We start from the raw sequence: 109,750 nt of genomic DNA, 5'->3' as shown, positions 1-109,750 counted from the left end.
CTGACTAGGCGGGTTGTCCACTCTGGCTACCTACCTTCCGTAGCGAGCGGCGACGTCCGTCGCGATACCGCTAATGCTTCCGCAAGGTGGAGGACCAAGGTGAAGATCCAGCGGCACGGCGCCGTGCTCGGCCTCGTTGCGGCCAGCGCGCTTCTGCTCGGTGCGTGTGGCAGTGACAACAACGCAGGCGGCACGGGTGGCAACACCACGTCGAACGCTGCCTCTGTTCCTGTCGAGTGTGGTGGCAAGACCAAGCTCAATGCCGAGGGCTCCTCCGCGCAGAAGAACGCGGTCGACGCGTTCGTGCAGGCCTACCAGGCCGCCTGCCCCGGTGTGGACCTCGCGTACAACCCCTCGGGCTCCGGCGCGGGCGTGAAGAACTTCAACGCCGGCCAGGTCGACTTCGGTGGTTCGGACTCCGCGCTGAAGGAGGGGGCCGAGACCGAGGCTGCCGCCAAGCGCTGCCAGACCAACCCGGCGTGGAACCTCCCGCTGGTCTTCGGCCCCGTCGCCGTCGGCTACAAGGTCTCCGGTGTGGACAGCCTCGTGCTGGACGCCAAGACCACCGCCGCGATCTTCTCCGGCACGGTCAAGAAGTGGAACGACCCGGCCATCAAGGCCCTGAACGGTTCCGCGACCCTGCCGGACAAGGACATCGCGGTCATCTACCGCTCGGACGAGTCGGGCACGACCGACAACTTCCAGAAGTACCTGAAGGTCGCCGGTGGCTGGACCAAGGGTGACGGCAAGCAGTTCAAGGGTGGTGTCGGCGAGGGCAAGGAGAAGTCCGCCGGTGTCGCTCAGGCCGTCGGCTCCATCGACGGTGCCATCACCTACGTCGAGTGGTCCTTCGCGCAGGACAACAAGCTCTCGATCGCCAAGATCGACTCTGGTGCCGGCGCCGTCGAGCTGACCGCCGAGTCGGCCGGCAAGGCCATCGACGGTGCGAAGATCAAGGGCGAGGGCAACAACCTGGTCCTCGACCTCGACTCGATCTACGGTTCCAAGGCCGCCGGTTCGTACCCGCTGCTGCTCGCGACCTACGAGATCGTGTGCTCGAAGGGCTACGACGCCGACACCGCGAAGGCCGTCAAGGCCTTCCTCACGGTGGCCGCCACCACGGGGCAGGCCCAGCTCGCCGACGCCGGCTACGTGCCGCTGCCCAAGGCGTTCCAGGACAAGCTGCTGACCGCCGTGAAGGCGATCGCCTGAGGTTGATGCGAGACTTCGACAAACGCTGACGCGATGAATGATCCCGTCGTGGCCAAGCGCCCCGCCGGCTCCGGTGCTACCGGAGCCGAGCGGGGCGTTGCGGCTGCTCCCACCGCCTCGGAGGCTCCGATTCCCCCGACACCGGAAGCTCCAGTAACGACCAAGGCACCTCACGTCCGGCCTGGTGACCGCATCTTCCGCGGCCTGGCGACGGGGTCCGGTGTCTTCATCGTCGTCCTCATCGGCGCGATCGGCCTGTTCCTCATCCTGCAGGCCATCCCGTCGCTCGGGCTGGACAACGTCAACTTCCTGACCAGCCGCGAGTGGAACACGACCGACCCGACGAACCTGCGGTTCGGCATCCTCGACCTGACCCTCGTCACGGTCGTGGTCGCACTGGTCGCTCTGCTGATCGCCATGCCGATCGCGTTGGGCATCGCGCTGTTCCTCACTCAGTACGCGCCGCGCAACCTCGCCCGGCCGTTCGCCTACGTCATCGACCTGCTCGCGGCCGTGCCGTCGATCGTCTTCGGCCTCTGGGGCCTGTTCGTGCTCGGCCCCGTGCTGTTCCCGTTCTCCGAGTGGCTGATCGCGAACCTCGGCTGGATCCCGATCTTCGCCAAGGGCAACGTCAACGTGCAGCTCGGCGGCACCATCTTCACCGCGGGCATCGTCGTCGCGGTGATGATCCTGCCGATCATCACGGCCGTCAGCCGCGAGGTCTTCGAGCGCACGCCCACGATGCACATCGAGGGCGCCATCGCGCTCGGCGCGACCAAGTGGGAGGTCGTCCGCACGACGGTCCTGCCGTTCGGCAAGGCCGGTTACGTCAGCGCCTCGATGCTCGGCCTCGGGCGAGCACTCGGTGAGACCATCGCCGTCGCGATCATCCTGAGCACCGCCACCAGTTCGTTCGGCTGGTCGCTGTTCGACGGTGGTTCGACGTTCGCCTCGAAGATCGCGCTGGCCGCGCCCGAGTTCAACGACGCGCGCTCGGCCGGTGCCTACATCGCCGCCGGTCTGGTGCTGTTCGTGCTGACCTTCGTCGTGAACGCCATCGCGCGCTCGATCGTCGCCGGCCACAAGGAGTACGAGTGAGCACGAATCTCGCGGATCCTCAGCGGCTCGCGACGCCCCCGACGTTCCAGTCGGTCAGCGTCAACCGCCGGATCAAGAACGGTCTCGCCACCGCACTCGTGTGGGGCGCGTTCCTGATCGCGACCATCCCGCTGGTGTGGGTGCTCTACACGGTCCTGCAGCGCGGTTTCCCGGTCATCCTCGACGGTGACTGGTGGCAGAAGTCGATGTCGGGCCTGCTGGCCCGCCAGCAGGGCGGCGGCGCGTACCACGCGATCTACGGCACCCTGGTCCAGGGCCTGATCTGCGCGGTCATCTCGGTGCCGATCGGCGTCATGATCGCGATCTACCTCGTCGAGTACGGCGGCCGTTCGAAGCTCTCGAAGGCCACGACGTTCATGGTCGACATCCTCACCGGTGTCCCGTCGATCGTCGCCGCGCTGTTCGTCTACACGGTGTGGATCACGACCTTCGGCCTCGGCCGGAGCGCGTTCGCGGTGTCGCTCGCCCTGGTGCTGCTGATGGTGCCGGTCATCGTGCGCACGACCGAGGAGATGCTCAAGATCGTCCCGGACGAGCTGCGCGAGGCGTCCTACGCGCTGGGCATCCCGAAGTGGAAGACGATCGTCAAGATCGTCATCCCGACCGCGCTGTCCGGCATCCTGACCGGCATCATGCTGGCCCTCGCCCGCGTCATGGGTGAGACCGCACCGGTGCTGGTGCTCGCGGCGTACGCCCCGTTCATCAACTACAACCTGTTCGAGGGCCCCATGGCCTCGCTGCCGTTGATGATGGTGAACGAGCGCAACAACCCGACGGCGGCGGGCTTCGACCGCATCTGGGGCGCGGCGATCACGCTCGTCGTGCTCATCACCCTGTTCAACCTCCTGGCGACCGTGATCTCGCGGGCGCTGGCGCCGAAGACGAAGTGAGCGGGCGGACATGGCCAAGCGACTCGACATCAAGGACCTGAACCTCTTCTACGGCAAGTTCCACGCCGTCGAGAACGTCTCGCTCGCGGTGCCGCCGAAGAACGTGACCGCGTTCATCGGCCCCTCCGGTTGCGGCAAGTCGACCGTGCTGCGGTCGCTCAACCGCATGCACGAGGTCGCGCCCGGCGCCCGTTGCGAGGGCAAGGTGCTGCTCGACGGCGAGGACATCTACGCGTCCACTGTGGACCCGGTCGAGGTGCGCCGCACCATCGGCATGGTGTTCCAGCGGCCCAACCCGTTCCCCACGATGTCCATCCGCGACAACGTGGTGGCGGGCCTGAAGCTCGCGGGCGCGAAGAACAAGAAGGAGCTCGACGAGGTCGCCGAGCGCTCGCTGCGCGGCGCCAACCTCTGGAACGAGGTGAAGGACCGCCTCGACAAGCCGGGTGGCGGCCTCTCCGGTGGTCAGCAGCAGCGTCTGTGCATCGCGCGTGCCATCGCGGTGCAGCCGGACGTCCTGCTGATGGACGAGCCCTGCTCGGCTCTGGACCCGATCTCCACGCTGGCGATCGAGGACCTGATCACGGAGCTGAAGAAGGAGTACACGATCGTCATCGTGACTCACAACATGCAGCAGGCCGCGCGGGTCTCGGACCAGACCGCGTTCTTCAACCTGCTGGGTGTCGGTCAGCCGGGACAGCTGATCGAGGTGGACGACACGGAGAAGATCTTCTCCAACCCCGGCCAGAAGGCGACCGAGGACTACATCTCCGGCCGGTTCGGCTAAATTCTTGCGGGTGAGCCCGCAAAGCAAGCCCCGCAAGAAGAAGCAAGGCAAGGCACCCGGCCGCCGGCCCGAGAACAACTCCCCGTACGGGGCGCTGCTCGAGTCGGCGGCCGTGCTGCGTTCGGAGTCCTGGTTGCTCGCGGATGCCTGGGCGAGCGAGCTGTACGCCACGCTCTGGCTCGCCGGATCCGGCCACTCGCCGTTGATCGAGGCGCTCGCCGCGATGAACGACCCGGCGGCGCTCACCGCGTTGCGCGCGCTGTCCGGTGTCGGTGCCGCAGACGTCAGGGCCGAAGCCTTCGCGGCGGCGGAAACCGTTGCGGCGCGCGGTGTTGCCGAGCCGTCCTGGTATTCCCCCGGTGCCGAGTTCGAGTTCCGCGAGGCTTTCCTCGTCACGAACCTGCTGGGGGACGTGGAGGTCGTCGCGATCACTCAGGATCGCGCGGAATCGCTGGAGACCGTGCTGTTCATGCGGCAGCCGGTGCTCGGGGCCACCGCCATCGAGCTGTTCGCCACGCCGGACGAGGGCACGATCGCGTTGCTGGAGGACATGATCGCCTCCACGCCGGACGCGTTCCGCAACGAGATCACGCCGTTGAGCGCCACCGACGTCTACGACCGCGTGTGGCCGGACGTCGAGCAGTTCTGGGCGGACGGGCCCGACGAGGAAGCAGAAGAGGGCCTGATCGGCTCCGAGGACGTGCGGCACCCCGTTCAGCTGATCGCGCTCGCCGACGCACGCGTGAGTGCCTTGGTGCCCAAGGAGTACGAGATCCCCACCGTCAGTCCGGAAAGGACGGACGAGGTGGTGGAGGCGTTCCTGGTGTCAGAGCACGGGATCGCCGATGTCGAGGTGGCACGGGCGTTCGCGCGGATCTTCGCCGGTGCGGCGGTCGAGCAGAACCGGGATCCCGTTGTGTACGGGCCGGCGTCGCTCACGGCCGTGCTGATCCTGAACGTGGCCGCGAAGGTGCACGTGTCGGACGCGGATCTGGCGCTGCTGCCCGAGATCGTGCGCGCGTGGGCGTACTTCACCGTCGACGCGAGGGATCTGCCGCGCGAGGAAGCGCGGGCGGCCTGGGACGAAGAACTGCCCACCGTGCTCGCCGAGTTCTCCGAGGCCTACGCCGATCCGGAGCTCGCGGCAGAACGCGATGGGCAGTTTCGGTAGTTGAGACTTAGAGGTCCTCGTCGCCACCGTAGCCGGGCATCCGGCCGGTGACGACGAAGACGGTGCGCTTGGCGACCGACACGGCGTGGTCGCCGTAGCGCTCGTAGAAGCGTCCGAGCAGGGTCACGTCGACCGCCGCGGCGACGCCGTGCGCCCACTCCTTGTCCATGATCACCGAGAACAGGTGACGGTGGATGTCGTCCATCGCGTCGTCGTCCTCTTCGAGGGCGCGAGCGCGGGTGACGTCCTTCTCGCGGATGATCACGGCGGCGTCGCGTGCGAGCTTGGTCGCGATGGTGCCCATCTCTGCGAAGTACGGCTGCACGTCCTCGGGGACGGCCGGCGCCGGGTGCCTGCGCCGCGCGGCCTTCGCCACGTGCAGAGCCAGGTCGCCCATCCGCTCGACGCTCTCGGCGGCGTGGATCACCGCGAGCACGGTGCGCAGATCGGTCGCGACCGGTGCCTGCAACGCGAGCAGTGCGTACGCCTGCTCCTCGATGCTGGAGCGGACGTCGTCGACCTTCTGGTCGCCGCTGATGACCTGCTCCGCGAGACCGAGGTCGGCCTGCAGCAAAGCGGAGGTCGCGTTCTCCATCGCGTCAGCGACCATGCCGGTCATGTCGGCAAGTCGGCCGGCGAGCTCTTCTAGCTGGTCGTGGTAGGCCTCGCGCATGGCGCTCAGCCTACGTCCCGACCATCGCGGCAGCGACATGCCAGGATGAACCCGAGGTGAACCCCAGGCGAATCACTTCGCGCAGGGGTCCTGTGCCGCGTTCACAATGGACAGATCAGTGCCGGGTTGTCCCTGGTTGTTGCCCTGCGCGGTGCCGCCTGCCTTCGGTGACACGACCTTCTCGTCGAAGTTCGCGCCGAGCGTCAGCACGACCGCCCCGCCCATGTCCGGCGACTCCACCAGTTCCGCGCTGGGCACCGCGGCCTTGAGGGTCGCGGCCTTGTTCTCGTTGCCCTTCGAGTACCTGATGACCGTCTTCGGCGCGTTCTCCGGCGCGTTGTCCCGCCGGGCGACCTTGAACCCCTGCTGCTCCAGCGCGTTCGACGTCCTGGCGACCAGGCCGCCGTTCGTCGGATCGCCGTTGAGCACCTGGATGGTGACGTCCTTGGGGTCGATCACCGTGCCGGGCTGCGCCGGGGTGTTCGCCTGCTCGCCGGGCTTGGGCTCGACGGGCTTCTCTTGCGGCAGCGGCGTTCCGTCGATGATCGTCTGGAACAGCGCCTTGACGTCGTCGTCCTTGAGGCGCTCGATGTTGTCGTCCGGGATGTCCTTCAGCTTGTTGTCGTCGGTCCAGTGCGGCATCGTCACGAACGAGACGCGGCCGGCGTCGAGGCTCTGCAAGGAGTTCGCGAGTTCCAGCAGCGACGCGACGTCGATGTTGTCGCCGACCGTGGACTTCGTGAGCGCGCTGATGAAGTTGTTGAGCTTGGTCGGGCTCAGCAACACCTCGTTCGACAGCGCCTGGCGCAGCATCGCCGACAGGAATCCCTGCTGCCGCTTGATCCGGTCGAAGTCCGTGCCGCTGTCGCCCTTGGCCTGGACCTTGCGAGCACGCACGTACTGCAGCGCCTGGTCGCCCTTGAGCGTGTACTTGCCCGGCTTTTCGAGGATGACACCCAGTTCGTCGTCCACGATCGCCGTGGGCGAGCAGATCTGCACACCACCGATCGCCGTCGACATCTCGCGGAATCCGACGAAGTCGATGCTGACGAAGTGGTTGATCTTCAGACCGGTCAGCTGGGTCATCAGGTTGGCAACGCACTCGGGCCCACCGTCGTTGTAGACGGAGTTCGCCATGACCTCTTTCTCTGGCTTGAGAGGTCCGGCGTACTGGCCGTTGTCCGGGTTCCAGCTGCGGCACTCGGGCCGGTCGACCCGCACGTCACGCGGCAGCGACACGACGACCATGCGCTTACGGTCAGCCGGGATGTGCGCCAGCATGATCACGTCCGACCGCGCACCACCCTCCTGGGCCTGCGTGCCGACGTTGTCTCCGGCCTTCGCACCCGCCCTGGTGTCCGAGCCGACGAGCAGGAAGTTCTCGTCACCGAGCTGCTTCTCCGCCTGCTGCACGGCCTGCGAGTTGCCGCCGAGCGCGTCGATCTTCGGGATCTTCGAGTCGGCCCACTGGACCGCCGTCCAGCCGATGCCGGTCGACGCGAACACCACGGCCGCGGCGGCGATCGCCCCGATCTTGGCGCCGCGCATCAACTTGCGCTGCTGGGGCGTGCGTCCGGTGACCTTCTGCTCGGTGCCCTCTTCGCTGAGGACGACCGGGTCGGCGAACTGGGTCGCCTCCTCGTTCTCGTCCTCGTCGTCCTTGACCCACGGCATGAGCTTGGCGCGGCGTTCCTTGCGCTGACGCTCCTGCTCGAGCAGTTCGTCGTGCACCGCCGAGAACCGCGCGAGCGTGTGGTCGACCTCGCGACGCTTCTTCACGTCGTCGCCGATGGCCTCCATCTCGGTGGTGAGGCACATCGGGTCCATGTCTTCGCGCTTCTCGACCTTGGCCACCCCCGCCGCTGAGGCGATCTGGGTGGCCTCGGGCCCTGGCGCGTCGGCCTTGGGCTCCTCGGCCGGTGCGTCCGGCGTGGCGCCGAGCCTGTTGGCGATGGCCGCGCCACCACCCGCGCCACCACCCGCGGCACCGGCGGGCGGACGCGGCATCGGGCGGGGTCCGCTGGACTCCGCGCGCGACGGCATCGGCTGCCTGCCGGTCATGTCCCCGTTCGGGGGCATGGGCCGGCGGTCCGGCCCCTCGCCGGGGGCGGGAGGCCGCGGAACGCTGGTGGGCGACGGCGCTTCACCCGCGAGCAGGCGGCGGGGTGCACCGGGCTCCGGCGTCCCTCCGGGGGCGGGGGGGCGCGGGATGCCGTTGTGCGTCACGTCGCCGGGTGGGCGAGGCATGCCGTTGCCGGGTGTGTCTGGTGCCGGCGGCCTGGGCATGCCGTTCGCCTTGGCGTCACCGGGTGCCGGTGGCCTGGGCATGCCGTTGGACGTCATGTCACCAGGCGCGGGCGGGCGTGGCATGCCGGCGTCGGGTGCCGGCGGGCGCGGGATGCCGTTGGACGACGGTGCGTCGCCGGGGGCGAGCCTGCGCGGTGGTGCGCCGTTCGCGTCGGGTGCCGGGCGGCGGATGGTGCCGCTGGGCAGACCATTCGCCTCGGGCACACCGGGCGCTTGACGCCGCGGGATGCCGTTCGACGAGGGCGCGTCGCCAGGCGGCATCCGACGTGGGTCGCCGGGTGCTGGCGGCCTGGGCATGCCGTTGGACGTCACGTCCCCTGGCGGACGTGCCACGCCGTTGTCGGGCGCGGGTGGCCGCGGGATGCCGTTGGACGACGGCGGCTCAGCGGGCCTGCGCGTCGGAGCGTCGGCCACCGGCGGCCGTTGCATGCCGTTGGCGTCAGGTGCGGGAGGGCGCGGGATGCCGTTGGACGACGGGACGTCGCCCTGCGCGGGCCTGCGCGGAGTGCCGTTGGGGCCCATCTCGCCGGGTGCGGGACGTCGCCGGGTGCCGGTCGCGTCCGCCTCGGGACGCCGGACAGCGCTGTTCGGATCCCCGGGTGCCGGGTGGCGCTGCATCCCGGTCGCGTCCGGTCGCGGTCGCGGGCCGGTCTGCTCGCCGGGCACCTGGTAGGACCCGGTCTGCGCCGGGTTCTGGGCCGGTCCCTGGGCAGGCCTGGGCCGGGAGCCGGTCTGCTCGGCGGGCGCGTCGGGTCGACGCCGCCTGCCGGTCTGGTCACCGGTGAAGTTCTGCGGTGGTGCCTGGTCGGCCATCGGCGGCCGCGGGCGCGTACCCGTCTGCTCACCAGGCCGGTGGGCGACGGGCGGCTGCTGCCGCGGTTGCTGAGGCTGAGCCTGCGGTGGTTGCTGCGGGGCCGGCGGGTCGGGAAGTGCACGCCTGCCGGTCGCGGGCGGGTCCGGCAGGGCACGCCTGCCTGTAGTGGAAGCGTCGGGCGAGCCTGGCGGGACGGGTCGGGGGATGTTCGTCCTGCTGTGCTGCTCGATGAGGTCCGAGACGCTCAGGCCCCCAGAGCCTTCCATCGAGCGACGTCTACGGCCGGTCGGCTGGTCCTGCTGCTGGGGATCCTGATCACCACGGGAAGAGGGGCCGCCACGTCGGGGGTCGTCGGGCACCCAATCTCCCTTCTGGGTCAGAAGCTGAAAAAGCGGTTCGTCATTACGAAGTGACGACGACCGGGACACAAGGGTTGCATCACCGGCGTGTCAGTTGCGCCCGCGATACTACGGATGTAGCCGACTTCTGACGACCACTCCGGGTGATACGGATTCGATCTGTACGCGATTACGCGCAGTCCGCTTGCCCTGAACGGGTGAGCCAGCTCACTCAGTAGTAACCGAGAACACGTGTCTCAGTGATGGCACGGCGACCAGACGCCGCGCCTGCGAGGCGGACCCGCCCATCCGCACGGTACGCCACCGCGTTGCGTCCCGACTGCTTGGCCGTGTACAGGAGGCTGTCGGCCCGGAGCAGCTGCTGCTCGGCGCTGACCGCCGGACGTTCCGGCGCCTCGTCCGCGGGAGGCTCGTACGCGAGGCCCGCGCTGACCGTCACGCGCAGCCCCGGCGCGATCTCCGTCCAGGCGTGACGCTCGACACGTTCGCGGGCGTCCTCGGCGATTTCCACGGCCGTCGTGGCGTCCACCCGCGGCAGGACGAGGACGAACTCCTCGCCGCCGTAGCGGGCGCAGAAGGCCCCTTCCGGCAGGCCCTGTTGCAGCAGTTCCACCACGCGTTGCAGCACGCGGTCGCCGAGCAGGTGACCGAAGGTGTCGTTGACCTGCTTGAACCAGTCGAGGTCGATCAACGCGATGGCGAGCCCGTGCCGGCGCGTGCCGTGCTCGGTCAGCATGTCCATCAGGCGCTGGTCGAGGTATCTGCGGTTGTAGGAGTCGGTGAGGCTGTCGCGCAGGCTCTGCTCGCGTGCCTCGGCGTGCTCCCGGCGCAGCCTGTCGACCTCGCGGCGCAGCTGCTCGGGAACGTGCGGCTCCTCGACCTGGTCGGCGTGGACGAGGTCGAGAGCGGAACGCAGGTGCTGGTACGCCTGGCGCCACTGGCCGCGGGAGGCGAACAACGTCGCGATGGACTCGTGCAGGCTGATCGGCCCGGAACCCTGCTCGTCGACGCTGGCGTCGGCCTGCGGGGTCTCTGCGGTTTCTGGTCGCAGCGCGGTCATCGCGGTCACCTCCTTACTTGCCAGGTGTCGTCCCCTGAGAGGCGGCGCTTGAGCAAGAAGGACGCGTAGAGACGGGATTTCCCCCGTCCGGTTGACCGTCAGCTGCTCCGATCAAGTGAGCTTGGAAGATCAACAACCCGTTCAGCCACCGAGGCAGGGCGCGAACCCGTACACCTCGTCGTCCAGGAGCACGACGTGCAGCGATCCGATCTGGCTGCCGATCGCCTGGTCCTGTTGGCGCAGCGTGATCGTGACCGCGACGACGTAGACGTCACCACGCGGGTGGGCCTTGTCGCCAGGGGGCGTCCAGTCGGCGTCCGTGCGCAGCGTTGACCAGGTCGGTTCCACCTTGATGGTGGCTCCGCGCAGATCACACGTCTTCTGCCGGTAGTCCGGGTGCTGGGTGTCCTTGAGCATCTTCTGCTGCTGCGACGCGCCCTCGTCGCCCGCCTTGTTCAAGCTTTCGTAGAACGTCTTGAACTTCGCGCGGTCGCCGTCGCTGAGCTGAACGGGTCGTGCCGTGCCCGCGATCGGACCAGCGCACCCGGCGAGCAGCGCGAGCGAGGCGAGGAGGACCGCGACGCGTTCAGCCACCGGAGTGCATCACGTCCGCGCCGGACGGCACCGTGGCGTCCTCGGGGTCGTCCAGCCACCCCTCCGGCAGCACGACCTTCGCCGAGGATCCCTGCCTGCCGCGCGGCCCCTCGGCGTTCTCCGGGAAGGGGACGCTCTGGTCGAGCGTGCCGATGAGGTCGTCCAGCTCCTGCAGGCTCGACACCATCGCGAACGCCCGGCGGGTGTCGCCGCCGACCGGGAAGCCGTGCCAGTACCAGGCCATGTGCTTGCGCAGGTCGCGCAAGCCCTTGTGCTCGCCGTCGTGGGCCGCGAGGAGCTCCGCGTGCGTGCGCAGGACCTCGGCGACCTCGCCCAGCGTCGGGCCCTCGGGGATCGGCTCCCCGCGGAAGGCCGCCTGCAGGTCGCGGAACAGCCACGGCCGGCCGAGGCAGCCACGCCCGACGACCACGCCGTCGCAGCCCGTCCGCGCGACCATGTCGAGAGCGTCCTGCGCGCTGAAGATGTCGCCGTTGCCCAGGACCGGAATGCTCGTCACGGCTTCCTTGAGCCTGGCGATCGCCGTCCAGTCGGCCTTGCCGGAGTAGCGCTGCGACGCCGTGCGCGCGTGCAGTGCCACGGCCTGCGCGCCCTCGTCCGCCGCGATGCGTCCCGCGTCGAGGTACGTCAGGTGGTCGTCGTCGATGCCGATGCGGAACTTCACGGTGACCGGCATGTCCCCGGCGTTGCGCACCGCGGCCCGCACGATCTGCCGGAACAGCTCCCGCTTGTACGGCAGCGCCGCCCCACCGCCCTTGCGCGTCACCTTGGGCACCGGGCAGCCGAAGTTCATGTCCATGTGGTCGGCGAGGTTCTCGTCCACGATCATCTTCGTGGCCTCGCCGACGTTGCGCGGGTCGACGCCGTAGAGCTGCATCGACCGGGGGCTCTCCCCCTCGTCGAACGTGATCATGTGCATGGTCATCGGGTCGCGTTCGACCAGCGCCCGCGCCGTGATCATCTCGCACACGTACAGCCCGGCCCCGTACCGACGGCACAGCTGCCGGAACGCCACGTTGGTGATGCCGGCCATGGGGGCCAGCACAACGGGCGGGTCGACGGCGAACGGGCCGATCTTGAGGGTGGAGGGCACGGACACGCCCTTCAGGTTACGGCACTGACCAGCCGCGATCTTCACCGAGCGTCATCGGCGGCGAGAGATCCGCCACTCCGGTTCCAGCTCCAGGACGTGACCGGACATCGAGGCGATGTCGGTGTCCGCCCACAGTCCCAACACGTGCGCGCGGCCGGTCCTGCTGTCCCAGCCACCGACTTGCCCGACCAGCCCGGGCTGGTCGCCGATGACAGACCATCTCTGCTGGGCCGCGGCGAAACGATCGCGCATGCGTTCAGGCACATCGCAGGTGATCCATTTGGCGAGCAACCGCCACCTCCCCGTCGTGGAGAGCGGTCGTCCCCATGCCTCAGAGCCTGTCACCTGCGCTGTTCCGCTCGGCCGGACTTCACGCAGCGCGAACACACCCGGTGCCCCGATCGGGTGTCAGGGCCTTCTGCCAACATGCCCTTGGAGGTGCCTAAGCGTGGGGGCGGTTCAACTGATCAGGTCCGGGTTCGAGCGGTTCTTCGTCGACGGGCCAGTCGGCAAGCCGACCGGCGGCGGTGAACAGCAGGTCGTGGCCGTGCAGCAGGTGGGTGAGCTGGCCCTGCCGACCGGCAGACTCGTGGCGGCGGATCCGTTCGTGGTGTGGCCGGAGGACGCCGAGGCGTTCACCGACACGGTCGCGCCGGGCACGTACCCGGTGTCGGTCTCGCTGGTCTCGTGGGTCGACGGCGACGGCTACCCGGACCTCCGCCAGGGCTACCGCGTCGCCGCGGCCAGGGTGACGATCCAGGACGAGCCCGCGTACTCGTGGACACCGGCCGTGCTGCCCGGCGAGCTCGTGCCGATGCAGGAGGAGTTCGGCTACGACGTGAAGTCGAGCACCGGCGCGTTCTTCGACCTCGCCGCCGCCCCGGCGCTGGACCGCCTGGCCAGCGACGACGAGGTGGGCAACTGCGACCTCATCGACGCGCTGGGCAAGGTGGGCGGCGGCCGCGGTCCCGCCAACGTGACGGACTTCCAGTCCGGTCTGAACGTCGTGGCGTTCTCGACCGGGTGGGGCGACGGCGTCTACCCGACCTGGGTCGGCCGCAACACCGCGGGCGACCCGGTCGCGTTCGTCACTGATTTTTTTGTCATCAACCGCTTCTAGAACTCCACGTTCACGCACGCGAGCCGTGGCCCAGCCGTGCCCGCCTCGCCCGGTTTGGTGTGCGTGTGTTCGTTGTGCAGCACCACGGACTGCGCGTGCCGTTCGGTGAACTGCCAGTCCACAGTGGACGAGGTGTAGGCGAACCCGTTGGCGTTCGTGTGCACGTCGAGCCAGATCTCGTTGCGGGGATTGGCATACGCCGGGTCGACCGACGGCTGCACCGGGTCCACCACGTTCTGGAAGTGCGGCCCCGAGTCCGCCGGCGCCGCACCGCACTTCTTCACGTGCACGTGCGCTCCGTAGGCCCTGTGCGGCAGCAATCCGTTGAGCTTCAACAGAACTTTCGTGCCACCGCCGATCGTCGGCACGCTGACGACGACGACCTTCGCGCCGTTCGGCACCTTGGCGTCGTACGTGACGGCCTTGGCCGTGGCGCTGAAACTCTCGAACTTGCCGGACGTGTGGGCCACCTTCGCGGGTTCGGCGTGCGCGGTTCCGGTGAACACGAGCGCGGAGGCGACCGCGACTGCAAACGTCTTCATGGGTCTCTTGCTTAGTGGTAGCCGGCCCGTCCCGCCATTTGTGAGACCGCTCGGCGTTTCAAACGGCCTCCGCCGGGTATGTCGACTTCGTGAGTGAAGCCGAGGAATCCAGCCAACGCAGGCTCGCGCGCAACATCAACGAGCTGCTCCAGGAGCTCCGTGTTGCCCAGGCCGGCGTGCAGATCCTGTTCGGCTTCCTGCTCTCCATCGCCTTCACCGAGAAATACGCCTCGACCAGCGGATATGTCCGCGGCATCCACTTGACCACGGTGCTGTGTGCCGCCGTCGCCGTAGCGTTCCTGACCGCCCCCGCGGCCTGGCATCGCGTGTTGTTCCGCCAGGGCCGCCGCGAGGACGTGATCCGGTCGGGCAACACCTTCGCCCTCGTCGGCCTCGGCTTCCTGGCCCTGGCGATGACCGGCACCGTCCTGCTGCTGGCCGAAGTGATCCTCGGCGGCTGGCCCGCGGTGATCGTCGGCGTGGTGGCGTTCCTCGTCTTCGGGGGCCTCTGGTTCGCCTGGCCCTCCGCCTCAGCCCATGGTGCTGAGGACCGCGAGAGCCCCTAGTCCCACCGCCACCGGAATCGCCGTCAGCACGTTCCGCCCCGTGGGTGTCGGCTGCTCTCGCAGCGTCCGAATCCCCAACGGCACCAACGCGATGCACAGCCCGACGGTCCCGATGATCGACACCACCTCGGTGCCCTTCAACACCCCGAGCGGCAGCAATCCCATGGCCCCCAGCGCGACCGCCCTGACCGGCCCGAGCACGCCGCTCCGCCAGGCCCCGAACGCCAGCACGAACCACCCGAACATGATCGTGAACGACAAGAAGCTGAACAGGTGCAGGTCCCCGTATCCCTGCGCCACCAACTCAGTGGCCTCGGCGACCCCGAGGTGTTTCGTGGCGCTGAACGCGGCGTGATCCACCCCCGCGTGGAACGTCCGCTCGAACAACCCGACCGTCACCAGGACACCCGCCCAAGCCGCCCACCTGGGCCTTTCCCGGCCGATCAGCTGCACGACCCAGGCCACCCCGGCCCACATCACGACGTTCCCGGCCAGGAACGCCGTGTACGCCGCCGTCATCAGCCCCGGATGCTCCGCCACCGCCCGCAACTGGTCCGGGAAGAAGAAGTCGAACGGTGACCGCGACAACGTGCCACCCAGCAGCAACAACGGCCCCAGCACCAGCGCCGCCCCACCAACCCACCCGTTCGGAAACCTCATGCCACAAGACGCTGCCACCGCCGCCGTACCCCGGGATCGGCCCGCGGTCCGAACCTTCGTCTCAGACCAGGGTCCGAGACCCTAGGTGGTTTCCCTGCTTTGTCCCTGATTCTCAGAACCGTTTCCCCGCAACGGGTCTCGTTGTCCCTAGCGTCAGCGCATGAGAGCTGCCGTGCACACGAGGTTCGGCCCACCCGAAGTGGTCCAGGTGGTCGAGAGACCGACCCCCGTCGTCCGCCCCGGTGACGTCCTGATCAAGGTCCACGCCACCACCGTCACCTCTGCCGAAACCGCGATGCGCCGCGGCAAACCGTTGTGGGGCAGAGCAATCCTCGGCCTGCGGGGTCCGCGCGAGAAGCTCCGCACGCTCGGCCTGGAAGTGGCCGGCGTCGTGGCACAGGTGGGTGCCGACGTGACGAGCTTCCAGGTCGGTGACGAGGTCTTCGGCTTCACCGGCTTCGCAGTGGGAGCCCACGCCGACTACGTCCGCCTCCCCGCCACCGGCTCACTGGCGCCAAAACCGTCGAATCTGACCTTCGCGCAAGCCGCGGCCGCCGTCGACGGTGCCACCACCGCCCTCTTCTTCCTGCGCGACAAGGCCCAGGTCCGCCCAGGTCAGCGAGTGCTGGTGAACGGTGCGTCCGGCAGCATCGGCACCTACGCCGTCCAGCTGGCCAAACACCTGGGCGCCTCCGTGACCGCCGTCTGCGGCCCGTCCAACGTCGACCTGGTGAAGTCCCTGGGCGCCGACGAGGTCATCGACTACACCGCGCGTGACTTCACCGCCGACCTCGACACCTACGACGTCGTCTTCGACACGGTGACCAAGTCCTCGTTCGCCGCGGCCCGCCGCTCGCTGCGCCCAGGCGGCAAGTACCTCCCCACCACAGGCCTCCCGAACAACTTTCGTGCCCTCTGGACGGCCCTGCGCGGCGGCAAGCGCGTCGTCGTGGGCATGTCCGTGAACAAGCGCGCGACCCTGCCCGCCATCAGCTCACTGATCGAAGCGGGCGAGCTGCGGGTAGTGGTCGACCGGACGTTTCCGCTGGCAGAGATAGCCGAGGCACACCGCTACGTCGAGTCTGGCCACAAGCGCGGCAACGTCGTGGTCACCGTTTTCGACGCCGATGTCGATTAGCGCCTTCGCGGTTCGACGTGGTTGTAGACGGACGAGGACCTGATCCGCCGATGGCGAATATCGGGTGAGATGGAGGCAGCGATGCGGAACACTCGGGTGAACCGATGAGTTCCGTCGGATCTGCCGGTCTCCACCGGTGTCACGACGACGACGTCGACACCGGCGGCCTTGGCCGCAACGCGACTGCCAGCAACCTAGTGAGGGCCTGACATGCCTGCTGCGATCCAAGACCGACCGACCGCGCAAGCGAGTCGAACACCGCTGGTGGTGCGCCTGCTGGTGCTGGCCACGTTCGTGGTGATCCTCAACGAGACCCTCATGATCAACGCGATCCCGCGCCTGATGGAGTCGCTGCACGTCACCGAGCAAGCAGCGCAGTGGGTCTCCACCGCGTTCATGCTCACCATGGCCGCCGTGATCCCGATCACCGGCTGGTTCCTGCAGCGGGTGACCACCCGCCAGGGCTACGCGATCGCAATGGGCGTCTTCCTGGCAGGCACCGCCCTGTCGGCTGCCGCACCAACCTTCACGGTGCTGCTGCTCGGCCGTGTAGTCCAAGCCGCAGGCACGGCCGTGATGATGCCGCTGCTGATGACCACGCTCATGACCGTCGTGCCAGAACAGGACCGCGGCCGCGTGATGGGCAACGTGACCCTGGCGATCTCAGTGGCCCCAGCCCTTGGCCCAGCCGTGTCCGGCCTGATCCTGCAACTCGGCTCCTGGCGGCTGCTGTTCGTGGCCGTCCTGCCGATCGCCGGCGCCGTGACCTACTTCGGCCTGCGCCAGCTGGAGAACATCGGCGAGCCCAAGGTGAGCTCCATCGACTGGTTCAGCGCCGCCATGGCAACCCTCGGCTTCGGCGGCCTGGTGTACGGCCTCAGCCTGTTCGGTGAGGTCCACGTCCAGCTCGGCCCGAGCATCGGCATCGCCCTCGCCGGCGTAGCCGTCATCGCGATCTTCGTGTTCCGCCAGCTCAAGCTGCAACGCACCGGCGCACCCCTGATGGACCTGCGAGCCCTCAAGCACCGCACCTTCGCGCTGGCGTTGGTCTTCCTGTGCATCGCGTTCCTGGCGATGATGGGCTCGATGATGTTGCTGCCGCTCTACCTGCAGAAGCTGCGCGGCCTCACCCCACTGCAAACCGGCCTGCTCCTCATGCCGGGCGGCCTGGCCATGGGCCTGCTCGGCCCAACCGTGGGAAAGCTCTACGACCGCTTCGGCAGCCGCCCACTGGTGCTGCCCGGCTCGATCGGCATGGTGCTCTCCCTCGCCGGCTTCACCCAAGTCTCGACCACCATGCCGTACTGGCAGGTGCTGGCCCTGTACGGCCTGCTGATGGTGAGCCTGGCCGCGACCTTCACCCCCATGTTCACCCTGGGCATGGGCGCCCTTCCGCCGGACATGTACCCACACGGCAGCTCAATCCTCGGCACCCTGCAACAGGTGGCAGCAGCCCTGGGCACCGCCCTGGTGGTAACCGTGATGTCCGCCCGCACAGGCCAACTGATGGCCGACGGCACCCCCGCCGCCGCGGCACAGCTGAGCGGCATGAAGCTCGCCTTCGTCGTCGCAGCCGCCCTAGCCGTGGCCACCGTCGTAGTAGCCGCCCTGCTCCCCAACCGAACCACCACTCCAGTCCACGCCTGAACCCCGCAGCGAGCCTTCCGTTCGAGCCCTACCGGCTCGAACGGAAGGCTCTTTGTCCACCACGCTCTGGCACGATCACGCTCATGAAGCGCGTGGTGATCCTCGGCCGCGGCGGTGCGGGCAAATCAACCCTCGCCACCACCCTGGGCACCGCGACCGGTCTCCCCGTCATCGAACTGGACAAGCACTTCTGGGGCCCAGCCCTGGAACCAACACCCCCAGCCCGCTGGGCGGTCGTTCAAAACGAACTGGCCCGCGCCGACCACTGGATCATGGACGGCGACCTGGGCCCCTACGACGTCCTGAAAGTCCGCCTCCGCAGGGCGGACACCGTCCTCTTGCTCGACTACTCCTTCCCGCGCTGCGCCTGGCAAGCACTGCGCCGCTCGCGGGAACGAGCCGACTTCTGGCTCGGGGTGTGGTCATGGTGCCGCCGCCACCGCCCACTCCTCATCGCCGCGATCACGACCCACGCCAAAGACGCGCAGCTGGTCGTGCTCCGGAACCCACGCGCGACGGCCCGCTTCGTCGCCCAGGTCCGGGACGACCACCGCGACGCACGGTCGTGACGATCTACAGGTGAACGACGAAACCCCAGGTCTCAGAATCTGAGTGTCCAGACGGCTCCTCCGACGGAAGGATCTGTGGCGTGATGCTTCACGCCAACGAGATCCCGGTCAACGAGGCAGTCGTCCAGTCACTTGTACAGAGTCAACGCCCTGACTGGGCTTCGCTGCCGCTGTCTCCGGCAGGTGCCGGCACGGACAACGTCATGTATCGGCTGGGAGACGACCTCCTCGTCCGCCTTCCGCGAACAACGGCCAAGGCTCGGTCCCTGAGCAAGGAGCGGACGTGGCTCCCCCGGCTGGGACCACTTCTGACACATCAGGTCCCGGAACCCGTCTACGCCGGCACGCCAGCCCCCGAGTTCCCGCTGCCCTGGTCGATCTACCGCTGGATCGACGCGACCGAAGTCGACGCGAACTCCGTCCAGGACTGGGCCACTTTCGGAACCGAGCTGGCGACGTTCGTCCACGAGTTGCACAACATCGACCTCATGGGCGCCTCTCGCGCTGATGAACTGAGCTGGTACCGCGGAGGCAGCCTGAAGGACTGCGAAGAGGACATCAGCACCTATTTTGACGACTGTCGGACCATCACGGACAACGGCCTCGATGTCCACGCGTTAGAACAACTCTGGCGCGCCGCCCTCAGGCTGCCCGAGCCCCCCAGCCCTCACGTGTGGCTCCACGGGGACCTCAGACCCGCCAACCTCTTGGCCGCGAAGGGCCGGCTGCACGCCGTCATCGACTTCGGGTGTCTGTCCGTCGGCTCCCCTGCTGCCGAGCACGCCCCGGTCTGGGACCTACCGGAGCCAGCGCGACAGGCCTACTGGAATGCCATGAACCTTGACGACCTGACCTGGGCCCACGCTCGGGCATGGGCCATCGCCGTGGGCATCGCCGGACTCTCCTACTACCGGAGTACCTGGCCTGCCTTCGCGACCGAGTGCCGGACTCGCCTCGGAACGATCCTCAAAGACGCCGCAACACGCTGACCCCGACCTCTCGGAACCACTCAGCCTCGACCCGCGGGACGCGCAGAACGCCCATGTGGCCGATGTCTTCCCCGACGAGCAGACCATCGCCGACGCCGCAGTACTTGATCAGGTCACCGAGCACATCTCAGAGGTGCTCGACGCCGGGAACCACAACCAGCGGAAAGCCCTGATTGAGGCACTGGTGGTTGAGGTCAAGGTCCTGAGCCTGAACAGGCTGGTCCCGGTCTTGCGGGTGCCTCAGTGGACCCTGATGGCGCAGGCACCAACCTGCCGGTGCCTGCCCCCAGGGTTCGCGCAGAGAGCGAGGTGGTGGGCCGCCAGGGACTCGAACCCTGAACCCGAAGAGTAAGAGCCTTCGCTTGGTGTTGTTCGCTGATCTTGCCCGACAGTGCTCACTACCTGCGTAGATGCGGTCTTGATCTGAGCACTGTGGACAGTCGCTTCTCGACGTTTATCGACGTTTTACGAGACTAAAGCGCATCATGATCTTGATCCTTCGGGCCTGCTCCAGTCCTCTCCGGCATCCCTGCCCGATCGGCTGTTTAAGCCTGCCGCCCGGTACTCGTCCACAAGGCGGAAGAACAGGACGAGCGGGTCTTCGGTGCCGGCGTTCTCGACGATGGCCTGAGCCCACCCGCATGACATCCCCCAGTCGAACCGAGCGTGGAGCCACTCGCTGAACGGACCGCCGGGGTTCAGGTGGAACGACTCGTTGATGCCATGAACTTCGAGCGCGACGCCGTAGCCCAAGAGGATGATTTCCAGTTCGCGGAGCTGGCGTCCGTGGATCCACATGCTTGGCCTCAGCCGAACCTGATCGAGGATGCTCCAGACGTCCGCACACTCGGCCAGCGACACGAGTCCAGAGCCGTCGCTTGCGGTCATGGGCCGGATTCTACGGAGCGCAGGCACCGTTGATCGGTGGCAAGGCGGCGCAGCCGTCGCGGCAGTCGAGCGCCAGGACCACAAGTCTGCGGTGACCCTGATGGCGCTCGTAGGGAGCTGCTGGCCGGCATAGCGCTGTGGATGACGTCGTCGGTTGGGGTACGGCCGGAGGACGGCGCGCAGCGCCGCCCGGCCGACCGGCGCAGCGAAGCGGATGCCGGGAGTGCCGGGATGGAAGGTGTTCGCCGTACGCGGAGCCTGCCGCCAGCGGCGGCCTTGATCCTGTAGAGCGCAATTCGGCAGACGAAACCGAAGTATCAATCGCATTAACGGCGTAACGGTTCGACGCGTGACGACGATCACGCTCGGTGTAGCCTGTCGCTTCCGGTCAGCCAACTAAGGAGCGCGAGTGGTGGCAAGTGTCGAAGGGAGGGTCATTGACGAAGATCAGGCGCAAGATGAAGATGGCCCTTCGCTCCGGATCGTGGAAGTCGACGAGCTATTCGGTCGCCATACCTATCGCATCAGAATGGGTGGTGAAGACGCGTCGTCTAGTGATCGGTTGACGCTGCTTTATGGCGACAACGGTTGCGGTAAGACCACCGTTCTGCAGATGGTATGGCATCTGCTGAGCCCTGCCAGGCAATCGAATCATCGCACTGCGATCGCTCGTGTTCCATTCCGCCGATTCGCTGTTCAGCTGAGCGATGGTGCGAAGATTGAGGCGACCAAGTCCGATGGGCTCGTGGGGAACTACTCGATCGTTGTAACTAACGATGGTCGTCAAGTATGTAAGGTCAACTATGAGGTTGATGAGAATATTTCGATCCGGGCTTCATACGAGCATTCCGCCGCGTTTGACAGCGCTCTCGACTCTCTGCTTCGTGCGGCAGAGGTCGCCTATGGGCGAGATAAATCGGGGCGTAGGAAGAAAAAAGTAGAAGCTGTCGAAGAGAAACCTAGGCCTAATGACGATAGGGCCTACCTCGATTACGTTCGATCGCTTGGCATTTCTCCCTTCTTTCTGGCAGATGACCGAAATATCTATAGTGATGATCTCGTTTCAGAATCCGATCGAGTCGTGCGGCCGAGCATTGATCGGGGTGTCCCAACCCCTGAGAAGATGCGAGAAGCGGTTGCCCGGGAGCTTTCGACCTGCATTGGTCGAGTAAATGAATGGCTTCGGCAACTTACCCTGGGTGGACAGAATCAGGGATCAGTTGGGGCGAACAGCATCTATCTAGAGGTTGTCGAGAACCTTGCCTTGGAAGCGACTAACCCGATTGAAGAAGAATCCATGGGGGTTGAGGAGCGCTTTCGGCAAGTAGCGGAGCGCACGAAAGATTTTGAACGACTCGGCCTCGTTCCCAAGTTGGATTCCGAGCGGTTCGCTGCACTCTTGCCTGGACTGAAGGGTGAGAGGCGGCAGATTGCTGAAGGCGTTCTAATCCCCTATTTGAGCAGTCTTCAAGCGCGACTGGATGCTTTGCAGGGGGCTCAAACCTTGATCCGGACCTTCTTGGATCAAGTAAACAGTTTTCTAGACGGAAAATACGTCATTTTTCATCCTCGTCTTGGTCTTCGCATTGTTGACGAAGATGCCGTGCGAGTTGACCCCGTAATGCTTTCATCGGGCGAGCGACAGCTGATGCTTCTGCTTTGCAATACGCTCTTGGCTCGCAGGAACTCGCGCTTGTTCATTATCGATGAGCCCGAGCTTAGTCTCAATGTTAAGTGGCAGCGGCATATTTTGGAGGCGCTGCTCGCCTGCACCGAGGGAAGCGATGTCCAGTTCATAGTTGCCACTCATTCCGTCGAGATTATCACTGGGCATATGGAGAATCTGGCGCATCTAGGAGCTGTGGACGTTGGATAAACGAAGCGACGGCAGCCGCCGGACCATCGAGGAAATGGCCGCACTCTACGTCGTCGAACCGGGGATTCATGACATAGTTGTCGAGGGTCGTTCGGATGCGGCTGCTATTCGATGGTATATGCGGCAACACGGCATCAAGTGTAAAGTCTACGCTGTGGATGATCGTGTCGAAGTTCCTTCTTCGGCTGTTCGCAGCTTTGATCTAGATGTAAATGCGCGAGGGCGAGTTATTGCGTTGGCTCGAAATATTGCCGAGAGAGCGCCGTCAGCTTCATTAACATGCGTTATCGACGCTGACTTCGACTACTTAGGGAATGAGACGCCAGATTATTCATGTTCAACGTTGCTGGTGACCGACTTTGCGGCATTGGAAGGTTATGCGCTCGATGTTGATACCTTAGAAAAATTCTTGCGGCTGGTTCTCTCCTTGTCGGATTCAGTATCGGCAAGTGTGCTTTTGTCCACCATCTTACCGCCGTTGTCTGAAATCTTTCTTGTGCGTGCTTCGATCAAGTCAGTCGTGCCGGATCGACCGCTGGTCGAAAAGTTTGAGCGCTGCTTGAAGAAGGGGGAGGGCATCGTTTCCGTCGATGTCTCAGAGCTTATTAGAAGATCGGTTGGTGGAAAAGAAGAAGTGACGGCAGTTGAGGTCAAGTATGCCGAGCTCCGCAGCCAATTGCCGAGCGATCTAAGGAAAGCGGCTCGGGGGCACGACATAATTAGGCTTATTTCGTTTGTTGTGGGTGAATCTCGTGATTGCGATCTGCTTGAGCGCGCGCTCATGGGATGTCTTGAGCGTGCAGTGCTTGATCCCTATCCGCTTTTCACGACTCTCCGCGAGAGGGCTGCAAGCTAAGTGTCATTAGCTTTTTTCTGTCGGCTATATGGTGAATGTTGCTATGCAGTCCGAACATTTGAAACTTCGACGGCGCGACAGGAGCCGGGTTGAGCGCCTAGGCTAGTCGTGTGGATCTCGTGGCATACGCAACGTCTCTGGCAGATGCGGCGCTATCGGCAGCGCTTCCGCGTCGTTGGTCGCATGTGCAGGGGGTCGCGGCTCGCGCCAGCGAGGCTGCTCCGCTTTTCAGTCAAGACGATCAGCCTGTATTGGTCGCTGCTGCGGTGCTACACGATATTGGGTATGCATCGCATCTCGCAGTTACAGGGTTTCACCCCTTGGATGGGGCGCGATACCTCCGTGGGTGCGGTCTCTCGCAACGAGTTGTGGCATTGGTGGCTCATCACTCGTGTGCTTACCTGGAGGCTGAGCTTCGTGGCCTGTCGGCCGAACTAGGTGAGTGGGTAGACGAACAGTCGGACCTACGTGACGCATTGTGGTGGGCTGACATGACCACGACTCCAGATGGTTTAGTCACGAATGTGCACGATCGAATCGAAGAGATTCAGAAGCGCTACGGACCCGAGAGCATCGTTTCGTTTTTTATCAAGCAAGCCAAGCCGGACTTGATAATGGCGGCAGCGCGGACTGAGGATCGGCTTCGTGAAGCGGGAATCGACTACATCGCGAAGTAAGGCGTCGATCGCTCCTCGAACCCGTGCTTGATCCGAAGCTGGATGGACGGGTGGATGTTGAGAGCGTCGAGGTCTCCGCGGCTGACCCAGTGAACTTCGCTGGACTCGTTGCTGGTCCGCAGTTCCCCGCCGATCGGTCGTGCCCGGAAGCAGATGGAGAACTGCTGCCGTACCTCGCCGTCTGTGTAGGCGATGACGTGTGCGGGGTCAGAGTAGACGCCGATGATGTCGACGGGCTCGACGTCGATCCCTGTCTCTTCCTTGACCTCCCGGATGACGGTGTGGCCGATGGTCTCGCCGACGTCCTGCGCTCCGCCGGGGATCGAGTACAGGTCGTTGTCGGTCCGCCGGATCATCAACAGCCGGCCGCGCTCGTCCTGCACGAACGCCGTCACCGCCACGATGATGTTGGTCGCCTTTGGGGCGTTCGGGTCGTTGTAATGATCAGTGCGAGCCATGCCTACCTGCCTACCACTTTGGCGGCTTCGCGCCATCCCAGACGCCCTGGAAGCTCTCGGCGTACGTCTCGAACAGGTCGCCGCCGGACAACCGTCGCAGGTGCAGGACTGGCGCGTGAGCTGCCATGAAGCCGTGCACGTGCGTGTTCACGAGCATCTCGTCATCGAAGCGGTAGATCGAGTTGTAGAGCGTCGTCCCATGCACACGGATCTCCACGCCAGGTACCTCGGCCAACGGCTTGTAGACCGCGAGGGCGTTCCGGATCTTCGCGCCAAGCGTGGTCTTGCCGATGCCCTCTTCTTCGCTGCGGCGCGCGACCTCCCGGCTTGCAGGGTCTCCGAGCAGCAACCGGATCCGGACGCCGCTCTCCGCCTTCTGGCGCAGCGTCTTGATCAAGGCTGGGTTGTCCACCAGGAACATGCCGGCGTAAACGAGGATCGAGATGCTGATCTTGGACTGTTCGATCAGATGTCCCCAGATGTCGTGCGATACCGCATGGCGGTGTGCGTAGACCTGGACGACTTCGGACTCGTTGATCTCCTTCTTCTTCTCTGGCGCGACGGCGTCCGGCCAGAGGTAGGTCTCTGTCTCGCGGACCATCGCGGCGATGGCGTGCCGGTGGCGTGGGTATGGCGTCCGGTCCTGAGTGATCCACCGTTCGACGGTCTTCGGGTCTACGCCGGTTGCCTTGGCCACTTCATCGAAGCCCAAAGTGTTGCGCAGCAACGCATCCCGTAGGCGTTGGTTCGGCATGATCCATCCTCCGTACAACTAGGGACGACTTCAATGTAGTCGAGACGTCTGTAGTTGTCCTGTTGTGTGGTGTTGACGTCCTCCCGATTCGTCGAAAGTCGTAGGTGTCGAGATGTCGGGGAGCGGACCCGACCGGCACAAACGTCAGGAGAACGACGATGGCGATCACAGGTGGGAGCAGGTTCCCGGCGGGTCACGACTTCGTGTTCCCGAGGGGCGCGCTCGTGATGGGCGTCGAGCCCGTGCTCAAGTTCCAGTCGGCTGAGGAGCGCGCCAAGGGCCTCCCCGTCGAACAGGAGAAGGACAAGGAGACCGGTCAGCTCGTGTGGTCCGTCCTGGTGATCGACCAGGCTGCGGAGCGCAAGGCGGACGCTGCGGTCACGGTCAAGATTTCGGCACCTCACCAGCCGGTGCCGCCGGAGGCGATTCCGGGTACGGACATCCGCCCAGCGATGTTCGAGGGCCTGACGGTGACGCCGTGGATCGATGACAAGGGCTGCCGTGGTGGCCACGTCGGTGAGCGTCACCGCTGCCGGGCGAAGCTGGGCTACAGCCTGCGGGCCACCGGCATGAAGGCCATCGTCGCGGCCAAGCCCGCACCTAAGGCGGCGTGATCCGTGCCTGACTTGATGCGCCTGCACCTGACGGCGAACCTGCCGATCCGGGTGGAACCGCTCGTCTTCGCTGGACGGGTCGAGTTCCGGCTGGGCAACGCGTTCCCGGCCGTCCTGGTGGTCGACGCGGAAGCGCTGCCCCGCCTTGCTGAGGCGATCGCGGAGGGTCAGACGGCTCTCGATGCGGCGCGGGGTGGTCAGTGATGGGGTTCAACGCCACCTGTACGCCTGGGCAAGACGCGGGCGCGGCCATGGTCCGGGTGACGCCTGAGGTTCCGGCGCTGGCCATCTACCTCGACCCGGTCAACATCGCGATCCAGCTCCCGCCCTTCCCCGGCGGCTCGGACGTGCTGATGCGGTTCTGCCGGGAGTTGTCGCGAGAGGCGGCCAAGCTGGCTGATCACCTCGGCAACAAGGAGGGGCGTCACGCGCTCGCTGAGGAGGCTCCCGATGCCCGCAGTTGAGGCAATGCACTGGGGCCTTGCTGAGCAGGCCCGGACGCTGAGCGAGGCGCACGACGTGTTGAGCAAGCTCCTGCCCAATCCGAAGTCCAAGCCTGAGGTGCTGAAGGACTACTACCTCCGCTCCGCCGCGATCTACGCGCGGGTCGCCGAGAGCGATCGCAGCCACCACCACGAGGCGATGTATTGGGCGAACCGTGAGCGCGAGAAGGGGGAGGCGATCACGGTCACGAAGACGGCGAAGAAGTAGCAGAAGTCCTTATTGGACAGAGCGCGTGACTCTGCTGGGTCACGTGGCGATGCCGCACGTCTTGTTGCGGCGCAAAGAGAACGTGAGACGCAGGAGCGGAACCCGGCTACCAACCTCGCCGCTCCTGCGTTGTCCACCCAACTCGGGAGTGAACAAGATGAGCGTAGAGCCTGGGCGCATTCCTGCGCCAGACAGGGCCACGAAACAGCTGCTGTGGGATCGCATGATCTCTGGCAAGCAGACCGTCTCCAGCTACGTCGTGATGCTCGATGGCGGCAGCTTGGAGACGATGGAACTCACGGCCGCACAGGCTGAGGGTCTGGAGTGCCTGACCTGCAAGGCGCAGTTCGCCACGGACGCGGGCGACTCCCAACCGGTCGGCCGCATTCCGAGCGTCGGCAGCGTCTTCCAGTGCATCGAGTGCGTTGGCGGTGTGCGATGAAGGGCAACCGCTGGGTCGATCCCGCACCGTTCGAGGGTGCACGTCCGCAGGTGCCTTGGTGGGTATGGCTGCCCGGATGGGTCAAGGTCGTCTTCGCGCCGTTCGCGCTGATCTGGTTCGCTGGCCGACTGGCTGTGAAGCTCGTCGTGTTGGCAGTCCGGTACCCGGTTGCTGTCACGTTCGGCCTGGGCGGCTACGTCGGCTATCGGCAGTTCGGGCTGTCGCCGCTCGTCCTGGCCCTGCTGTCGCTCATATGTGCCTTGACGGTCTGGTACGGCCTCGATCGCGCCTCGTTCCTGCGGCACGGCTGGCACCGCGTCCTGACCGAGTGGCGGCGACTCACGGTCTACGTGCCGCAGTGGCGGACCGTGGTGCGCCTGGCTGAGCTGACGAAGGAAGTCCGGGGAAAGGAGTACCTCCCGAAGCTGCGCCGTGTTCGGGCTGAGGGCTGGCGGGACAAGGTGCGGGTGCGGATGATCCCGGCGCAGTCTCCAGAACAGTGGGAAGCGCGTCGGGACAACCTGGCGCACTCGTTCAACGCCCGCTCCTGCCGCGTTCGGGTGCTCAAGCCTCGCGTGCTTGAGCTCGACTTCATCCACGCTGACCCGCTGTCGCGTCCCGTGGCCGTGCCGCAGCTCGCCGACGTGGGAGAGGTTGACCTCAAGCGCGTAGTCGTCGGCCGAACCGAGACCGGCAAGCCCTGGCGGCTGAAGCTGCTCGGCTCGCAGGTCCTCGTGGTTGGGGTGCCTGGCGCAGGCAAGGGGTCGGTGCTCTGGTCGATCGTGTGGCAGCTGGCCCCAGCCATCAAAGCCGGCATGGTCCGGCTCGTCGGTATTGATCCCAAGGGCGGTATGGAACTGGGTCAGTGTCCGGACGCGTTCGAGAAGGTCATCTACGACAACGGTCCTGAAGCTGTTGCCCTGCTTGAAGAAATCGCCGCAGAGGTCAAGGAACGTGCGTCCCGATACCGGGGTGTTCGGCGGCTCTGGGCGCGAAACACGGGTGAGCCGTTCACGGTCCTGATCGTGGATGAACTGGCGGACCTGATCGCCTACCAGCCTGATCGGAACCTCCGGGAACGTGCGACCCGCGCTGTTCAGACGATCACCTCGCAAGGGCGTGCGCCTGGCTATGCCGTTGTCGGCCTGGTCCAGGACCCGCGCAAGGAAGTGGTCGGATTCCGGCACCTGTTCACGACTCGTGTGGCTCTGCGCCTCGATGAGCCGGTGCAGGTGGACATGGTCCTGGGCGATGGCGTTCGGCAACGTGGCGCGGCTGCTCACGAAATCAGCGAGAACACCCCTGGTGTCGCCTGGTTGAAGGAGGACGGGCAGCGCGAACCGGAACGCGCCAGGGCCTTCCACGTCACGGACGCCGACTTGGTCGAGCTGGCCGTCTTCCTCGCCCCGGCCACCGTGCATGCGTTCCCCGAGAGGTCTGAAGGGAGCGCGGCGGCATGACCGAGTACCTGAATCGCTCGGAGCGAATGAAGAAGCCGGCCGCGCTCGACGTGGTTCGTGCCGTCGCTGAAGAGCACGGCGTGTGCATCCGGCCGTTGGCCAAGGAACGGATCGACCTCGACACCGGACGCGTGGACATCGTGCCCGTGCCATGCGGTTCGACGGTCGCGAGTGTGTGCCCGACCTGCGCTGAGAAGAACCGGCGTCTGAGGATGGCGCAGTGTCGTGAGGGATGGCACCTCAGTGAGGAGCCCGACTTCACGCCAGACGCTCCAAGCGACGATCAGCGGGAACTGACCGCCTATCGGGCTGACCTCGTGAAGGCCTTCCGCCTGGCCCTCGATGAGGGTGACGAGGTCGGAGCTGAAGAGGTTCGAGAAGAGGTCGCGGAGGTCGACACCGAACTTCGGCAACTCGGAGTCCGCGGTTCACTCCCCTCGCTGGAAGTGCCGCTCAAGGCTGCTCGGAAACGGTCGACCAAGCGGCGGCAGGATGCGCCCAACCTGCCTCGGCGGCCGGTCAGCAAGCGCACGGTCGGCAAGGTCTTCGGAGGCAAGTACCAGCCCTCGACGTTCCTCACGCTGACGCTCGACACGTACGGCAAGGTCCGCAGCGACGGCACGCCGGTTGACCCGGCGACCTACAACTACCGGCGGGCGGCTCGGGACGCGGTGCACTTCGCGGCGCTGCTGGACCGGTTCGTACAGAACCTCCGGCGTTGTGTGGGCTGGGAGGCGCAGTACTTCTCGGCTGTTGAGCCTCAGAGGCGGTTGGCTCCGCACTGGCACGCGGCGGTTCGGGGCAGCATCTCGCGGGCTGAGCTGCGGGCGGTCGCTGAAGCCACCTACCACCAGGTCTGGTGGCCTGCGCATGACGAGATCAAGTACAGCGGCGACAACCTGCCGATCTGGGATGTCCGGGCCAAGGGATTCGTTGATCCACAGACCCGAAGGGCCTTGCCCACCTGGGAAGAAGCCCTCGACCAGGTCGAGCGACCGGCACACGTCGCCCGGTTCGGGGCGCAGGTGCACTCCAAGGGCATCCTCGGCGGCACTGAAGAAGCCGGCCGTCACATCGGCTACCTGACGAAGTACCTCACCAAGAGCATCAACGAGTGCTTCGAGGCACAGACGGCCCGCCAGGAAGACCACGCCGAACGCCTCTGCGCTGAGCTGGCCGTGACTCCTTGCTCGCCGCAGTGCGGGCTGTGGCTGCTGTACGGCGTTCAGCCTCGTGGGGCTCGGCTGTCGACAGTGCCGGGCAAGTGCAAGGGAAAGGCGCACAAACGGACCACGCTCGGCGTTGCTGGGCGTCGGGTGCTCGTGTCGCGGAAGTGGTCCGGGAAGTCGCTCGCCGACCACAAGCACGACCGCAAAGCATTCGTTCGGCAACTGCTCGCAGACGTCGGGATCAAGCCGGAAGACCAGGCACAGCGCGTCGTCTGGAACGACGTCCAGCCCGGTGACCCGAACGTGCCGCCAAGGGCTCACATGCTCCTTAGCGCCGTCGCAGAACGCCGCAGATGGAAAGCCGAATACACGGCTGCGTTGCTCGCATCAGCCGGACCGCCGGGGAGTTCGGCAACACCTGAAGCTGCTTGATCCAAGGGGGAACATCATGGATGCACATCAGTTTGAGCCACTGTGGACAGTCAGCGACGTTGCGGCCTACCTGAACGTCCCGGTCCACACGCTCTACGGCTGGAGGACCAAGAACTACGGCCCGCCCGCACGGCGCTTGGGGAAGCACCTGCGGTACCTGCCGTCCGAGGTGCGGAGCTGGTTCGAGCACCTGCTTGAGGAGGCGGCCTGATGGCTCGTCCGCCGCTCGACATCGGTACGTACGGGAAGATTCGTTGCAATCAAACGGAAGCAGGCTGGACGGCTGTCGCGAACTACCGCGATTTCGACGGCAAGACGCGGCCGGTGCTTCGGAGGGGGAAGACCAAGCCTGAGGCTGAGCGGAGGCTCAAGAAGGCGCTCACCGAGCGTAAAGGCCCGTCGGGAGACTCGTTGACGCCAGACAGTCGGTTCAAGGATGCGCTTGAGGCGTGGCAGGTGAAGTTCCAGAAGCTCGTGGACATGGGCAAGCGGTCGCCGAGCAGCCTTGACACGTACCGGAGCATCCTCGGCCGGCATGTGCTTCCGGGCCTCGGTGAGCTGCGGATTCGTGAGATGACCGTGGCGCGGATCGATGCGTTCCTGGGCACGGTCTGGCGGTCGGTTGGTGTCGACAGTGCGAAGACGGCGCGCTCGGTGATCTCGGGTGCCCTGCGGATCGCCGTACGAGACAGGGCGCTCGACACGAACCCCGTCCGGGACACGGACCCGCTGGAGAGCGGGCGTAAGAAGAGTCCGAGGGCGCTTACGCGGGAGGAGCGCTTGTTGTGGCTGGAGATGCTGGAGTCCGACCCGGTGGCGGTTCGGAAGGACCTGCCTGATCTGTCGCGCTTCATGATGGCCACGGGCGTGCGGATCGGTGAGGCGCTGGCCGTCTACTGGGAGGACGTCGACTTCGAGGCTGGAACGGTCGACGTGAACTACACGGTCATCCGGGCCAGCGGGCTTGGGCTGATCAGGAAGTCGACCAAGACGGAGGCGGGCGAGCGGACGCTGCCGCTGCCCAAGTGGGCGCTCGACATGTTGCGGCGGCGTCGTGGGGTCACGCTGTTCCCGAACGGGCCGGTCTTCCCGAACAGCCTTGGCGGCCTCCGGGACCCGTCCAACACTCGCAGGGACCTTCGGAACGCTCGTGGCGGCGATGAGTTCGCCTGGGTGACCTCGCACGTCTTCCGGAAGACGGCGGCCACCATCCTCGATGAGGCGGGGCTCTCTGCGCGGGTCGTCGCGGACCAGCTCGGGCACGCCCGGCCGTCGATGACGCAGGACACCTACCTGGCTCGCAAGGTGGTCGACCGGAAGGCCGCTGACGCGCTGGAAGGGGCGCTCGACAGGCCTGAGCAGGACGAACCTGAAGAGGCCGGAAGTTGAGAGTCGCGGAGTAAAGCGCATCAAAGGCGTATCAGTGATCTTGAGATGCGAAACCCCCAGGCCTGTGACCTGGGGGTTTGGTGGGCCGCCAGGGACTCGAACCCTGAACCCGAAGATTAAAAGTCTCCTGCTCTGCCAATTGAGCTAGCAGCCCTCGACGCGACAGCCTACCGATCGTCATCACCGGTTGTCGCTCGGGTTCCCTACGTCACGCCCAGCACACCCAACGCACCCAAACGAGCCGCCAACCCAGCGCAAGGAGGATTGGGCAAGAGCGCGGGCGGATCTTCGTACCGCCGGGCCCCAGCAACCGCTTCCATTGGAGCAACGCCAGAACGACTCCAAGGAGCCAAGAAGATGCCTCTCGACCACTACGTCACGCTCGGCCGGTCCGGACTGCGGGTCAGCCCCTTCGCCCTCGGCGCGATGACCTTCGGCGAGGACCCTGGGGCCGCCGGGTGCAGTGTCGAGGAGTCCGAGAGGATTCTCGGCGCTTATCTCGATCGCGGTGGGAACTTCATCGACACCGCCAACTTCTACTCCAACGGGCACTCGGAGAAGATCCTCGGTGACTTCTTCCGCGCCGCCGGGACCAGGGATCGGGTGGTGCTCGCGTCCAAGTTCTTCTTCAACATGCACCCCGGCGACCCGAACGGGGGTGGGGCCGGGCGGAAGGCGATTCGGGGGCAGCTCGACGAGACGTTGCGGCGGCTTGGCACGGACTACCTGGACCTCTACTGGATGCACAACTGGGATCGGAACACCCCGGTCGAGGAGACGTTGCGGACGTTGGACGACCTGGTGGGATCGGGCAAGGTCAGGTACATCGGGTTCTCCAACGTGCCGGCTTGGGTGACGGCTCAGGCGCAGACGATGGCCGTGCTCAAGGGTTGGGCGCCGTTGATCGCGTTGCAGGTCGAGTACTCGTTGCTGGCGCGGACGGTTGAAGGGGAGATCGCGCCGATGGCGAAGGACATGGGACTGGCGCTGGTGCCTTGGAGTCCGCTCAAGAACGGGTTCCTTAGTGGCAAGTACCGGAGGAACGTGCAGGTCACGGACTCTGAGCGGGTCAAGTACGTGGGTGGGCCCGGTGAGGACGACTTCAAGGTCATCGATGTGGCCAACGAGATCGCCGAGCAGCACGACAGCACGGCGGCTGCGGTGTCGTTGGCTTGGCTGAGGGCGCGGGAGGGCACTGTGGTGCCGATCATCGGGGCGCGGAGGCTGGAGCACCTGGAGAGCAACCTCGAGGAGGTCGTGCTCACCGCGGATCAACTCGCGAAGCTCGACGAGGTCTCCAAGCCTGAGCTGAACTACCCGGCGGAGCTGCACGGTGAGTTGCGGGCGATGTTGCAGTTCGCGGGAACGACGGTGGACGGCGAACCCTCCAACATCTACCCGCCGCTGCTTCTGAGCGACGTCCGTTACTAGGTAGAGCCTGCTCCACCTGATCAACGGCAGCGTGCGTGACTGTGCTGGGCGGTGAGAATTGAAAACCTGTGCCTGTCGGAAAAACGGGGAGGCACAGGATGAAGAAGACGCTGGTAGGCGTGCTGGCAGTGGCCATGCTGTTCACCGGAACGGCGATGGCCGCGCCGGCCACCACGGTTCAGAAGCAGCTCGACGGGCTGGTCAAGCAGCACAAGTTCCCGGCGGCGCTGTCGACCGTCACCGAGTCCAACGGCAGGGCGACGTCCCAGACTTCGGGCACTGCCGAACTGGGCAAGAACGTACCGGTGCCCAGGAACGGCCAGGTTCGAGTGGGTTCCAACACCAAGGCGTTCGTCGCCACCGTGGTCATGCAGCTGGTGGCCGAGGGCAAGGTCGAGCTCGACCAGCCGATCACGAAGTACCTGCCGGGCGCGATCAAGGACGAGCGGATCACCGTTCGGCAGCTGCTCAACCACACCAGTGGGCTCGCGAACTACACGCAGTACCTGGGGGTCGAGAAGTTCGAGGAGCTGCGGCACCGCTATTTCGAACCGCGCGAGTTGCTGGACATCGCGAACGCGCACCCGGTGACCAACCAGCCGGGCGAGAAGTTCAAGTACAGCAACACGAACTACGTGCTGCTCGGCTTGCTGACCCAAAAGGTCACCGGCCGGCCGATCGCCGAGAACGTCGACCAGCGGATCATCCGCAAGATCGGCCTCAGGGACACCTACTGGCCCGGCGTCGGTGACCAGACGATCGAAGGCAGGCACCCGCACGGGTACGCCAGGACCAGCAGCGGCGCCGTGGAGGACGTCACCGAGCTCGACCCGTCGTGGGGCTGGGCGGCCGGGCAGATCATCTCCACGACCAAGGACCTCAACACCTTCTACCGCGCGCTGCTGAAGGGTGATCTGCTGCCAGAGGCGCAGCGCAAGGAAATGCAGAAGACCGTGGACACCAAGGGCGAGATGTGGCCGGGCGCCGGGTACGGCTTGGGCATCGCCAGCTCACCTCTCACCTGCGGTGGCCGCTACTGGGGCCACGGCGGCGACATCCCGGGGTACGAGACGCGTGGTGGCGTCACGCAGGACGGCAGGGCGTTCTCCGTTGCGCTCACGGCGTTGCCCGGCACGTTCCAGGACACGCCGGAGGAAGCCGGGAAGGCGCACGATGCTGTACTGGCCACTGTGGACGCTGCTCTGTGCGGTGCGAAATGATCGTGGCGGCCGTCGCAGCACTGTCGCTGCTGATTCCCCAGCAACTGGACCAGATCGTCCACGAAGGCACGCCCGGTGTGGAGGCCCACGCCAACGGCCGCAACTACGCCGCGGGCAAAGCGCCGGTCAACGGGCAGGTGCGGGTCGGCAGCATCACCAAGTCGTTCGTCGCGGTCACCGCGTTGCAGCTCGTCGCAGAGGGCAAGATCGAGCTGGACGGCCCGGCGAGCAAATACGTCCAGTACGTCAAGGACAGCCGCATCACCGTGCGGCAGGTCCTGCAGCACACCAGTGGTTTGCCGGACTACCCGCTGGCGATCGGGGTCAACAAGATCGCCGACATCCGCAACAGGCACTTCGAACCGCACGAGTTGCTCGACGCCGCGCTGACGCAGCCACCGAGCTTCCCGCCGGGTGAGAAGTACCAGTACAGCAACACGAACTACGTCGTCGCCGGACTGATGATCCAGAGGGTCACCGGCCGCCCGGTCGCGGAGGAGGTGCAGCGACGTGTGATCGATCGCGCCGGCCTCAAGGACACCTACTGGCCGAAGCAGGGCGAGCAGCGCATCCGCGGAAAGCACGCTCAGGCGTTCGCGGTGAGCGACCTGCTGGATCCGAAGTCACCCGTGGTCAACGCGACGGAGCTCGACACGTCCGCCGCCTGGGCGGCCGGGGCGATGGTCTCCACGCCCGCCGACGTCGCGAAGTTCTACCGGATCCTGCTCGGTGGCGGCCTGCTGGCAAAGCCCCAGCTCGACGAGATGCGAAAAACAGTCCCCGCTGACGACAAGAGCGCCTACGGTCTCGGTCTGGAGAGCTTCAAGCTCAGCTGCGGCGGGGAGTGGTGGGGCCACGGCGGCACGATCCACGGCTGGGCTTCTCTCGGTGGGGCCACGGACAACGGCCGCAACGCCGCGATCACGCTCACCGCGTTGCCCGGCACGTTCGGCACGGACCCGGCCAGGACGTTGCAGCAGATGGTCGACGTGATCGACACCGCGCTCTGCAAGAAGTGATCAGTCGCGGACGTACCGGAGCACCCAGAGCATCTCCTGCTCGGCAACCGGTCCGTCCGCGACACACGCCATCAGCCAGTCCGTCAGCGAATCCGGATCGATGCCCGCCCCGATCAGCACCAGCTGCGTCGGGGCGTCGTCGACTCGCGTGAACGAGACGTACCCGCCCACGGTGTGCAGCATGAACGTGCCGTGCTCGAAGCGCACAAAACCCTTGGCACGGAACAAGCCCTCGGGTCGTGCGTCCAAGAAGTCCATGAACAGCTTGGGATGCAACGGATCGAACGACTCGAAGGTCACGCTGTCGTAGGTAGCGTGCGCGTGCGTGGAATGGTCGTCCAGATCGTCGAACGACAGCTGCCGCGGTCCCGCGTCCGGCGGCCGCACCTCGAACAGCAAAGCCGGATCGATGCGACCGTACGAAACGGGCAGCACCGGCACCGGCACGTCGAACGAAGGCAGCGAAGCGGCCCGGTCGACCTTGTTCAGCACCACCAGGTCGGCCAGCGCGAGATCACGCGAGAGATCAGGCACCGCGGCGAACTCCACGGCGTCGACCACGTAGATCAGCCCGCCGTACGTCACCCCCGGCGCCTGCAGCACCATCCTGACCAGCGTCGACGGCTCGGCGAGACCGGACGCCTCGATCACGATGACGTCCAGGTCCGCCTTGGCCAGTTTCTCCAGCATGGCGTCGAGTTCGGTGCCGTCGACCGCGCAGCACAGGCAGCCGTTCGACAGCGACACCATCGAGTCGACCTGCGCCGACACCGCGAACGCGTCGATGTTGATCCGGCCGAAGTCGTTCACCACCACACCGATCCGCGTGCCGCCCGACGTGCGCAGCAGGTGGTTGAGCAGGGTGGTCTTGCCGGAACCGAGGAAGCCGGCGAGCACGACAACGGGGATCACGGCCGTTCAGGCTACTGAACGAAGCCGATGAACTTCGCCAACGCCTCGTCCATCGGCAGGTCGGAGGCACCGGGATACACGATCAGCTGGTCCACCCCGAGGTCCTCGTACTGGCGCACCACGGACGCGTCCAACGCCACGGTCGCCACAATGTTGATCTTCAATGCGCCCAGCGACTCCGGCCGCGAAGTCACCGCGGACAACCGGCGTAGGCGCTTCAGATTCGCCTCGGTCTCCTCCGGCGAACCGATGCCGATCCAGGCGTTCCCGCGCGACAACGCACGCCGCAACGCCGCATCCGAGGCGCCACCCACAGCGATCCGGGCGTTGGCAGGCCTCGGGTGGGCGTCAACGCCGGAGAAAGACACGTATTTGCCGTCGAACGAAGGCGCGGGCGAGTGCCACAACGCGCGCATGGCGTCGATGTACTCGTCGGTCCGCCGCCCCCGGTCCGCGAACGGCACGCCCACGGCCGCGAACTCCGGCTCCAGATACCCGGTGCCGATGCCCAGCGTGAACCGGCCGCCGCTCAGCACGTCCAGCGACGCGACCTGCTTGGCCAGCACCACCGGGTTGCGCTGCGGCAGGATCACGATCCCCGTCCCCAGCTCCAGCCGTGACGTCACGCCGGCCACGAACCCCAGGCCCACCAGCGGATCGAGCATCGGGTTGCCCGGCTCGGCCGGCGACGGGTCGACCCGCGGCGACGGCAGCACCACGTGCTCCACCGCCCACCACGACCGGTAGCCGAGCGACTCCACGAGCGTGGCCAGTCGCCTGGTTTCGAGCGGCGAGATCGAGTCGCCGGTGTTCAGTCCTTGAACCCCCATGTCCATGATCAGGACAACCACCGTGTGACCTCGATCATTCCTCCGAAAACATCGGTATCGATGCAACGGATTCGCACTCCAGAACATCAGAGGGGCAAGAAGGGGGGGCGAGGATGACCGAGTTCGTTGCTGCCGCGCTGGCGTTCCCGACCGTGCTGTTCAGCTTTCTGATGCTCGTGGTGCTGGCGTACTGGCTCACGGCGGCGTTGATCGGCATGGATCATCTGGACGCCCCCGTGCTGCCGATCTCCATCTCGATGTTCGTGCTGATCACGTGGTTCGCCGCGCTGGTCGGCACGGTCCTGACGCCGGAGAACAAGCTCCGGTACGTCGTCCTCATCGGAGCGCTGCTCGTGGGTGCGCTCCTCACCAAGATCTTCCTGATCCCGATCAGGAACTGGACCAAGCCGGAGAAACCCGCGTCCCGCAACGACTTCGTGGGCCGCACGGCGATCGTGAAGACAGCGCGGGTCACTGAGAACTACGGGCAGGCCGAGGTCACCGCCGACGACGGCGGCACCGCGGTCGTGCAGGTGCGAGCGGCGCAGAGCACCGAACTGACAGCGGGACAGACCGCGTTGATCTTCGATTACGACGCCGAAGGCGAGTTCTTCTGGGTCGTCGACATCACCACAGGGGGCTGAAATGGGTGCGATCTCAACGGGTTTGGTCGTGCTGATCGCCGTGATCGTCGTCGTGCTGATCCTGATGATGATCACGTTGAGCAGGTTGTTCAAGAAGTGCGAGCAGGGCAAGGCGCTGATCGTCTCGAAGATGCGCAAGGTCGACGTGACCTTCACGGGCACGGTGGTCCTACCGGTGCTGCACAGATGCGAGACGATGGACATCTCGGTGAAGACCATCGAGATCCGCCGGGCCGGCAACGAGGGCCTGATCTGCCGCGACAACATCCGCGCGGACATCCGCATCACGTTCTTCGTGCGGGTCAACAAGACCGTCGAGGACGTCATCAAGGTGGCGCAGGCGATCGGCACCGAGCGGGCGAGCCACGAGCAGACGCTGCAGGAGCTGTTCAACGCCAAGTTCTCCGAGGCGCTCAAGACCGTCGGCAAGCAGCTGGACTTCGTCGACCTCTACACCCACCGCGACGAGTTCCGCGACCGGATCGTCCAGGTCATCGGCACCGACCTCAACGGCTACAGCCTTGAGGACGCGGCCATCGACTACCTGGAGCAGACGCCGCTCAAGCAGCTCGACCCGGCGAACATCCTGGACGCGCAGGGCATCCGCAAGATCACCGAGCTGACCGCGATCGAGCACGTCAAGACGAACGAGTTCACCCGCAACGAGGAGAAGGAGATCACGCGCCAGAACGTCAGCGCGCGTGAGGCGATCCTCGAGCTCGAACGGCGTCAGGCGGACGCGGAGATCAGGCAGAGGCGCGAGATCGAGACCGCCCGCGCGCAGCAGGAGGCGGAGACTCAGAAGGTCCAGGCCGAGGAACGGCTCAAGGCCAACACCGCGTTCATCCGCACCGAGGAACAGCTCGGCATCCAGACCGAGAACAAGGCCCGCGAGATCGCCGTCGCCGAGAAGAACCGCGAGCGCGTGATCGCCGTCGAGACCGAGCGCATCGAGAAGGACCGCCTGCTCGAAGTCATCGCCCGCGAACGGGAAACGTCGCTGCGCATGATCGAGAAGGACAAGGAGCTCGAGCACGAGCGGCGTGCCATCGCGGACCTGGTCCGCGAGCGGGTCGCGGTCGAGAAGACAGTGGCCGAGCAGGAGGAGAACATCAAGCGCCTGCGTGCGGTCGAGGAGGCCGAGCGCGACCGTCAGCAGATCATCATTCGCGCCGAGGCCGAGGCGCAGGAGTCGCTGGTCAAGGACATCAAGGCCGCAGAGGCCGCGGAACAGTCGGCGCAGCACAAGGCTCGCGAGGAGGTCGTGCTCGCGGAGGCGCGCAACAAGGCAGCCGAACTGGACACCCGCTCCAAGATCCGTCTCGCGGAGGGCACGCAGGCAGAGGCCGCGGCGAAGGGCCTGGCGGACGCGCTGGTCAAGGAACGCGACGCCGCCGCATCCGAGGCGCTTGGTCGCGCCGAGGCCGTGGTCGACCGCGAGAAGGCGCTGGCCGACGCCGAAGGCATCAAGGAACGGCTCAAGGGCGAGGCGGAAGGCCTGTCGCACAAGGCGGAGGCGATGGCCGCGCTCGACACCGCGACTCGCGAGCACGAGGAGTACCGGCTGCGTCTCGAGGCGGAGAAGGAGATCCGGCTCAAGGGCATCGACGTGCAGCGCCAGGTCGCCGAGGCGCAGGCCATGGTCCTCGCCGCGGGCCTGGAGAAGGCCAACATCGACATCGTCGGCGGCGACTCGATGTTCTTCGACAAGATCGCCGGCGCGATCACCGCGGGCAAGCAGGTCGACGGGTTCGTCGGCAGCTCGGACGTGGTGCAGGCACTCGGTGCCAAGTGGATGGACGGGTCGTCGAACTTCCCGGAGGACCTGACCAAGATCCTCGGCTCGTTCACCACGGGTGACGCGCAGAACCTCGCCGCCGCGATCGCCCTGACCCAGATGGCCAAGAACAACGGTCAGAACGCATGACGGTGTCCAACCCTTCTGGTCTGGACGCCGGAACCTACGAGGTGCTGCGGGCCCGGCTGGCCGAACAGGCCGCCGGGCTCGCCCGGAGCACGGAAGCGCTGAACGCCCAGCGCGTCGAGACGTTCGGCAGCACCGCGCTCGAACTCGTTGCGACCGAACGCGTCCGCACCGAGAACAACTGCGTGCCGCGCGACATCGTGGCACTCGGCGACTCGATGTTGTTCGGCTACAACGTGTTCATGGGCCTCAAGCCCGAGACCGCGGTCAGTGACGTCTTCGCGGTCCACGGCAGGGATTTCAGCGCGGTCGAGGCCTCGTTCCTGCAGGACCCGAAGTTCGTCAACGACTTCGCCGAGCTCTACCGGTACTACCGGGAGACGCGGCTGCTCCAGCTGCGGATCGTCGAGTCACGGCTGCTCGCGGTGTTCCAGACCGGTGCGCGGATCGAGGACATCCGCGTGCTGCGCTGGGACGTCGCGGTCGACGGCACGGTCACCTACCTCGACAACCGCGGCGATCGCGACCACGTGTTCCCGCCCTCGCACGACGTCACGTGGGTCGAGACGACCCGCGAGCAGCACGTGCTCGGCCGGCACCCGCACATCGCGATCGACAACGAGGTCTTCGTCGAGACGGTCGGCGGCACGCTGACCGTCAAGATCGAGAACAACACCGAGGTCGGCCAGGGCATCTACGAGGAGCCCGTCGACGAACCACTGCAGAGCCTCGCGGACGCGGACGTGCACTACGCCCGCGTCGGCCCGTTGATCCTGCTCAGGATCCGCCCGTACAACGAGACCGCGTGGCGTCACCTGGTCTTCAACACCCGCACCAAGGCCGTGGTGCGGCTCGACGGCATCGGCCAGGCCTGCCAGCGGCTGCCGGAGGACCAGGGGATCATCTTCCCCGGCGGCTACTACCTCGTCACCGGCGCGGACAAGACGTTCGACGTCAGCACCGACGAGCTGGAGTTCGAGCGGGTCGTCCGGTCGGCGAACGGCGAGGACGTGCTGTTCGTCTACCACGCCCGCCGCGAGGGCCGCAGCTTGTTGTTGCCCTACAACGTGATCCGCAAGGAAGTCGCCACCCCGCTGGTGTGCCACGGCTACTCGCTCTTCGCCGACGGCACGTTGGTGGTCTTCCGTGAGACCGGCTCCGACCCGGTGCGCGTGCACCCGATGCAGGTGTGGCGCACGCCGTTCCTGCACGACGAGGAACTGCCGGAACAGGCGGGTCCGCTCGCCCGCATCGGCAACGCCGAACTGGTGCGCGGCATCTCGGACTGCCTGTCCATCACCAGGATGAGCGCCGAGATGACCCCGAGCGTTCCGGTGTTCGAGGGCCTGATCGCCCTGTGCACCAGGGTGATCGACGGCGTCCACTGGCTGGCGGAGCTGGGGCTCAGACAAGACGTCCTGGCCGTCCGCGCCACCGCCGAGCAGGTGCTGGACGAGTTCGAGGCGGTCCGCACGCTCACCGAGCACGCGGCCCAACAACTCCACACCGCGTCGGAAAAGCTCGCCTCACTCATCAGGCTCGCCCGCTCGGCAGCTCCGCGAAGCGCCGACGAGTGGGTGCGGCTGCTGGCCGATCTGCGGTCCGCACAGGGCCGTCTGATCACCCTGAAGGACCTCAGGTACGTCGACCTCGAAGAGATCGACCGGCGGGAAGCCGAACTCGTCGAGGAACTGGGCGCGTCCGCACGCCGGGCCGTCGCGTTCCTCAGCGGTGAGGGCGCGTTCTCCCAGTACCACGAGGAGATCGAGCAGATCGCGGCCGCGGAGCTCAAGACCGCGGCCGAGGCGAAGCCGCTGCGCGAACGGCTGGAACAGCAGCAGACCGGGCTGGAGGTGCTGACCGAGGTCGTCAGCACGCTCGACGCCGCCGACACGACCACCCGCACGGCGATCCTGGCGAGCATCGGTGAGGTGCTGGCCGCGGTCAACCGGGCACGGGCCACTGTGGACGGTCGCAGGTCCCAGCTCGCGAACACCGAGGGCCGCGCCGAGTTCGCCGCCGAGTTCGCGTTGCTCGGCCAGGCCATCACCGGCGCGCTGTCGGTCGCGGACAGCCCGCAGCGCTGCGACGACCAGCTCGGCAGGCTGTTGCTGCAGCTGGAGAACCTGGAGTCGCGGTTCGGCGAGTTCGACGACTTCCTGGCCCAGATCGGCGCCAAGCGCACGGACGTCTACGAGGCCTTCTCCGCGCGCAAGCAGACGTTGCTGGACGAACGGGCGCGCAAGGCCGACCGGCTCGTGCAGTCGGCCGAACGCGTGCTCGGTACGATCCGCCGTCGCGTCGGGAAGCTCACCTCGACCGACGAGATCAACACGTACTTCGCGGGCGACCCGATGGTCGCCAAGGTGCGCAACGTCGCGGAAGAGCTGCGCAAGCTCGGTGACGTGCGGGCCGACGAACTCGACGCGAGTCTGCGCGATGCCCGGCAAGAGGGAGGCCGGGCACTGCGCGACCGGGCCGATCTGTACGACGGCGCGTCGATCGTGCTCGGTCGTCACCGTTTCCCGGTGACGACCGAGCCGATGAACCTCACCCTCGTGCCGCGCGACGGACGGTTGTTCTACGCGGTCACCGGCACCGACTACCGCAGCGAGGTCACCGCCCCCGGATTCGCCGCGACCAGGCCCTTCTGGGACCAGTTGCTGGTCTCGGAGACACAGGACGTGTACCGGTCGGAGCACCTCGCGGGTTGCCTGCTCGCCGAAGGCCGCACGGACGTGGTGAACGCCGCCGCGGAACGCTACGACGAGGGTTACGAGAAAGGCGTCCACGACCACGACGCCGAGAAGATCCTCGCTGTCCTGCAACGACTTCACGCTGGTGCCGGACTGCTCAGGTACCCGCCGGCCGTGCGCGCCCAGGCCCAGCTCTTCTGGTCCGAACAGCCGGCCGACCAACGTGCGGTGTGGGCGCACAAGGCCGAGTCGCTGGCCCGCGCGCGCACGATCTTCGGTGGCACGCACGGAATTCCGGAGCTCACCAGGCAGTTCGGCATCGACGACCTGGCCGCCGAGTACCTGTTCGAGGAACTGGCCTGCGAGCCGAGGGGATTCGTCACCAGCAAGGCCGCCCGCGCGGTGATCGACAGGTTCCGCGCGGCGGTGAGCGAGGAACTTCACGACCGCGACCTGATCGAGGCGTGGCTGCGGGCGTTCCTGGGCGACGAGGACTGTCGTGAGTTCCCCGAGGTGGTCGCGGTTCTGCTCACCGACCTGCCGCGCTACGACTCCAGCGCCGCCCTGACCGAAACCGTCACCGGCCTGCTCGGCACGCACCCGCGCGTGACGAACCAGTCGATGGAACTGCGCCTGGACGAAGCCCTGACCAGGCTGCGTGAATTCCAGCAGGGACAGGTCCCCGCTTTCCGCGCGTACCAACGGCAACGCGACGAGCTGATCGCGCTGGAACGCCAGCGGCTCAGGCTCGACGACTACCGGCCCGCGGTGCTGAACACGTTCGTGCGCAACAGGTTGCTGAACGAGGTGTACCTGCCGTTGATCGGCGACAACCTCGCCAAGCAGCTCAACGACGGCACCGGCCTGCTGATGCTGATCTCCCCGCCCGGCTACGGCAAGACGACGCTGATGGAGTACGTCGCGAACCGGCTCGGCATGGTGTTCGTCAAGGTCAACGGCCCGGCGCTGGGCAGCGGCGTCACCTCGCTCGATCCGGAGGAGGCCCCGAATGCCACCGCACGCCAGGAGGTCGAGCGCATCAACTTCGCGTTCGCCCTGGGCAGCAACGTTCTGCTGCACCTCGACGACATCCAGCACACATCGCCTGAGCTGCTGCAGAAGTTCATCTCGCTGTGCGACGCACAACGACGCGTTGACGGCGTGTGGGACGGCGAGGCACGTACGTTCGACCTGCGGGGCAAGCGCTTCGCGGTGTCGATGGCCGGTAACCCGTATACCGAGACCGGCCGCGCTTTCCGCGTTCCGGACATGCTCGCGAACCGTGCGGACGTGTGGAACCTCGGTGACGTGCTGTCCGGTCGCGACGCCCTCTTTGCGTTGAGCTACCTGGAGAACGCGTCCGCCTCGAACCCGACGCTCAACGGTGTCGACGTGGAACCGTTGGTGCGCCTGGCGAACGGCGAAAGCGTCCGCCACGAGTACGAAGCTGTCGAGCTGGACCGCATGCTGTCCGTGGTCCGGAAGCTGCGGCGGATCCAGGAGGTCGTGCTCGCGGTCAACCAGGAGTACATCGCGTCGGCGGCGAGCGGCGGCTCGTTCCTGTTGCAGGGCAGCTATCGCAACATGAACCGGATGGCCGCCAGGATCGTGCCGGCGATGAACGACGACGAGGTCGAGGCGTTGATCGACGACCACTACCTCGGCGAAGCGCAGCTGCTCGGCACCCGTGCGGAGGCGAACCTCAAGCGGTTGCAGGAGCTGAAGAGCCAGGGCTCACGCCACTAGTCGTCGCAGTCCAGGTCGAACCCGTCTAGGTCACGGCCGTCCGGGCCGCGCACGTCGACCGGGTGCAGGTGGTGCTTCTTCAGGAAGTCGCAGAACTCCTCGTTGTCGAACGGCGACTTCAGGCAGCGCTCGAAGTCGTCGTCCCCGAAGTACTTCGCGTCGCACCGCAGCAGGTCGTACAGGCTGGGCGGACGGGGCTTCTGCGGCGGCGCCGAGGAGGGCTGCCCTGGTTTCGGCCGGGGCAGCGGCTTGGCGGGTGGAGGCGGCGGTGGTGGCGGAGGCGGTGGATGGGCCGGCGCGTGACCGATGGCGGAGACGGTCGTGGTGGCGGTCGCGGTGATGATCGGAGGTGGCGGGGGCGGCGGTGCGACCAGGCGGATGTCCACCGGTCTGTCCGGGGGTGCGGCGAACAGCGCCGCGATCAAGGCAGCGCTCATCACCGCCACCGCGGCTGTGAAGTAGCCGCGGCGTCTGTCACCAGTCATCGCTTCCGCTCCCCAGGTTCCGCCTGCCCGGTAGCCGCCGTGCCCGTGGAATCGTTGCGCAGGCTAACGGTGTTACCGGCCGGGGATCAGCCTGTCCTGTCGGGTCCAGCGCCGGTCAGGGAAATCCGCAGGACCACCCGCTGCTCGCGTTTCATCGACGCCCGGTAGCCGTTCCAGTCGGGGTGCTCGCCGGAGATCGTCCGGTAGTGCCCGACCAGCAGATCCATCGCTTCCGGCAACGGCACGACCGTCGCCGTTCCGTTGATCTGGATCCATCGGCCGAAGAAGCTGTCCGGCAGCACGCACAGCGAGACGTTCGGATCACGTTGGACTTGCTTGGTCTTGTAAGCCGTCGCCCGCGTGGATACGAGCACGTCGCCGTTGTCGTCCAACGCGACCAGCACCGGCGACATGGCCGGCGTGCCGTCCGACTTCAGTGCGCAGAACACCGCGCGGTGCTGGCTGCGAAGCACTTCCCGTGCCTGGTCCAGGTCCATGGCCATCATCTTCGCGAGACGAGACGATGTTCGCATGCCCGATCCGAACTCCGTCAGCTGGCAGATGCACGCAGACCCCACGATGTGGATCGCCGGGATCGCGAGCCTCTACCTGCAGGCGCTGCACCCCAAGGCCGTCGCGGGTGTGGTGCAGAACTCGAACTTCCAGGCCGATCCGCTCGGCAGGCTGAAGCGGACGGCGGACTTCGTCGGGCTCGGCGTCTACGGCACCGACCAGGAGATCGCCGCCGCCGCGGCGCGGGTACGAGCCACCCACCGCAACCTGCGCGGGGTCGTCGACGGCCGGACGTTCCGGGTGGACGAACCCGAACTGCTGTTGTGGGTGCATTGCTCGGAGGTTTCCTGTTTCGAAACGGTTCTCGACCGCGCGGGGTACGGACTGACGAATCGGCAGAAGGATCAGTACTACGCGGAGCAGCGATTCGCCGCGACACTCGTCGGCCTGCACGAGGACGAGGTCCCCTGCTCGCGGCGCGAGATGGCCGACTACTTCGAACGGATGCGTCCTGAGCTGCGTCGAACAGCCGATTCCGATGTGATCTACGACTTCCTGCACGGCCCACCGGTGCAAGGCTGGATCCGTCACGGACTCCCGCTCTACCGGGTCCTGGTGGGCCACCTGGCGTATTCGGCACTGCCCGATTGGGCGCTCGAACTGCACGGCCGCCCGCCCTACGTGCAAGCTGACCGGTGGCTGCGAATCATGCGCCGAGCTGCGCTTTTGGTGCCCGGCAAGATCAGGAGGCTCGCTCCGCCCGGCCACCTCAAGCGTGCGATCGAACGCCACGGCCGCCATGTGACACCCAGCAAGGCAAGGCTTCCGTAGTTGTCATACATCACAGTCGATCATCGCCGCAGGTCCGTAGCATTGCTCACGACTCCACACCACCCCCGGAAGGCCTGTCGTGATCCGTCGTGCTGCGCTCCTGACTGCCGTAGCGGTGCTCGCCACCGCCTGTGGGAGCGGTGACACCAGCACAGTCATCGGACGTGCTGACTCCGGCAAGTTGACCATCGGCATCCGCTACGACCAGCCGGGCCTGAGCCAGCGCCGGCTGGACGGCCGGTACGTCGGGTTCGACGTGGACGTCGCCAAGTACGTGGCGAGCGAACTCGGCGTGAAGGACACCGGCATCACCTTCAAGGAGGCACGCGGCGCGGCCCGCGAGTCGATGCTCCAGAACGGCGAGGCCGACCTGATCATCGCCTCCTACTCGATCACCGACGCCCGCAAGGAGAAGGTCGCCTTCGCCGGCCCGTACTTCGAGACCGGCCAGGGCGTGCTGGTCCGCTACACGGAGGAAGGCATCCAGGGGCCGGAGACGCTGAACGGCCGCAAGCTGTGCTCCGTCAAGGGATCCACCTCCGCGCAGAAGGTGAAGACCGACTACGCCCAGGGCGTGCAGATCGTCGAGTACGGCCAGTACTCCGACTGCGTGATCGCGCTGATGGCGGGCAACGTCGACGCCGTCACGACCGACGAGGTCATCCTCGCCGGGTTCGCCGCGGAGAACCCCGAGCTGCTCAAGCTCGTCGGCAAGCCGTTCTCCAAGGAGCGCTACGGCATCGGCGTGCCGAAGGGCGACGCGAAGTCCCGTGACGCCGTGAACCAGGCCATCGAGAAGATGATTTCGAGCGGTGAGTGGAAGCGGGCCCTCGAACGCAACGTCGGTCCGTCGGGTTACGAGATCCCGCAGCCACCCCAGATCACCGAGAAGAGCTAGGGAGTAGCGGCCGACTTGGCGGTCCAGGCCGCCCAGTCCAGCGTCCAGTCCCAGTAGTCGCCGGGAGCGACCCCCATCGGGTCACCCAGCCCGAGCGGCACCGACGAACCCACGACCTCGACCGGGTCACCGATCATCGTCAGGTCGAAGAAGATCTTCGCGTCGGTGCCGGACAGGTTCGCGCACCCGTGCGAGACGTTCTCCACGCCCTGCTTGGCGATGGTGCCGTTGTTCTCGTGCACGAACTCGCCGTTCTGCGAGATCAGCACCGCCCAGGTGACCGGGATGTTCTCGTAGTTGAAGATCGGGTTGGTCATCGTCCGACTGGCCTGCTTCATCTGCACCACGTGGATGCCGTTGCGGGTCTCCGCCCGCTTGTCGCTCTCCATCCCGTACGAGGCCGGGAAGTCGTGCAGCAGCACGTCATCGCGGTAGATCTCGAACCGATGGGTCTTGGTGTTCGCCTTGGCCACCAGCGCGCGATCCGCGATCTTGAACTGCACGTGCACGTCCTCGGCACCGAAAGCGCCGCCCCCGAACGGCACGCCGTACACGTCGACGTCCACGGAGACCTCGGTGTTCGGCTTCCAGTACTCGCGCGGGCGCCAGTGCGCCTCGGTCTCCGACAGCCAGGCCCACGCGCCCTCGGTCGGCACGGAAGTCTTGACGGTCATGGCCTTCTGCACCGAGGCCTGGTCCTGCACCGGCGAGCTGAACTTCACCTTGATCGGCATCGCGATGCCGTAGGTCTCGTGGTCGCCGACGTTCATCGACGCGTTGATGAGCCGCTGCGGCTTGACCGTGCGGAACGAACCGCTGACCGGCACGTCCGCTCCGTCCGCGCCCTTCGCGGAACCGGACCACGTGTAGACCTTGTCGTAACCCAGGTCCTCGGTGGCGACCCACCTGTCGGCCGCCAGCTCCCCCTTGACCACGTTGCCGTCGGCACCGGTGAGCGCGACGGCGGTCAGCGAACCTCCAGTCACCCCAACCTGGAACGGCCCCGCCGGGCTGATCCCCTCGCCCGACGCCGGCGTCACGGTCAGTGCCGCCTTGGCCTTCTCCTGCACGACCTGAGCAGCCGGCGACGAGCCCGAATCGGGCGCGGCGCTGCACGCGGTCAACCCCAGCAGCACAGCCAAAAACAGTGGCCGAAACACGTTTCCCCCCAAGATCCCCTCATCTGACGGTCAAGAGACGCGTGGAGGGGGGAACACGTTGCATGCGAGAACGCGATCACCCACCCGGACCAGCGGGTTTCCTCCTATTGAGGCAGCCAACTGGCCGGTAATGACCTGTAGTGCTATGACGCATCACACGTTAGGCTGACCCGCGCAGGCCGTGGTTTCTGTGTTCGTGCTTCACACGCTCGCGGAACGACACGCGGGCGTGCGGTGCGCTCTCACGGAGCGGGCCGACCGCCCCCGGGACGGCCGGGGTTGCACGGTGCAGCCCCAAGCTTTCCTGCGATGGAGGCAGGTACATGGCACAGGGCACTGTCAAGTGGTTCAACTCCGAAAAGGGCTTCGGCTTCATCGCCCAGGACAACGGCGGCGCAGACGTCTTCGTCCACTACTCGGAGATCCAGGGTCAGGGCTTCCGGACTCTGGAGGAGAACCAGCGCGTGGAGTTCGAGGTCGGCCAGGGCACCAAGGGTCCGCAGGCCCAGAACGTTCGCGCGGTCTGATTTCTAGTTCGCCGCAATTGAGTCGTAAGTGAGAAGGACCCTCGACCGGGCTCGGTCGAGGGTCCTTCTTCGTTGACTTCGAATGACTTAGTGGCCGCGCTGGCGCGCTTCCCACTCCAGTCGCTGCATGACCCACTCCGTGGCGAGCGCCTGCGGGGAGGTCTGTCGCTCAGCGGCGAGCTCCTTGAGCTGTTCGTTGGCCATCAGCTGCAGTCGCAACTGGTACACCTGCGCGTTGCCGAACCCCGAGGCGGTGGTCTCGTTGTCCGAGTCCGGGGCGAGCGCGGCCAGGTAAGAGGTCAGCTCCTCGTCGGGCAACGTCTCCTGCGGTTCGTCCGCTGGGCGGTGACGGCCGGACTTGGAGCGTCCGAGGGATCCTATGGGCACCGGGACACGATAACGGCTCGGTCACGGAACCCAAACCCCTGTGACCTGAGTCACCCCAAGGTGTAAATGGGTCTACTCAGAGTGGATCTCCCGCCGGGCGGTGTGACGCAGAGCTGCGGAGGCCCCCGCGCCAGGGGGAGGAACGCGGGGGCCGGAGGGGATCTCCACAGGCGCTGACCGGGGGTGTGTCAGCTTTTGGATTGTTGCACGCGCACAAGCCTGTTGGGGAGACTTCCCACACAAGATTCTTAAGTTGCCGATGTACGGAAACCCCGTAGTCGCAAGCTGTTGCTAACAACGAACACGCTGCTGAAGGCCATTGCGGCACCCGCGATCATCGGGTTCAGCAGTCCCAGCGCCGCGAGTGGAAGTCCAGCGACGTTGTAGGCGAACGCCCAGAAAAGATTCCCCTTGATGGTGTCCAAAGTCTTGCGGGACAACCGGATCGCGTCCGCCGCCACGCGCAGGTCGCCGCGCACGAGGGTCAGGTCGCTCGCCTCAATTGCGACATCGGTCCCAGTTCCCATGGCCAGCCCCAGATCCGCGGCCGCGAGTGCCGGCGCGTCGTTCACGCCGTCGCCGACCATGGCGACAACTCGGCCCTGTGCCTGGAGATTCCGCACCGCCTCGACTTTTCCGGACGGCAGCACGTCGGCGATGACCTCGTCGATCCCCACCTCGGCCGCGACCTCGGCGGCCACCGCGGCGTTGTCGCCGGTCAGCAGCACCGGACGCAGCCCGAGCGCCTTCAGTTCGCGAATCGCTTGTGCGGACGTGGGTTTGACGACGTCCGACACGACGACAAGTCCGACAACCTTGTCATCAAAGGAAACCGCGACAACGGTTCGAGCACCTTGTGCAACTGCGGCCTCGGTCAATTCCGTCGGCAGCGAAACGTTGCGCAACCGGCCGACAACAACGCGTCGTCCTTCCACCACACCGCTGACACCGATGCCATCCGCGGAAACGAATTCCGACACGGGCGGCACATCGGTGACTTCGCGGACGATCGCCGCGGCGATCGGATGTTCGGACGCGTTCTCGACGGCCGCCGCGAACCGCAGCACCTCGTCCTTGGACACGCCGTCCGCCGGGATCACGTCGACCAGAGTCAAGCGTCCGGTCGTGACCGTGCCGGTCTTGTCGAGCACGACGGTGTCCACCCGCCGGGTCGACTCCAGCACCTCCGGACCCTTCACCAGGATCCCGAGCTGGGCACCGCGCCCGGTGCCCACGAGCAACGCCGTCGGCGTCGCCAGCCCGAGCGCACACGGGCACGCGATCACGAGGACCGCCACCGCCGTCGTCACCGCGAACTCGAGCGGCCGCCCGGCGAGCAGCCACGCGCCGAACGACGCCAGCGCGATCAGTGCGACGACCGGGACGAACACGGCCGACACCCGGTCGGCCAGGCGCTGCACGTCGGCCTTGCCCGCCTGGGCCTGCTCGACCAGCCGAGCCATCCTGGCGAGCTGGGTGTCCGAGCCGACGGACGTGGCCTCGATGATCAGCCGGCCGCCCGCGTTGACGGTCCCGCCGACGACCGAATCGCCGGCGCCGACCTCGACCGGCACCGATTCCCCGGTGACCATCGACCGGTCAACAGCCGAGCTGCCCTCGACCACTAGGCCGTCCGTGGCGATCCGCTCACCCGGACGGACCACGAAGCGTTCGCCGACCTGGAGCCGGCCGATGGACACGCGGGTCTCGACGCCGTCACGCAGCACCGCCACGTCCTTGGCGCCGAGCGCGAGCAACGACCGCAGGGCGGCACCCGCGCTGCGCTTGGACCGCGCCTCCAGCCACCGTCCGAGCAGCAGGAACACGGTCACGCCGACCGCGACCTCCAGGTAGATGTCACCGGAGGTGCTCGGGCGCGGCAGGAGGCTGAACTCGTGTCGCATGCCGATCGTCCCGGCCTCGCCGAACACCAGGGCGTAGAGCGACCACAGGTACGAGACCGTGACGCCCATCGACACGAGGGTGTCCATCGTGCTGGCGCCGTGCCGTGCGTTCACGAACGCCGCACGGTGGAACGGCCAGCCGCACACCCACACGACCACGCTGGCCAGCGCCAGCGACACCCACTGCCAGGTGGGGAACTGCCAGGCCGGGACCATCGAGAACGCGATCACCGGCACGCCGAGCAGCGCGGAGAGGCTGAACCTCAGCCGCAGCTCACCGGCCTCGTCACCGTCGGAAGCCTCGGGTTTGGGCTCCTCCGCGTAGTAGCCCGCCGCGCGCACGGTCGACACCAGGTCGTCCACGCGCAGGTTGTCCGGGAACTGAACGCTGGCCTTCTCGGTCGCGTAGTTCACGGTGGCGGAGACACCGTCGAGCTTGTTCAGCTTGCGTTCGATGCGATTCGCGCAGGAGGCGCACGTCATGCCGCTGATGCTGAGTTCGACGTGACGAGGCTCGGTCGTGGTCATCAGGCGACCTGGTACCCGGCCTCGGTGACGGCGGAGACGACCTCGGCGCGGTCGAGCTCGCGGTCGCTCGTGACGGTCACGGCGCCGGTCTCCAGGACGACGTCGACGGCCGTGACGCCGGAGACCTCGCCCAGCTCCTCCTTGACGGAGCTGACGCAGTGACCGCAGGTCATGCCGGTGACGGTGTAGGTGGTGCTGACGGACATCGGGGTCCCTTTCTTCCTCGGGACTCCGATCTTATACCCCCCTGGGGTAAGCGATCTACTGAGGACTCTCGGGTTTCGGCTGGTCCAGGTTCTGGATGTCCGACTCGATCTTGTTGACCAGGTCGTCGAGGCCCTCGAGCATCTTGTCGAGCTCGGCCATCCTGGAGCCGAACGCGGACTCGATGTCGGCGTCGATGGTGTTCAGGTCGATGCCGCTGATCGCCTTCAGGATCTCCTGCGGGTCGACCGCGGGCGGTGTCTGAGACGCGTTTTGGCCCTCTGCATCGGGGGAAGGCTCCGGCGTGGGGTCGGTCATGGGTCCATCATCCCCTGGCCGGTTCCTCACGAGACACGGACCGCACCAGTACGGAAAGTAACGCTGGGTGGCGGTGGAATCACTCTGCGGGGGGCTGCGGCCGTTGTCCCAGGTCGCTTAGCCTCGCGCCAACCTCAAGTCGGGGAGGGTGCTCATGAGCGGGTCACTGGAAGTGCGGAAGTTCCTGTTCACACAGGACGACGGCATGTCGCGACAGGGCGGGCCGAACGTGCCGGCCCAGCGGAGCGGAGAACCCTCGCGGATCTCCGATGATCAGGTCCACCGAGCCAGGCTCGCCGTCGCGCGGAGTGCTCTGGGTGCCGAGGACTGCCGGATGCTGCTCGACATGCTGGGGCTGTCACCCGGCGAGGACGGCGGGATGCCACCGGCGCAACGGTGAAGTGATGCGTTCGCGAATGCGGCCCTGACTCCAGACGCGCACCCCCCGGAGTGCGTCTGCAGGACAGGGCCGCATCTGGAAACATACCCACGGGTCTCTTTAGCGGCAACGGCTAACCTTGACCCATGCCCCAGCAGGACCGGGCGTACGCGACACGTGAGGCGATACTCCACGCCGCGGCGGAGGAGTTCGACCGGCTCGGCTACGAGCGCACGTCGCTGACCGCCGTGTTGGCGCGCGCCGGGCTGACCAAGGGCGCGTTCTACTTCCACTTCGCCTCCAAGGAGGCGGTCGCCGCTGCCCTGATCGAGCAGCAGAGCGAGACGTGGGCGCAGATGCGGGAGTCGTGGCGGCTGCGCGGCGTCGACCCGCTGAGCGCCCTGCACGGCATGTTCGTCGAGTCCGCCGACCGGATGGCCGCGGACGTCGTGCTGCGCGCGGGCGTGCGGTTGAACGCCGACCGCGAGATCGGCTATCCGGGTGTCCCGAGCGCGCACGCCATGTGGGAGAAGCTGATCACCGGCTACCTGGCGGAGGCTCAGCAGCGCGGAGACCTGCGCTCCGGTGTCGATCCGGAGGCCGTGGCGCGGACGTTGTGCGGAGCCGCCCTGGGTGCCCGGCTGATCTCCTCGGCGACGACGGCGTGCGCCGATTTCCCGGCTCGGATCCGCGAGGTTCTGGGCCATGTGCTGCCGTGCGTGGCATCTGCGGAGTGGAAGTTGTCTGGATCACAAAACGCGCTTGACGGGGCTGCTGGGCCGTGAACAGGCGTTTGTTGATCTGGACGGTGTGGCGGCGAAGGTGGTTTGGCCAGGTCAAGGCATAAGTGGACCCCCCGTTTTGGAGGTGCGCACACCTATGCCATATGCTTACGATGCTTCCAGAGACCAGCTAGTCCCCATCATCTAGCGGCCTAGGATCCCGCCCTTTCAAGGCGGTCGCGCGGGTTCGAATCCCGTTGGGGGCACGCAGTAATGTAAGGTACGGTTAGATCAGCAAGAGCAAGGCCCAGTGGCGCAGTTGGTTAGCGCGTCGCCCTGTCACGGCGAAGGTCGCGGGTTCGAGTCCCGTCTGGGTCGCTTTACCTTCTCATGGCCAGGTAGCTCAGTTGGTACGAGCGACCGCCTGAAAAGCGGTAGGTCGGCGGTTCGACCCCGCCCCTGGCCATACCTCCTTCGAAAGAAGCCCCGCAGCGTGCTGCGGGGCTTCTTTCGTCATGTCGTGATGCGGGCGATTGCCTGGTCGTCATGTGTTTTGTAGCGGGGCCAACGCGTGTGTTCCGGATCTCCGCGCTCGGCTTCGCGAATTCGGTCGAGCACCTCGCCCAGTGGCATTTCTTCGAGGTCCTCCCACGAAAAGAGTCCGTACTCGGACACTCCACATGAGACACCGTCGGTGAGAGCGATCACTTTCCTGATCTCCGCACGCGGCCAGCTCGCGGTCCGGGCCTGGTGTGCCGCAACGGGATCGGCCTCCGCGACCCACCAACCGCCTGGCTTGTTCTTCCACGCCAGGATGTCCGGCTGCGGTCGCCGATCTTTGAGCCGGGTGTCCTCGAGCACGTGGGTCGCCTGTCCGAACGCGACGACCGGGGTGTCGCACAGGACGAGCGCGTCGATCCGGTCCTCGGTCCAGCGCACGATCGACGCGGTGGCGGACGGGGAGTCGCCGGGCACGAGGTCGTGTGCTGCCACGAGGTTCGTGATGGCCTGGGCGAGCAGGGCGGTCAGCGGGTCGGTGTCGTTGATCAGCCTGGCGAGTTCGTCGGCGAGTTCTGTGGCGTACCAACCGCCGTTGCGATCGGGCGGCCTGCGTGAGGTGACGCCGTCGAGAACGATGACGGCGTTGGTCGTGACTCGGATCCGGTCCTCGGAAGTGCGCCCCGGCGCTGCCTGTTCGGCAGTCTCGATCTTCACGGCCCCACCGTACGTGTCAACTTCAGTTGACAGCAGCCGATTGTCAACGTACGTTGACATCATGACTGAAGCGACGGATCTCGCCACGGCGGCAGGAGACCGCGACCCGAAGGTCGGGTTGCGGGCCGTCACCGCGCTGCGGCGACTCTTGGAACATCTGGAAGCAGCCCAGGTCCGCAGCGCGCGGGCACAGGGCTGGTCGTGGCAGGACATCGCGGCGGAACTCGGGGTGTCCCGCCAGGCGGTGCACAAGAAGCACGGGGGTCGATGATGGTTGGGGAGCGGTTCACCAAGGAGGCCCGCGAGGCGGTCAAGGCCGCGGTGCGGGACGCGGAACAGGCGCACGCCGGTGAGGTGGGCGTGGAGTTCCTGCTGCTGGCGTTGCTCGACGCGCCGGTGCTGGCGGGGTTCGACCTGCCGCGCGAGGAGCTGGAAGCGGCGTTCCACGAGTACCGGCGCAAGGGCGGCCTGACGAAGGCCGACGCGGAAGCGTTGCGGGGCTTGGGGATCGACGTCGACCAGGTGATCGACTCGGTCGAGCAGTCGCTCGGGACCGGTGTGCTGCGGCCGGGTCCGCGCCGGCGGTGGTTCGGCATGCCGCTGGAGCCCGCGTTCAGGAAGGTGCTGGAGAACTCGTTGCGCGAGTCGCGCGACCTCGGCCACAACTACCTCGGTGCTGAGCACATCCTGCTGGCGTTGTTGCAGGGCAAGGGAATCGTGGCCGAGGTGCTGACCGAGCGCGGCGTCACCTACGAGGAGATCAGGAAGCGGGCTGCGAGCGCTCGCGCCAGGTGAGCATCGGCAGGAACAGCTGCGAGAGCGGGCCGATGCCGACGGCGTAGAGGATCGTGCCGATGCCGACGGTGCCGCCGAGCAACCAGCCGGTGCCGAGCACGAGCAGTTCGACGACGGTGCGCACGAGTCGCAGGGAAATGCCCGTGCGGCGGCAGAATCCGGTCACCATGCCGTCGCGCGGGCCCGGCCCGAGTCGTGAACCGACGTATGCGGCGAACGCGACGGCGTTGAGCACGATGCCCAGCGTGAGCAGCACGATTCGCGGCACAAGTCCCTGTGGCGCAGGAAGAATCGCGAGCGTCACGTCGACGCTGACGGCGATCAGCACGACGTTCGCGATGGTGCCGATGCCAGGCTTCTGCCTCAGCGGGATCCACGCCAGCAGCACCAGCACGCCGGTGATCGCGGTGATCAGACCGAAGCTCAGGCCGGTGCGTCTGGTCAGGCCCTCGTGGAGCACGTCCCAGGGATCCAGGCCGAGGGTCGCGCGGATCTGCATCGCCATGCTCGCGCCGTAGAGCCACAGACCGGCGAAGAGCTGCGCGAGGCGGCGAGTGGGTGAGATCCGGACGGAGACCTGGTGGAGTGCGGTCATGGTGGCCATGTGGCCATACTGATCGTCGATTGGCCTGGTAATCCATAGCCAATCCGCGATAATTGGCCTCATGCTCCCACCAGGTGGACGTATATCGGGTGCCCGGCTCGCGCGACTGCTCGGGTCGTGGCGGCGCGGCGGTGCCCGGCAGGGTTCCGCCGACCTGACCGCGGCGTTGAAACTGCTGGTCGCGGACGGCCGGCTGCCCGTCGGGACCCGGTTGCCGTCCGAACGCGAGCTCACCGACGCGCTGCCGGTGAGCCGCACCACCATCACCGCGGCGCTGGACCAGCTGCGTGCCGAGGGGGTCGTGGAGTCGCGGCGCGGGGCCGGGTCGTGGATCAACGGGCCCGTCGGCGCTGGTGGTGGCATCACCGGTGGCGACGACACGTTGATCGACCTGTCCCGCGCCGCGCCTCCCGCGTTGCCGTCGCTGCGCATGGCGATGGACGTTGCGCTGGGCCAAATGCCGGAACACCTGGCGTCGCACGGGTACGACGAGCGCGGGTTGCCGGTTTTGCGTCAACGGATCGCGGATCGGTACACCTCGCGCGGCCTGCCGACCTCCGCCGACCAGATCGTGGTGACCTCCGGCGCTCAGCACGCGTGGGCGTTGGTGCTGCGGCTCTTCGTCGGGCCCGGCGATCGCGTGCTGGTGGAGCAGCCGAGCTACCCCAACGCGCTGGAAGCGGTGCGGGCGTCGTTCGGGATGCCGGTACCGGTGCCGATGCTGGCCGACGGCTGGGATGTGGACGGATATGAGGCCGCTTTGCGACAGGCCGGCCCCCGTTTGGCCTATCTGATCCCGGATTTCCAGAACCCGACCGGACTGCGGATGTCGTCCGAGTCGCGGGAAGCGCTTGCCGGCGTGCTGCGCAAAGCACGCACTCCACTGGTCGTCGATGAAACTTTGGTGGAGCTTGCGCTGGACGGCTCGGAAGCGCCGTTGCCGATGGCCGCGTTCGGCGGGGATTCGGTGGTGACGCTGGGATCCGCGAGCAAGTCGCACTGGGGCGGACTGCGGATCGGGTGGATCAGGGCGTCCGCGGACATCGTGCACCGGCTGCTGTCGACGCGGGCGGCGATCGACCTGGGCACGCCGGTGTTCGAGCAGCTGGTGCTGGCCGCGTTGCTGGAGAATCCGGAACCTGTTCTGCGGCAACGATGTGCGGAGGCTCTGGAGCAACGGGACGTGACGGTCGCAGCGCTGCGGGAACACTGTCCACAGTGGAGTTTCGTGGTACCGGCAGGCGGGCTCGGAGTGTGGTGCACACTCGACGGGCCGGTGAGCACGCGGATCGCGGTGGTGGCGCAGAACCACGGCTTGCGACTCGTTCCTGGTCCCCGGTTCGCGGTGCACGGCGGATGCGAGCAGATGCTCCGAGTGCCGTACACGCAATCGCCCGAAGTGCTGCGCGAAGCCATCGGCCGTTTGGGTGTGGTGGCTGCAACTGTTGCGGGAACAGGGTTTCCGGCGGATGCCGACCTGTCGGTACCGGTCGCGTGAGACACGTCGGCCCGGTCTCCCACAGCGGTGAAGACCGGGCCGACGAACTTGCCAACGAGAGGCCTGCGGCGGGGGACGTCCCAGGGATTGGCGTCCCCCGTCCGCAGGTTTCCCGTGTGGTCCGAGACTGCGGGGGCAGCGCGGCACTCGGACCAGACCCGACCTGCCAGGGCGCGGTTGGCAGGTCAGGAAGACTGGGTTCCTTGCGTACAACGGGAAATAAGAGGAGGAGTTACTGGCGCGACGGAACTAGACGGTCACAAATCGCGCAGAGGGCAGAGATGTCCCGTGTTGCTCAGTCGGGTGACGTGCTCGGCAGGCCCGGAACACTGCCGGGTGCCGATGCGTCGCGGCGTTCCCCCACCGACCACGTGGCGGGCGGGAACAGCGAGTTGTGCGACGTCAGAACGGCGAGCACGCCGCGCGTGCCGCCGGAGTTGTCGGTGTGGCCGGACGACGCCGAGGCCGTCGCGGTCACGGGTGCCTGCTGCGGAGTGGGCAGCGGCGCGTCCGATCCGGGGGTGGTCCAGTTCAGGTCGCTCGCGGGCGCGAGGTCGGCCTTCGCGGGTGCGGGCACCGGCAGGTCGGGCAGCAGCGGCACGACCTTCTTGACGGAGACGACAGGCGGCGCGGGCGGAGGCGGAGGCGGCGGCGGCAGTGTGGCGGCGAGCTTCGCGGCGATCTTCGCGGCGCGGACCTGGGCCTTCGCCTGGATGACCTCGGGCGGCGCCTGGTTCGACACGGTGCCGGAGCGCGTGTTGCCCTGGTTGCCGCCGGTGAAGTCGAGGATCGGGCCCTCGTCCTCGTCCGCGGGCTCTTCCTCGGGCTCGTCCGGTTTCGTCACGGGCGGCACGAGCTTGGCCGGCTGGTGCTGTTCGACGACCGACGCGGTGAACGCCTTGGCCCACCCGGCGGGGTCCTCGAGGAGCTGCGGGGTCTCGGCGGTCGACGCCTCTGCGGTGATCTCGACGGCCGGCGGTTCCTCCGGGCTGGCGGACGCGGACGTTCCGCTCAGCAGCCAGGCGGCGGCGGTCAGCCCGCCGAGCGCAGCGGCCCGCAGCAGCAGTGCACCAGCTCCACCACCAGCCACAGGATCACCACCCGTCCACCGTTCAGGTCACCGTCAACGTCACAGCGCCGCCGGAGGTCGACGTTGAGCTATGTCTAGCACTGGTGAGTGACTTTGCGAACCAACTCGGCGCGAAACACCCGGAAGGGCGGCCACGTGCGGCTGTCCGGGTTGCCCTGATCAGGCATGAACACCGTCTGTGTCGTCATCGGATCGAGTGACTTTGCGCCTCGGTCCGCTGTGGACCGTGTCGCGGCGGGGGATGGTGTCCGATGTGGACACGCCTAAGCAGGTCAGCAGCCTCTCTGAGCTGGTCGATCACGCCGTCCGTGCCCTCGGTCCGGCGCACGTGCACGATCCTGAGGGGCCAAACGAATGCTTGGTCCGTTCGGGGGAACTGATCGTGCCGCCGGCGGACGCACCCACTGTGCGCAAGCGCTTGCGAGGCACCTACTCGCATGAGGAGATCTCTTCCGGTGCCATCCGCATGTACACAAAAGCGTCCGATCGAGCGCGCGTCGTGGACATCGCCGCCGATGTCGGCGCCACCCCGAACCACGTCCACCTCTCCTGCCCGATCATGATCGGCACCTCCCGCCCGGTGGTGGGCGAGCGCCTGCCCGAGCTGCTGGGCGAAGGCACCGTCGCGTTGCTCGACACCCCTCTCGATGCCCCGCACGGCTCGTTGGTCGCCGGCGTCCTGCGGCACCACGGCGCCAAAGTCCGCCCGTTCCCGGTGCTGTCCCCGAGCGGCTTCGGCGACGACCTGACCCTCGCGGCGGCGTTGAAGGCCACCCGCTCGCTCCCGGTCGTGCTGGTCGCTTCCGGCACCTATTCGTTCAACGACGAATGCCCGCCTGTCCTGGCCTCATACGGCCACAACGTGGTCGCCGCCGCGGGCAACGGCGCCTCCACCCGCCCGTGGTGGCCAGCCGCCCTGCCTTCCGCAACGGCCGTGGGCGCCTCAGCGTCGTTCTCCGGACACGGCCCGTGGGTGGACGTAGTTGTTGACGGTGTCGACGTGCCCGCGACCGTGGGCTGCACCCAGTCGCTGTGCACCGGCACCTCGTTCGCCGCCGCTCTTCACGCCGCCACCCTGGTCCCGGTGCCGTAGCAACTGAACCCGAGGTGCGCCACCGCCCTCGCGGCCTCGGCAGGGTGCTCGATGAGCCGATGCACCTCGGCCATGGCGTCGCTGACCTGCGCGTCCGGCACCGGCAGCACACTGGCGATCACCGCCCTGCTGCCCGCGTCGAGGAACGCTTTGGCCAGCCCCGACTCGCAGGCCGACAGCACGACGATCTCCGGCGGGTTCCGGATTCTCGCGATGTCGTAGCCGTAGAGCGGGCCGTCCTTCAGCTCCAGGTACGAGAACAACGGGTTCTCCGGATGAACGTGCCCATGCGCCGCGATGTGGACGATCCCGGCACCCTCAAGCACTCGAAGCGTCTCCTCCACAGTGGACGCTGCCGCCCCGCCGTGCTTCCGCTGCAGCGCGGTCACTTCCTCGCGATGCAGTCGAGGTCCGGTGACCCAGGCCCGATGGCCATCACGGCTGGCTGGACGCCAATGCCGCATCGACGGAACGACGTGGACCCTGGGACCGAGCGCCGCCCACGGCATCGCGTGGAGCACACCGTCCGGGATCACCACCACCTCGTCGACGTCGGGCAGCAGCTCAGGCACCGCCCTTCCGGCCGCAACGGCCAGCCTGGCGTCCGTCACCAGCCGGGCGGGATCGTGGATCTCCCGCAGCCTCGCGCGGCCGTCCAGCACCGTCACCGCCCGCATCCGTCCTTTGTGGAACACGAAGCTGACGAGCGGCAGCCCCGACGACTCGGCTGGGGACTGCTGGTTGCGCCCTGACGTGGCGAGGGTCAGCCTGCGGACATCCCTCTCGAACGGCTCCAACGCCATACCGAACGCTCTCGCCCGCCGCAGTCTCGTGAGCGCCAGCGCGAGCTCAGGATCGTTGGGAGGCAAGGGAGCCGAGCGACGATGCTGCTCGGACCAGTGCAACACCTCACGAGCGGTCCGCGCGAGCCCGAGCGCATGCCCGGTCAGCTCTTCCCGAGGCCAGTCCCCGTGATGCTCGTCGAGCAGCCGGAGTCCCGCCCGGCACGCGGCCAACGCCCCACGCCGATCCGACCTGCGCGCCTGCGCGAGCCACCCGAGCGCCCGCGTCTGCACCGGCCCGCGAAACCGATGCGCCGCAACGGCATCCAGCTGCCCGGCAGCCAGCATGAACTCGACGTCCGTGCCCCCGAGCCTCCGCGCGGGCGCCGGATCCCCATCCCGCAACGCACAGCGCGCACTGAGAATCGCCAGCTCCGGCACGTGCCGATTGCACTTGGTGAGCAACTCCAGCGCCGGAGCCAGCACCCGCCGCGCTTCAGTGGTGAGCCCGGCGGCGAGCAGCGCCTCGGCCCTGTCCACCAGCGCCTCGGGCCTGCTCGTAGAGTCGAGCCCGGCCTTCGCCGCGTCCTCGTACCGCCGCAACGCAAGCGGCAGGTCGCCGGCGAGCATCGCCACGAACCCCCTGTTGTGCAAACACATCGCCGCCCGCCCAGGCTCACCGATGGCGTGCAACAACGTTTGCGCGGCGGCGAAGTCGGCCTCGGCGTCGACCAGCTTCGTGGCGCCGCACCGGGCAATGCCCCTGCCGATCAACGCGTTGGCGAGCCACCGCTGATCGCCGCACCTCCGCAGATCCCTGATGACCGACGTGAGCTCCGCGATCGCCAGCCTGGGATCGGCTGACCCGCAGAGATGGAGCCCGCGCAGGCACCTGGCCCGCGCCAGCTCCGGCCCGCGCAGGTACGGCGTCGCCAGGTCGAGGTGCCGGAGACTCTGCTTGCGGCGCCCCCGATCCAGGTCGATCCACGCGAGCGTGAGGTGGAAGCGAGCCTCACCGGTGAGCCTGAGCCCCCGCTGGGCGAACCGCGCGGCGACGTTGAGCCGACCGAGTTCGACGTGGGCGATGCTCAGGTCGTGCAGGGCGTCGGCCCGTTCGGCCTTCGTACCGCGGATCTCGGTCGCCGCGATCGTTGCCTGAGGATCGGCGCTGGCGCTCATGCGACGAACCACCCCGTGGTCAGGCCCAGCTCGGGCACGGTCACGCACAACGGCCCCGGCCGGACGTCGGCGCGGAACCAGCCCTCGGCGTCCGGGCGGAGTGCCTGGGTGGAGCTGGGTGAGCGGACCTCGACGGAGACGCCTTTGTCGTCCAGCACGCCGGTGAGGTGCAGGCCGGAGGGGGTGGCGTCGAGCTGCAGGTACATCCGGCCGACGCCGACGTGGAACACGAGCTGCCGGGACGGGCCGCGGACAGGTTCGTCGACGGGTGCCATCGGGTCGAGGCCGGTCGCGCGCGGTGCCAGCACGGGCGGCGGGGCGTCGGTGCTGAACAGGTCGGCGAGCTCGTCGAGCAGTGAGTCCCTCATCGCAGGCCCTCCACCTTCCGCCGCAGCTCAGCCAGGCACCGGCTGCGGGTAGAGCCAACGCTCCCCACCTTTATCCCCAGGGCGTCGGCAACCTGTGCATAACTCAGCTCGGGGCTGTGGGCAGCGATCCGCAGCAGCCGCTGGCACCGCTCGTTCAGCGTCACCAGCGCGGCCCACAGCCGCCGCTGCCGATCGTTGGTCAGAGCGACCTCTTCCGGCGCCGGCAAGGGAGACTCCGGCTCCCACAGGTCGAACGACACCTCGCGTCCGCGTGCCCGCACCACGGCGATCGAATGCCGGGTGGCGGTACGGACCAGCCAGGTGCCCAGCGCCTCGGGTTGGCGGATGCGGGTCAGGTGTTCTGCCAGACAGAGCCAGGTGCACTGGTAGACGTCGGCGGCGTCGGTGTGGCTCAGGCGGAACGATCTGGGCACTGACCAGACCAGTCGCGAGTAGCGCTCGACCAGGGCGTCCCAGCCGTGCAGGCCGGAACGCCACCCGATGAGAACCTCTGTGTTCGAGTCCATGCCATTTGGAGTCGAACTCCGGCGCCAAGGCTCCCGGACTCACTCGAAAGTGGGTTGTCCACAGGTGTGGAGGAACTCATCCACACCTGTGGACAACTACAGCTTGTGGAGGCGTTCCACGGCTTCGTCGATCACCGCGTCCTGCTTGCAGAACGCGAAGCGGATCAGGTGCTGCCAGTCGGCGGGGCGGTCCGTGAACACCTGGACCGGCACCGCGGCGACGCCGATCCTGGCTGGCAGGTCGCGGCACAGGGCCAAGCCGTCGGTGTAGCCGAGCGGGCGGACGTCGGCGCAGATGAAGTACGTGCCCTCGGACGACCGCACCTCGAAACCGGCCGCGCGCAGGCCCTCGGCCAGCCGCGCGCGCTTCGAGGCCAGTGAATCGCGCAAGCCGGCGACCCAGTCCAGTTCGGTGGTCAGGGCGTGGGCGACCGCGGGCTGGAACGGCGCCCCGCCCACGAACGTCATGAACTGCTTGGCCGCCCGGACCGCGGACACCAGCTCGGCGGGCCCGCACACCCAGCCGATCTTCCAGCCGGTGCAGTTGAACGTCTTGCCGGCGCCGGAGATCGACAACGTCCGCGGCGCCATTCCCGGCAGCGAGGCCAGCGGGATGTGCACCAGGCCGTCGAACACCAGGTGCTCGTAGACCTCGTCGGTGATCGCCAGCAGGTCGTGCTCGACGCACAGCGCGGCGATGGCTTGGAGCTCCTCCAAGCGGAACACGGTGCCGGTCGGGTTGTGCGGCGAGTTGACCAGAATGGCCCGCGTCCGAGGGCTGACGGCAGCGCGCAGGGCGTCCACGTCGAGGGCCAGCCGGCCAGAAGCGTCCTCACGCAGGCCGACGGTCACCCGCGTCGCCCCGGCCAGGGCCACGGAAGCGGCGTAGGAGTCGTAGTAGGGCTCGATCAGGATGACCTCGTCGCCGGCCTCGACCAGGGCCAGCAACGATGCCGCGATCGCCTCGGTGGCGCCGACGGTCACCAGGATCTCGGTGTCCGGGTCGTACGACAGCCCGTACCGCGAACGGTGAGCGGCCACCGCGTTGCGCAGCACCGGCATGCCGGGGCCGGGTGGGTACTGGTTCACACCGGACCCGATCGCGGACTGGGCGGCCGCGAGCATCGACGCCGGACCGTCGGTGTCGGGGAAGCCCTGACCGAGGTTGACGGCGTCGTGCTGCACGGCCAGTGCCGTCATCTCCGCGAAGATGGTCGACGTGAACGGCTGCAACCGGGGAACTAGCGCTGGTACCCGCACAACGCAGGATCTTCACCTGAATCTCGTGTTGAGGGAAGTCCTGCCCTCGAAGGGGAGAGGAAGTCCACTTTGTCGCTGTGTCACGCAAAAGTTGAGTCGAACATGCGTTCTATGATGGCTGAGTGAAGATCGTCGTGCAGGTTCGCCTGCTGCCGCGTCACGCAGAGGCTGCAGCGCTGATGGCGACTCTGAATGCTTGCAACGTGGCAGCAGATTGGGCGTCGCGAGTGGCGTTCGATCGAGATGCCCGGTCTCGTAACGACCTGCAGAAGTTGGTCTACGGCGAGATGCGTGAATCTGGGCTGGGGGCCCAGGCTGCGGTGCGGACTGTGAAGAAGGTTGTCGATGCCTACGCCAGCCTGCGGGCGAGTGTCCGCGCCGGAAATCTAGTCGGCATTCGCAGAGCCAAGGCTGAGGGCAAGCCGATCAGATTTCGCGAGAACGCGGCACAGCCGTTCGACGACCGCATGCTTTCGTGGCAGTACGACGCACGGACTGTGTCGATTTGGACTGTGGCGGGTCGGTTGAAGGGCGTTCGATTTGTTGGACACCCTGCCCAGCTCGCAGTGCTCGTCTCACATCGTCAGGGCGAGTCCGATCTGGTGCTGCGAGACGGCAGGTGGCTGTTGATCGCCACCTGCGACGTCCCAGAACCGAAGGCGCTGGCGCCGTGCGATTGGATCGGCGTGGACCGAGGCATCGTCAACCTGGCCACCACGTCGGACGGTGAAAACTTCCAAGGCGGCCGATTGCGGCGCTATCGGCGGTGGCACGCACGAAAGCGTGCCGAACTGAAAGCCAAGGGCACGAAGTCGGCGACTCGGCGCCTGCGGCGGCGTGCTCGTCGTGAGCATCGCCATGCGACTCACATCAACCATGCAATTGCCAAGAAAGTGGTGGCTGTCGCGCAACGCACCGGCCGCGGTATCGCTCTCGAAGACCTGAGCGGCATCCGTGATCGGGTACGGCCTCGCCGCGACCAGCGAGCCGTCCACTCTTCTTGGCCGTTCCACCAGCTCGGCGCGTTCATAGGCTACAAGGCGAAGCGCGTCGGCGTTCAGGTGATCATTGTGGATGCCCGGTACACCTCGCAGATGTGTCCAGGTTGTGGGCACACGGCGCGCAACAACAGATTTGCTCGCGACCACTTTCGTTGTCGCCAGTGCGGCCTCGCTGGGCCAGCCGATCACGTCGCTGGGATCAACGTGCGCAACCGCGCACGCTCAGCGTGGGTACCTGTCAACGTGCCCAGGCCTGCTGCCTGAACGCGCAGGCTGATGCGGCCTGCCCGCCACAGCCAGTGGCGAGCGGAGAACGCGACCCGGCTTGAACGGGTTGAGCGAGGAGCTCATCCCACAAGGTCGAGAGTTGACGGACAATGGCGTTGTGGAGCAACTGACCGCCGCTGACCAGCAGAAGCGCACCGACCTGCGCAAGATGAAGCTCGTCGCGACGAGCTTCCTGATAGGCGCGACAGTCATCTTCTTCGCCACCCACGCGTTCGAAGGCGCGTGGGTGGGTTACGTGAGAGCCGCCGCGGAAGCCGGCATGGTCGGCGCGCTCGCGGACTGGTTCGCGGTCACCGCGCTGTTCCGCCGCCCTCTGGGCCTGCCGATCCCGCACACCGCGATCATCCCGGAACGCAAGAACATGTTCGGCCAGACGCTCGGCGACTTCGTGGGCGTCAACTTCCTCAGCCCCGAGATCGTCCAGGACAAGCTCAGGCGGGCGGGCATCGCCGAACGGGCCGGGGCGTGGATCAAGGAGCCGGAGAACGCCGAGCGCATCACCAACGAGCTGGCGAACGTCATCAAGGGCGCGATCACCGTGCTCAAGGACGACGAGGTCCAGGCCGTTCTCGAACAGGCGATCGTCAAGCGGGTCACCGAGAAGCCCTGGGGTCCGCCGCTGGGCAAGCTGCTCAACCAGGTGCTCACCGACGGCGCGCACCACAAGCTCGTCGACCTGATGTGCGACCGCGCGTACGAGTGGGTGCGGGACAACTACGACAAGGTCAGCCTGATCGTCACGGACCGCGCGCCCACGTGGTCGCCCAAGTTCGTCGACTCGCTGCTCGGCGACAAGGTCTACACCGAGCTGGTCAACTTCTCCTGGGCGGTCAAGACCGACGTCAACCACCCGATGCGGCTCGCGGTGGACCAGTTCCTGCTCGAGTTCTCCTCGGACATGCAGACCGACCCGACCACGATGCAGCGGGCCGAGCAGGTCAAGCACCAGGTGATCGACCACCCGGACGTCCAGAAGCTCATCAGCAGTGCTTGGGGCACGGCCAAGAAGATGCTGATCGACGCTGCCGAGGACCCGTCCAGCGAACTGCGCAAGCGCGTCACGCAGGGCCTGATCACGCTCGGCACGAACCTCACGACGGACGGCGAACTGCGCGCCAAGGTCGACGGCTGGCTGGAGCAGGCCGCCGGGTACGTCGTCGGCAACTACCGCGCGGAGATCACCACGCTGATCACCGACACCGTCGAGCGCTGGGACGCGGAGGAGACCTCGCGCAAGATCGAACTGCAGGTCGGCAGGGACCTGCAGTTCATCCGCATCAACGGCACGGTGGTCGGCGCGCTCGCCGGCCTGGTGATCTACACCGTGGCCAACGTGCTGTTCTGAGCGCGGGACCGTTTTCGGAACGTGCGGGCCTTCTCCCGGTTGCCGCAGACCTGCATCGAGCACCAGGTGCGCGAGCGGTTGCGGGAACGGTCGAAGAACGCACGCAGGCAGTCGTCGGCCGGACAGATCTTGAGCCGTTCCCACGACCCGAGCACCGCAAGGCGGGCCGAGGCGGCGAGCACCGCGCCGAGCGCGTCCGAGCTGGACAGCACCGGAACGCCGTCGGTCAGCTCGATGTGGACCACACCGGCAGCGGTCTGAGGGCCTGACGACCCCTCGATGGACGACCGCAGTGCCGCTCTCGCGGCGCGCGCCTGTGCGATTTCCCCGCTCCGCCCCAGGCCGCGCTCGGTCACCCAGGCGCGCCAGGAGGCTTCACTGTCCAGTACGTGTCGAGTGTTCAGGAAGTCGAGCACCAGCTCGACGTCGTGATCCCAGCCGACAGTCAGACCAGTCACCCCTCCACTGTAGGCGTCACGGCGGTTGCCCGTCAGGGCATCTGTGGAATACACCCGGTGTATACACCGTGTGTATAGTGCTCCTCATGTCGATCGGACACGCACTGTTGGGGCTGCTAGAGGGCGGTCCAAGGCACGGATACGACCTCAAGCGCGCCTACGACGAGCGCTTTGGTCAGGACCGGCCGTTGCACTACGGACAGGTGTATTCGACCCTGTCGAGGTTGCTGAAGAACGGCCTCGTGACCGAAGCGGGCGTCGAGGCGGGGGACGGTCCGGAGCGCAAGCGGTACGCGATCACGGACGCCGGGGTCACCGATGTCGAACGCTGGCTCGGCACGCCGGAGAAGCCGGAGCCGTACCTGCAGAACACCCTGTACGCGAAGGTCGTGCTGGCCCTGCTGTCCGGCCGCAGCGCCGAGGACGTGCTCGACACGCAACGGTCCGCGCACCTCGCGACGATGCGCGTCCTGACCAGGCGCAAGGCGGACGGCGACCTCGCCGACCAGCTGATCTGCGACTTCGCCCTGTTCCACCTCGAAGCCGACCTGCGGTGGCTCGAACTGACCGCGGCCCGCCTCGACAAGCTGGCCCAGGAGGTCGGGAAATGAGCCTGTTGAACGCTGAGGACCTGCACAAGTCGTTCGGCAAGACGCACGCGCTCGGAGGGGCGGCTCTGACCGTCCGCGCGGGCGAGATCGTCGCGGTGATGGGGCCGTCCGGCTCCGGGAAGTCCACCCTGCTGCACTGCATCGCGGGCATCCTGCCGCCGGACTCCGGCGTGGTCCGCTACGGCGACCGCGAGCTCACCTCGATGTCCGACCGGGAGCGCAGTGAGCTGCGGCGCACCGATTTCGGGTTCGTCTTCCAGTTCGGTCAGCTCGTCCCCGAGCTGACCTGCCTGGAGAACGTCGCGCTGCCGTTGCGGCTCAGCGGCATGAAGCGCGGGAACGCCGAGCGCGCGGCCAAGGACTGGATGGCCAAGCTGGAGGTCGACACCGTCGCCGACCAGCGGCCCGGCGAGACGTCCGGCGGTCAGGGCCAGCGCGTCGCGATCGCCCGTGCGCTGGTCACCGGGCCGAAGGTGATCTTCGCCGACGAGCCGACCGGCGCACTCGACTCGCTCAACGGCGAGCGGGTCATGCACCTGCTCACCAAGGCAGCCAGGGAGACCGGCGCGGCGGTCGTGCTGGTGACGCACGAGGCCCGCGTCGCCGCCTACTCCGACCGCGAGGTCGTCGTGCGCGACGGCAAGGCCCGGGACGTGGAGTTCGCTCGATGAACCACGTGATCAGCGACCTGGCCCTCGGGGTCCGGCTGGCCGTCGGGGGCAGCCGGAAGTCGTGGGGCAGGCTCGCGCTGCAGGGCGTCGGCATCGGGCTGTGCGTGGCGATGTTGCTGCTCGCCGCCGCGTTGCCGAACGCACTGGACGCACGGGACGACCGCGGTGACGCGCGCAGCAAGGTGACCGAGGGCGCCGGTCCGGCACCGGTCCTCGAGGAAGAGATGTATGTCCACTTCCGCTCGCGCGACATTCCCGGCACGTACGTCAACGTGCGCGCGCAGAACGCTCCCGTGCCGCCGGGCCTCGAACGGCTGCCGCAGGACGGCGAGGTCGTCGTGTCGCCCGCGCTCGCGGAGCTGCTCGCGTCGCCGGACGGTGAGCTGCTGCGTCCCCGGTTCCCGCAGAGGGTGATCGGCACGATCGGCGCGGCGGGCCTGATCGGGCCGCACGACCTGAAGTTCTACGCGGGTGACAGCAAGATCGCGGAGAGCGCCGGCACCAAGGTGTACGGCTACGGGCGGGCGTACGAGCGCATGGGGCTCGACCCGGTGCTGTGGATGCTCAGCCTGGTCGGCATCGTCGTGCTGCTGTTCCCCGTGCTGGTGTTCGTCGGCGTCGCCACCCGGCTCGCCGCGGCCCAGCGCGACCGCAGGCTCGCGGCGTTGCGGCTGGTCGGCGCGGCGGCGGGCAGGGTTCGGTTGATCGCGTCCGGCGAGACGCTGGTCGGCGCGCTGACCGGGCTCGTGTTCGGCATCGGGTTCTTCTTCGCGGTGCGACCGCTGGCCGGCGAAGTTCCGATCCCGGAGCTCGCGTTCTTCCCCGGCGATCTCCTGCCCGCACCGTCACTCGCCGCGGTGGTGCTCGTGGCGGTGCCGGTGCTCGCGGTCCTCACGTCGTTGTTCGCCATGCGCCGCACGATCATCGAACCGCTCGGCGTGGTGCGGCACCAGAAGCCCGTCCGGCGCAGGCTGTGGTGGCGCCTGGTGCCGGTGGCCGGCGGAATCGCGCTGCTGGCCAGCCAGTTCGGTGACACCGGGGAGAAGGGCACACCGTTCCAGGTCATCGTCATCACCGGTGTCGTGCTGCTGATGCTGGGCATCCCGGTGCTGCTGCCGTGGCTGGTGGAGCGGGTCGCGAACTGGATGCGCGGTGCGACCCCGGCGCTGCAGCTGGCGGTGCGCCGGTTGCAGCTCGACGCGGGCACGGCGGCGCGCGTCGTCGGTGGTGTGGCCGTGGTGCTCGCCGGCACGGTGACGCTGCAGGTCATCCTCGCGAGCGTGGAGAAGGACGTCGTCTCCGAGGAGAAGCGGGACGCGACCCACAACTTCGTCGCTCTGACGCCCAAGGACGACATCGACACCGCCGGACTGCGGACAGCGGTGGCGGGCAGCAAGGGCGTGAAGGCCGTGCACGTGCTCGACCGCACCTACGCGACTGACTCGAACGACCGCACCACGAACGTCTCCGTCGGCACTTGTGCGGCGCTGAAAGCACAGGCGGACGTCACGGACTGCGTCGACGGCAAGGCCTACCGGGTGCGGTTCGCGCGGGACGTGTCCGAGAGCGAGGCCGGCGAAGTGCTGATGATCCAGGGCAGGACCGCGTGGACCCTGCCCGCGCTGCAGGAGGTTCCCGGCACCAGTCCCGGCATCTACCTCACCCCTGCCGCGGCCAAGGGCATCGACTTCACCGACGGCCGGCCCCAGTTCCAGGCCGAACTGGACCTCGCGGTGCCGGACGCCGCCGAGTACATGCGCAACTCCATCGCCGACTACACGTGGCGGGTGCACGCGTACTTCGTCGGCCAGGACGACTCGGCCGAGGTCGAGCTGATCTTCGGCGCGATCCGGAGGGCGTTGCTCGCGGGCGCGGTGCTGACGTTGCTGCTGGCCGGGGCGTCGTTGCTGGTCATGGCGTTGGAACAGGTCCGGGAACGCCGTCGCCCGCTCGCCGTGCTGGCGGCCACCGGGGTGCCGCGCGGCACGCTCGCCAGGTCGCTGCTGTGGCAGAACGGCGTGCCGCTGGTGCTGTCCACGGTGATCGCGGTGGGCACCGGCATCGGACTCGGGGTGATGGTCACGCGGGTGTTCAACGCCGAGGTGGCCTACGACTGGCCGGGCATCGCGGCGCTCACCGTCGCCTCGGTGGCGCTGGTGCTGGCGGTCACTGCTCTGACGTTGCCTTCGCTGAGAAAGGCGACCGGAGCACTTGGGTTGCAGAGCGAGTAGTCACCTCGTGCTCTGCCAGGCGGTCCTGCACCAGTCCGTGCCGGAACTGGTAGCAGGCTCCCGCCCGGCAGAGCACGCCGAGCTTGCGCGCGTCCTCCAGGAAGACCATCAGCTCCCACGGCAGTTTTCCGCGCAGCGCCAGCCAGATCCGCGCGACGGTGAACCACCACCAGCGCAGGTGCAGCACGGCGAGCGCGAACCCGAGCATCAGGCCGGACGCGAGGCCCAGCCCGACCATGCCGGTCTGGCCGGGACCGAACACCAGTGCCGCCGCCGAACCGAACACCACCGCGAGCACGAGAGATCCGGTCCACACCGCGATCCGGTCGCGCGCCATCGTCCACTGAGGACTGGAGGCCTGCGAGAGCTCGGCGGCGCTCGACAACGCGAACCGCAGCGCGACCGCCACGGCGAGCCCGAGGCCGACCACGAGCCCTGCGGAAAGTCCGTACAGCGCGCCGAAGACGAGACCACCGGCCAGCCCCAGCACGCCGGGCACGAGCAGCAGACTGCGCCAGATTCCCAGGCGTGGCTTGGCTTTGCGTTCGTTCGACGCGGTCAGCGCGGCGGCACCGACGGCGACGCCCGCGACCAGACCGGTGATCGGGGCGAGCGACGGCGTGATCGAGTACGCCATCAGCCAGCCGACGCCGAACCCGCCGATCGCGCCCAGCACCAGCGCGCCGAGCAGAGCGAGCCAGGTGTTGCCGACCGACCTGCGCAGCTCCCACCAGGCCAGTTCGCGGATACCGCGGTCGCGCATCTCGTGGGCGAGGAACTCGAGCCATCGGCGGGCCCGGTCGCGTGGCCAGACCTGGGTGGCATTGGCGTGGTGCGCGAACGCCCGGTTGCCGAACGCCCGTGACACCAGTTCGTCGCAGAGGTGGTCGGAGATCGCCCGTGCGTCCGGGAAACGCCCGCGGTCGAGCAGTTCGGTCGGCTCGGCCTCGCTGTCCGCGTAGACCATGCTGGCCAGCCACATCGTCAGCGGCGTGGACAACGCGTCCGCGAGCCTGCCGTCCGGTTCCTCGCGCAGCTGGATGAACACCGGCTCCCACCGCGCCGCGCCCACGGTGTCGGCGCTCGCCCGCAGGTAGGCGGCGACCTCCTCCAGGTCGAGGGGCGCCAGTTCGACGACGTCCGCGCCGGGCATCGGGCCGGCCAGGTGGACCGCCTGCGCGAATTCGTCCGTGCGGCAGGTCAGCACCAGCGGGCGCTTCGCCGGGAACGCCTTCGCGATGCGGGAGAGAGCGTCCGCGCGCTGGTGGGCTGGGATGTCGTCGAGGCCGTCCAGCACGGGCAACACCTTGTGCTGCTCGACCAGCAGGTCACCGGCGTAGCTGCCGTACAGCTCGGTGTTGCGCAACGCCGGGTGGTCCTCGTACAGCCTGCGCGTGAGCCACGTGCGGATGTCCTCGACCGCCGGGTTCCACGTCGACAGCGGCAGCAGGACCGGCACCATGCCGCCGTCGTAGCGGTCCAGCAGGCCGCAGGTCAGCAGCATCGCGACGGTCGTCTTGCCGGTGCCCGCCTCGCCGACGATCACCATCCTGCGGTTGATCTGCCGTTCGAACGCGCCCACCACCGCGTCGCTGCGTCCCGGCGGCGCGTCCGGCTCGTCGCTCACGTCCAGCTCAGCGGCGGTCCAGTGCAGGTCGAGCACGTCCGGGTCGGTGAGGCCGCGCGAGCGCACCTCCTCGTTCCACTGCGCCTGCAGGCCGATCGCCAACGCACGGCAGGCGGCGTCGAGATGCTCGTCGGTGCTCAGCGCGGCGTTGTGCCTGCGCCGGACCCACGGGTCGAGCAACGCCAGCAGGCCCAGAAACGCCAGCGCCAGAACGATCAGCCACAAATGCGGGTTGATGCCGTGGTCGGTCACGAACAGTCCGGCCGCGGTGAGCAACGCGGTCAGCACGCAACCGGTCAGCAACGCCTGCTGACGGAATCTGGACATGCGTCGCATCATGACGCACCGCATCCACCTGGAGTCGATTCAGTGACTCGTGTCGTGACGTTTGGTTGTTGATCACAAATGCCAGTGCAGCTCGCCGAGCGTGAGGAACTGGCCGTCGGGTCCCACCTCGATCCCGAACTGGTTCCGGCGGGGTTTGCCCAGGTCACGCCAGTCGATGACGGCCTGCTCCGCGAGATCCCACAGCCTGCGCGGGCCGCCCTGGTCGACGTGTGAGCCGTGGTGGTGCACCCAGGAGCCGTCCGGATGGGCCAGCCAGTCCTGGCCGGCGGCTACTCCGGGCAGCGCGATGCCGGAGAAGAACTCGGCGGGACTGGCCGGGTTGACCACGGTGTCGAGCGGCACCGCGGTCGTGCGCCTCTCGAACGTGCCGGAACCCGCGAGTGCGGGCGGACGGGCGTGCGCGCGCATCGGCATGAAGCGGCCGTCCTCCGCGAGCACTCGGCCCTCGCCGGTGCCGTCACCGTTGGACACGATCAGCACGAGCCCGGCACCGATGGGGCGGTGCAGTGTCGTGACCACCAGGCCGCCGCGCCTGACCTGCACCAGCCAGGCGGGCGGGATGGTCGCGACGGAGCAGGTCGCGAGCAAGCGGTCGTAGGGCGCGCGCTCCGGATGGCCGAGCGCGCCGTCGGTCAGGACGCAGGTCGGGAAGAACCCGTTGCGGCGCAGACGTTCCTGCGCTCGTTGCGAGATGTTCCGGTCGACGTCGATCGTTGTCACGTTCGCGGAACCCATGGCGTGGCACAGGAGGGCCGCGTTGTAACCGGTGCCGGTGCCGACCTCGAGCACTGTCTGTCCGTTGTGGACTTCGAGCGCCTCCAGCATGATCGCCATGATGGTGGGCATGCTCGACGAACAGGTCGGTGTGCCGCCGGTCACCGTGTCATCGCCGTCGAACTGGGTAACCCAGACACGATCGGCGTAGACGAGTTCCAGCCAGTCCGGGTGCCTCGCGGTGATTCGTTCCCAGTCGCCGCCCGGCAGCTGACGGTAGAAGCGCGGCAGGAACTCGTGCCGTGGCACGGCCCGGAAAGCCTTGAGCCACCTGGATTCGTGCAGCACGCCAGCGCCGAGCAGGTGGTCGGCCAGCTCGGTGCGCAGGGCCCCGGCGTCGTCCATGTCGCCTCCCACGGTAGCCCTGTGGCGGAGCACACGCAGCGATTGCTAGCAGGGTGCTTGCAAGAGCTAGCACTCCTCGCTAACGTAGTTGGTGGCACGAGGAACGGGAGCGGGAACAGTGGACAAGTCCATCGACAAAGCAGTCGCGGACCTCGGCCGCAACATCGGTGAGTACATCCGCGAACAGCGCAACACCGCCAAGATCTCCTTGCGGGAACTGGCGAAGCAGGCGGGTGTCTCCAACCCATACCTCAGCCAGATCGAGCGAGGACTGCGCAAGCCGTCCGCGGAGATCCTTCAACAGATCGCCAAGGGCCTGCGCATCTCGGCCGAAGTGCTCTACGTCGAGGCCGGGATCCTCCAGCAGCGCGAAGGCGGTGCGTTGGCGGACGCCATCGTCGCCGCGACCGATCTGACCGAGCGGCAGAAGCAGGTGCTGCTCGACGTTTACGAATCTTTCAGGCGGGAGAACACCGCCACCAACAAGGAGGACTGATCTCCATGCCGAAGCTCACCCAGGACGACGTTCGCAAGGCCGCCGAGCAGGGCGCCCACGCCGCACGCCAGGCGCTGCTCGCCGCGCTCGGTGCCGGTGACCTCGCCGCCAAGGCCGTGGTCGAGGCCCTGACCAAGGCCAAGGAGCGCGCTGAAGAGGCCCGCACCCAGGCCAAGGACCTGCCGACCGAGCTCAACGACCTGCGCGACAAGCTGCAGCCGGCCGAGCTGAAGAAGCTGGTCGACGCCTACACCGCCTCCGCGGTGAACCTGTACACCTACCTCGCCGAGCAGGGCGAGCAGACGCTGGAGCAGATCAAGGCCCAGCCGCAGGTCAAGCAGGCCGTGGAGCAGGTCGAGCACGCCGTCGAGGCCGCGCAGAAGCGCGCCGAGTCCGCTGCCGCCGACGCCCGCGAGCTGGCTGACGACGTGCTCGGCAAGGTGACCCGCCGCACCCGTTCGATCGGCGAGAAGGTCGCCCACGAGGTCGAGGACGGCGCCGAGAAGCTGGCCGAGGAGATCGTCGAGGCCGGTGGCGAGGCCGCGCACGAGGTCCGCAGCACCACCCGCAAGGCCGCGAACCGCACGGCGCCCCGCAAGCCGGCGACGACGACCCGCACCACCGGCACCACCACGGCGGCCAAGAAGCCGACCACGCCGAACACCGCCAAGTGAGTCGCTGAAAGTCTGAATCGAGTCGAGGGGAGTGGCCCGGTCGGGGCCGCTCCCCTCTTTTCGTACCGGCACGTAGGCTGGGTGCGTGTTCTACGTGCCGATCTTCAGCTTCTGGAACCTCGACGGCATCGTGTACTTCTTCGCCGACCTGGGGTTCAGCGTTGTCGGGCTGTTCGCGTTCTTCCACGCGCTGACCCAGCGCGTCGACGCGTACACCGCGGCCGAGCGCATGACCAAGCCCGCCTGGCTGGGCATCACCGGTGGCGGTACGGCGGCGATTCTGTTGTTCCAGCCGTACAGCTTCGGCTCGATCTTCTGGCTCGCCGGCCTCGTCGCCGTGCTCGTCTACATGGTGGACGTGCGACCGAAGCTGATCGAGGTGCAGCGCGGCCCTCGCTGGTGATCACGAACGCCTACGGCACCGGCTCGCCGGTGACCCTGGTCGCGCACGGGCTCGGCGCAACGCCCGGTGAGGCGCGGATTCCCGCCTCCGGGCTGCCCGGCACTCGCGTGGTGGTGACGCTGCCGTCGCACGGTGACGCACCCGACGCGCCGCCCGGCTACTGGGACTACGGCCGCATCGCCGCCGATCTCGGCTCCGTTCCCGCTGATCACGCCGTGGGCGTGTCGCTGGGCGCCGGGGCGTTGGTCCGGCTGCTGTCGCTCGAACCTGATCGTTTTCAACGGGTCGCGCTGCTGCTGCCCGCGGTGCTGGACCAGCCGCGTCAGTCGTTCACGATGCAGCAGCTGTCCGACCTGACCGCGGGGCCACCGATCTACGTGGCGGAACGGCGTGAGGCGCTCAAGCGGTTGGCCGCGGCGGCCGACGAACTGCCAGGTCAGGTCGCGGTCGAGGACGCTTCGCTGCTCGCGTCGGTCAAGATCCCGGTGCTGGTCGTCGGGGCTGTCGGAGATCCGCTGCACCCCGAGGACGTGGCGAAGGCGACCGCGGCGGCGTTCCCGAACGGTGAGCTGTGGCTGGTGGACTCGCCCTCACCGATGCTGACCCACCGCAACGAGGTGCGGCACAGATTGATCTCCTTCTTCGCCGGGTAGCCGAAGTGCATGGCTGAACAGAAGAAGATCGCATTCCTGGTCGACACGGAGGGCATCGAGCAGGTCGAGCTCACCGACCCGTGGACGCACGTCGAGAAGGCCGGCGGGGTGCCGCGGCTGCTCGCGCCGAAGCTCGGTGAGGTGCGTGGCTTCAACCACCTGACGCCCGCCGACACGTTCCCGGTCGACACCACGTACGCCGACGCGAACGCCGACGACTACGACGGTGCCGTCATTCCGGGCGGTGTGGCCAACAGCGACTTTCTGCGCATGGACAACGATGCCGTTGAGCTGGTTCATGCACTGGTCTCGGCAGGCAAGCCGATCGCCGCGATCTGCCACGGACCGTGGTTGCTGGTCGAGGCGGACGTAGTGCGCGGCAAGATGCTGACCTCGTTCCCGAGCCTGCGGACCGACATCCGCAACGCGGGTGGCGACTGGGCCGACGAAGAGGTCCGGGTGTGCGACATGAACGGGTGGACGCTCGTGACGTCCCGCAATCCCGACGACCTGCCGGCGTTCAACCGCGCGGCCTTGAAGGCCTTCGGTCTGGACTGATCCGGGGTCTGCAGCCCCCGGTCAGCTCTTAGAGACGCGTCTCCGCGTAGTGCGCCATGGCGTCACGAACCCATTCGGCCATGTTGTCGCCGTTGACCTCGAAGTTCACCCGGAACTCGTCCGAGTCCACGTAGAGGTCGCCGAGCCCCTTGTAGGACTCGCGGTTCGGCGTCCAGCTCAGGCAGATCCAGCGGTGGTGGCGGTCGATCAGCTCCTGCGTCTCCGGAGCGTCGATCGCCGTGCCCGCCGTGAACAGTGCACCGAGCTCCCGCGCGATGTCCTGCCACTGCTTCATGAACGCGTCCGCGTCGGCCCGCGTCCAGTCCTTGAGCTTCTGCCTGCTCTCGGCGAGGTGCTCCTTGACGCCGTCGCCGTAGCGCTCGATCAGCTCAGCCTCGTGGCGCTTCTGCTTCGACGCGTCGAACCCGTCGAACAGCTCTTCCATCTTCACTTCGTCCCCTCCTTCCAGTTCGGCGATCGTGCGCGCGACGGTGCCGGCGAGCCGGTCCAGCCGTTCGCGTTCCTCCCGTAGCCACCGGTGGTGGTTGCGCAGGACCGTCAGCTGGTCCGTGCCGTTCAGCAGGTCCGCCACCACGTCGAGGCCCAGGCCCAGGTCGCGCAGCAGCAGGATCTGCTGCAGGCGGTGCACCTGTTCCTTCTCGTAGTAGCGGTAACCGTTGTCGCCGATCCAGGCCGGCGGCAGCAGCCCGATCGAGTCGTAGTGCCGCAGCGTCCTGGACGTCACCTTCGACATCCGGGCCACCTGGGCGATCGACCAGGCCATTCCGGTTCCCCCTTCGCGCTCTGAAATCGAAGGTAGAGGTTGACGCAGCGTCAAAGTCAAACAGTGTTCATGGCACTCGCTCCGCTCGCGCGGCGAGTTCGCCTGGAAGCCGGCGCGAACTCGCTGGCAGGATGGATCCCGTGTGGACCATCGCTGGATCGTTGGAACCCGTTCCCGTGCTTTCCCGGCTCGACCTGGTGCCCGCACCCGTCGAGGCCGCGCTGAAGAACCTGGACGGCGCTGACCGCGTCGCCGTCGCCGAGATCGACGCATCGTTGGCGGACACCGCCGAGTTCTGCGCGCACTACGGCTCACCGCTGACCGCCTCGGCGAACTGCGTGGTCGTCGCGGGCAAGCGCGGCGGCGAGATCCGTTATGCGGCCTGCATGGTGCTCGCGACCATGCGCGCGGACGTCAACGGCGTCATCCGCAAGAGGCTGGACGCGCGCAAGGCGTCGTTCGCGCCGATGGACGAGGCCGTGGCGTTGACCGGCATGGAGTACGGCGGCATCACGCCCATCGGCGTGCCCGCGGACTGGCCGATCCTGGTGTCGCCGGAGGTGGCCGCCGCCCCCGAACTGGTCGTGGGCAGCGGCATCCGGGGCAGCAAGATCCTCATCCCCGGCGACGTGCTGATGAAGCTGCCCGGCGCCGAGGTCCTGCCTGATCTAGCCCGCGTACTTGACCAGTAGCTCGATCGCCTCGTCGACGTCGTCGGTGACGAGGATCCACTGCTCGGCCTCCCGGCCGGCCGCGAGCTTCTGCACGAGCGGTGCGGCCGGGACCTCGTCGGTCCAGAACTCCCTGCCCAGGAAGATCATGGGCGCGGCCGGGCCGACGCTGGCGTAGTAGTTCTGCGTGAAGTCCTGGAAGACCTCCTGGACCGTGCCCGCCTTGCCCGGCGTGTAGACGATGCCGCCGGTCGCGACGGTCAGCAGGCCTTCCTCGCGGACCGAGTTGGCGAAGTACTTCGCGTGCAGCTCGCAGGCGGGGTTGGGCGGCTCGTGGCCGTAGAACCAGGTCGGGATGCCGATCGTGCGCGGCTTGTCGAAGCTCGGGAGCTCCGGGAACGCCGCCAGCCACCGGCCGATCGACTCGTCGTCGTGGCCGAACGACGGCGCCCGCGCGATGGTGTTCAGGACGTCCTTGTCGGCCGAGCCGAGTCGCACGCCCAGTGGCACGGCCTCCATCGCGCCCGGTCCGCCGCCGGTCAGCACCGTGAAACCGGACCGGCCTAGCGCGGCGCCGAGTTCGACGGCGTCGCGGTAGCCGTCCGAGCCGCGGGCCAGCGCGTGGCCGCCCATGACCGCGATCGGTGAGCCCGTCAGCGTCTCGTCGAGGGCCTCGGTGATCGAGTGGTCGTGCAGGCGTTCGGCCAGCGCGTGCAACGGGTCCGGGTGGTGGCCCTGCTGCTTGCTGTGCTTGTAGATCACCGCGTCCGGGGTGTCCGCGTACGACCTGGGGTTTGCCGGGTCGAAGCCGTCGAACAGCTCGTCCGGCGTGTAGAGCTTCGACCGGTACACCTCGTACGGCAGGTCCGGGATCACCGGGAAGATCAACGCTCCCGCGGCGTCGGCCCGGCGCTGCATGGTCTCGCTGAGGGTGCAGCCGAGCAGCAGCGCCCCGTCGATCGGGACCCGCACGTCCTCGCGGGTGAGGTCCAGCCCGATGATGACGGCTTTGCGCAGGTCAGGCTGTGCCCGCAGCTGATCCAGGTCGGTGATTTCGATCCGCACGAAAGAAAGCCTATGCCTGAGGCGAACCAACGTGCCCTGGAATCCGAACAGGTAGTGGGAACTACAGGTCCGCTCGTCGTCTCGTCGAGCGGCCTCGGGCCGCGCTGCCCAGGAAAGGTTCCCCGCAATGGCTACCGAACAGCTGACCGGATGCGCCGCTCGTGGCGCCCGAGTGGTAGATCCCCACCGCGTCGAGTACCTGGACTGCGGTGGCTACGGAGTACCTCTGCTAGGCCACGCCCACCCTGCCGTCGTGCAGGCCGTGGTCGGCCAGGTGCGCCGGCCGTCGCTGCTGGACCGTCTGATGCTCGACCTGGTCACGCCCAACGGCCTCGACCACGTGCACACCTTCTCGTCGGCCTCCGAAGCAGCCCAGTTCGCCGTGGCACTCGCCCAGGCCAACGGCCGTCCACGCGTGCTGACCACCGGCGAAGTCCCGTACGGCGGCATCGACTCGTTGCGGGCCGTCCTCGCCTCCGGCCCACCGGCCTGCGTGCTCGTGGAACCGGTCCGCGGCGTCGCGTGCCCGCCCTCCGGTTACCTGACCGCGATCGCCGAGGTGTGCCGCGAGCACGACGCGCTGCTGATCGTCGACGAAACCCGCACCGGCCTGGGCCGCCTGGGCGTCTGGTGGGGCTCCGACCTCGACGGCGTGACCCCGGACATCCTCCTGGTGGGCGAGGGCCTCTCCGGCGGCGTGCTCCCGATAGCCGCCGTGGTGGCGACCGCCGCCGTCGAAGTCCCGCTGTGGCGCGGCTCCGACGACGTGTCACCCCTGGCCACCGCCGCCGTCAACGCCGCCCTGCGCGTCACCGCCGCAGAAGGCCTGGTCGAACGCGCCTCCCTGCTCGGCGACGAACTGCTGCTGGGCTTCCGAGCCGTGGTCGCCGGCAAGGCCCACGCGTCCGGCCGCGGCCTGTTGCTCGGCGTCGAACTGCCGGACAAACGGGCGGCCGACGTGTTCACCGGCGAACTGCTGCGCCTGCGCATCCTCGCCGACTTCCGCGGCCGCACGGTGAGCTTCACACCTCCGGCGGTCATGACCGCCGCGGACGCCGGGTGGCTGGTCGAATCCGTGGGCAGGGCCGCGGCCAAGATCTGACGTTCGCCCGGCACGCACCGCGCACCCCTGCCAAGATCCACGGCGGGGGTGCGCGATGCTCAGACTTCTGCCGATTCTCTTGCTGCTGACCGGTTGCGGCGTGCTCGAAGGCTTCGACCCGGAACTCGACGCCATCGGCAAACAGGTCGTCGCCGACTGGAAGCAACGCCCGGACGTGGCCGCGGCCCAGTTCGAGTACACCCACGGCCTCGACGCCGGCGACAGCCTCCGCCTGGAGGTCATGCTGAAGGCGGAGGAGATCACCGGCCCGGTGGTCGACGAGGTCGTGGAAGTCGCCCGCCGCGACTGCTGGCGCGGCACCTGGAAGTCGTGCAGCGCGAGCTACGTCGTCTACACGACAGCGGACCCGCCCTACGCCGACAAACCCGATTCGGGTAAACCGGTGCGCAACGGCAGACTCGACCTCCCGCCCGAGCTGGAGACCAGCTACGGCCCGCGTCCGACGAGGCCGAGCAAATGAGGCGCCTCGCGCTCCTGGCGCTGCTGCTGTTCCTCACCGCGTGCGGCACGTCCGACGACACCGTCGAGGACCTGAGCGACCGCATCGAATCCGACCTGAAGGCTCTCGACGCGGTCTCCGCCGTTGAGGTCGAGTACACGACCGGAATGGACTACCGGCAGTACCTCAAAGTCAGGGCGACCGTGCCGGACCGGGCCAAGGCCGACGAGGCCATGAAGATCCTCCGCCGCGACTACTGGACCGGCACCGGCCGCCGGGTCGACTTCCGGGTCACCTTCAGCTCGCCCTCCGGGGCCGAGGTCCTGACCAGCGATGACATCAAGTTCAAGCTCGGTGACGTCGTGGAGATGGAGCGCGAACACGGTCCGCGCTCGACGGCCGGCGAGCTCGAACCGGGCCGCTGAGTAGTTCCCCTCATCTTGTCCGGTTCACCGGGCGAGCTGCCTCCCCGTTGTGGTTCGCTCACGGCGAGTGAACGGGGGCTAGGGGTGTACGGAAATCCGGACGAGCTGGACCGCATCGCGGGCGAGATCGAGAAGCGCGCTGAGTCGGTCCGCACGCGCGGCACCGAGATGAACGACACGGCGCGCAGGATGCAGTGGCAGTCCGTGGCCGCTGACCGGTGCCGCGACACCGTCGAGGCCGACAAACGCAAGCTGTTCCAGGCGGCGGACGGGCTGGACGGGGCCGCGGCGGTGCTGCGCCGGCACGCGCAGGAGGTCCGCGAGATGATCGCTGCGATCAAGCGGATCGCGGAGGCCGTCACGGGTTGGTTCAAGAGCGCGATCGACACCTTCAACCGCGCCGTCGACGCGTTCAACAACGCCGTGAAGGACATCGCGAACGGTGTTGCCGACGCTCTCGGTTTCGGTGGCGGACAAGCACCTCAGCCGCCCCAGGCACCGTGGACCGGCTGGAAGTGGGGCCCTGACAACCTGCCGCCGCACGGCGACAAGGCATGGCTCGAGGTCGGCGAGTACATGCGCGGCCAGGGAGTGCCCGCGTGACCCCGGCACCGCACCGGCTGGTGTTGTCCGCCGGCGAGTTCGCCTACCTGGTCGAGAAGACCGGTGTCGATCTGCCACCGGACTGGATGCCCGCGGCCGACGTCCAGATCGGGCCCGCTGAGTCCGGCCTCACCAAGAAACGCGTCGTGACCGGCGTCGGTGACGACGCCGAGGTCCACCCGTCGGTGGAGCGCAACCTGCAGATCCTCGCCGGGCCAACGGTCCTGCTGGACACCATCGCGTCCATCGGCGCCAAGAGTTCGCACAGCGTCCACGCGGTCAACGGACCGTTGGGCGCGTCGCTCTTCGCTCTCGGCGACGGAGCCGTCGAACTGTCCATGTTCGCCTCCGTCGACCTGGGCAAGGAACTGATCCGCGCCGTGCCGCAGGAGGACCCGGTCGGCACGAGTCTCGAGTCACGGCTCGGAGGTGGCGACGAAGCGGAGCCTCTTCGCGGCCGGTTGCCGTTGGTGGCGTTGCAGGAGATGGGTGCGGCCAGGCTGTTCCGCGCCGCCGACCCGGACGCTCCTGCCGCCGTGCTGGCCGAGCTGAACCTGTCCGGTGACGAAGCGTCGCTCGCCGAGGACGTGGCCACCCAGACCGACGGCGCGCTGCGCTGCCTCGTCCTCGGCGGAAACGGAACGTCCCAGGTCAACTGGGTGCACACGGCAGGTGGCTGGAGCGGCCTCGAACCGGAGCCGGACGGGTCGGGCCGCCGCATGGTGCGCCTCGAGCCGGCCCAGCGGGAAGACCTGGGCACCTGGGTGGCGCCCGCGGTGGCGGGAGCACTGTCATGACCATCTCGAACATCCAGGTCGAGGGCGGTGCGGGCGGCACCGACGCCAAGTACGACGACCTGGCCGACATGGGTGAGCTCACCGCGGACGTCGCCGGCGACACCCTCGAGACCGCGGCCGCCGGGCACAAGTTCCTGGTCGAACCCGACGTGCTCGCCTCCTCGCTGCTCAACCCCGGCGGCGTGGTCAAGTTCGAGGCGGCGATGGCCGTCGCGCTCGACGGACCGAACGGCCTCACCGTCACCTCCGCCGGCATCGGGCTGCGCGGCGAAGCGTTGAAGGCCACCAGGATCGCCTACGAGATGGCTGATGAACTGGCGGCGAAGGGCCTGGACGCCGCCCGCTGGTTCGGTGGTCTGGCCGTGGCCACCAACCCCCTTGGCGCCGCCCTGGTCGGGGGCGGCGCGATCGCCACCGACGTGTACCTGAACTACGACGGCAACTGGGAGAAGTGGCTGGTCGACCACCCCGGCATGGTCGACACGCTGATCGGCATGTCGCCGGGCATGCTCAGCGCTCTCGGCATCCCGGTCGACCTCGCCACCACGCTGGACCTGCTCGCCGCCACCTATCCGGACGGCGAGGCCGTCACCACTCCCGTCGGCGAACACAACTACGGCGCGCCGGACAACCTGCAGGACCTGCTCAACGGGCTGGCCAAGCGCAACGACGGGATGGACGACGGTGACGGCGGGCGCCCGAGCAACATCGACGTCAAGATCATCAAGGACGCCAACGGCAACGTCACGGGCTACGTGGTGGACGTCCCCGGTACGAAGGACTGGCCGCTGCCGGGGCAGGTGAAGAGCGCGAACGACCTGGGCGTCAACGTGGATGCGATGGCGGGCAACAACACCGTGCTGCAGGAAGGCATCCAGGAGGCGTTGCGCAAGGCTGGCGCGCACGACACGGGGGCGCCAGTGATGCTCGTCGGCCACAGCCAGGGCGGGATCGTCGCGGCGCAAGCGACCACCGACCTGAAAGCCAACGGCTACAACGTGACCCATGTGGTGACTGCGGGATCGCCGGTCGGCCGCATTGACGTGCCGTCCGACGTTCAGGTGCTGTCGCTGGAAAATCGCAATGACATCGTTCCGCACCTCGACGCCAGCGACAATCCCGATTCCGCGAACCGCACGACCGTCACCTTCGACAACCAAACCGGCGGGTTCAGCGGAAACCATGCGATCCGGGAGAACTACACCGAAGCGGCCCGGCAGCTGGACTCGAGTTCAGATCCGTCGGTCACGCGTTTCAAGGACAGCGCTGGGGCGTTCTTGAACGGCGACGACAAAAATTCGGTGACTCAGAACTACCACGTTGCTCGAAAGGGTGTGAATGAACTTCCGTAGCCTCGCCGCAATCGTGGCAGCTGCCGGACTTCTGGCCGGATGCGGCGCCACTGACGCGAATCGTCCGACGGTCGACGACATCGGCAAACAGGTCGTTGCCGGGTGGAAGTCCACGGCAGGGGTTGAGGACGCCGCGTACAAGTACGTGCACGGACTAGACCTCGGCCAGCAGGTCCACCTCCAGGCGACGCTGTCTGCGGCATCGGTGTCGGACGCCAAGTTCGACGAACTGGTGGAAGAGGCACGCGAGATCTACTGGAAGTCTGGCGAGCGTTCTGTCTCGTTGCCCGTCACCTTCTACTCGTCGGACAAGCCGCCTTCCGGTGAGGTCCGCAGCTCGCCGAATTCCGTCTTCAGTGGCGATGTCGAGCTCGGTGACCTGGCCGAACTCGAAAAGAAGTACGGCCCTCGCCCGACCCGGAAATGAGTACTCGATGACTCCAGACGAATGGCTCGCCGACTTCGAGGCCAAGACGGCCGAGCTCCAGCGCAACGCCACCGCCTTCCGTCGCAACCTCGAATCCGCCGGCACGACCGTCATGACGGAGGACAAGTCCGTCACCGCGACAGTCGCCTCCAACGGCGCGTTGCTCGACCTGAAGATCGAGGGCAACGCGGAGCTCGCGACCAAGATCCTCGCGCTGGTTCGGGCGGCTCGCGAGCAGGCGGCGGCGAACGTGCTCGGCGAGTTCCGCCAGGTCGTCGGCAGCCACGCGAACGAGCTGGACACCGACGTGTCCGTGCCCGGACCACCTGTGCCACCGGAGAAAACCCAGCGCGAGAACGACGACTTCAGCGAGAAGACGGTCTACCGCAAGGAGAGCTGGTAGGTCAGAAGATCACCGTCTGGTTGCCGTGCACCAGCACCCGGTCCTCCAGATGCCACCGCAACCCGCGCGCCAGCACCACCTTCTCGATGTCCCGCCCCTTGCGCACCATGTCCGCGACCGAGTCGCCGTGCTGCACGCGCAGGACGTCCTGCTCGATGATCGGCCCCGCGTCCAGGTCCGCCGTCACGTAGTGGCACGTGGCGCCGACGAGTTTCACGCCGCGCCGGTGTGCCTGGTGGTACGGGCGGGCGCCGATGAACGACGGCAGGAAGCTGTGGTGGATGTTGATCGTGCGGCCGGTCCAGGCCGCGCACAGTTCCGGCGGCAGGATCTGCATGAAGCGGGCCAGCACCACGGCGTGCGGGTCGTGCTTCTCCACCAGTTCGCGCAGTTCGGCGAACGCTGCCTGCTTGCCTTCCGGGTTGTTCGCCGGGAACGGCACGTGGTGGAACGGAATGCCGTGGGCGCGGGTGATGTCGCCCAGTTCCGGGTGGTTGCCGATGACTGCGGACACCTCGACGTCGAGTTCGCCGGTCGCCACGCGCGCGAGCAGGTCGTAGAGGCAGTGGCCTTCGCGGGACACCAGGATCACCACGCGCTTGCGCTCGCCCGTGTCCGTCACCGTCCACGTCGACAGCGCGCCCAGGTCGGCGGCCACGTCGGCGAACTTCGAACGCAGCTCGTCCACGCCGAACGGCAGGGAGTCCGCGCGGACCTCCTGGCGCGTGAAGAACCAGCCCGTCTCGGGGTCGGTGTGGTACGCGGCCTCGACGATCCAGCCGCCGTTCTCCGCGAGGAACGACGAGATCCTCGCGATGATGCCGGTGCGGTCCGGGCAGCCGAAGGTGATCACATAGCGACGCTCAGGCGATGACACGCCCCAAGAGTATTCGCTGCGGTGTTCACGGACTGGGCAGTGCCGCCAGGATCGACTGGTCGCCGGTGACGATCGCGTGGTTCGGGCGGCGGTACAGCGCCCGGTAGATCGCGTCGGCGGTGCCCGCGATGGTGGCGTCCTCGTCGAAGGCCGCGTCCTGCGGGGCGGTCACGACCAACGGCTCGCCCGCGGCCAGCCTGACCTGCCAGGTGCGGCCCGCGTCGGCGGCGTGGACCAGGAGCCGGCCGGTTCCCCCGACGGCGTTGCCCAGTTCGATCCGGCGGGCCACCAGCACGGTGAGGTACTCGTCGATGCCGTCCGCGGCGAACTCCGGGTCGAACACCAGCGTCGGCAGGTCGTGACCGATCGCGAGTTCGGCGTCCAGACGGTGGATCGACGTCTCGTGCGCCTGCCTGCGGGTCCAGAAGCCGGCGAGGGCAGGTTCGCCGAACGTCCACGCGGGACGGTCCGCGGGAGTCTCTCGCAACCGCTGCACGAGCAGCGAAAGCCCGTTGTCCCACCAGGAAAGCGCCTCGTCGAAGTCGCGCGGCGCCTTCTGCCACTCCGGCCGACCGGCCTCGGGCGGGGTGACGACCGCCTGTGCCGCCCACGTGTGCACCTCGGCCATGTGCCGCACGAGTTTCGAAACCGTCCACTCAGGACACGACGGAACAGCGGCGTCCGGGCCTGCCTTGAGGGCGGCCGTACGCATCAATGAAGCCTGGGTCTCAACCTGCGCGACGAAGTCCACAAATCTCACCCTAGTGCCGTGACCGCCAACCTTCGCCGCGTTTTCAACGCTCAGCAGGGCGCCGAAAACGGGGCAAAGGCTGACGGCCACGGCACTAATGGCGCGTCGCAGCTATCTCTTGGGACAGTGACGGCGGGAGTGACGCCGCTTCGATCATGAAGATCGCGCTCTCATGGCTGCCATCTGCACAGTTGGCGGTAGTTGGCGTGATCAGCAAACGCTTGCACCGGCAGTTTTCTACTACCAACTCGACGGCAACGTCCCGAAGAGCGCGACCATCCGGGACTTCGGCAACTAGCGCCCAGCCCGCCCAACTCAACGGAGCACAACTAAGGCGCGACGGCGGCCCAATCGAGCGTGATTTCGCCGAGCCGCCAGCGCCGCCGGTCGTCCAGCACCGGCCAGCCCCGTTCACGCAGCAACCGCGCCGACTCCACCCACCGCGCACGAGGCCCGAACGGCGCGAACGGCGCCGCGGTCGCCCAGCAGGCGTCCAGCTCGGCCAGCAACGCGTGCACGCGCTCGCCCGGCACGTTCTTGTGGATCAACGCCTTGGGCAGCCTCTCGGCGATGTCACCGGGCGTCTCGATCGCGGACGGCTTGCACGCCAGCGTGAACCTCAGCGGCCCGTCCGACGACAGCGTCACCCACGTGCACCGTCGGCCGATCTCGTCGCACGTGCCCTCGATCACCAGGCCGCCGGGAGCCATGCGCGACAGCATCGTGTCCCACGCCTCGAACGACTGCTCCTCGGTGTACTGGCGCAGCACGTTGAACGCGCGCAACAACACCGGCCGCGCGCCGGCCAGTTCGAAGCCGCCGCGCCGGAAGTCCAGGAAAGGCGGATCGGAGACGGCCTTGCCCGCGTCGACGCGTTCCTGGTCGATCTCCAGCCCGAGCACGCGCACGTCAGGACGTACCGTCCGCAGCCGCAACGCCATCTCGACGGTGGTGATCGGCGACGAGCCGTACCCGAGGTCGACCACGAGCGGATCGGCGGCGTCCGACAAGAAATCGGCGAGCGTGCCGGTCATCCACCGGTCGACCCGGCGCAGGCGGTTCGGGTTGGTCGTGCCGCGCGTCGGCAGGCCGAGCGCACGGGCCCGGCCGGCCGCTAGCCGCGGTTTGCGAGCCATTCCGACGTGAACTCGCTCTCCTTGTCCAGCAGCACCGCGACCTGCTCGGCGATCACCTTTTCGAGCTTGCCGCCGACGAGCGGGATGCTCACCTTGGCCTCCCCCGCGAGGGTGAGCTTCGAGCCGGATCCGTTGTCCGTGACGGTGAACGCCCCCTCCAACCGGCCCGGCACGCCGACCAGCGTGACCTCGACCGTGCCCGCGCCGGCCGCCCAGTTCTCGACGCGCTGGATCACGAGGTCTCCACCGAGCAGGGACTTGGCCACCGAAGGCAGGTGCTCCGCAGGCACACCCTGCTTGAGCTGGTAGGACGTCTTCCCGTCGACCGAGGTGAACGTCACGAGCTCGGCGTTGGTGCCGCCGATCGCGGCCAGCCTGTCCCGCAGATAGGTCTCGTCGACCATCGCGCCGAAGACCTTCTCCGCCGAATGGGGTGACGTGGTGTGGTGCTCGATGCGGCGTGCCATGTCGCGGAGGCTACCGTTGACGTCTGTGACCACCACGCAGTCCGTACCTCTGGCCGAGCGCACCACGCTCCGACTCGGTGGACCGGCCGCGCGGTTCGTCCACGCCACGACCGCCGCTGAGCTGGTCGAAGCCGTGCGAACAGCCGACGCCGCCGCCGACGAGAAGGTCCTCGTGCTCGGCGGCGGGTCCAACCTCGTGATCTCCGACGGCGGCTTCGACGGCACCGTGGTGCACGTCGCCACGAAGGGTTTCCGGCTCGATCCGCTGGGCGGCGGCATCGTCCAGTTCACCGTCGAGGCGGGCGAGGAGTGGGACGCGGTCGTCGCCGAGGCGGTCGCACAGGGCCTGGGCGGCCTCGAGTGCCTCTCCGGCATCCCCGGCCTCAACGGTGCCACGCCCGTGCAGAACGTCGGCGCGTACGGGGTCGAGATCTCCCAGGTGTTGCAGTCGGTGGATCTTCTGGACCGGCGCAGCGGCAAGGTGCACCAGGTGCCCGCCGCCAAGCTGGGCCTCGACTACCGCACCAGCGTGCTGAAGGGCACGGACAGCGCGGTCGTGCTGCGCACCCGGTTCTCGCTCACCGCCGGCGGCATGTCCGCCCCGATCCGCTACGCCGAGCTGGCGCGCGTTCTCGGTGTGGCGCAGGGTGATCGCGTGCCGGCGGACGAGGCCCGCAAGGCCGTGCTGGAACTGCGTCGCGGCAAGGGCATGGTGCTCGACGCCACGGACCACGACACGTGGAGCGCCGGCTCGTTCTTCACCAACCCGATCATCGACGACTCGACCTTCACGAGCGTGCTGATCCGCATCTCCGAACGCCTCGGCGCCGACGTGAACGTGCCGGTCTACCCCGCGGGCCACGGCCAGAAGAAGCTCTCCGCCGCGTGGCTGATCGAACGGGCGGGCTTCCGCAAGGGCCACCAGGGCCCCGGCGGGCGGGTGTCGCTGTCCAGCAAGCACACGCTGGCGCTCACCAACCGCGGCGGCGCGTCGACCGAGGACCTGCTCGACCTGGCGCGTGAGGTGCGCGACGGTGTGCGGGCGGCGTTCGGCGTCGAACTGCACCCCGAACCGGTTTTCGTGGGCGTTCAGCTCTAAGTCCTTCTGGGCCTAAGTCCTTCTGGGTGACTCCGTGTGACGAACCACTACCTGGCGTGTTTCATTGAGGTAGGGGCTGTGGAACGGGGGTCGCGATGAGCTACCTCGACGAGAACGCGCGAGAGGTCATCCGGCCGATCAAGCGCATGGTCGAAGACGAGTTCCTGTCGCGGCCGGGCGTGATCGGCGTCGACATCGGCGAGAAGGTCACCGCCGGACGCCCGACGGGCAAAGCCGCGATCGTGGTCTACGTGTGCGCCAAGGGGTCTCAGCACCCGCAGCAGATCCCGGCGCAGGTCGGCGGTGTGCCGACGGACGTGGTCGCGGAGTCGATCGTGCTGCACCGCGCGCGAATCAGTCGCACGGAAGACGAACAACCCGTTGAGGCGCAACGTCATCCGGTGCTGCGCGGCGGCATCAGCATCGGCCCGGCCAGGTCGTTCCGGGTCGTGCCGCCGGAGGTGCCGAAAGCCGGCGAGTACGTGATCGCCGGCACGCTCGGCGCGTTCGTGGTCACCAGGGACGAGGCCAGGAAAGTGCTGGGGCTCACCACGTTCCACGTCGGCTGCGTCGACGACTCGTGGGCCGTGGGCGACGAGTTCGTGCATCCGTCCAGAGTGGACGGTGGAGTCCCCGGTGCCGACCAGATCGCGGTGCTGGACCGGGCGGCACTGGCCGGCGCGGTCAGCGCGGCGGGCCTGCGGATGGGCAACCGGCCGTTCCGCGCGGAGGTGCTCGACATCGGCGCGATCACCGGCACCGCGTCCGCGAGCATCGGCTCCACCGTGCGCAAACACGGCCGCACAACGGGTCTGACGCACGGCATGGTCACCTCGACGGACGCGACGGTCAGGCTCGACTTCGGCGACGGAATCGGCATGAGGACGTTGCGCGACCAGATCCGCGTCCACTCGTCCGAACGCTTCGGCGACCACGGCGACAGCGGTGCGGTGCTGGTCGACGCCGACAACCGCGTCGTGGGCCTGTACGTGGCCGGATCGGGTTCGACGGGATTCGCGAACCCCGTCGAACCCGTCCTGCGTCAGCTCGACGTGGAGCTGCTCACTCCCGGTGTGCCCGAGTCGCGGAGGCCTGAGCGCGGGGCTTGAGCACGATCGTGTCGAGGTTCACGTGCGACGGCCGGGTGACCGCGAACGCGATCACGTCCGCCACGTCGTCCGCGACCAGCGGCGTGATGCCCTGGTAGACCTTGGCCGCGCGCTCGGTGTCGCCGCCGAACCGGTTGGCCGAGAAGTCCGTCTCGACCATGCCCGGCAGGATCTCGGTGATCCGCACCGGCTGGCCCAGCAGCTCGCCCCTCAACGTCCGGTGCAGCGCCGACTGGGCGTGCTTGGCGCTGGTGTACCCGGAGCCGTTGTCGTAGGCCTCGAACGCCGCGATGGACGTCACGGACACGATGTGCCCGTCGCCGGACTCGATCAGCTTCGGGATGAACGCCTTGGTCACCAGCAAGGTGCCGAGGACGTTCGCCTCCCACATCCAGCGCCACTCCTCGGGATCGCCCTCGGCGACGGTCGAGAGCCCACGCGCGCCACCCGCGTTGTTCACGAGCACGTTCGCCCGGGGTACCCGCTCTGCGAAGGAGGCGACGGAGTCGGCGTCCGTGACGTCCAACTCGACGGCCGTCCCGTCGATCTCCTTCGCGATAACGTGGAGAAGGTCCAGACGACGTGCACCGAGCACGACGTGGAACCCCTCGGCGGCCAACCGCCGCGCGGTGGCCTCGCCGATGCCCGCGCTAGCTCCGGTCACTACTGCGACAGGTCGATTCACGACCTCGATCGTAGGCGGCCGAACGGCGTGTGACCGACGTCACTCGCACCATCCGGTCGTGCTGGACGTCCTGCTTTGTGGGAGGTCGAAACCGTGAAGAGAACACTTGTCGCGCTGGTCGCCGGGCTGACGCTGCTGACCGGCTGCTCGAGTGTCGAGGCGGGGTCACCGAAGGCGGACACCTCGCAGCCGTCCGCGAAGGTCACCTTGTCCCCGGTCGACGGCACCAAGGACGTGCAGGTCACGGCTCCGGTGCAGGTCACCGTGGTGGACGGCAACATCGAGTCCGTCGCAGTGAAGTCGCCGGAGGGCAAAGAGATCAAGGGCACGCTGACCGAGGACAAGTCGGGCTGGACCGCCGCCGAGCCGCTGGGCTACGGCAAGACGTACAGCTACTCCGGCAAGGTCGTCGGCAAGGACGGCAGGCCGGTCGAGCTCAAGGGCTCGTTCACCACCGTCGCGCCTGGTTCGCAGACCCGCGCGACGCTGTGGCCCAGCGACAACCAGACGGTCGGCGTCGCGGCGCCGATCATGGTCAAGTTCGAGGCCCCGGTCGCGGACAAGGCGACCGTCGAGAAGGCGCTCAAGGTCACCAACTCGGCGAACGTCACCGGCACCTGGGCCTGGCTCAACGCCCAGGAAGTGCACTACCGGCCGGAGAAGTACTGGCCGGCGAACACCACGGTCAAGGTCGAGGCGAAGCTCTACGGCGTGAACTACGGCGGCGGCGCGTTCGGCAAGGCCGACGTGACCAGCGACTTCACCATCGGCCGCAACCAGGTCGTGAAGATCGACAACCCGACTCACCGGCTCAAGGTGTTCCGCGACGGTGCCCAGGTCGCCGACTACCCGGCGTCGTTCGGCAAGGACGCCGACCCCGAGCTCACCACGCCGAACGGCACGTTCGTGGTCATGGCGAAGAACGACACGTTCTCGTTCGACAACCCGCGCTACGGCTACACCAACGTCGTGAAGAAGTGGGCCGTCCGGTTCTCGAACCACGGCGAGTTCATCCACGAGAACAACGACAACGCGGCGAACATCGGTACCAACAACACCTCGCACGGCTGCGCGAACCTGTTGGAAGCCGACGCGAAGGCGTACTACGACTCGGCACTGGTCGGTGACCCGGTCGAGGTGACCGGCTCCATCACCACGCTGCCGCCGCAGTTCGACTGGTACGACTGGCAGATCCCGTGGGACCAGTGGAAGGCCAAGTCCGCCGTGAAGTAGGCGGACTGCCGGGAATGCGTCCCCCGACCAGGTCGTTCGTACATGTGTGCATCTGACACACGTGACGGCGGCCGGCGGGGGACGACTGGCCGTCCGTGAGGCAGGACCGCCTGACGCGCCGCCGGTGGTGCTGATCCACGGCTGGGCGCAGACGGGTGCGGTCTGGGACCTGCCGGACTTCCGCACCTACGCCGTTGACCTGCGAGGACACGGCGAATCCGACGACTTCGGCGACTACCGTGATTCCGCCCGGTGGGCCGAGGACCTCAAGATCGTGCTTGATCACACCGGACCCGCGACCGTCGTCGGATGGTCCTACGGCGGGCTCGTGATCGCCGACTACCTCCGCTTCCACGGCACCGCGCTGATCGACGCGCTGGTGTTCGTGAGCGCCATCACCGAGATCGGCCGTGGCCGCCCCGGCGGCTCCACCGGCCCCGTGATGCGTGCCGCGTTGCCCGGCGCGATCACCGATGACACCGTGATGGCGACGTTCTGCCAGGCCATGGCACCCGCGCTACCTGCTGGGACGGTCGGCGAACTCACAGCCTCAGCGACGTCCGTGAGCCATAAAGTGCGAGGTGAGCTGTTCCGCAGGGATGTGGGCAGCGCCGACGTGCTGAAGGCCGTCGACGTGCCGACGCTGATCGTGCACGGAACTCAAGACGAGGTGGTCGCCCCTGCCGCCGCCGAGTACTCCGCCGCCCTGATCCCCGGAGCCGAGTTGAGCCTGTATCCCGACACCGCGCACGCGCCCTTCCTGGAGCGGCCCGCGCAGTTCCTCTCCGACCTGAAGCGGGTGGTCCGGTGAAGCGCGTAGCCGTGCTCTCGGTCCACACCTCGCCCCTGGAACAGCCGGGCACAGGCGACGCGGGCGGGATGAACGTCTACATCGTGCAGACGGCCACGCGGATGGCCCAGCGCGGCGTCGAGGTGGAGATCTTCACTCGCGCCACGTCGTCGGAGCTGCCGCCGGTGGCCGAACTGGCACCCGGCGTGCGCGTCCGGCACGTCGCCGCGGGACCGTTCGAGGGGCTGGGCAAGGAGGAGCTGCCCGGCCAGCTCTGTGCGTTCACGGCGGGTGTCCTGCGCGCCGAGGCACGGCACGAGCCCGGCTACTACGACGCGATCCACTCGCACTACTGGCTGTCCGGGCAGGTCGGCTGGCTCGCGCGGGAACGGTGGGGCGTGCCGCTCGTGCACACCGCGCACACGCTGGCCAAGGTGAAGAACCTGGCGCTGGCCGAGGGCGACACACCGGAGCCCCGGATGCGGGTGATCGGCGAGGAACAGGTGGTCAACGAGTCGGACCGGCTGGTGGCCAACACCGACATCGAGGCCAGCGAACTGATCAAGCTCTACGACGCGGAACCGTCCAAGGTCGCCGTGGTGCCGCCCGGTGTCGACCTCGACAGGTTCACCCCCGGCGACCGCGACCGGGCGCGGCACTGCTTCGGGATCCCGCGCGACGCGATCGTGCTGGCGTTCGTGGGCCGGATCCAGCCGCTGAAGGCTCCCGACGTGCTGCTGCGTGCCGCCGCGGAGATGCTCGTGCGCGATCCCGGGCTGCGGTCGAAGCTGGTCGTGCTGATCGTCGGCGGACCGTCCGGCAGCGGCACGGAACGGCCGAAGGCGCTGGAAGAGCTGGCTGTCCAGCTGGGGATCACCGACGTCGTGCGGTTCCTCCCGCCACAGCCGGGGCCGACGCTGGCGGAGGTCTACCGGGCCGCCGATCTGGTGGCCGTGCCGAGCTACAACGAGTCGTTCGGGCTGGTGGCGCTGGAGGCCCAGGCCTGCGGGACGCCGGTGATCGCGGCGGCGGTCGGCGGGTTGCCGGTCGCGGTCAACGACGGGGTGTCCGGGGTGCTCGTGCACGGGCACGAGGCTGGTGAGTGGGCCTCTGCGATCAGCGGGGTGGCGTTGCCGCAGCGGGAGCACCTGGCGAGCAACGCGGTGGGGCATGCGCGACGCTTCTCGTGGGATCGCACGACTGATGCCCTGCTGGCGGGGTATCAAGAGGCGGCAGACGTGTTCCGCCGGGAGGTTTTCGCTTGAGCAACTCCGCTGTTGACGCTGTGATCAAGGAGTTCCTGGACGAACGGGAGCTGAAGTACGACCGGCGTGAGCCGGGCAAGTTCTTCGTGACGTTGCCGGGCACCAAGAAGCTCCAGACCAACGTGTGGCTGGTCGAGACGACGCACGCGTTGCTGGTCGAGGCGTTCGTGTGCCGGCGGCCGGACCAGTCGTTCGAGGACGTCTACCGGTTCCTGCTGCGTCGCAACGCACGGCTGTACGGCGTGCACTACACGATCGACGGCGAGGGTGACATCTACCTGGTCGGACGGGTCGGGAAGCACGCCGTGACGGCCGACGAGCTGGACCGCGTGCTCGGCCAGGTGCTGGAAGCCGCCGACGGCGACTTCAACCCGTTGCTGGAGATCGGGTTCGCCGACGCGATCCGGCGGGAGTGGGCGTGGCGGGTGTCGCGCGGTGAGTCGCTGGCGAACCTGCAGGCCTTCCAACATCTCGTTTCGGAGTAGGCGGCAACTCGTTTCGGCCTAGGCGGCAACCCCTGGTCCCGCCCGCACCGTCGGATGAGCATGCGTAAACCAGTGCTGTGGGTGGGAGTCGCGTTGCTGGCCCTGGTTTCAACGGGGTGTGGCAGCAGCAAGAGCAGTGGTGGCATGTCGGCGCAGGACGCCGCCGCGCCACCGCAGGCGGCGCAGCAGAAGGCGCCGCAGCAGGAGAACAACACGCAGAACGCACAGGGCGTGCAGCCGGTGCAGCAGCAGGAACGGCAGTTGGTGCGCACGGCGACCGTCGACCTGCGTGCCGACGACGTGCTGAAGGCCATCGGCCAGGTGAAGGACCGGGCGCAGGCGGTGGGCGGGTTCGCGGGACAGGAGAACTCGACCAAGAGCTCTGGTTCCGTGACCGTGCGGGTGCCGTCGTCCGAGCTGGACAAGGTCGTCCGGGATCTCGCGAGCGTCGGTGAGGTGACTCGGAGCGAGGTGCGCAGCGAGGACGTCACCGACCAGCTGGTCGACGTCGAGGCGCGCATCGCGACGCAGAAGGCCAGCGTCGAGCGGCTCCGGGTGTTGTTCGAGCGGGCGGGGACGACGGCCGAGATCGCGCAGATCGAGTCCGAGCTGACCAAGCGGCAGAGCGAGCTCGAGTCGATGCAGCGGCGCAGTGAGTCGTTGAAGGGCAAGGTCTCGCTCGCCACGCTGACCGTGCAGGTCGCGACGGTGCCGATCGCGCCGCCCGAGCCGGAGAAGGCCGGGTTCCTCAGTGCTCTCGCCGGTGGCTGGAACGCGCTGCTCACGGTGCTGGGCGGGATCCTGATCGCGGTCGGCGCCGTGCTGCCGTTCGTGGTGGCTCTCGGAGTGCCCGCGGCGGCGGTGATCTACCTGCTGCGTCGCCGGAAGCGTGTCACTCGAATGAACGAAGCAACATGATCGAGTTCTACTGAGAGTGGTCCTTCGTTGATGCGCGGAACGGCTCGGGAGAGAGGGGGAGTCGCATCGAGCCGTCCCGCGTCAAAGGTCCCCGCTGCATGGATCCGTGGACGGGGGGTGCCTGCGGATCCCAAGCGGGCCACGCGATTCGACGGGGGATGACGAACCGCGCAAGGTGCCTCGCGCTCGTCGAGTAAGCGTGGGAGCCGACTCGCGGAGGCGGTATCAACTTGTCAGATACATCATTGCGTTCACAAGTGCTTGTATTACTCCATTCGAGTGTATTTAGACGTGCTAAGTAACGCATCTGTAGCGATTGAGCAGTCCTTGACCTGCTCAGTGGCCTGGCTCACGATGACCCCCACAGGCTGGGTGTACAGCGAGTGAATGAGGTCGCCGCATGGTCTTTCGCAGTCCGTTCCCCGATGTCGAGATCCCTGATGTGTCGCTGCACGAGCTGTTGTTCGGCGACATCGCCGACCGGGCGGACCGGGTTGCGCTGATCGACGGCATGTCCGGCGCCTCGATCACGTACGGCCAACTCGCCGGCATGATCGACCGCATGGCCGCCGCACTGGCCGCGCGCGGCATCGGCAAGGGCGACGTGGTCGGCATCCTCAGCCCGAACACGCCCTACTACGCCGTCGTGTTCCACGGCATCCTGCGTGCGGGCGCCACGGCGACCACGATCAACGCGCTCTACACGGCCGACGACGTCGCGCACCAGCTGCACGACGCCGGCGCGAAGATGCTGTTCACGGTGTCCGTGCTGTTGCCCAACGCCGCACCCGGTGCCGCGAAGGCCGGCGTGACCGACGTAGTGGTGCTCGACGGCGCCGAGGGCTACCCGTCGTTGCCCGAACTGCTGGCGAACGACCACCCGGTGCCGTCGGTCGAGATCAACCCGGCCGAGGACATCGCGGTGCTGCCGTACTCGTCCGGCACGACCGCGCTGCCCAAGGGCGTCATGCTGACGCACCGCAATTTGGTCGCGAATCTCGTGCAATGCGGCCCGATTCTTTCGGATGTCGGCCCGCACACCCGAATTCTTGCTGTATTGCCGTTCTTCCACATCTACGGCATGCAGGTGCTGATGAACAACGGCCTGTACATCGGCGGTGTCGTCGTGACGCTGCCGAAGTTCGAGCTGCCCGAGTTCCTCCGCGTCATCGCCGAACACAAGACCGACCGCGTCTACATCGCCCCGCCGGTGGCCGTCGCCCTGGCCAAGCACCCGATCGTCGACAACTACGACCTGTCCGCGATGTCCACGCTGTTCTCGGGCGCCGCACCGCTGGACGTGGAACTCGCCGCCGCGGTCCGCAAGCGCCTCGGCTGCCGCGTCTCCCAGGGCTACGGCATGACCGAGATGTCCCCGGTCAGCCACGCGATCCCGGACGACCGCGACGACATCTCGGTGGGCACGGTCGGCGTGATCATCCCGAACCTCGAATGCCGCCTGGTGGACCCGGCCACGGGCGAGGACGTCGGCGTCGGCGAACGCGGCGAACTGTGGTGCAAGGGCCCGAACATCATGAAGGGCTACCTCAACAACCCCGACGCCACCGCCGCCACCATCGACGACGAGGGCTGGCTGCACACCGGCGACGTGGCCGTGATCGACGCGGACGGCATCGTCTCGATCGTCGACCGCGTCAAGGAACTCATCAAGTACAAGGGCTACCAGGTCCCACCGGCCGAACTCGAAGCCGTGCTCCTCACCCACCCCGAGATCGCCGACGCGGCGGTCATCGGCGTGCGCGACGCGGAAGGCGAGGAGGTCCCGAAGGCCTTCGTGGTCCGGCAGCCCGACTCGGCGATCGACGCCGACGCCGTGATGGCGTTCGTGGCCGAGAACGTGTCGCCGCACAAGAAGGTCCGCGCGGTGGAGTTCATCGAGGCGATCCCGAAGTCGGCCGCGGGCAAGATCCTGCGCAAGGACCTCAGGGCTCGCGAACAGGCCTGAGCTGCAGTGCTGACGAGGCCCCGGCAGGATGCTGCCGGGGCCTCTCGGCTTCTCGGGGAAGTGTCGCACTTCATGGTGTGGTCTTCTCAGGTCATCAGCGGCGCCAGGCAGTTGGCGCGCATCGCCCGCTCGCCCTCGTCGGAGATCCGCCGCATGTCCGCATGGCGGCTGGCCTTCAGCTGGAGATCCACGTCTGCACCGACGAGTGCCATGGCGTGGATCACGGTGACCTGCCGGGGTACGGCGGGAGGGTCGGCATGGCAGGCTAGCTGCCATGTCTGTCGGAACCTTGGTGCTGCTCCGCCACGGCGAGAGCACGTGGAACGCGGAGAACCTGTTCACCGGCTGGGTGGACGTTCCCTTGTCGGAGAAGGGCGAGCGGGAGGCCCGCCGCGGCGGTCAGCTGCTGCGCGAAGCAGGTGTGCTGCCGGAGATCCTGCACACGTCGCTGTTGCGCCGGGCGATCATGACCGCGAACCTGGCGCTCGACGCCGCCGACCGGCACTGGATCCCGGTCAAGCGCGACTGGCGCCTCAACGAGCGGCACTACGGCGCGTTGCAGGGCAAGAACAAGAAGCAGACGCTGGAGGAGTTCGGCGAGGAGCAGTTCATGCTCTGGCGCCGGTCCTATGACACCCCGCCGCCGCCCATCGAGCCCGGCAGCGAGTACTCCCAGGACACCGACCCGCGCTACGCGGACCTCGGCCCCGACCTGCCGCTGACCGAGTGCCTGCTGGACGTCGTCAAGCGCATGCTCCCGTACTGGGACGAGGCGATCGTGCCGGACCTGCGCACCGGCAAGACGGTCCTCGTGGCCGCGCACGGCAACTCGCTGCGCGCGCTCGTGAAGCACCTCGACGGCATCTCGGACGAGGCCATCGCGGGGCTGAACATCCCGACCGGCATCCCGCTGCGCTACGACCTCGACGAGGACCTGAAGCCGCTCAAGCCGGGTGGCGAATACCTCGACCCGGACGCCGCCAAGGACGCCATCGCGGCGGTGGCGAACCAGGGTCGCTGACCACATTTCGGGAAATGCACGCGGGTACCGCTCTGCGGTGCGCGCGTGCATTTTTTGTGGTCCGTCCGTCCTAAGGACACGGTTGGGTGAACGACGCCTGACCAGGGGAGAAACAACCTCGTCCAAAGGTGTCATAGGCGTCACGGTTCATGCCTGTGTACTAGGCCAGGACACCTGGCAGCTGCTTACCATTCGCCCGTGACCACAACGGGTTACCTCGCTGTGTCGATCGGCGTCGCGCTCATCGGCGTGATCGCCGGTTTCCTCGTTGGCCGATTCACCGCTCCGCGCACACCGAAGGCCCCCGAGGGCTTGACGGTCGCGGACCTGATGCAGCGGATCGTCGAGGACTCCCACGACGGCATCGTGGTGCTGAACCACTTCGGTGACGTCGTGCTGCACAACCCGAGGGCAGAAGAGCTGGGCGTCGTCCGCAACAACCGGGTCGACGACCGCGCACGCAAGGCAGCAGAGGCCGTCCGCAACAGCAACGAGGTCGTCTACGTCGACATCTCGCCGCCGGAGGGGACCAAGGGCCGTCAGCCGGCGGCGGTGCACGCCGAGGTCCGGTTGCTCACCGAGGGCTTCACGGTGGTCGACGCGAGCGACGAGTCCGAGGCGGTGCGGCTGGAGAAGACCCGGCGCGACTTCGTGGCGAACGTCAGCCACGAGCTCAAGACCCCGGTCGGCGCGCTCGCGTTGCTGGCGGAGGCCGTGCTGGACGCGAGCGACGACCAGGACGAGGTCCGCCGGTTCAGCGCGAAGATCATGCAGGAGGCCACCCGCCTCGGCGTGCTGGTCACCGAGCTGATCGCGCTGTCCCGCCTGCAGGGCGCGGAGAAGCTGCCGGAGCTGTCCGACACCGAGATCGACGTCGTGATCAACGAGGCGCTGTCGCGGTCCAAGCTCGCCGCCGAGTCCGTCAACATCTCGATCACCACCGACGAACCGAGCGGGTTCGTCGTGCCGGGTGACAGGTCGTTGCTGGTCACGGCGTTGACGAACCTGCTGGACAACGCCGTCGCGTACTCGCCTCCCGGCAGCCCGGTGAGCGTGAGCCGCAGACTGGTGGACGGGCACGTCGAGATCGCCGTGACCGACCGCGGCATCGGCATCGCCGAGGACCAGCAGAAACGAGTTTTCGAGCGGTTCTACCGCGTCGACAAGGCTCGGTCGCGCGCGACCGGAGGCACCGGTCTCGGGCTCGCGATCGTCAAGCACGTCGCCGCCAACCACGGCGGCGAGGTGAAGCTGTGGAGCCTGCCAGGAACGGGGTCCACCTTCACGCTGCGGCTTCCGGCCGCGGCAACCGAACCCAACCCGACCCTCGTCCCCACCGGCGCGGGCGACACTGGAGGAGAGCTGTGACCAGGGTGCTCATCGTGGAGGACGAGGAGTCCTTCGCCGATCCGCTCGCCTTCCTGCTGCGCAAGGAAGGGTTCACCGCCGCGCTCGCGGCCACCGGCCAGGAGGCGCTCGAGGAGTTCGACCGCAACGGCGCCGACATCGTGCTGCTCGACCTGATGCTGCCCGGGATGAGCGGCACGGACGTCTGCAAGCAGCTGCGCCAGCGCTCCGCCGTCCCCGTGATCATGGTGACCGCGCGCGACAGCGAGATCGACAAGGTCGTCGGCCTGGAACTGGGCGCGGACGACTACGTCACCAAGCCGTACTCGGCCCGCGAGCTCATCGCCCGCATCCGCGCGGTGCTGCGCCGCGGCGGCGAGTCCGAGGACCTGCTGCCGCAGATCCTGGAGGCCGGCCCGGTGCGGATGGACGTGGAACGCCACGTCGTCACCGTCGCCGGTCAGGACATCAGCCTGCCGCTCAAGGAGTTCGACCTCCTCGAGTACCTGCTGCGCAACGTCGGTCGCGTGCTCACCCGCGGTCAGTTGATCGACCGGGTGTGGGGCGCGGACTACGTGGGCGACACGAAGACGCTGGACGTGCACGTCAAGCGGCTGCGTTCGAAGATCGAACCCGACCCGTCGGCTCCCCGTCACCTCGTTACGGTCAGGGGTCTGGGTTACAAGTTCGAGTCCTGACGGACACGACCAGGTACCGTTTCCCGCGTGCGCCTGGGCGTTCTCGACGTGGGGTCCAACACCGTCCACCTACTGGTGGTGGACGCGCATCGTGGTGCCCACCCCATCCCGATGACGTCCGAGAAGACGATCCTTCGTCTCGCAGAGCAGCTCGACGAGAAGGGTCAGCTCCGCAAAACGGGTGCTGACCAGCTCGTTCGTGCCGTGGCCGCCGCGAAGGCGTCGGCCAAGCGGTCCGGCTGCGACGACCTGATGGCGTTCGCGACCTCGGCGGTGCGCGAGGCGGGCAACTCGGCGGAGGTGCTCGACCGGGTGCGCACCGAGACGGGGGTCGAGCTCAAGGTCCTGTCCGGCGAGGACGAGGCGAAGTACACCTTCCTCGCGGTCCGCCGCTGGTACGGCTGGTCCGCGGGCAAGCTGCTGAGCCTCGACATCGGTGGCGGCTCGCTGGAGCTCGCCATCGGCCGTGACGAGAACCCGGACCTGGCCTTCTCCGTGCCGCTGGGCGCGGGCAGGCTCACCAGGACCCGGTTCAAGAAGGACCCGCCCCGGCGCTCGGAGGTCCGCGAGACCACCGACTGGCTCGCCGAACAGCTCGCGCCCGTGGCGCGGAAGCTGAAACGCGCGGGTGAACCCGATCGAGTGGTTGCAACCTCAAAAACTTTCCGAACGCTGGCGCGGCTCACCGGGGCCGCGCCATCGTCTGCCGGGCCCAGGGCGCGCCGGGTTCTCACCGACGCCGGCCTGCGGCAGCTGATCGCGTTCATTTCCCGGATGTCGGCCAGCGACCTCGCAGAGCTGGAAGGCGTGAGCACCTCACGCGCCCATCAGCTCGTCGCGGGCGCGTTGGTCGCGGAGGCAACAATGCGAGCCCTGTCACTCACGCAGCTGGAGATTTGCCCCTGGGCACTCCGGGAGGGTGTCATCCTCCGGCGGCTGGACCACACTGATGGGACGGATCAGAGCGATACTGGACGGACTGGCCAGACCGGGGCACGGTGGAGTTGATGAGTCGAGAGAGCGGATCGGACCAGACGCAGCGCACTGTCGCTGAGCTGCTCGCCCAGTACGGGGGCAGCGCAGAGAGTGCGCCACGTCGGCGACGCCGCCGGGCGGCTGATGACGAGGACGACGTCCAGCAGCCGGAGACCGCGCCCCAGACGATCATCGAGCGGGTGCTGTCCGACAGCGGCCGGCTGATGGCCATCCGCGACGACGACCAGCCCCAGCCGGGCCGTCGCGCGGCACCCGAACCCCCGGCGCCGCCCGCCGCCGAGCGCACCGCGTACCAGCCGAAACCGCCGGTAGCTCCGCCCGCCGGGCCGCCGCAGGTCCGCAGACCCGCGCCTCCCGCTCCGCCGGTCGTGCCGCCGCCCGTCGCCGCCGCCGAGCAGACCAGGCAGGTGCCGCAGGTCCGCGACCAGCCGTCGCGCTCCGACATGCCGCGTCCCGAGGCCGTACGTCCCGAGGCACCGTCGCGCTCGGACATGCCCCGTCCGGACGTGAGCTCGCGCCTGGACGCGGGTGCCCCGCCGGCCCCGTCGCGCACGAACATCGCCCGGCCGCCCAAGCCGGGACCGCCTCCCGTGCCGAAGCCCGTCGTGCCGGGCCCGCCGCGCGAGGCGATGACCGAGCAGCTCCCGCGCATCCCGGCCAAGGCGCCGGTGGACCAGATCGCCGCACTCGAGACCGAGTCCGTGCTGATCGTGCCGCCCGCCCCGCCGAGGTTGCCGGAACCGCTGCCGAACAACCAGCCGGACGCCTGGTTCTCCGACGAGGAGATGGCCGCCCAGACCGACCTGGCCATGGCGCCGATGGAGTCGACCGCGGCGCACCCCGCCCCGTACGTGGACGACGACTCGCAGGAGTACGCCGTCTACCGCGCCGAGGACGACTATCTCGCGGACGACGAGGTGGAGGACGACGGTCCTGCCGGTCTCGACGACGCCGAAGAAGTCACCGACGAAGAGCCGGAAGACGCCGGCCAGCGCTCGCCCGCCAAGGAATGGCTGATCATGATCGGCCAGCTCGCCGTCGGCGTGCTCGGCGGCGCGGCCCTGTGGCTCGCGTTCAACTTCCTGTGGCGCTCAGTACCCGCCGCCGCACTCGTGGTGGCGCTTGCGGTTACCGTGGGTCTGGTGTTGCTAGTTCGCAAGATCCGCCGAGCAGACGATCTGCAGACCACCGTCCTGGCCGTGCTCGTGGGCCTCATCGTGACCGTCTCACCAGCGGCGATGCTGCTGGTGAAGAATTGACCACCCGCATCCCGGTCGGGCTCTCCACGGCGTCGGTCTACCCGCAGCCCGCCGGAGCGGCCTTCGAGATGGCCTCCGACCTGGGATACGACGGCGTCGAGCTGATGGTGTGGGCCGACCCGGTGTCGCAGGACATCAGGGCCGTCGACCGCCTGTCGTCCCGATCGGGCATGCCGGTCCTCGCCGTGCACGCCCCCTGCCTGCTGATCTCGCAACGGGTGTGGTCCCCTGACCCGGTCGAACGCCTGCGCAAGTCGGTGCAGGCCGCTGCCGACCTCGGGGCACCGACCGTCGTGCTGCACCCGCCGTTCCGCTGGCAGCGCAAGTACGCGGACGGGTTCGCCGACCTCGTCTCGTCGCTGGAGGACGAGAGCGGAATCGCCATCGCGGTCGAGAACATGTTCCCGGTGCGGCGTCCGCTGGGGCGGGGCCGGTCGGTGCAGATGACCGCGTTCAAGCCTTCGATCGACCCCACCGACGTGGGACATCGCAACTACACGCTGGACCTGTCGCACTCAGCGGCCGCGCACATGGACGCGCTGGAACTGGCCAAGCGGATGGGCGACGGGCTGCGGCACATCCACCTCGCGGACGGGTCCGGGGCGCCCAAGGACGAGCACATGGTCCCCGGCCGCGGGACACAGCCCTGTGCCGAGCTGTGCGAGCTGCTGGCTCGGGGCGGGTTCGACGGGCAGGTCGTGCTGGAGGTCAACACACGTCGTGCGGCGTCGCCTGCCGCTCGCCGGGAGATGCTCGCGGAGTCGTTGCTGTTCGCGCGGCTGCACCTGGAGTTCCCGACCGAGGGTGGAGCGGGGAAGGGCCGTTCGTCGCTGTCGCACTGATGTCGCGGTGGCCAGACACCGGTAACTCGACTGGCGAGTTAGGGTTCGGGGTGTGAACCCGCTGCGAGCGTTGATCATGGCTGCGTCTCGCAACGAGACCGTCCGCCACCTCGTCGCCAGCGCGCCGATCAGCCGCGACGTCGTGAAGCGGTTCGTGGCGGGCGAGACCACGCAGGACGCCGTAGACGTCGTGCGCGGTCTTGGTCTGCCGGTGACGCTGGACTACCTCGGCGAGGACACCACGGACAAGGCGCAGGCCGAGAAGATCGTGCAGGCGTACCTGGAGTTGCTCGACGCGCTGCACGCCGCCGGGCTGGCCAGGGACGCCGAGGTCAGCGTGAAGCTCTCGGCGGTGGGGCAGAACCTCGACGAGGCACTCGCCCTGACGAATGCCAGCCGGATCTGTGCGGCGGCCGAGCAGTGCGGCACGACGGTCACGCTCGACATGGAAGATCACACCACCACGGATTCGACGCTGCGGATCCTGCTGGAGCTGCGACGCACCTGGCCGTGGGTGGGGGCGGTCCTGCAGACCTACCTGCACCGGACGCTGGACGACTGCAAGGCGCTGGCCGGGCCCGGATCACGGGTCAGGCTGGTCAAGGGCGCCTACGCGGAGCCGGCCGAGGTTGCGATTCAGGATCCGCACGAGGTGGACTTGAACTACGTGCGGTGCCTGAACGTTCTCCTCGCAGGAGAGGGTTACCCGATGTTCGCCACGCACGATCCCCGGTTGATCGAAATCATTGGCGAACGGGCCCGCTGGTATGACAAAACTGAGTTCGAGTACCAGATGCTCTACGGCATCCGGCCGGAAGAGCAGAGGCGTCTTGGCACTCGTGTTTACGTCCCCTATGGCGAGCAGTGGTACGGATATCTCATGCGGCGACTAGCGGAACGGCCTGCCAACGTGACTTTCTTCTTGCGGTCGCTGGCCAGCCGCTCATGACCTTCACCAAGTCCAGTGCGGTCCGGTCGCTCGGTGACGGAACCTTCACCGCGTCCCTGCCCGCCGAGTGGACCGTCGGTCCCAAACCCCACGGCGGGTTCCTGCTCGCGGTGATGACGCGGGCGGCCGCCCACGTCGCCGAGGGCGATCCGCTGGCCGTGTCCGCCCAGTTCCTGCGGGCGCCGGAGGTCGGTCCGGTGCTGGTCAGGACCGAGGTGCGCAAGGCGGGGCGGACGGCAACGGTCATCGCGGTGACCTTGGAACAGCGCGGTCAGGTGTGCGTCGAGGCGACGGTGACGACGGGGCGGATCCCCGACCACCGGGCCGACTACGTGAACCTGCCGGCGATCCCGGCCGCGCCGCCGCCCGGTTCGGTGGAGCTGGCGACGTTCCCCACCGGTGGGGTCTACAAGGTCGGCAGCCTCTGCGACCTGCGGATCGACCGGGAGTCGGCCACGTTCCTCGACCGGCGCACGGACGGGCCGCTGACCCTGAAGCTGTGGGCGCGGCCGATCGACGAGCAGCCGGACCCGTACTTCGCGTTGCTCGCGGGCGATCTGTCGATGCCGGTGACGTTCAACCTCGGCCGCTTCGGGTGGTCGCCGACGGTGCAGCTGACCGCGTTGCTGCGGGCCCGGCCGGCGCCGGGGTGGCTGCGCATCCACGTCACCTGTCAGGCGGTGCACGGCCAGTGGTTCGACGAGGACGCCACGGTGATCGACTCAGCCGGCCGGCTGGTGTGTCAGGCACGGCAGTTGGCGTTGACGCCTGCTGTGTGAGACTTGACCGATGACGAAGATCGCGGTGCTCGGCGCGGGCAAGATCGGTGAGGCGCTGCTGTCCGGGCTTCTGCAGGGTGGCCGTTCGGCCGCCGATCTGATGTTCACCGAGAAGCACGAGGCCCGTGCGCGCTCGCTCACCGAGCAGTACGGGTTCGAGGCGGTGGACGTCGCCGGCGCCGCTGCCAAGGCCGACGTGTTGGTCGTCGCGGTCAAGCCGCAGGACATCGAGCCGTTGCTCACGGAGCTGAAGCCGGTGCTGCGCGCGGGCACGCTCATCGTGTCGCTGTGCGCAGGCCTGCCGACGTCCCTGTACGAACGCAGGCTGCCCGCGGGCACGCCGGTCGTGCGGGTCATGCCGAACACCCCGATGGTCGTCGGCGAGGCCATGAGCGCGGTGTCCGGCGGCTCCAACGCCACGCCTGAGCACCTCAAGGTCGTCGAGGAGCTCCTCTCGACCGTGGGCAAGGTCGCAGTGGTGCCGGAGTCGCAGCAGGACGCGGTGACGGCCCTGTCCGGCTCCGGCCCCGCCTACTTCTTCTTCCTGGTCGAGGCGATGATCGACGCGGGCATCCTGCTCGGCATCCCGCGCGACCTGGCCTCGACGCTGATCATCCAGTCGGCGGTGGGCGCCGCGACGATGCTGGCCGAGGGCACGAGCCACCCGGTCATCCTGCGCGAGGCGGTCACCTCGCCCGCGGGAACGACGATCATGGCGATCCGCGAGCTGGAGAAGCACGGCGTCCGTGCGGCCCTGCTCGCCGCCATCGAATCGGCGCGTGACCGCTCGGTCGAGCTGGGCCGTCAGCACGAAGACTGACCAGGATTGACTGGGTTGGACGTCGCAGGAGTCACACCAGTCCCGCTACTCTCAGAGGCAGCACGTGCGTGTCGAACCGTCGGTGGGGAAGACCGACGGCACGACACGTGTCTAAGGATGCGGTGATTTATGCCTGCGAAGGAGAACGAACGAACAGGTCTCGCTCAGGTCCAGTTCCTGACCGTGGCCGAAGTGGCCTCGATGATGCGGGTCTCGAAGATGACCGTGTACCGGCTGGTGCACTCCGGCGAGCTGCCCGCTGTGCGGGTGGGAAAGTCGTTCCGGGTGCCTGAAAAAGCGGTGCACGCCTACCTCGAGAACGCGTACTTCGACGCTGGCTGAAGGCTGGCGAACCCCAGCGGGTAGACTGGTAGGCCGATCGTGCTTACCGGCGCGCCGTGCTTGACACGGCCAAGGCTGGGGCGCGCCAGTCAAAGCAACGTCTAGAGCTAAGGAACCCGCATGGGCTCGGTCATCAAGAAGCGCCGCAAGCGCATGTCGAAGAAGAAGCACCGCAAGCTGCTGCGCAAGACCAGGGTCCAGCGCAGGAAGCGCGGCAAGTAAGCCCCGCATGCGCTTTTACCGCCGCCGGTCCCCTCACAGGGATCGGCGGCGGTTGCGTTTCCGGACCTGTCGGTGACCTGGCCGGGTGCTTGCGCCGACACGGAATATCACCCAGTGAGACGAGCGGCGGGAAACACGGGAACGGTCGCCGCCGATCGGGTGATTAGCCGGTAAAGGCTGCGTGACCTGCGTCAAGACGGCGTTCCGGCCCCCTCCGGTTTCACATCTGGTCTGTAGCATCGACCAATCGCAACGCCCTTCTGCTTGGAGTCGCATGACGCCCAAGGTCGTCCTCGTCACCGGAGTCAGCCGCTTCCTCGGCGGCCACCTCGCCGCACGCTTCGCCGCGAACCCGGACATCGAGCGCGTGCTCGGTGTGGACACCGAGCCGCCGCCACGTGACCTCCTGCGCCGCATGGGCAGGGCGGAGTTCGTGCGGGCGGACATCCGCAACCCGTTGATCAGCAAGGTCATCTCCACCGCGAACGTGGACACGGTCGTCCACGCCTCCGTCACCGCCAACCCGGCCGGCCCCACCGGTCGCACGGCGATGAAGGAGATGAACGTCATCGGGACCATGCAGCTGCTGGCCGCGTGCCAGAAGTCGCCGAAGGTCCAGAAGCTCGTCGTGAAGTCCACGAGCGCCGTGTACGGGTCGTCGTCGCGCGACCCCGCGGTGTTCACCGAGGACATGGGCCCCAAGGACCTGCCGTCGTCCGGCTACGCCAAGGACGCGGTCGAGGTCGAGGGGTACGTCCGCGGGTTCGGCCGCCGCAGGCCGGACGTGAACGTCACCACGCTGCGCTTCACGAACTTCATCGGGCCGCGCATCGACACCGTGCTGACCCGCTACTTCGCCCTACCGGTCGTGCCCACCGTCCTGGGCTACGACGCTCGTGTGCAGCTGCTGCACTCCGAGGACGCGCTGGCGGTCCTGGAGCGCGCGACGCTGCACGACCTGCCCGGTGTGTACAACGTGGGAGGCGACGGCGTGCTGCTGCTGTCGCAGGCCATCAGGCGGGCGGGCAGGCTGAACCTGCCGGTGCCCAGCATGGCCGTGCCCACGGTCGGCGGCTTCTTCCGGAGCGCCCGGCTCGTCGACTTCTCGCCGGACCAGATGAGGTTCCTCAACTGGGGCCGGGTGGTCGACACCACCGCGCTGAAGAAGGAGTTCGGGTTCACGCCGCGGTGGACCACGCAACAGGCCTTCGACGACTACGTGAGCGGCCGGGGTCTGAAGCCGCTCATCGATCCAGAGACGATTGCGTCGGCGGAACGGGGAATCCTCGACGCGGCCGCTCGTTTCCGCTGATCTTTGCCTTGAGGAGATGAACGCAGTGGCAGGAGCACGCGTTATCCCGCTGCACGACCCGGAGCGCGACGCCGCGCGCAGATCACGCCACGTCGAGGTGGTCCCCGAGCCGGCGCAGCAGCAGTCCGAGACACCGGACTGGGAACGCAGGCTGACCGACCTGCTGTCGTTCGCGCGCAGGCGGATCGCGGGCGACTACCAGATCGACGAGTTCGGCTTCGACCGCGACCTGACCGAGAACGTGCTGATGCCGCCGCTGAAGCCGTTGTACGAGAAGTGGTTCCGGGTCGAGACCATCGGCATGTCGAACATCCCGACGGCCGGTGGCGCGCTGATCGTGGCGAACCACTCCGGCACGTTGCCGCTCGACGCCCTGATGACGTCCTACGGCATCGCGAACGAGCACCCGGCCCAGCGCCACCTGCGCGGTCTCGGCGCGGACCTGGTGTTCCGCACCCCGGTGCTCGGCGCGCTCGCCCGCAAGGGCGGCCAGACGCTGGCGTGCAACCCGGACGCCGAGCGCCTGCTGTCGTCCGGTGAGCTCGTCGGCGTGTGGCCGGAGGGCTTCAAGGGCGTCGGCAAGCCGTTCAAGGACCGCTACAAGCTCCAGCGCTTCGGCCGCGGCGGCTTCGTGTCGGCCGCGTTGAAGACCGGCGTGCCGATCATCCCGTGCTCGATCGTCGGGGCCGAGGAGATCTACCCGATGATCGGCGACATCAAGGCGCTCGCCCGGCTGTTCGGCTTCCCGTACTTCCCGGTGACGCCGTTCTTCCCGCTGCTCGGCCCGCTGGGCGCCATCCCGCTGCCCTCGAAGTGGTACATCGAGTTCGGCGAGCCGATCCGCACCGACGTGTTCGGCGAGAACCCGGCCGACGACCCGATGCTGGTCTTCAACCTCACCGACCAGATCCGCGAGACGATCCAGCAGACCCTGTACCGCCTGCTCACCCAGCGTCGGAACGTGTTCCTGGGCTGATCAGGGCCTGTACCTCGGCGTAGCTGAACGCCGCGCCGGCGGGTTGGCCGTCGCGCACTGCTCGCGCGGTCGCGACGGTGTGGCGGAGGGCGGCCCGGAACAGCAGCGATCCGGTGCTGATGCGTTTGACGCCCAGGTCGCCCAGCTCTTTGGGTGTGCGTTGCTGGGCGAGCACGTTCAGCGGTGCGAGGCCCGCGAGCTTTTCGATGTCGTGAGGCTCGGTCACGCCTGGCACGAAGATCCCGTCTGCGCCGGCGTCGACGTACCGCTTGGCGCGGTCCCGGGTTTCGTCGATGGCTGTGCCCTGCCAGTGCGTGTCCACACGAGCGTTGACGAACACGCCTGGTGCGCGTCGTTTGACGGCTTCGATCAGCTTGGCCTGCTCCTCGGGTGCGGCCAGGCCGTGCGGCCTGCCGTCTTCCAGGTTGATGCCGGCGACTCCCAGTCCGGCCACTGTCTCGGCCAGTTCTTCCGGGGTGGCGCCGAATCCGGACTCCAGGTCCGCGGTGACCGGGCAGGGCAGGTCCGCCAGCAACCTGGCCAGTGCGATGGCCTGTGCTCCGGCCTGGCCCATGCCGTCCGGGATGCCGTGGGCTGCCGCCACGCCGAGGCTGGTGGTGCCGATGGCAGGGAAGCCTGCCGCGTGCAGGGCGGCTGCTGAGGTGTGATCCCAGGCGTTGGGGAGGACCAGGGGCTCGGTTTGGTGGTGGAGCGCGCGGAACGCCATGTTCTTGGCGATCTTCGTGGCGATCGTCCGGCCGGGGCAGGCGTGGGGGCCGTGGCCGAACGGGTGGTCGTCGAGGCTGACCTCGATCACGCCGGATTCGGTGGCCCGGCGGGTGATCGGGACGGGTGGGGCCGGGTTTGAGGTGCGGAGGTGGTCCGCGAGTTCGTGCGTGGCTGCCCAGGCTTGGACCAGGAGTCCGATTCGGGCTGCGGCTTCTTCGGTTTTGCCGGGGGCCAGGCGTTCTACAGCGGCGTCGGCCTCTGCGGTGATCTGCTCGTGTGGCTGGTAGGCCGGGGCGATTGTGGCGATGTCGGGCAGTGCGCCGGGCAGGTTCAGTGCTGCTGCCAGCTCGTCGAGCGTGGTGGCGGTGACGTTTTCGAGGAGCTTGGTGGTCAGCGCGCGCCTGCGGGTGTGGTCTGGGCCGTTGCTGAAGCGGACCACGTGGGCTCGTAGCCACGCGACTCCGGTTGCTCCGGCGGGCACCTGCGGGACGGGAAGGCTCAGCAGCTCTTCGGTCATGGGGTGACCGTATGGCGCTGACGTTTCGGTGGGGGCCGAAGTGTTCTGGTCGCAGAATGGGGTGTGTGGAGGGACTTGCTGTGGTTGCCGGGCTGCTTGCGGACAGGACGCGGGCGGCGTTCTGCTCGGCTTTGCTGGATGGTCGGGCGTGGACGGCCAACGAGTTGGCTGCGCATGCTCGGGTTGCTGCTTCTACCGCCAGTGAGCATTTGACTCGGTTGGTCGAGGGTGGGGTGCTGGTCGAGCATCGGCAGGGGCGGCATCGGTATGTGGCGTTGGCTGGGCCGCATGTTGCTGAGCTGTTGGAAACGATGGCGGCGTTTGCTGGGGCTGGGGCCGGGGCCGGGGTTGGGGCTGGGGCTGGGGGTGTGCCGCGGGGGTTGCGGGCGGTTTCTGCTTCGGAGGCGATGGTTCGGGGGCGGACCTGTTATGACCACTTGGCTGGGCGGCTTGGGGTTTCGTTGAGGTCTGGGCTGGTGGAGTTGGGGGTCTTGGCTGGGGAGTTGGCGGTTACCGAGTTTGGGATGGTGTGGTTGAAGGAGCTCGGGTTCGAGCCGTCTAAGCGGGCGGTCAGTCGGGCTTGTTTGGATTGGACTGAGCGGGTGCCGCATCTTGCTGGGGGTGCTGGGGCGCATCTTTGTTCGGTGTTTTTTGAGCGTGGGTGGGTTCGGAGGATTGGGACGTCTCGGGCGGTGGTTTTGACGGCTGCTGGGGAGGTTGGGTGGCGGGAGCTTGGGCTGGTTCCGTAGGTGGTCTTGTTGGCACCGTCGGGTCCGGTTTAGGGATTTCGGGGCTCCGCCCCGGACCCCGCCAATCTGATCAAGGACCTTGTCCACGCCGTGCGC

119 protein-coding genes, 4 tRNA genes and 1 pseudogene are annotated in these 109,750 nt (G+C 67.6%); 84 read left to right on the top strand and 40 right to left on the bottom strand.

Annotation, left to right across the window (positions count from 1 at the left end; translation table 11 throughout):
- The first annotated feature begins 99 nt into the window (after positions 1 to 99).
- From pstS to SK803_RS30915, 5 genes are read left to right on the top strand one after another with little or no spacing between them, the layout of a single operon-like run.
- Positions 100 to 1,212: a phosphate ABC transporter substrate-binding protein PstS gene (gene pstS / locus SK803_RS30935; protein ID WP_319969669.1), complete on the top strand. Its 1,113-nt coding sequence runs from the start codon at positions 100 to 102 to the stop codon at positions 1,210 to 1,212.
- Positions 1,213 to 1,245: 33 nt separating this feature from the next.
- Positions 1,246 to 2,310 carry a phosphate ABC transporter permease subunit PstC gene (pstC, locus tag SK803_RS30930; RefSeq protein WP_319969668.1) on the top strand — a complete coding sequence of 355 codons (1,065 nt, stop codon included), beginning with the start codon at positions 1,246 to 1,248 and terminating at the stop codon, positions 2,308 to 2,310.
- Complete coding sequence (gene pstA, locus SK803_RS30925) at positions 2,307 to 3,221, top strand: phosphate ABC transporter permease PstA (RefSeq protein ID WP_319969667.1); 915 nt, start codon at positions 2,307 to 2,309, stop codon at positions 3,219 to 3,221. Before pstC ends, pstA begins: the two co-directional genes overlap by 4 nt.
- A 10-nt stretch (positions 3,222 to 3,231) precedes the next feature.
- Positions 3,232 to 4,008: a phosphate ABC transporter ATP-binding protein PstB gene (pstB, locus tag SK803_RS30920; RefSeq protein ID WP_319969666.1), complete on the top strand. Its 777-nt coding sequence runs from the start codon at positions 3,232 to 3,234 to the stop codon at positions 4,006 to 4,008.
- Between the two features lie 10 nt (positions 4,009 to 4,018).
- Positions 4,019 to 5,179 carry a hypothetical protein gene (locus SK803_RS30915; protein ID WP_319969665.1) on the top strand — a complete coding sequence of 387 codons (1,161 nt, stop codon included), beginning with the start codon at positions 4,019 to 4,021 and terminating at the stop codon, positions 5,177 to 5,179.
- Between the two features lie 7 nt (positions 5,180 to 5,186).
- Here SK803_RS30915 and phoU read toward each other — a convergent pair whose 3' ends face one another.
- From phoU to SK803_RS30885, 6 genes are all read right to left on the bottom strand, one after another.
- Positions 5,187 to 5,852 carry a phosphate signaling complex protein PhoU gene (gene phoU / locus SK803_RS30910; protein ID WP_319969664.1) on the bottom strand — a complete coding sequence of 222 codons (666 nt, stop codon included), beginning with the start codon at positions 5,850 to 5,852 and terminating at the stop codon, positions 5,187 to 5,189.
- A gap of 72 nt (positions 5,853 to 5,924) precedes the next feature.
- On the bottom strand, positions 5,925 to 9,239 hold the full coding sequence (locus SK803_RS30905; RefSeq protein WP_319969663.1) for an LCP family protein: 3,315 nt from the start codon (positions 9,237 to 9,239) through the stop codon (positions 5,925 to 5,927).
- A gap of 304 nt (positions 9,240 to 9,543) precedes the next feature.
- Positions 9,544 to 10,392, bottom strand: coding sequence for a GGDEF domain-containing protein (locus SK803_RS30900; protein WP_319969661.1), 849 nt, complete (start codon positions 10,390 to 10,392; stop codon positions 9,544 to 9,546).
- 141 nt (positions 10,393 to 10,533) lie between these two features.
- On the bottom strand, positions 10,534 to 10,986 hold the full coding sequence (locus SK803_RS30895) for a hypothetical protein (protein ID WP_319969660.1): 453 nt from the start codon (positions 10,984 to 10,986) through the stop codon (positions 10,534 to 10,536).
- On the bottom strand, positions 10,979 to 12,103 hold the full coding sequence (gene dusB / locus SK803_RS30890; RefSeq protein WP_319969659.1) for a tRNA dihydrouridine synthase DusB: 1,125 nt from the start codon (positions 12,101 to 12,103) through the stop codon (positions 10,979 to 10,981). Before dusB ends, SK803_RS30895 begins: the two co-directional genes overlap by 8 nt.
- Before the next feature lie 45 nt (positions 12,104 to 12,148).
- Positions 12,149 to 12,442: a DUF4937 domain-containing protein gene (locus SK803_RS30885; RefSeq protein ID WP_319969658.1), complete on the bottom strand. Its 294-nt coding sequence runs from the start codon at positions 12,440 to 12,442 to the stop codon at positions 12,149 to 12,151.
- A 103-nt stretch (positions 12,443 to 12,545) separates the two neighbouring features.
- Here SK803_RS30885 and SK803_RS30880 point away from each other — a divergent pair, with 103 nt between their 5' ends.
- Positions 12,546 to 13,217, top strand: a complete 672-nt coding sequence (locus SK803_RS30880; protein ID WP_319969657.1) for a DUF4241 domain-containing protein — start codon at positions 12,546 to 12,548, stop codon at positions 13,215 to 13,217.
- Here the strand turns inward: SK803_RS30880 and SK803_RS30875 are convergent.
- A complete protein-coding gene (locus SK803_RS30875; protein WP_319969656.1) occupies positions 13,214 to 13,759 on the bottom strand; it encodes a superoxide dismutase in 546 nt (181 codons plus the stop codon). The two genes, SK803_RS30880 and SK803_RS30875, sit on opposite strands and share 4 nt — an antisense overlap.
- Positions 13,760 to 13,848: 89 nt before the next feature.
- On the opposite strand from SK803_RS30875, the gene SK803_RS30870 reads away from it, so the two are divergent.
- Positions 13,849 to 14,325, top strand: a complete 477-nt coding sequence (locus tag SK803_RS30870; protein ID WP_319969655.1) for a DUF6328 family protein — start codon at positions 13,849 to 13,851, stop codon at positions 14,323 to 14,325.
- Here the strand turns inward: SK803_RS30870 and SK803_RS30865 are convergent.
- A complete protein-coding gene (locus tag SK803_RS30865; protein WP_319969654.1) occupies positions 14,290 to 14,985 on the bottom strand; it encodes a hypothetical protein in 696 nt (231 codons plus the stop codon). The two genes, SK803_RS30870 and SK803_RS30865, sit on opposite strands and share 36 nt — an antisense overlap.
- A 160-nt stretch (positions 14,986 to 15,145) precedes the next feature.
- Between SK803_RS30865 and SK803_RS30860 the strand changes: the two genes are divergently transcribed.
- The 5 genes from SK803_RS30860 to SK803_RS30840 all read left to right on the top strand — a co-directional run bounded on the left by SK803_RS30860 (position 15,146) and on the right by SK803_RS30840 (position 19,680).
- The gene (locus tag SK803_RS30860) at positions 15,146 to 16,123 is read left to right on the top strand and encodes an NAD(P)-dependent alcohol dehydrogenase (RefSeq protein ID WP_319969653.1); all 978 of its coding nucleotides are present in this window, start codon (positions 15,146 to 15,148) and stop codon (positions 16,121 to 16,123) included.
- A 264-nt stretch (positions 16,124 to 16,387) separates the two neighbouring features.
- Positions 16,388 to 17,770 carry an MDR family MFS transporter gene (locus SK803_RS30855; protein ID WP_319969652.1) on the top strand — a complete coding sequence of 461 codons (1,383 nt, stop codon included), beginning with the start codon at positions 16,388 to 16,390 and terminating at the stop codon, positions 17,768 to 17,770.
- Positions 17,771 to 17,853: 83 nt separating this feature from the next.
- Positions 17,854 to 18,339 (top strand): P-loop NTPase family protein, encoded by a 486-nt coding sequence (locus tag SK803_RS30850; RefSeq protein WP_319969651.1) that lies wholly within the window; start codon positions 17,854 to 17,856, stop codon positions 18,337 to 18,339.
- A gap of 83 nt (positions 18,340 to 18,422) precedes the next feature.
- On the top strand, positions 18,423 to 19,328 hold the full coding sequence (locus SK803_RS30845) for an aminoglycoside phosphotransferase family protein (RefSeq protein WP_319969706.1): 906 nt from the start codon (positions 18,423 to 18,425) through the stop codon (positions 19,326 to 19,328).
- Between the two features lie 55 nt (positions 19,329 to 19,383).
- A complete protein-coding gene (locus SK803_RS30840) occupies positions 19,384 to 19,680 on the top strand; it encodes a hypothetical protein (protein WP_319969650.1) in 297 nt (98 codons plus the stop codon).
- A gap of 131 nt (positions 19,681 to 19,811) precedes the next feature.
- Here the strand turns inward: SK803_RS30840 and SK803_RS30835 are convergent, their stop codons facing one another.
- Positions 19,812 to 20,216 (bottom strand): hypothetical protein, encoded by a 405-nt coding sequence (locus tag SK803_RS30835; RefSeq protein ID WP_319969649.1) that lies wholly within the window; start codon positions 20,214 to 20,216, stop codon positions 19,812 to 19,814.
- Positions 20,217 to 20,628: 412 nt separating this feature from the next.
- Here SK803_RS30835 and SK803_RS30830 point away from each other — a divergent pair, with 412 nt between their 5' ends.
- From SK803_RS30830 to SK803_RS30815, 4 genes and pseudogenes are all read left to right on the top strand, one after another.
- Positions 20,629 to 22,092 (top strand): AAA family ATPase, encoded by a 1,464-nt coding sequence (locus tag SK803_RS30830; RefSeq protein WP_319969648.1) that lies wholly within the window; start codon positions 20,629 to 20,631, stop codon positions 22,090 to 22,092.
- Between the two features lie 34 nt (positions 22,093 to 22,126).
- Positions 22,127 to 22,948, top strand: coding sequence for a DUF4435 domain-containing protein (locus SK803_RS30825; RefSeq protein WP_319969647.1), 822 nt, complete (start codon positions 22,127 to 22,129; stop codon positions 22,946 to 22,948).
- A gap of 110 nt (positions 22,949 to 23,058) precedes the next feature.
- Positions 23,059 to 23,370, top strand: a pseudogene (locus tag SK803_RS30820) (HD domain-containing protein); the annotation flags it as partial.
- 69 nt (positions 23,371 to 23,439) lie between these two features.
- The gene (locus SK803_RS30815; RefSeq protein WP_319969708.1) at positions 23,440 to 23,625 is read left to right on the top strand and encodes a hypothetical protein; all 186 of its coding nucleotides are present in this window, start codon (positions 23,440 to 23,442) and stop codon (positions 23,623 to 23,625) included.
- Here SK803_RS30815 and SK803_RS30810 read toward each other — a convergent pair.
- Together SK803_RS30810 and SK803_RS30805 are read right to left on the bottom strand one after the other, a co-directional pair.
- Complete coding sequence (locus SK803_RS30810; RefSeq protein WP_319969646.1) at positions 23,610 to 24,083, bottom strand: NUDIX hydrolase; 474 nt, start codon at positions 24,081 to 24,083, stop codon at positions 23,610 to 23,612. The genes SK803_RS30815 and SK803_RS30810 overlap by 16 nt on opposite strands.
- Before the next feature lie 10 nt (positions 24,084 to 24,093).
- On the bottom strand, positions 24,094 to 24,837 hold the full coding sequence (locus SK803_RS30805; RefSeq protein ID WP_319969645.1) for a DUF5919 domain-containing protein: 744 nt from the start codon (positions 24,835 to 24,837) through the stop codon (positions 24,094 to 24,096).
- Between the two features lie 158 nt (positions 24,838 to 24,995).
- Here SK803_RS30805 and SK803_RS30800 point away from each other — a divergent pair, with 158 nt between their 5' ends.
- The 9 genes from SK803_RS30800 (at position 24,996) to SK803_RS30760 (ending at position 31,054) form a co-directional block, all read left to right on the top strand.
- Complete coding sequence (locus tag SK803_RS30800; RefSeq protein WP_090066053.1) at positions 24,996 to 25,451, top strand: hypothetical protein; 456 nt, start codon at positions 24,996 to 24,998, stop codon at positions 25,449 to 25,451.
- 3 nt (positions 25,452 to 25,454) lie between these two features.
- Positions 25,455 to 25,655, top strand: coding sequence for a hypothetical protein (locus SK803_RS30795; protein ID WP_319969644.1), 201 nt, complete (start codon positions 25,455 to 25,457; stop codon positions 25,653 to 25,655).
- Positions 25,655 to 25,915 (top strand): hypothetical protein, encoded by a 261-nt coding sequence (locus SK803_RS30790; RefSeq protein WP_319969643.1) that lies wholly within the window; start codon positions 25,655 to 25,657, stop codon positions 25,913 to 25,915. The genes SK803_RS30795 and SK803_RS30790 overlap by 1 nt, the downstream gene beginning before the upstream one ends.
- Complete coding sequence (locus SK803_RS30785) at positions 25,902 to 26,162, top strand: AMED_5909 family protein (RefSeq protein ID WP_319969642.1); 261 nt, start codon at positions 25,902 to 25,904, stop codon at positions 26,160 to 26,162. The genes SK803_RS30790 and SK803_RS30785 overlap by 14 nt, the downstream gene beginning before the upstream one ends.
- 223 nt (positions 26,163 to 26,385) lie before the next feature.
- Positions 26,386 to 26,604: a hypothetical protein gene (locus tag SK803_RS30780; RefSeq protein WP_319969641.1), complete on the top strand. Its 219-nt coding sequence runs from the start codon at positions 26,386 to 26,388 to the stop codon at positions 26,602 to 26,604.
- A gap of 50 nt (positions 26,605 to 26,654) precedes the next feature.
- Complete coding sequence (locus SK803_RS30775; protein WP_319969640.1) at positions 26,655 to 28,064, top strand: FtsK/SpoIIIE domain-containing protein; 1,410 nt, start codon at positions 26,655 to 26,657, stop codon at positions 28,062 to 28,064.
- Complete coding sequence (locus SK803_RS30770) at positions 28,061 to 29,665, top strand: replication initiator (protein WP_319969639.1); 1,605 nt, start codon at positions 28,061 to 28,063, stop codon at positions 29,663 to 29,665. The genes SK803_RS30775 and SK803_RS30770 overlap by 4 nt, the downstream gene beginning before the upstream one ends.
- Positions 29,666 to 29,681: 16 nt before the next feature.
- Entirely contained in the window at positions 29,682 to 29,876 is a 195-nt protein-coding gene (locus SK803_RS30765; protein ID WP_319969638.1) for a helix-turn-helix domain-containing protein, read from the top strand.
- 200 nt (positions 29,877 to 30,076) lie between these two features.
- Entirely contained in the window at positions 30,077 to 31,054 is a 978-nt protein-coding gene (locus SK803_RS30760) for a site-specific integrase (protein ID WP_319969637.1), read from the top strand.
- Positions 31,055 to 31,132: 78 nt separating this feature from the next.
- On the opposite strand, the gene SK803_RS30755 is transcribed toward SK803_RS30760, so the two are convergent.
- Positions 31,133 to 31,208: transfer RNA gene (locus SK803_RS30755), tRNA-Lys, on the bottom strand.
- 203 nt (positions 31,209 to 31,411) lie between these two features.
- Here SK803_RS30755 and SK803_RS30750 point away from each other — a divergent pair.
- The 3 genes from SK803_RS30750 (at position 31,412) to SK803_RS30740 (ending at position 34,724) form a co-directional block, all read left to right on the top strand.
- Positions 31,412 to 32,485, top strand: coding sequence for an aldo/keto reductase (locus SK803_RS30750; protein ID WP_319969636.1), 1,074 nt, complete (start codon positions 31,412 to 31,414; stop codon positions 32,483 to 32,485).
- Between the two features lie 98 nt (positions 32,486 to 32,583).
- Positions 32,584 to 33,705, top strand: coding sequence for a serine hydrolase domain-containing protein (locus SK803_RS30745; protein WP_319969635.1), 1,122 nt, complete (start codon positions 32,584 to 32,586; stop codon positions 33,703 to 33,705).
- A complete protein-coding gene (locus SK803_RS30740; protein WP_319969634.1) occupies positions 33,702 to 34,724 on the top strand; it encodes a serine hydrolase domain-containing protein in 1,023 nt (340 codons plus the stop codon). Before SK803_RS30745 ends, SK803_RS30740 begins: the two co-directional genes overlap by 4 nt.
- Here SK803_RS30740 and SK803_RS30735 read toward each other — a convergent pair whose 3' ends face one another.
- Both SK803_RS30735 and SK803_RS30730 read right to left on the bottom strand, forming a co-directional pair.
- A complete protein-coding gene (locus SK803_RS30735) occupies positions 34,725 to 35,636 on the bottom strand; it encodes a CobW family GTP-binding protein (protein ID WP_319969633.1) in 912 nt (303 codons plus the stop codon).
- Positions 35,637 to 35,647: 11 nt separating this feature from the next.
- A complete protein-coding gene (locus SK803_RS30730; protein ID WP_319969632.1) occupies positions 35,648 to 36,487 on the bottom strand; it encodes an LLM class F420-dependent oxidoreductase in 840 nt (279 codons plus the stop codon).
- A 92-nt stretch (positions 36,488 to 36,579) separates the two neighbouring features.
- Here SK803_RS30730 and SK803_RS30725 point away from each other — a divergent pair, with 92 nt between their 5' ends.
- From SK803_RS30725 to SK803_RS30715, 3 genes are read left to right on the top strand one after another with little or no spacing between them, the layout of a single operon-like run.
- A complete protein-coding gene (locus SK803_RS30725; protein WP_319969631.1) occupies positions 36,580 to 37,110 on the top strand; it encodes a hypothetical protein in 531 nt (176 codons plus the stop codon).
- Position 37,111: 1 nt separating this feature from the next.
- On the top strand, positions 37,112 to 39,037 hold the full coding sequence (locus SK803_RS30720) for a flotillin family protein (protein WP_319969630.1): 1,926 nt from the start codon (positions 37,112 to 37,114) through the stop codon (positions 39,035 to 39,037).
- Complete coding sequence (locus tag SK803_RS30715) at positions 39,034 to 43,476, top strand: DNA repair ATPase (RefSeq protein WP_319969629.1); 4,443 nt, start codon at positions 39,034 to 39,036, stop codon at positions 43,474 to 43,476. The genes SK803_RS30720 and SK803_RS30715 overlap by 4 nt, the downstream gene beginning before the upstream one ends.
- On the opposite strand, the gene SK803_RS30710 is transcribed toward SK803_RS30715, so the two are convergent.
- Together SK803_RS30710 and SK803_RS30705 are read right to left on the bottom strand one after the other, a co-directional pair.
- Entirely contained in the window at positions 43,473 to 43,961 is a 489-nt protein-coding gene (locus tag SK803_RS30710; protein ID WP_319969628.1) for a hypothetical protein, read from the bottom strand. The two genes, SK803_RS30715 and SK803_RS30710, sit on opposite strands and share 4 nt — an antisense overlap.
- 86 nt (positions 43,962 to 44,047) lie before the next feature.
- A complete protein-coding gene (locus SK803_RS30705) occupies positions 44,048 to 44,494 on the bottom strand; it encodes a PPOX class F420-dependent oxidoreductase (RefSeq protein WP_319969627.1) in 447 nt (148 codons plus the stop codon).
- Here SK803_RS30705 and SK803_RS30700 point away from each other — a divergent pair.
- Together SK803_RS30700 and SK803_RS30695 are read left to right on the top strand one after the other, a co-directional pair.
- On the top strand, positions 44,493 to 45,305 hold the full coding sequence (locus SK803_RS30700; protein ID WP_319969626.1) for an oxygenase MpaB family protein: 813 nt from the start codon (positions 44,493 to 44,495) through the stop codon (positions 45,303 to 45,305). The genes SK803_RS30705 and SK803_RS30700 overlap by 2 nt on opposite strands.
- 82 nt (positions 45,306 to 45,387) lie before the next feature.
- Positions 45,388 to 46,203, top strand: coding sequence for a glutamate ABC transporter substrate-binding protein (locus tag SK803_RS30695; protein ID WP_319969705.1), 816 nt, complete (start codon positions 45,388 to 45,390; stop codon positions 46,201 to 46,203).
- On the opposite strand, the gene SK803_RS30690 is transcribed toward SK803_RS30695, so the two are convergent.
- Positions 46,200 to 47,339 (bottom strand): L,D-transpeptidase, encoded by a 1,140-nt coding sequence (locus SK803_RS30690; RefSeq protein WP_319969625.1) that lies wholly within the window; start codon positions 47,337 to 47,339, stop codon positions 46,200 to 46,202. The two genes, SK803_RS30695 and SK803_RS30690, sit on opposite strands and share 4 nt — an antisense overlap.
- A 347-nt stretch (positions 47,340 to 47,686) precedes the next feature.
- Between SK803_RS30690 and SK803_RS30685 the strand changes: the two genes are divergently transcribed.
- Entirely contained in the window at positions 47,687 to 47,890 is a 204-nt protein-coding gene (locus SK803_RS30685; RefSeq protein ID WP_030477903.1) for a cold-shock protein, read from the top strand.
- A gap of 87 nt (positions 47,891 to 47,977) precedes the next feature.
- Here SK803_RS30685 and SK803_RS30680 read toward each other — a convergent pair whose 3' ends face one another.
- The 4 genes from SK803_RS30680 to SK803_RS30665 all read right to left on the bottom strand — a co-directional run bounded on the left by SK803_RS30680 (position 47,978) and on the right by SK803_RS30665 (position 51,231).
- Positions 47,978 to 48,277, bottom strand: a complete 300-nt coding sequence (locus SK803_RS30680; RefSeq protein ID WP_109629158.1) for a hypothetical protein — start codon at positions 48,275 to 48,277, stop codon at positions 47,978 to 47,980.
- A gap of 248 nt (positions 48,278 to 48,525) precedes the next feature.
- Positions 48,526 to 50,709, bottom strand: coding sequence for a heavy metal translocating P-type ATPase (locus tag SK803_RS30675; protein WP_319969624.1), 2,184 nt, complete (start codon positions 50,707 to 50,709; stop codon positions 48,526 to 48,528).
- Positions 50,709 to 50,915: a heavy-metal-associated domain-containing protein gene (locus tag SK803_RS30670; RefSeq protein ID WP_319969623.1), complete on the bottom strand. Its 207-nt coding sequence runs from the start codon at positions 50,913 to 50,915 to the stop codon at positions 50,709 to 50,711. The genes SK803_RS30675 and SK803_RS30670 overlap by 1 nt, the downstream gene beginning before the upstream one ends.
- A gap of 55 nt (positions 50,916 to 50,970) precedes the next feature.
- Positions 50,971 to 51,231 carry a hypothetical protein gene (locus SK803_RS30665; RefSeq protein ID WP_319969622.1) on the bottom strand — a complete coding sequence of 87 codons (261 nt, stop codon included), beginning with the start codon at positions 51,229 to 51,231 and terminating at the stop codon, positions 50,971 to 50,973.
- A 154-nt stretch (positions 51,232 to 51,385) separates the two neighbouring features.
- Here SK803_RS30665 and SK803_RS30660 point away from each other — a divergent pair, with 154 nt between their 5' ends.
- The 5 genes from SK803_RS30660 (at position 51,386) to SK803_RS30640 (ending at position 52,798) form a co-directional block, all read left to right on the top strand.
- Positions 51,386 to 51,631, top strand: coding sequence for a hypothetical protein (locus tag SK803_RS30660; protein ID WP_319969621.1), 246 nt, complete (start codon positions 51,386 to 51,388; stop codon positions 51,629 to 51,631).
- Between the two features lie 125 nt (positions 51,632 to 51,756).
- Positions 51,757 to 52,395 (top strand): ScbR family autoregulator-binding transcription factor, encoded by a 639-nt coding sequence (locus tag SK803_RS30655; protein WP_319969620.1) that lies wholly within the window; start codon positions 51,757 to 51,759, stop codon positions 52,393 to 52,395.
- A gap of 130 nt (positions 52,396 to 52,525) precedes the next feature.
- Positions 52,526 to 52,598, top strand: a tRNA-Glu gene (locus SK803_RS30650).
- Between the two features lie 38 nt (positions 52,599 to 52,636).
- Positions 52,637 to 52,710, top strand: a tRNA-Asp gene (locus tag SK803_RS30645).
- Between the two features lie 14 nt (positions 52,711 to 52,724).
- Positions 52,725 to 52,798, top strand: a tRNA-Phe gene (locus tag SK803_RS30640).
- A gap of 47 nt (positions 52,799 to 52,845) precedes the next feature.
- On the opposite strand, the gene SK803_RS30635 is transcribed toward SK803_RS30640, so the two are convergent.
- Positions 52,846 to 53,547, bottom strand: a complete 702-nt coding sequence (locus tag SK803_RS30635) for a protein phosphatase 2C domain-containing protein (RefSeq protein WP_319969618.1) — start codon at positions 53,545 to 53,547, stop codon at positions 52,846 to 52,848.
- 61 nt (positions 53,548 to 53,608) lie between these two features.
- Between SK803_RS30635 and SK803_RS30630 the strand changes: the two genes are divergently transcribed.
- Together SK803_RS30630 and SK803_RS30625 are read left to right on the top strand one after the other, a co-directional pair.
- On the top strand, positions 53,609 to 53,818 hold the full coding sequence (locus SK803_RS30630) for a helix-turn-helix domain-containing protein (protein ID WP_086665473.1): 210 nt from the start codon (positions 53,609 to 53,611) through the stop codon (positions 53,816 to 53,818).
- Positions 53,815 to 54,342 carry a Clp protease N-terminal domain-containing protein gene (locus SK803_RS30625; RefSeq protein WP_319969617.1) on the top strand — a complete coding sequence of 176 codons (528 nt, stop codon included), beginning with the start codon at positions 53,815 to 53,817 and terminating at the stop codon, positions 54,340 to 54,342. The genes SK803_RS30630 and SK803_RS30625 overlap by 4 nt, the downstream gene beginning before the upstream one ends.
- Here the strand turns inward: SK803_RS30625 and yczE are convergent.
- Positions 54,308 to 54,946, bottom strand: coding sequence for a membrane protein YczE (yczE, locus tag SK803_RS30620; RefSeq protein WP_319969616.1), 639 nt, complete (start codon positions 54,944 to 54,946; stop codon positions 54,308 to 54,310). The genes SK803_RS30625 and yczE overlap by 35 nt on opposite strands.
- Positions 54,947 to 55,007: 61 nt before the next feature.
- Between yczE and yczR the strand changes: the two genes are divergently transcribed.
- The gene (yczR, locus tag SK803_RS30615) at positions 55,008 to 56,444 is read left to right on the top strand and encodes a MocR-like transcription factor YczR (RefSeq protein WP_319969615.1); all 1,437 of its coding nucleotides are present in this window, start codon (positions 55,008 to 55,010) and stop codon (positions 56,442 to 56,444) included.
- A gap of 295 nt (positions 56,445 to 56,739) precedes the next feature.
- On the opposite strand, the gene SK803_RS30610 is transcribed toward yczR, so the two are convergent.
- The gene (locus SK803_RS30610) at positions 56,740 to 57,534 is read right to left on the bottom strand and encodes a hypothetical protein (protein WP_319969614.1); all 795 of its coding nucleotides are present in this window, start codon (positions 57,532 to 57,534) and stop codon (positions 56,740 to 56,742) included.
- A 382-nt stretch (positions 57,535 to 57,916) separates the two neighbouring features.
- On the opposite strand from SK803_RS30610, the gene SK803_RS30605 reads away from it, so the two are divergent.
- The gene (locus SK803_RS30605; protein ID WP_319969613.1) at positions 57,917 to 58,627 is read left to right on the top strand and encodes a S8/S53 family peptidase; all 711 of its coding nucleotides are present in this window, start codon (positions 57,917 to 57,919) and stop codon (positions 58,625 to 58,627) included.
- Here the strand turns inward: SK803_RS30605 and SK803_RS30600 are convergent.
- The 4 genes from SK803_RS30600 to SK803_RS30585 all read right to left on the bottom strand — a co-directional run bounded on the left by SK803_RS30600 (position 58,597) and on the right by SK803_RS30585 (position 62,743).
- Positions 58,597 to 60,588, bottom strand: a complete 1,992-nt coding sequence (locus SK803_RS30600; protein WP_319969612.1) for a CHAT domain-containing protein — start codon at positions 60,586 to 60,588, stop codon at positions 58,597 to 58,599. The genes SK803_RS30605 and SK803_RS30600 overlap by 31 nt on opposite strands.
- Positions 60,585 to 60,956 (bottom strand): hypothetical protein, encoded by a 372-nt coding sequence (locus tag SK803_RS30595; protein ID WP_319969611.1) that lies wholly within the window; start codon positions 60,954 to 60,956, stop codon positions 60,585 to 60,587. Before SK803_RS30595 ends, SK803_RS30600 begins: the two co-directional genes overlap by 4 nt.
- Positions 60,953 to 61,483 (bottom strand): RNA polymerase sigma factor, encoded by a 531-nt coding sequence (locus SK803_RS30590; RefSeq protein ID WP_319969610.1) that lies wholly within the window; start codon positions 61,481 to 61,483, stop codon positions 60,953 to 60,955. Before SK803_RS30590 ends, SK803_RS30595 begins: the two co-directional genes overlap by 4 nt.
- Positions 61,484 to 61,579: 96 nt before the next feature.
- On the bottom strand, positions 61,580 to 62,743 hold the full coding sequence (locus SK803_RS30585; protein WP_319969609.1) for a pyridoxal phosphate-dependent aminotransferase: 1,164 nt from the start codon (positions 62,741 to 62,743) through the stop codon (positions 61,580 to 61,582).
- Between the two features lie 122 nt (positions 62,744 to 62,865).
- Here SK803_RS30585 and SK803_RS30580 point away from each other — a divergent pair, with 122 nt between their 5' ends.
- Positions 62,866 to 64,008: an RNA-guided endonuclease InsQ/TnpB family protein gene (locus SK803_RS30580; protein WP_319969608.1), complete on the top strand. Its 1,143-nt coding sequence runs from the start codon at positions 62,866 to 62,868 to the stop codon at positions 64,006 to 64,008.
- Positions 64,009 to 64,129: 121 nt separating this feature from the next.
- A complete protein-coding gene (locus tag SK803_RS30575; RefSeq protein WP_406601605.1) occupies positions 64,130 to 65,377 on the top strand; it encodes a DUF445 domain-containing protein in 1,248 nt (415 codons plus the stop codon).
- Here the strand turns inward: SK803_RS30575 and SK803_RS30570 are convergent.
- Entirely contained in the window at positions 65,350 to 65,835 is a 486-nt protein-coding gene (locus tag SK803_RS30570; protein ID WP_319969607.1) for a CGNR zinc finger domain-containing protein, read from the bottom strand. The genes SK803_RS30575 and SK803_RS30570 overlap by 28 nt on opposite strands.
- A gap of 86 nt (positions 65,836 to 65,921) precedes the next feature.
- On the opposite strand from SK803_RS30570, the gene SK803_RS30565 reads away from it, so the two are divergent.
- From SK803_RS30565 to SK803_RS30555, 3 genes are read left to right on the top strand one after another with little or no spacing between them, the layout of a single operon-like run.
- Entirely contained in the window at positions 65,922 to 66,446 is a 525-nt protein-coding gene (locus SK803_RS30565; RefSeq protein ID WP_319969606.1) for a PadR family transcriptional regulator, read from the top strand.
- Positions 66,443 to 67,117: an ABC transporter ATP-binding protein gene (locus SK803_RS30560; RefSeq protein WP_319969605.1), complete on the top strand. Its 675-nt coding sequence runs from the start codon at positions 66,443 to 66,445 to the stop codon at positions 67,115 to 67,117. Before SK803_RS30565 ends, SK803_RS30560 begins: the two co-directional genes overlap by 4 nt.
- Positions 67,114 to 69,348: an FtsX-like permease family protein gene (locus SK803_RS30555; RefSeq protein WP_319969604.1), complete on the top strand. Its 2,235-nt coding sequence runs from the start codon at positions 67,114 to 67,116 to the stop codon at positions 69,346 to 69,348. Before SK803_RS30560 ends, SK803_RS30555 begins: the two co-directional genes overlap by 4 nt.
- On the opposite strand, the gene SK803_RS30550 is transcribed toward SK803_RS30555, so the two are convergent.
- Positions 69,284 to 71,302, bottom strand: a complete 2,019-nt coding sequence (locus SK803_RS30550; RefSeq protein WP_319969603.1) for an NACHT domain-containing protein — start codon at positions 71,300 to 71,302, stop codon at positions 69,284 to 69,286. The two genes, SK803_RS30555 and SK803_RS30550, sit on opposite strands and share 65 nt — an antisense overlap.
- Before the next feature lie 72 nt (positions 71,303 to 71,374).
- Positions 71,375 to 72,442: a methyltransferase domain-containing protein gene (locus tag SK803_RS30545; protein ID WP_319969602.1), complete on the bottom strand. Its 1,068-nt coding sequence runs from the start codon at positions 72,440 to 72,442 to the stop codon at positions 71,375 to 71,377.
- 118 nt (positions 72,443 to 72,560) lie between these two features.
- Here SK803_RS30545 and SK803_RS30540 point away from each other — a divergent pair, with 118 nt between their 5' ends.
- The 5 genes from SK803_RS30540 (at position 72,561) to SK803_RS30520 (ending at position 75,226) form a co-directional block, all read left to right on the top strand.
- Positions 72,561 to 72,938 (top strand): helix-turn-helix domain-containing protein, encoded by a 378-nt coding sequence (locus SK803_RS30540; protein ID WP_030477927.1) that lies wholly within the window; start codon positions 72,561 to 72,563, stop codon positions 72,936 to 72,938.
- 5 nt (positions 72,939 to 72,943) lie between these two features.
- Positions 72,944 to 73,612 (top strand): hypothetical protein, encoded by a 669-nt coding sequence (locus SK803_RS30535; RefSeq protein ID WP_319969601.1) that lies wholly within the window; start codon positions 72,944 to 72,946, stop codon positions 73,610 to 73,612.
- A gap of 127 nt (positions 73,613 to 73,739) precedes the next feature.
- Positions 73,740 to 74,015 (top strand): DUF2516 family protein, encoded by a 276-nt coding sequence (locus SK803_RS30530; RefSeq protein ID WP_319969703.1) that lies wholly within the window; start codon positions 73,740 to 73,742, stop codon positions 74,013 to 74,015.
- Positions 74,012 to 74,668 (top strand): alpha/beta fold hydrolase, encoded by a 657-nt coding sequence (locus SK803_RS30525; RefSeq protein WP_319969600.1) that lies wholly within the window; start codon positions 74,012 to 74,014, stop codon positions 74,666 to 74,668. The genes SK803_RS30530 and SK803_RS30525 overlap by 4 nt, the downstream gene beginning before the upstream one ends.
- Before the next feature lie 9 nt (positions 74,669 to 74,677).
- Positions 74,678 to 75,226 (top strand): type 1 glutamine amidotransferase domain-containing protein, encoded by a 549-nt coding sequence (locus tag SK803_RS30520; RefSeq protein ID WP_319969599.1) that lies wholly within the window; start codon positions 74,678 to 74,680, stop codon positions 75,224 to 75,226.
- Positions 75,227 to 75,254: 28 nt separating this feature from the next.
- On the opposite strand, the gene SK803_RS30515 is transcribed toward SK803_RS30520, so the two are convergent.
- Positions 75,255 to 76,010, bottom strand: coding sequence for a MerR family transcriptional regulator (locus tag SK803_RS30515; protein WP_319969598.1), 756 nt, complete (start codon positions 76,008 to 76,010; stop codon positions 75,255 to 75,257).
- Positions 76,011 to 76,141: 131 nt separating this feature from the next.
- Between SK803_RS30515 and SK803_RS30510 the strand changes: the two genes are divergently transcribed.
- Complete coding sequence (locus SK803_RS30510; RefSeq protein WP_319969597.1) at positions 76,142 to 76,702, top strand: YbaK/EbsC family protein; 561 nt, start codon at positions 76,142 to 76,144, stop codon at positions 76,700 to 76,702.
- Here the strand turns inward: SK803_RS30510 and SK803_RS30505 are convergent.
- Complete coding sequence (locus tag SK803_RS30505; protein ID WP_319969596.1) at positions 76,679 to 77,746, bottom strand: LOG family protein; 1,068 nt, start codon at positions 77,744 to 77,746, stop codon at positions 76,679 to 76,681. The genes SK803_RS30510 and SK803_RS30505 overlap by 24 nt on opposite strands.
- Before the next feature lie 127 nt (positions 77,747 to 77,873).
- On the opposite strand from SK803_RS30505, the gene SK803_RS30500 reads away from it, so the two are divergent.
- The 8 genes from SK803_RS30500 to SK803_RS30465 all read left to right on the top strand — a co-directional run bounded on the left by SK803_RS30500 (position 77,874) and on the right by SK803_RS30465 (position 83,315).
- Complete coding sequence (locus tag SK803_RS30500; RefSeq protein ID WP_319969595.1) at positions 77,874 to 78,848, top strand: aminotransferase class III-fold pyridoxal phosphate-dependent enzyme; 975 nt, start codon at positions 77,874 to 77,876, stop codon at positions 78,846 to 78,848.
- Between the two features lie 55 nt (positions 78,849 to 78,903).
- Complete coding sequence (locus SK803_RS30495) at positions 78,904 to 79,329, top strand: hypothetical protein (RefSeq protein WP_319969594.1); 426 nt, start codon at positions 78,904 to 78,906, stop codon at positions 79,327 to 79,329.
- Positions 79,326 to 79,733, top strand: a complete 408-nt coding sequence (locus SK803_RS30490) for a hypothetical protein (protein ID WP_319969593.1) — start codon at positions 79,326 to 79,328, stop codon at positions 79,731 to 79,733. Before SK803_RS30495 ends, SK803_RS30490 begins: the two co-directional genes overlap by 4 nt.
- A gap of 84 nt (positions 79,734 to 79,817) precedes the next feature.
- Entirely contained in the window at positions 79,818 to 80,336 is a 519-nt protein-coding gene (locus SK803_RS30485) for a putative T7SS-secreted protein (protein ID WP_319969592.1), read from the top strand.
- Positions 80,333 to 81,133 carry a hypothetical protein gene (locus SK803_RS30480; RefSeq protein WP_319969591.1) on the top strand — a complete coding sequence of 267 codons (801 nt, stop codon included), beginning with the start codon at positions 80,333 to 80,335 and terminating at the stop codon, positions 81,131 to 81,133. The genes SK803_RS30485 and SK803_RS30480 overlap by 4 nt, the downstream gene beginning before the upstream one ends.
- Positions 81,130 to 82,485: a PGAP1-like alpha/beta domain-containing protein gene (locus SK803_RS30475; RefSeq protein WP_319969590.1), complete on the top strand. Its 1,356-nt coding sequence runs from the start codon at positions 81,130 to 81,132 to the stop codon at positions 82,483 to 82,485. The genes SK803_RS30480 and SK803_RS30475 overlap by 4 nt, the downstream gene beginning before the upstream one ends.
- Positions 82,472 to 82,912, top strand: coding sequence for a hypothetical protein (locus SK803_RS30470; RefSeq protein ID WP_319969589.1), 441 nt, complete (start codon positions 82,472 to 82,474; stop codon positions 82,910 to 82,912). Before SK803_RS30475 ends, SK803_RS30470 begins: the two co-directional genes overlap by 14 nt.
- Before the next feature lie 7 nt (positions 82,913 to 82,919).
- The gene (locus SK803_RS30465) at positions 82,920 to 83,315 is read left to right on the top strand and encodes a hypothetical protein (protein WP_319969588.1); all 396 of its coding nucleotides are present in this window, start codon (positions 82,920 to 82,922) and stop codon (positions 83,313 to 83,315) included.
- 1 nt (position 83,316) lies between these two features.
- Here SK803_RS30465 and purU read toward each other — a convergent pair whose 3' ends face one another.
- The 4 genes from purU to SK803_RS30445 form a co-directional block, all read right to left on the bottom strand.
- Complete coding sequence (purU, locus tag SK803_RS30460; protein WP_319969587.1) at positions 83,317 to 84,192, bottom strand: formyltetrahydrofolate deformylase; 876 nt, start codon at positions 84,190 to 84,192, stop codon at positions 83,317 to 83,319.
- Positions 84,193 to 84,217: 25 nt separating this feature from the next.
- Positions 84,218 to 84,904: a maleylpyruvate isomerase family mycothiol-dependent enzyme gene (locus SK803_RS30455; RefSeq protein ID WP_319969586.1), complete on the bottom strand. Its 687-nt coding sequence runs from the start codon at positions 84,902 to 84,904 to the stop codon at positions 84,218 to 84,220.
- Between the two features lie 368 nt (positions 84,905 to 85,272).
- Positions 85,273 to 86,079 (bottom strand): class I SAM-dependent methyltransferase, encoded by an 807-nt coding sequence (locus tag SK803_RS30450; RefSeq protein ID WP_319969585.1) that lies wholly within the window; start codon positions 86,077 to 86,079, stop codon positions 85,273 to 85,275.
- Positions 86,058 to 86,546, bottom strand: a complete 489-nt coding sequence (locus SK803_RS30445) for a DUF2505 domain-containing protein (protein WP_319969584.1) — start codon at positions 86,544 to 86,546, stop codon at positions 86,058 to 86,060. Before SK803_RS30445 ends, SK803_RS30450 begins: the two co-directional genes overlap by 22 nt.
- Between SK803_RS30445 and SK803_RS30440 the strand changes: the two genes are divergently transcribed.
- Positions 86,545 to 87,645: a UDP-N-acetylmuramate dehydrogenase gene (locus SK803_RS30440; protein WP_319969583.1), complete on the top strand. Its 1,101-nt coding sequence runs from the start codon at positions 86,545 to 86,547 to the stop codon at positions 87,643 to 87,645. The two genes, SK803_RS30445 and SK803_RS30440, sit on opposite strands and share 2 nt — an antisense overlap.
- A 95-nt stretch (positions 87,646 to 87,740) precedes the next feature.
- A complete protein-coding gene (locus SK803_RS30435) occupies positions 87,741 to 88,754 on the top strand; it encodes a chymotrypsin family serine protease (protein ID WP_319969582.1) in 1,014 nt (337 codons plus the stop codon).
- Here SK803_RS30435 and SK803_RS30430 read toward each other — a convergent pair.
- Positions 88,708 to 89,439 carry an SDR family oxidoreductase gene (locus SK803_RS30430; RefSeq protein ID WP_319969581.1) on the bottom strand — a complete coding sequence of 244 codons (732 nt, stop codon included), beginning with the start codon at positions 89,437 to 89,439 and terminating at the stop codon, positions 88,708 to 88,710. The two genes, SK803_RS30435 and SK803_RS30430, sit on opposite strands and share 47 nt — an antisense overlap.
- A 93-nt stretch (positions 89,440 to 89,532) precedes the next feature.
- Between SK803_RS30430 and SK803_RS30425 the strand changes: the two genes are divergently transcribed.
- The 6 genes from SK803_RS30425 (at position 89,533) to SK803_RS30400 (ending at position 96,096) form a co-directional block, all read left to right on the top strand.
- Positions 89,533 to 90,672 (top strand): L,D-transpeptidase, encoded by a 1,140-nt coding sequence (locus SK803_RS30425; protein WP_319969580.1) that lies wholly within the window; start codon positions 89,533 to 89,535, stop codon positions 90,670 to 90,672.
- 46 nt (positions 90,673 to 90,718) lie between these two features.
- On the top strand, positions 90,719 to 91,483 hold the full coding sequence (locus SK803_RS30420) for an alpha/beta fold hydrolase (protein WP_319969579.1): 765 nt from the start codon (positions 90,719 to 90,721) through the stop codon (positions 91,481 to 91,483).
- Entirely contained in the window at positions 91,480 to 92,727 is a 1,248-nt protein-coding gene (gene mshA, locus SK803_RS30415) for a D-inositol-3-phosphate glycosyltransferase (RefSeq protein WP_319969578.1), read from the top strand. The genes SK803_RS30420 and mshA overlap by 4 nt, the downstream gene beginning before the upstream one ends.
- Positions 92,724 to 93,212, top strand: coding sequence for a type III secretion system chaperone family protein (locus SK803_RS30410; protein WP_319969577.1), 489 nt, complete (start codon positions 92,724 to 92,726; stop codon positions 93,210 to 93,212). The genes mshA and SK803_RS30410 overlap by 4 nt, the downstream gene beginning before the upstream one ends.
- Before the next feature lie 60 nt (positions 93,213 to 93,272).
- Positions 93,273 to 94,130 carry a DUF4349 domain-containing protein gene (locus SK803_RS30405; RefSeq protein WP_319969576.1) on the top strand — a complete coding sequence of 286 codons (858 nt, stop codon included), beginning with the start codon at positions 93,273 to 93,275 and terminating at the stop codon, positions 94,128 to 94,130.
- Positions 94,131 to 94,530: 400 nt separating this feature from the next.
- Positions 94,531 to 96,096 carry a 4-coumarate--CoA ligase family protein gene (locus SK803_RS30400; protein ID WP_319969575.1) on the top strand — a complete coding sequence of 522 codons (1,566 nt, stop codon included), beginning with the start codon at positions 94,531 to 94,533 and terminating at the stop codon, positions 96,094 to 96,096.
- 86 nt (positions 96,097 to 96,182) lie between these two features.
- On the opposite strand, the gene SK803_RS30395 is transcribed toward SK803_RS30400, so the two are convergent.
- A complete protein-coding gene (locus SK803_RS30395) occupies positions 96,183 to 96,308 on the bottom strand; it encodes a hypothetical protein (protein WP_319969574.1) in 126 nt (41 codons plus the stop codon).
- Positions 96,309 to 96,370: 62 nt separating this feature from the next.
- Between SK803_RS30395 and SK803_RS30390 the strand changes: the two genes are divergently transcribed.
- The 13 genes from SK803_RS30390 (at position 96,371) to SK803_RS30330 (ending at position 107,659) form a co-directional block, all read left to right on the top strand.
- Positions 96,371 to 97,117: a phosphoglyceromutase gene (locus SK803_RS30390; protein ID WP_319969573.1), complete on the top strand. Its 747-nt coding sequence runs from the start codon at positions 96,371 to 96,373 to the stop codon at positions 97,115 to 97,117.
- Positions 97,118 to 97,315: 198 nt separating this feature from the next.
- Positions 97,316 to 98,485, top strand: a complete 1,170-nt coding sequence (locus SK803_RS30385) for a sensor histidine kinase (RefSeq protein WP_319969572.1) — start codon at positions 97,316 to 97,318, stop codon at positions 98,483 to 98,485.
- Positions 98,482 to 99,162 (top strand): response regulator transcription factor, encoded by a 681-nt coding sequence (locus SK803_RS30380; protein ID WP_030477953.1) that lies wholly within the window; start codon positions 98,482 to 98,484, stop codon positions 99,160 to 99,162. The genes SK803_RS30385 and SK803_RS30380 overlap by 4 nt, the downstream gene beginning before the upstream one ends.
- 27 nt (positions 99,163 to 99,189) lie before the next feature.
- Entirely contained in the window at positions 99,190 to 100,170 is a 981-nt protein-coding gene (locus tag SK803_RS30375) for a Ppx/GppA phosphatase family protein (RefSeq protein WP_319969571.1), read from the top strand.
- Positions 100,170 to 101,417: a hypothetical protein gene (locus SK803_RS30370; RefSeq protein WP_319969570.1), complete on the top strand. Its 1,248-nt coding sequence runs from the start codon at positions 100,170 to 100,172 to the stop codon at positions 101,415 to 101,417. The genes SK803_RS30375 and SK803_RS30370 overlap by 1 nt, the downstream gene beginning before the upstream one ends.
- Complete coding sequence (locus tag SK803_RS30365) at positions 101,414 to 102,259, top strand: sugar phosphate isomerase/epimerase family protein (protein WP_319969569.1); 846 nt, start codon at positions 101,414 to 101,416, stop codon at positions 102,257 to 102,259. Before SK803_RS30370 ends, SK803_RS30365 begins: the two co-directional genes overlap by 4 nt.
- 52 nt (positions 102,260 to 102,311) lie before the next feature.
- Entirely contained in the window at positions 102,312 to 103,208 is an 897-nt protein-coding gene (locus SK803_RS30360; RefSeq protein ID WP_319969568.1) for a proline dehydrogenase family protein, read from the top strand.
- Positions 103,205 to 103,987 carry a thioesterase family protein gene (locus SK803_RS30355; protein WP_319969567.1) on the top strand — a complete coding sequence of 261 codons (783 nt, stop codon included), beginning with the start codon at positions 103,205 to 103,207 and terminating at the stop codon, positions 103,985 to 103,987. The genes SK803_RS30360 and SK803_RS30355 overlap by 4 nt, the downstream gene beginning before the upstream one ends.
- Before the next feature lie 10 nt (positions 103,988 to 103,997).
- A complete protein-coding gene (proC, locus tag SK803_RS30350) occupies positions 103,998 to 104,807 on the top strand; it encodes a pyrroline-5-carboxylate reductase (protein WP_319969566.1) in 810 nt (269 codons plus the stop codon).
- A gap of 129 nt (positions 104,808 to 104,936) precedes the next feature.
- Positions 104,937 to 105,149: a helix-turn-helix domain-containing protein gene (locus tag SK803_RS30345; protein WP_030477960.1), complete on the top strand. Its 213-nt coding sequence runs from the start codon at positions 104,937 to 104,939 to the stop codon at positions 105,147 to 105,149.
- 120 nt (positions 105,150 to 105,269) lie between these two features.
- Entirely contained in the window at positions 105,270 to 105,371 is a 102-nt protein-coding gene (locus SK803_RS30340) for a 30S ribosomal protein bS22 (protein WP_015105422.1), read from the top strand.
- A 274-nt stretch (positions 105,372 to 105,645) separates the two neighbouring features.
- The gene (locus SK803_RS30335; RefSeq protein WP_319969565.1) at positions 105,646 to 106,683 is read left to right on the top strand and encodes an NAD-dependent epimerase/dehydratase family protein; all 1,038 of its coding nucleotides are present in this window, start codon (positions 105,646 to 105,648) and stop codon (positions 106,681 to 106,683) included.
- Between the two features lie 16 nt (positions 106,684 to 106,699).
- Complete coding sequence (locus tag SK803_RS30330; protein WP_319969564.1) at positions 106,700 to 107,659, top strand: lysophospholipid acyltransferase family protein; 960 nt, start codon at positions 106,700 to 106,702, stop codon at positions 107,657 to 107,659.
- Here the strand turns inward: SK803_RS30330 and SK803_RS30325 are convergent.
- Positions 107,628 to 108,905, bottom strand: a complete 1,278-nt coding sequence (locus SK803_RS30325) for an isocitrate lyase/PEP mutase family protein (protein ID WP_319969563.1) — start codon at positions 108,903 to 108,905, stop codon at positions 107,628 to 107,630. The genes SK803_RS30330 and SK803_RS30325 overlap by 32 nt on opposite strands.
- A gap of 56 nt (positions 108,906 to 108,961) precedes the next feature.
- Between SK803_RS30325 and SK803_RS30320 the strand changes: the two genes are divergently transcribed.
- The gene (locus SK803_RS30320) at positions 108,962 to 109,654 is read left to right on the top strand and encodes an ArsR/SmtB family transcription factor (RefSeq protein WP_406601607.1); all 693 of its coding nucleotides are present in this window, start codon (positions 108,962 to 108,964) and stop codon (positions 109,652 to 109,654) included.
- The last annotated feature ends 96 nt before the right edge of the window (positions 109,655 to 109,750 follow it).

The organism is Lentzea miocenica, assembly GCF_033949945.1.
Lineage (GTDB): Bacteria > Actinomycetota > Actinomycetes > Mycobacteriales > Pseudonocardiaceae > Lentzea > Lentzea miocenica.
This window is presented reverse-complemented; position numbering and strand designations above follow the sequence as displayed.

Excerpts from the sequence above, each read along its gene's own strand:
- proC (WP_319969566.1), top strand. The coding sequence starts at position 103,998 with ATGACGAAGATCGCGGTGCTCGGCGCGGGCAAGATCGGTGAGGCGCTG.
- SK803_RS30590 (WP_319969610.1), bottom strand. The coding sequence starts at position 61,483 with ATGGACTCGAACACAGAGGTTCTCATCGGGTGGCGTTCCGGCCTGCAC.
- SK803_RS30475 (WP_319969590.1), top strand. The coding sequence starts at position 81,130 with ATGACCATCTCGAACATCCAGGTCGAGGGCGGTGCGGGCGGCACCGAC.
- SK803_RS30600 (WP_319969612.1), bottom strand. The coding sequence starts at position 60,588 with ATGAGCGCCAGCGCCGATCCTCAGGCAACGATCGCGGCGACCGAGATC.
- SK803_RS30715 (WP_319969629.1), top strand. The coding sequence starts at position 39,034 with ATGACGGTGTCCAACCCTTCTGGTCTGGACGCCGGAACCTACGAGGTG.
- SK803_RS30470 (WP_319969589.1), top strand. The coding sequence starts at position 82,472 with ATGAACTTCCGTAGCCTCGCCGCAATCGTGGCAGCTGCCGGACTTCTG.
- SK803_RS30515 (WP_319969598.1), bottom strand. The coding sequence starts at position 76,010 with ATGGCCTGGTCGATCGCCCAGGTGGCCCGGATGTCGAAGGTGACGTCC.
- SK803_RS30835 (WP_319969649.1), bottom strand. The coding sequence starts at position 20,216 with ATGACCGCAAGCGACGGCTCTGGACTCGTGTCGCTGGCCGAGTGTGCG.
- SK803_RS30555 (WP_319969604.1), top strand. The coding sequence starts at position 67,114 with ATGAACCACGTGATCAGCGACCTGGCCCTCGGGGTCCGGCTGGCCGTC.
- SK803_RS30330 (WP_319969564.1), top strand. The coding sequence starts at position 106,700 with ATGAACGCAGTGGCAGGAGCACGCGTTATCCCGCTGCACGACCCGGAG.
- SK803_RS30355 (WP_319969567.1), top strand. The coding sequence starts at position 103,205 with ATGACCTTCACCAAGTCCAGTGCGGTCCGGTCGCTCGGTGACGGAACC.
- SK803_RS30625 (WP_319969617.1), top strand. The coding sequence starts at position 53,815 with ATGATGGTTGGGGAGCGGTTCACCAAGGAGGCCCGCGAGGCGGTCAAG.
- SK803_RS30495 (WP_319969594.1), top strand. The coding sequence starts at position 78,904 with ATGCTCAGACTTCTGCCGATTCTCTTGCTGCTGACCGGTTGCGGCGTG.
- SK803_RS30550 (WP_319969603.1), bottom strand. The coding sequence starts at position 71,302 with ATGTCCAGATTCCGTCAGCAGGCGTTGCTGACCGGTTGCGTGCTGACC.
- yczE (WP_319969616.1), bottom strand. The coding sequence starts at position 54,946 with ATGGCCACCATGACCGCACTCCACCAGGTCTCCGTCCGGATCTCACCC.
- SK803_RS30850 (WP_319969651.1), top strand. The coding sequence starts at position 17,854 with ATGAAGCGCGTGGTGATCCTCGGCCGCGGCGGTGCGGGCAAATCAACC.
- SK803_RS30655 (WP_319969620.1), top strand. The coding sequence starts at position 51,757 with ATGCCCCAGCAGGACCGGGCGTACGCGACACGTGAGGCGATACTCCAC.
- SK803_RS30900 (WP_319969661.1), bottom strand. The coding sequence starts at position 10,392 with ATGACCGCGCTGCGACCAGAAACCGCAGAGACCCCGCAGGCCGACGCC.
- SK803_RS30535 (WP_319969601.1), top strand. The coding sequence starts at position 72,944 with ATGCCGAAGCTCACCCAGGACGACGTTCGCAAGGCCGCCGAGCAGGGC.
- phoU (WP_319969664.1), bottom strand. The coding sequence starts at position 5,852 with ATGCGCGAGGCCTACCACGACCAGCTAGAAGAGCTCGCCGGCCGACTT.
- SK803_RS30785 (WP_319969642.1), top strand. The coding sequence starts at position 25,902 with ATGCCCGCAGTTGAGGCAATGCACTGGGGCCTTGCTGAGCAGGCCCGG.
- SK803_RS30560 (WP_319969605.1), top strand. The coding sequence starts at position 66,443 with ATGAGCCTGTTGAACGCTGAGGACCTGCACAAGTCGTTCGGCAAGACG.
- SK803_RS30790 (WP_319969643.1), top strand. The coding sequence starts at position 25,655 with ATGGGGTTCAACGCCACCTGTACGCCTGGGCAAGACGCGGGCGCGGCC.
- SK803_RS30865 (WP_319969654.1), bottom strand. The coding sequence starts at position 14,985 with ATGAGGTTTCCGAACGGGTGGGTTGGTGGGGCGGCGCTGGTGCTGGGG.
- SK803_RS30675 (WP_319969624.1), bottom strand. The coding sequence starts at position 50,709 with ATGACCACGACCGAGCCTCGTCACGTCGAACTCAGCATCAGCGGCATG.
- SK803_RS30370 (WP_319969570.1), top strand. The coding sequence starts at position 100,170 with ATGAGTCGAGAGAGCGGATCGGACCAGACGCAGCGCACTGTCGCTGAG.
- SK803_RS30325 (WP_319969563.1), bottom strand. The coding sequence starts at position 108,905 with ATGACCGAAGAGCTGCTGAGCCTTCCCGTCCCGCAGGTGCCCGCCGGA.
- SK803_RS30445 (WP_319969584.1), bottom strand. The coding sequence starts at position 86,546 with ATGGCACGCCGCATCGAGCACCACACCACGTCACCCCATTCGGCGGAG.
- SK803_RS30345 (WP_030477960.1), top strand. The coding sequence starts at position 104,937 with ATGCCTGCGAAGGAGAACGAACGAACAGGTCTCGCTCAGGTCCAGTTC.
- SK803_RS30770 (WP_319969639.1), top strand. The coding sequence starts at position 28,061 with ATGACCGAGTACCTGAATCGCTCGGAGCGAATGAAGAAGCCGGCCGCG.
- SK803_RS30825 (WP_319969647.1), top strand. The coding sequence starts at position 22,127 with ATGGCCGCACTCTACGTCGTCGAACCGGGGATTCATGACATAGTTGTC.
- SK803_RS30815 (WP_319969708.1), top strand. The coding sequence starts at position 23,440 with ATGACCACGACTCCAGATGGTTTAGTCACGAATGTGCACGATCGAATC.
- SK803_RS30510 (WP_319969597.1), top strand. The coding sequence starts at position 76,142 with ATGGATCCCGTGTGGACCATCGCTGGATCGTTGGAACCCGTTCCCGTG.
- SK803_RS30520 (WP_319969599.1), top strand. The coding sequence starts at position 74,678 with ATGGCTGAACAGAAGAAGATCGCATTCCTGGTCGACACGGAGGGCATC.
- SK803_RS30545 (WP_319969602.1), bottom strand. The coding sequence starts at position 72,442 with ATGGACGACGCCGGGGCCCTGCGCACCGAGCTGGCCGACCACCTGCTC.
- SK803_RS30710 (WP_319969628.1), bottom strand. The coding sequence starts at position 43,961 with ATGACTGGTGACAGACGCCGCGGCTACTTCACAGCCGCGGTGGCGGTG.
- SK803_RS30705 (WP_319969627.1), bottom strand. The coding sequence starts at position 44,494 with ATGCGAACATCGTCTCGTCTCGCGAAGATGATGGCCATGGACCTGGAC.
- SK803_RS30390 (WP_319969573.1), top strand. The coding sequence starts at position 96,371 with ATGTCTGTCGGAACCTTGGTGCTGCTCCGCCACGGCGAGAGCACGTGG.
- SK803_RS30765 (WP_319969638.1), top strand. The coding sequence starts at position 29,682 with ATGGATGCACATCAGTTTGAGCCACTGTGGACAGTCAGCGACGTTGCG.
- SK803_RS30745 (WP_319969635.1), top strand. The coding sequence starts at position 32,584 with ATGAAGAAGACGCTGGTAGGCGTGCTGGCAGTGGCCATGCTGTTCACC.
- SK803_RS30805 (WP_319969645.1), bottom strand. The coding sequence starts at position 24,837 with ATGCCGAACCAACGCCTACGGGATGCGTTGCTGCGCAACACTTTGGGC.
- SK803_RS30845 (WP_319969706.1), top strand. The coding sequence starts at position 18,423 with ATGCTTCACGCCAACGAGATCCCGGTCAACGAGGCAGTCGTCCAGTCA.
- pstB (WP_319969666.1), top strand. The coding sequence starts at position 3,232 with ATGGCCAAGCGACTCGACATCAAGGACCTGAACCTCTTCTACGGCAAG.
- SK803_RS30450 (WP_319969585.1), bottom strand. The coding sequence starts at position 86,079 with ATGGCTCGCAAACCGCGGCTAGCGGCCGGCCGGGCCCGTGCGCTCGGC.
- SK803_RS30725 (WP_319969631.1), top strand. The coding sequence starts at position 36,580 with ATGACCGAGTTCGTTGCTGCCGCGCTGGCGTTCCCGACCGTGCTGTTC.
- SK803_RS30490 (WP_319969593.1), top strand. The coding sequence starts at position 79,326 with ATGAGGCGCCTCGCGCTCCTGGCGCTGCTGCTGTTCCTCACCGCGTGC.
- yczR (WP_319969615.1), top strand. The coding sequence starts at position 55,008 with ATGCTCCCACCAGGTGGACGTATATCGGGTGCCCGGCTCGCGCGACTG.
- SK803_RS30500 (WP_319969595.1), top strand. The coding sequence starts at position 77,874 with ATGGCTACCGAACAGCTGACCGGATGCGCCGCTCGTGGCGCCCGAGTG.
- SK803_RS30565 (WP_319969606.1), top strand. The coding sequence starts at position 65,922 with ATGTCGATCGGACACGCACTGTTGGGGCTGCTAGAGGGCGGTCCAAGG.
- SK803_RS30595 (WP_319969611.1), bottom strand. The coding sequence starts at position 60,956 with ATGAGGGACTCACTGCTCGACGAGCTCGCCGACCTGTTCAGCACCGAC.
- SK803_RS30670 (WP_319969623.1), bottom strand. The coding sequence starts at position 50,915 with ATGTCCGTCAGCACCACCTACACCGTCACCGGCATGACCTGCGGTCAC.
- SK803_RS30435 (WP_319969582.1), top strand. The coding sequence starts at position 87,741 with ATGAGCTACCTCGACGAGAACGCGCGAGAGGTCATCCGGCCGATCAAG.
- SK803_RS30860 (WP_319969653.1), top strand. The coding sequence starts at position 15,146 with ATGAGAGCTGCCGTGCACACGAGGTTCGGCCCACCCGAAGTGGTCCAG.
- SK803_RS30660 (WP_319969621.1), top strand. The coding sequence starts at position 51,386 with ATGAGCGGGTCACTGGAAGTGCGGAAGTTCCTGTTCACACAGGACGAC.
- SK803_RS30800 (WP_090066053.1), top strand. The coding sequence starts at position 24,996 with ATGGCGATCACAGGTGGGAGCAGGTTCCCGGCGGGTCACGACTTCGTG.
- SK803_RS30685 (WP_030477903.1), top strand. The coding sequence starts at position 47,687 with ATGGCACAGGGCACTGTCAAGTGGTTCAACTCCGAAAAGGGCTTCGGC.
- SK803_RS30630 (WP_086665473.1), top strand. The coding sequence starts at position 53,609 with ATGACTGAAGCGACGGATCTCGCCACGGCGGCAGGAGACCGCGACCCG.
- SK803_RS30780 (WP_319969641.1), top strand. The coding sequence starts at position 26,386 with ATGATCTCTGGCAAGCAGACCGTCTCCAGCTACGTCGTGATGCTCGAT.
- SK803_RS30400 (WP_319969575.1), top strand. The coding sequence starts at position 94,531 with ATGGTCTTTCGCAGTCCGTTCCCCGATGTCGAGATCCCTGATGTGTCG.
- SK803_RS30810 (WP_319969646.1), bottom strand. The coding sequence starts at position 24,083 with ATGGCTCGCACTGATCATTACAACGACCCGAACGCCCCAAAGGCGACC.
- SK803_RS30395 (WP_319969574.1), bottom strand. The coding sequence starts at position 96,308 with ATGGCACTCGTCGGTGCAGACGTGGATCTCCAGCTGAAGGCCAGCCGC.
- pstC (WP_319969668.1), top strand. The coding sequence starts at position 1,246 with ATGAATGATCCCGTCGTGGCCAAGCGCCCCGCCGGCTCCGGTGCTACC.
- SK803_RS30465 (WP_319969588.1), top strand. The coding sequence starts at position 82,920 with ATGACTCCAGACGAATGGCTCGCCGACTTCGAGGCCAAGACGGCCGAG.
- SK803_RS30340 (WP_015105422.1), top strand. The coding sequence starts at position 105,270 with ATGGGCTCGGTCATCAAGAAGCGCCGCAAGCGCATGTCGAAGAAGAAG.
- SK803_RS30875 (WP_319969656.1), bottom strand. The coding sequence starts at position 13,759 with ATGAAGACGTTTGCAGTCGCGGTCGCCTCCGCGCTCGTGTTCACCGGA.
- SK803_RS30700 (WP_319969626.1), top strand. The coding sequence starts at position 44,493 with ATGCCCGATCCGAACTCCGTCAGCTGGCAGATGCACGCAGACCCCACG.
- SK803_RS30440 (WP_319969583.1), top strand. The coding sequence starts at position 86,545 with ATGTCGCGGAGGCTACCGTTGACGTCTGTGACCACCACGCAGTCCGTA.
- SK803_RS30905 (WP_319969663.1), bottom strand. The coding sequence starts at position 9,239 with ATGGAAGGCTCTGGGGGCCTGAGCGTCTCGGACCTCATCGAGCAGCAC.
- SK803_RS30335 (WP_319969565.1), top strand. The coding sequence starts at position 105,646 with ATGACGCCCAAGGTCGTCCTCGTCACCGGAGTCAGCCGCTTCCTCGGC.
- SK803_RS30320 (WP_406601607.1), top strand. The coding sequence starts at position 108,962 with ATGGGGTGTGTGGAGGGACTTGCTGTGGTTGCCGGGCTGCTTGCGGAC.
- SK803_RS30455 (WP_319969586.1), bottom strand. The coding sequence starts at position 84,904 with ATGCGTACGGCCGCCCTCAAGGCAGGCCCGGACGCCGCTGTTCCGTCG.
- SK803_RS30665 (WP_319969622.1), bottom strand. The coding sequence starts at position 51,231 with ATGACCGACCCCACGCCGGAGCCTTCCCCCGATGCAGAGGGCCAAAAC.
- SK803_RS30405 (WP_319969576.1), top strand. The coding sequence starts at position 93,273 with ATGCGTAAACCAGTGCTGTGGGTGGGAGTCGCGTTGCTGGCCCTGGTT.
- SK803_RS30750 (WP_319969636.1), top strand. The coding sequence starts at position 31,412 with ATGCCTCTCGACCACTACGTCACGCTCGGCCGGTCCGGACTGCGGGTC.
- SK803_RS30740 (WP_319969634.1), top strand. The coding sequence starts at position 33,702 with ATGATCGTGGCGGCCGTCGCAGCACTGTCGCTGCTGATTCCCCAGCAA.
- SK803_RS30720 (WP_319969630.1), top strand. The coding sequence starts at position 37,112 with ATGGGTGCGATCTCAACGGGTTTGGTCGTGCTGATCGCCGTGATCGTC.